At 60.6% G+C, this 109,698-nt stretch carries 121 protein-coding genes, 4 tRNA genes and 1 other RNA gene (2 of these 126 running past the window's edge); 84 read left to right on the top strand and 42 right to left on the bottom strand.

Translation table 11 applies throughout. The features are described from left to right. The 3 genes from lrpA1 to NKF26_RS11805 all read right to left on the bottom strand — a co-directional run. Positions 1-345 carry the 5' portion of an HTH-type transcriptional regulator LrpA1 gene (gene lrpA1 / locus NKF26_RS11815; protein WP_066142702.1) on the bottom strand. Its footprint begins 84 nt before the window's first position, so the window shows 345 of its 429 coding nt (coding positions 1-345); the start codon lies at positions 343-345; its stop codon lies off the left edge, out of view. A 104-nt stretch (positions 346-449) separates the two neighbouring features. Continuing rightward, positions 450-1,385, bottom strand: coding sequence for a thiamine pyrophosphate-dependent enzyme (locus NKF26_RS11810; protein WP_253227978.1), 936 nt, complete (start codon positions 1,383-1,385; stop codon positions 450-452). A 2-nt stretch (positions 1,386-1,387) separates the two neighbouring features. After that, positions 1,388-3,277, bottom strand: coding sequence for a 2-oxoacid:acceptor oxidoreductase subunit alpha (locus tag NKF26_RS11805; RefSeq protein ID WP_253227979.1), 1,890 nt, complete (start codon positions 3,275-3,277; stop codon positions 1,388-1,390). Between the two features lie 298 nt (positions 3,278-3,575). Here NKF26_RS11805 and NKF26_RS11800 point away from each other — a divergent pair, with 298 nt between their 5' ends. Together NKF26_RS11800 and NKF26_RS11795 are read left to right on the top strand one after the other, a co-directional pair. Further along, positions 3,576-6,953, top strand: a complete 3,378-nt coding sequence (locus NKF26_RS11800) for a PKD domain-containing protein (protein WP_253234342.1) — start codon at positions 3,576-3,578, stop codon at positions 6,951-6,953. A gap of 618 nt (positions 6,954-7,571) precedes the next feature. Beyond that, positions 7,572-7,928 (top strand): hypothetical protein, encoded by a 357-nt coding sequence (locus NKF26_RS11795; protein WP_253227981.1) that lies wholly within the window; start codon positions 7,572-7,574, stop codon positions 7,926-7,928. 18 nt (positions 7,929-7,946) lie between these two features. On the opposite strand, the gene NKF26_RS11790 is transcribed toward NKF26_RS11795, so the two are convergent. Both NKF26_RS11790 and NKF26_RS11785 read right to left on the bottom strand, forming a co-directional pair. Then, the gene (locus NKF26_RS11790) at positions 7,947-8,171 is read right to left on the bottom strand and encodes a hypothetical protein (protein ID WP_253227982.1); all 225 of its coding nucleotides are present in this window, start codon (positions 8,169-8,171) and stop codon (positions 7,947-7,949) included. A 3-nt stretch (positions 8,172-8,174) separates the two neighbouring features. Next, entirely contained in the window at positions 8,175-9,215 is a 1,041-nt protein-coding gene (locus NKF26_RS11785) for an Mrp/NBP35 family ATP-binding protein (RefSeq protein ID WP_253227983.1), read from the bottom strand. A 189-nt stretch (positions 9,216-9,404) separates the two neighbouring features. Between NKF26_RS11785 and moaA the strand changes: the two genes are divergently transcribed. The 16 genes from moaA (at position 9,405) to rpsB (ending at position 17,753) form a co-directional block, all read left to right on the top strand. After that, complete coding sequence (gene moaA / locus NKF26_RS11780; RefSeq protein ID WP_253227984.1) at positions 9,405-10,379, top strand: GTP 3',8-cyclase MoaA; 975 nt, start codon at positions 9,405-9,407, stop codon at positions 10,377-10,379. 85 nt (positions 10,380-10,464) lie between these two features. Beyond that, the gene (locus NKF26_RS11775) at positions 10,465-11,253 is read left to right on the top strand and encodes a succinylglutamate desuccinylase/aspartoacylase family protein (RefSeq protein ID WP_253227985.1); all 789 of its coding nucleotides are present in this window, start codon (positions 10,465-10,467) and stop codon (positions 11,251-11,253) included. Then, entirely contained in the window at positions 11,250-11,549 is a 300-nt protein-coding gene (locus tag NKF26_RS11770; protein ID WP_253227986.1) for a hypothetical protein, read from the top strand. The genes NKF26_RS11775 and NKF26_RS11770 overlap by 4 nt, the downstream gene beginning before the upstream one ends. A gap of 82 nt (positions 11,550-11,631) precedes the next feature. Continuing rightward, a tRNA-Ser gene (locus NKF26_RS11765) sits at positions 11,632-11,716 on the top strand. A gap of 16 nt (positions 11,717-11,732) precedes the next feature. Further along, the gene (locus NKF26_RS11760; protein WP_253227987.1) at positions 11,733-12,239 is read left to right on the top strand and encodes a 30S ribosomal protein S13; all 507 of its coding nucleotides are present in this window, start codon (positions 11,733-11,735) and stop codon (positions 12,237-12,239) included. Next, positions 12,239-12,760 carry a 30S ribosomal protein S4 gene (locus tag NKF26_RS11755; RefSeq protein ID WP_253227988.1) on the top strand — a complete coding sequence of 174 codons (522 nt, stop codon included), beginning with the start codon at positions 12,239-12,241 and terminating at the stop codon, positions 12,758-12,760. Before NKF26_RS11760 ends, NKF26_RS11755 begins: the two co-directional genes overlap by 1 nt. Next, entirely contained in the window at positions 12,757-13,143 is a 387-nt protein-coding gene (locus tag NKF26_RS11750; RefSeq protein WP_066142728.1) for a 30S ribosomal protein S11, read from the top strand. The genes NKF26_RS11755 and NKF26_RS11750 overlap by 4 nt, the downstream gene beginning before the upstream one ends. A 3-nt stretch (positions 13,144-13,146) precedes the next feature. Continuing rightward, positions 13,147-13,893: a DNA-directed RNA polymerase subunit D gene (locus NKF26_RS11745; RefSeq protein ID WP_253227989.1), complete on the top strand. Its 747-nt coding sequence runs from the start codon at positions 13,147-13,149 to the stop codon at positions 13,891-13,893. A gap of 195 nt (positions 13,894-14,088) precedes the next feature. Next, positions 14,089-14,173 (top strand) — tRNA-Leu (locus NKF26_RS11740). A 27-nt stretch (positions 14,174-14,200) separates the two neighbouring features. Next, on the top strand, positions 14,201-14,554 hold the full coding sequence (locus tag NKF26_RS11735; protein WP_066142734.1) for a 50S ribosomal protein L18e: 354 nt from the start codon (positions 14,201-14,203) through the stop codon (positions 14,552-14,554). After that, positions 14,551-14,988 (top strand): 50S ribosomal protein L13, encoded by a 438-nt coding sequence (locus tag NKF26_RS11730; RefSeq protein ID WP_253227990.1) that lies wholly within the window; start codon positions 14,551-14,553, stop codon positions 14,986-14,988. Before NKF26_RS11735 ends, NKF26_RS11730 begins: the two co-directional genes overlap by 4 nt. Then, complete coding sequence (locus NKF26_RS11725; RefSeq protein ID WP_253227991.1) at positions 14,982-15,377, top strand: 30S ribosomal protein S9; 396 nt, start codon at positions 14,982-14,984, stop codon at positions 15,375-15,377. The genes NKF26_RS11730 and NKF26_RS11725 overlap by 7 nt, the downstream gene beginning before the upstream one ends. A 12-nt stretch (positions 15,378-15,389) precedes the next feature. Continuing rightward, complete coding sequence (locus NKF26_RS11720; RefSeq protein WP_018128667.1) at positions 15,390-15,590, top strand: DNA-directed RNA polymerase subunit N; 201 nt, start codon at positions 15,390-15,392, stop codon at positions 15,588-15,590. Next, positions 15,590-15,772 carry a DNA-directed RNA polymerase subunit K gene (locus tag NKF26_RS11715; RefSeq protein WP_066142743.1) on the top strand — a complete coding sequence of 61 codons (183 nt, stop codon included), beginning with the start codon at positions 15,590-15,592 and terminating at the stop codon, positions 15,770-15,772. The genes NKF26_RS11720 and NKF26_RS11715 overlap by 1 nt, the downstream gene beginning before the upstream one ends. Continuing rightward, the gene (eno, locus tag NKF26_RS11710; protein WP_253227992.1) at positions 15,769-16,980 is read left to right on the top strand and encodes a phosphopyruvate hydratase; all 1,212 of its coding nucleotides are present in this window, start codon (positions 15,769-15,771) and stop codon (positions 16,978-16,980) included. The genes NKF26_RS11715 and eno overlap by 4 nt, the downstream gene beginning before the upstream one ends. Beyond that, on the top strand, positions 16,977-17,753 hold the full coding sequence (rpsB, locus tag NKF26_RS11705; RefSeq protein ID WP_066142747.1) for a 30S ribosomal protein S2: 777 nt from the start codon (positions 16,977-16,979) through the stop codon (positions 17,751-17,753). The genes eno and rpsB overlap by 4 nt, the downstream gene beginning before the upstream one ends. 117 nt (positions 17,754-17,870) lie before the next feature. Here rpsB and NKF26_RS11700 read toward each other — a convergent pair whose 3' ends face one another. After that, positions 17,871-19,190, bottom strand: coding sequence for a methyl-accepting chemotaxis protein (locus tag NKF26_RS11700; RefSeq protein ID WP_253227993.1), 1,320 nt, complete (start codon positions 19,188-19,190; stop codon positions 17,871-17,873). A gap of 204 nt (positions 19,191-19,394) precedes the next feature. Between NKF26_RS11700 and mvk the strand changes: the two genes are divergently transcribed. Continuing rightward, complete coding sequence (mvk, locus tag NKF26_RS11695) at positions 19,395-20,378, top strand: mevalonate kinase (RefSeq protein WP_253227994.1); 984 nt, start codon at positions 19,395-19,397, stop codon at positions 20,376-20,378. After that, positions 20,375-21,127, top strand: a complete 753-nt coding sequence (locus NKF26_RS11690) for an isopentenyl phosphate kinase (RefSeq protein ID WP_253227995.1) — start codon at positions 20,375-20,377, stop codon at positions 21,125-21,127. The genes mvk and NKF26_RS11690 overlap by 4 nt, the downstream gene beginning before the upstream one ends. A 122-nt stretch (positions 21,128-21,249) precedes the next feature. Here the strand turns inward: NKF26_RS11690 and nth are convergent, their stop codons facing one another. Further along, positions 21,250-21,936, bottom strand: a complete 687-nt coding sequence (nth, locus tag NKF26_RS11685) for an endonuclease III (protein WP_253227996.1) — start codon at positions 21,934-21,936, stop codon at positions 21,250-21,252. Between the two features lie 71 nt (positions 21,937-22,007). Between nth and NKF26_RS11680 the strand changes: the two genes are divergently transcribed. From NKF26_RS11680 to NKF26_RS11670, 3 genes are all read left to right on the top strand, one after another. Beyond that, entirely contained in the window at positions 22,008-22,229 is a 222-nt protein-coding gene (locus tag NKF26_RS11680; protein WP_253227997.1) for a hypothetical protein, read from the top strand. 66 nt (positions 22,230-22,295) lie between these two features. Beyond that, positions 22,296-23,270, top strand: a complete 975-nt coding sequence (gene mvaD / locus NKF26_RS11675) for a phosphomevalonate decarboxylase MvaD (protein ID WP_253227998.1) — start codon at positions 22,296-22,298, stop codon at positions 23,268-23,270. An 80-nt stretch (positions 23,271-23,350) separates the two neighbouring features. Then, the gene (locus tag NKF26_RS11670) at positions 23,351-24,478 is read left to right on the top strand and encodes an NAD(P)/FAD-dependent oxidoreductase (RefSeq protein ID WP_253227999.1); all 1,128 of its coding nucleotides are present in this window, start codon (positions 23,351-23,353) and stop codon (positions 24,476-24,478) included. Here NKF26_RS11670 and NKF26_RS11665 read toward each other — a convergent pair. Further along, positions 24,475-24,831: a hypothetical protein gene (locus NKF26_RS11665; RefSeq protein WP_253228000.1), complete on the bottom strand. Its 357-nt coding sequence runs from the start codon at positions 24,829-24,831 to the stop codon at positions 24,475-24,477. The two genes, NKF26_RS11670 and NKF26_RS11665, sit on opposite strands and share 4 nt — an antisense overlap. A gap of 143 nt (positions 24,832-24,974) precedes the next feature. On the opposite strand from NKF26_RS11665, the gene NKF26_RS11660 reads away from it, so the two are divergent. The 7 genes from NKF26_RS11660 (at position 24,975) to NKF26_RS11630 (ending at position 32,675) form a co-directional block, all read left to right on the top strand. Then, entirely contained in the window at positions 24,975-25,196 is a 222-nt protein-coding gene (locus tag NKF26_RS11660; protein WP_253228001.1) for a hypothetical protein, read from the top strand. Between the two features lie 281 nt (positions 25,197-25,477). Then, positions 25,478-25,933: a thiol-disulfide oxidoreductase DCC family protein gene (locus NKF26_RS11655; RefSeq protein ID WP_253228002.1), complete on the top strand. Its 456-nt coding sequence runs from the start codon at positions 25,478-25,480 to the stop codon at positions 25,931-25,933. A 396-nt stretch (positions 25,934-26,329) separates the two neighbouring features. After that, complete coding sequence (locus NKF26_RS11650) at positions 26,330-28,258, top strand: asparagine synthase-related protein (protein ID WP_253234341.1); 1,929 nt, start codon at positions 26,330-26,332, stop codon at positions 28,256-28,258. After that, positions 28,255-29,937 (top strand): alkaline phosphatase family protein, encoded by a 1,683-nt coding sequence (locus NKF26_RS11645; protein WP_253228004.1) that lies wholly within the window; start codon positions 28,255-28,257, stop codon positions 29,935-29,937. The genes NKF26_RS11650 and NKF26_RS11645 overlap by 4 nt, the downstream gene beginning before the upstream one ends. A 5-nt stretch (positions 29,938-29,942) precedes the next feature. Further along, on the top strand, positions 29,943-30,962 hold the full coding sequence (locus NKF26_RS11640) for a lipid II:glycine glycyltransferase FemX (protein WP_253228005.1): 1,020 nt from the start codon (positions 29,943-29,945) through the stop codon (positions 30,960-30,962). Beyond that, positions 30,959-31,996, top strand: a complete 1,038-nt coding sequence (locus NKF26_RS11635) for a hypothetical protein (RefSeq protein ID WP_253228006.1) — start codon at positions 30,959-30,961, stop codon at positions 31,994-31,996. The genes NKF26_RS11640 and NKF26_RS11635 overlap by 4 nt, the downstream gene beginning before the upstream one ends. Positions 31,997-32,114: 118 nt before the next feature. Further along, positions 32,115-32,675 (top strand): hypothetical protein, encoded by a 561-nt coding sequence (locus tag NKF26_RS11630; RefSeq protein WP_253234340.1) that lies wholly within the window; start codon positions 32,115-32,117, stop codon positions 32,673-32,675. Between the two features lie 36 nt (positions 32,676-32,711). Here NKF26_RS11630 and NKF26_RS11625 read toward each other — a convergent pair whose 3' ends face one another. Beyond that, positions 32,712-33,128, bottom strand: coding sequence for an ester cyclase (locus tag NKF26_RS11625; RefSeq protein WP_253228008.1), 417 nt, complete (start codon positions 33,126-33,128; stop codon positions 32,712-32,714). 190 nt (positions 33,129-33,318) lie between these two features. On the opposite strand from NKF26_RS11625, the gene NKF26_RS11620 reads away from it, so the two are divergent. Further along, positions 33,319-34,023 carry a lamin tail domain-containing protein gene (locus NKF26_RS11620; protein WP_253228009.1) on the top strand — a complete coding sequence of 235 codons (705 nt, stop codon included), beginning with the start codon at positions 33,319-33,321 and terminating at the stop codon, positions 34,021-34,023. Positions 34,024-34,113: 90 nt separating this feature from the next. Beyond that, positions 34,114-34,707: a peroxidase-related enzyme gene (locus tag NKF26_RS11615; RefSeq protein WP_253228010.1), complete on the top strand. Its 594-nt coding sequence runs from the start codon at positions 34,114-34,116 to the stop codon at positions 34,705-34,707. Positions 34,708-34,886: 179 nt separating this feature from the next. On the opposite strand, the gene NKF26_RS11610 is transcribed toward NKF26_RS11615, so the two are convergent. Together NKF26_RS11610 and NKF26_RS11605 are read right to left on the bottom strand one after the other, a co-directional pair. Next, positions 34,887-35,294 carry an FxLYD domain-containing protein gene (locus NKF26_RS11610; RefSeq protein WP_253228011.1) on the bottom strand — a complete coding sequence of 136 codons (408 nt, stop codon included), beginning with the start codon at positions 35,292-35,294 and terminating at the stop codon, positions 34,887-34,889. Between the two features lie 833 nt (positions 35,295-36,127). After that, positions 36,128-37,093, bottom strand: coding sequence for an ROK family protein (locus tag NKF26_RS11605; RefSeq protein ID WP_253228012.1), 966 nt, complete (start codon positions 37,091-37,093; stop codon positions 36,128-36,130). A 364-nt stretch (positions 37,094-37,457) separates the two neighbouring features. Between NKF26_RS11605 and NKF26_RS11600 the strand changes: the two genes are divergently transcribed. Together NKF26_RS11600 and NKF26_RS11595 are read left to right on the top strand one after the other, a co-directional pair. Then, positions 37,458-37,832: a helix-turn-helix domain-containing protein gene (locus NKF26_RS11600; protein WP_253228013.1), complete on the top strand. Its 375-nt coding sequence runs from the start codon at positions 37,458-37,460 to the stop codon at positions 37,830-37,832. A 126-nt stretch (positions 37,833-37,958) separates the two neighbouring features. Beyond that, entirely contained in the window at positions 37,959-38,597 is a 639-nt protein-coding gene (locus tag NKF26_RS11595) for a helix-turn-helix domain-containing protein (RefSeq protein WP_253228014.1), read from the top strand. A 138-nt stretch (positions 38,598-38,735) separates the two neighbouring features. Here NKF26_RS11595 and NKF26_RS11590 read toward each other — a convergent pair whose 3' ends face one another. Next, positions 38,736-39,371, bottom strand: a complete 636-nt coding sequence (locus NKF26_RS11590) for a helix-turn-helix domain-containing protein (RefSeq protein WP_253228015.1) — start codon at positions 39,369-39,371, stop codon at positions 38,736-38,738. A 278-nt stretch (positions 39,372-39,649) separates the two neighbouring features. Here NKF26_RS11590 and NKF26_RS11585 point away from each other — a divergent pair, with 278 nt between their 5' ends. Together NKF26_RS11585 and NKF26_RS11580 are read left to right on the top strand one after the other, a co-directional pair. Then, positions 39,650-40,297, top strand: coding sequence for a helix-turn-helix domain-containing protein (locus tag NKF26_RS11585; protein WP_253228016.1), 648 nt, complete (start codon positions 39,650-39,652; stop codon positions 40,295-40,297). Between the two features lie 93 nt (positions 40,298-40,390). After that, entirely contained in the window at positions 40,391-40,684 is a 294-nt protein-coding gene (locus NKF26_RS11580; RefSeq protein WP_253228017.1) for a HalOD1 output domain-containing protein, read from the top strand. 233 nt (positions 40,685-40,917) lie between these two features. Here the strand turns inward: NKF26_RS11580 and NKF26_RS11575 are convergent. Then, positions 40,918-40,992: transfer RNA gene (locus tag NKF26_RS11575), tRNA-Arg, on the bottom strand. Positions 40,993-41,093: 101 nt separating this feature from the next. On the opposite strand from NKF26_RS11575, the gene NKF26_RS11570 reads away from it, so the two are divergent. The 3 genes from NKF26_RS11570 (at position 41,094) to NKF26_RS11560 (ending at position 43,220) form a co-directional block, all read left to right on the top strand. Continuing rightward, positions 41,094-41,975, top strand: coding sequence for a geranylgeranylglycerol-phosphate geranylgeranyltransferase (locus NKF26_RS11570; RefSeq protein ID WP_253228018.1), 882 nt, complete (start codon positions 41,094-41,096; stop codon positions 41,973-41,975). Between the two features lie 157 nt (positions 41,976-42,132). Beyond that, positions 42,133-42,768: a recombinase RecA gene (locus NKF26_RS11565; RefSeq protein ID WP_253228019.1), complete on the top strand. Its 636-nt coding sequence runs from the start codon at positions 42,133-42,135 to the stop codon at positions 42,766-42,768. Between the two features lie 41 nt (positions 42,769-42,809). Next, a complete protein-coding gene (locus NKF26_RS11560; protein WP_253228020.1) occupies positions 42,810-43,220 on the top strand; it encodes a CoA-binding protein in 411 nt (136 codons plus the stop codon). Positions 43,221-43,263: 43 nt separating this feature from the next. On the opposite strand, the gene NKF26_RS11555 is transcribed toward NKF26_RS11560, so the two are convergent. The 4 genes from NKF26_RS11555 to NKF26_RS11540 all read right to left on the bottom strand — a co-directional run bounded on the left by NKF26_RS11555 (position 43,264) and on the right by NKF26_RS11540 (position 47,499). Next, positions 43,264-45,321: an alkaline phosphatase PhoX gene (locus NKF26_RS11555; RefSeq protein WP_253228021.1), complete on the bottom strand. Its 2,058-nt coding sequence runs from the start codon at positions 45,319-45,321 to the stop codon at positions 43,264-43,266. Positions 45,322-45,606: 285 nt separating this feature from the next. Next, a complete protein-coding gene (locus tag NKF26_RS11550) occupies positions 45,607-46,023 on the bottom strand; it encodes a hypothetical protein (RefSeq protein ID WP_253228022.1) in 417 nt (138 codons plus the stop codon). 132 nt (positions 46,024-46,155) lie between these two features. Then, positions 46,156-47,136 (bottom strand): PLP-dependent cysteine synthase family protein, encoded by a 981-nt coding sequence (locus tag NKF26_RS11545; protein WP_253228023.1) that lies wholly within the window; start codon positions 47,134-47,136, stop codon positions 46,156-46,158. A 54-nt stretch (positions 47,137-47,190) separates the two neighbouring features. Continuing rightward, positions 47,191-47,499, bottom strand: coding sequence for a DUF5798 family protein (locus tag NKF26_RS11540; RefSeq protein ID WP_253228024.1), 309 nt, complete (start codon positions 47,497-47,499; stop codon positions 47,191-47,193). Positions 47,500-47,824: 325 nt separating this feature from the next. On the opposite strand from NKF26_RS11540, the gene NKF26_RS11535 reads away from it, so the two are divergent. After that, a complete protein-coding gene (locus NKF26_RS11535; RefSeq protein ID WP_253228025.1) occupies positions 47,825-48,157 on the top strand; it encodes a DUF5658 family protein in 333 nt (110 codons plus the stop codon). 84 nt (positions 48,158-48,241) lie between these two features. Beyond that, an RNA gene (ffs, locus tag NKF26_RS11530) (signal recognition particle sRNA) lies at positions 48,242-48,553 on the top strand. A 37-nt stretch (positions 48,554-48,590) separates the two neighbouring features. Here ffs and NKF26_RS11525 read toward each other — a convergent pair. The 3 genes from NKF26_RS11525 to NKF26_RS11515 form a co-directional block, all read right to left on the bottom strand. Further along, positions 48,591-49,481, bottom strand: a complete 891-nt coding sequence (locus tag NKF26_RS11525; RefSeq protein ID WP_253228026.1) for a succinylglutamate desuccinylase/aspartoacylase family protein — start codon at positions 49,479-49,481, stop codon at positions 48,591-48,593. Between the two features lie 72 nt (positions 49,482-49,553). Continuing rightward, entirely contained in the window at positions 49,554-50,435 is an 882-nt protein-coding gene (locus NKF26_RS11520; protein WP_253228027.1) for a mechanosensitive ion channel family protein, read from the bottom strand. Beyond that, positions 50,435-50,680 carry a YhbY family RNA-binding protein gene (locus NKF26_RS11515; RefSeq protein ID WP_253228028.1) on the bottom strand — a complete coding sequence of 82 codons (246 nt, stop codon included), beginning with the start codon at positions 50,678-50,680 and terminating at the stop codon, positions 50,435-50,437. Before NKF26_RS11515 ends, NKF26_RS11520 begins: the two co-directional genes overlap by 1 nt. Before the next feature lie 154 nt (positions 50,681-50,834). Here NKF26_RS11515 and NKF26_RS11510 point away from each other — a divergent pair, with 154 nt between their 5' ends. After that, positions 50,835-51,998, top strand: a complete 1,164-nt coding sequence (locus NKF26_RS11510; protein WP_253228029.1) for an NAD(P)/FAD-dependent oxidoreductase — start codon at positions 50,835-50,837, stop codon at positions 51,996-51,998. A 26-nt stretch (positions 51,999-52,024) separates the two neighbouring features. Here the strand turns inward: NKF26_RS11510 and NKF26_RS11505 are convergent, their stop codons facing one another. Continuing rightward, positions 52,025-52,756 (bottom strand): fumarylacetoacetate hydrolase family protein, encoded by a 732-nt coding sequence (locus tag NKF26_RS11505; RefSeq protein ID WP_253228030.1) that lies wholly within the window; start codon positions 52,754-52,756, stop codon positions 52,025-52,027. Between the two features lie 321 nt (positions 52,757-53,077). Between NKF26_RS11505 and NKF26_RS11500 the strand changes: the two genes are divergently transcribed. The 6 genes from NKF26_RS11500 (at position 53,078) to NKF26_RS11475 (ending at position 58,129) form a co-directional block, all read left to right on the top strand. After that, a complete protein-coding gene (locus NKF26_RS11500; protein WP_253228031.1) occupies positions 53,078-55,471 on the top strand; it encodes an amino acid permease in 2,394 nt (797 codons plus the stop codon). Positions 55,472-55,621: 150 nt separating this feature from the next. Continuing rightward, entirely contained in the window at positions 55,622-56,347 is a 726-nt protein-coding gene (locus NKF26_RS11495) for a metal-dependent hydrolase (protein WP_253228032.1), read from the top strand. A 242-nt stretch (positions 56,348-56,589) separates the two neighbouring features. Next, positions 56,590-57,138 (top strand): GrpB family protein, encoded by a 549-nt coding sequence (locus NKF26_RS11490; protein WP_253228033.1) that lies wholly within the window; start codon positions 56,590-56,592, stop codon positions 57,136-57,138. Positions 57,139-57,232: 94 nt separating this feature from the next. Further along, a complete protein-coding gene (locus NKF26_RS11485; protein ID WP_253228034.1) occupies positions 57,233-57,625 on the top strand; it encodes an OsmC family protein in 393 nt (130 codons plus the stop codon). Between the two features lie 57 nt (positions 57,626-57,682). Then, positions 57,683-57,859, top strand: coding sequence for an HVO_2753 family zinc finger protein (locus NKF26_RS11480; RefSeq protein ID WP_082837777.1), 177 nt, complete (start codon positions 57,683-57,685; stop codon positions 57,857-57,859). A gap of 3 nt (positions 57,860-57,862) precedes the next feature. Further along, a complete protein-coding gene (locus NKF26_RS11475) occupies positions 57,863-58,129 on the top strand; it encodes an elongation factor 1-beta (protein WP_066142863.1) in 267 nt (88 codons plus the stop codon). A 27-nt stretch (positions 58,130-58,156) separates the two neighbouring features. Here the strand turns inward: NKF26_RS11475 and NKF26_RS11470 are convergent, their stop codons facing one another. Both NKF26_RS11470 and NKF26_RS11465 read right to left on the bottom strand, forming a co-directional pair. Further along, entirely contained in the window at positions 58,157-58,819 is a 663-nt protein-coding gene (locus NKF26_RS11470; protein WP_253228035.1) for an MBL fold metallo-hydrolase, read from the bottom strand. Positions 58,820-58,894: 75 nt separating this feature from the next. Next, positions 58,895-60,061 carry a cystathionine gamma-synthase gene (locus NKF26_RS11465; protein ID WP_253228036.1) on the bottom strand — a complete coding sequence of 389 codons (1,167 nt, stop codon included), beginning with the start codon at positions 60,059-60,061 and terminating at the stop codon, positions 58,895-58,897. Between the two features lie 88 nt (positions 60,062-60,149). On the opposite strand from NKF26_RS11465, the gene NKF26_RS11460 reads away from it, so the two are divergent. The 9 genes from NKF26_RS11460 to NKF26_RS11420 all read left to right on the top strand — a co-directional run bounded on the left by NKF26_RS11460 (position 60,150) and on the right by NKF26_RS11420 (position 67,445). After that, a complete protein-coding gene (locus tag NKF26_RS11460; RefSeq protein WP_253234339.1) occupies positions 60,150-61,139 on the top strand; it encodes an aldo/keto reductase in 990 nt (329 codons plus the stop codon). A gap of 138 nt (positions 61,140-61,277) precedes the next feature. Then, positions 61,278-61,568, top strand: coding sequence for a 50S ribosomal protein L21e (locus NKF26_RS11455; RefSeq protein ID WP_066142872.1), 291 nt, complete (start codon positions 61,278-61,280; stop codon positions 61,566-61,568). A 3-nt stretch (positions 61,569-61,571) separates the two neighbouring features. Beyond that, positions 61,572-61,928, top strand: coding sequence for an RNA polymerase Rpb4 family protein (locus NKF26_RS11450; RefSeq protein ID WP_066142875.1), 357 nt, complete (start codon positions 61,572-61,574; stop codon positions 61,926-61,928). Positions 61,929-61,971: 43 nt separating this feature from the next. Then, positions 61,972-62,544 (top strand): DUF655 domain-containing protein, encoded by a 573-nt coding sequence (locus NKF26_RS11445; protein WP_253228038.1) that lies wholly within the window; start codon positions 61,972-61,974, stop codon positions 62,542-62,544. Between the two features lie 107 nt (positions 62,545-62,651). Beyond that, the gene (locus NKF26_RS11440; RefSeq protein ID WP_253228039.1) at positions 62,652-63,536 is read left to right on the top strand and encodes a 16S ribosomal RNA methyltransferase A; all 885 of its coding nucleotides are present in this window, start codon (positions 62,652-62,654) and stop codon (positions 63,534-63,536) included. Continuing rightward, positions 63,536-64,735 (top strand): mechanosensitive ion channel family protein, encoded by a 1,200-nt coding sequence (locus tag NKF26_RS11435; protein WP_253228040.1) that lies wholly within the window; start codon positions 63,536-63,538, stop codon positions 64,733-64,735. The genes NKF26_RS11440 and NKF26_RS11435 overlap by 1 nt, the downstream gene beginning before the upstream one ends. Continuing rightward, complete coding sequence (locus NKF26_RS11430; protein ID WP_253228041.1) at positions 64,732-65,307, top strand: HemK2/MTQ2 family protein methyltransferase; 576 nt, start codon at positions 64,732-64,734, stop codon at positions 65,305-65,307. The genes NKF26_RS11435 and NKF26_RS11430 overlap by 4 nt, the downstream gene beginning before the upstream one ends. A 75-nt stretch (positions 65,308-65,382) precedes the next feature. Further along, positions 65,383-66,378: a 5-methyltetrahydropteroyltriglutamate--homocysteine methyltransferase gene (locus NKF26_RS11425; protein WP_253234338.1), complete on the top strand. Its 996-nt coding sequence runs from the start codon at positions 65,383-65,385 to the stop codon at positions 66,376-66,378. Further along, complete coding sequence (locus NKF26_RS11420) at positions 66,375-67,445, top strand: methionine synthase (RefSeq protein ID WP_253228043.1); 1,071 nt, start codon at positions 66,375-66,377, stop codon at positions 67,443-67,445. The genes NKF26_RS11425 and NKF26_RS11420 overlap by 4 nt, the downstream gene beginning before the upstream one ends. 77 nt (positions 67,446-67,522) lie before the next feature. Here NKF26_RS11420 and NKF26_RS11415 read toward each other — a convergent pair whose 3' ends face one another. Next, on the bottom strand, positions 67,523-69,778 hold the full coding sequence (locus tag NKF26_RS11415) for an immune inhibitor A domain-containing protein (protein WP_253234337.1): 2,256 nt from the start codon (positions 69,776-69,778) through the stop codon (positions 67,523-67,525). Positions 69,779-70,024: 246 nt separating this feature from the next. Here NKF26_RS11415 and NKF26_RS11410 point away from each other — a divergent pair, with 246 nt between their 5' ends. Together NKF26_RS11410 and NKF26_RS11405 are read left to right on the top strand one after the other, a co-directional pair. Beyond that, positions 70,025-70,780: a VOC family protein gene (locus NKF26_RS11410; RefSeq protein WP_253228045.1), complete on the top strand. Its 756-nt coding sequence runs from the start codon at positions 70,025-70,027 to the stop codon at positions 70,778-70,780. A gap of 484 nt (positions 70,781-71,264) precedes the next feature. Next, positions 71,265-73,406 (top strand): BGTF surface domain-containing protein, encoded by a 2,142-nt coding sequence (locus tag NKF26_RS11405; RefSeq protein WP_253234336.1) that lies wholly within the window; start codon positions 71,265-71,267, stop codon positions 73,404-73,406. A 133-nt stretch (positions 73,407-73,539) separates the two neighbouring features. On the opposite strand, the gene dph5 is transcribed toward NKF26_RS11405, so the two are convergent. After that, positions 73,540-74,340 (bottom strand): diphthine synthase, encoded by an 801-nt coding sequence (gene dph5, locus NKF26_RS11400; protein WP_253234335.1) that lies wholly within the window; start codon positions 74,338-74,340, stop codon positions 73,540-73,542. 81 nt (positions 74,341-74,421) lie between these two features. Between dph5 and NKF26_RS11395 the strand changes: the two genes are divergently transcribed. The 5 genes from NKF26_RS11395 (at position 74,422) to NKF26_RS11375 (ending at position 77,830) form a co-directional block, all read left to right on the top strand. Beyond that, positions 74,422-75,402 carry a class I SAM-dependent methyltransferase family protein gene (locus tag NKF26_RS11395; RefSeq protein ID WP_253234334.1) on the top strand — a complete coding sequence of 327 codons (981 nt, stop codon included), beginning with the start codon at positions 74,422-74,424 and terminating at the stop codon, positions 75,400-75,402. 149 nt (positions 75,403-75,551) lie between these two features. Next, positions 75,552-75,626 (top strand) — tRNA-Thr (locus NKF26_RS11390). Between the two features lie 276 nt (positions 75,627-75,902). Beyond that, a complete protein-coding gene (locus NKF26_RS11385; protein WP_253228049.1) occupies positions 75,903-76,067 on the top strand; it encodes a hypothetical protein in 165 nt (54 codons plus the stop codon). Positions 76,068-76,099: 32 nt separating this feature from the next. Beyond that, complete coding sequence (locus tag NKF26_RS11380) at positions 76,100-77,131, top strand: hypothetical protein (protein WP_253228050.1); 1,032 nt, start codon at positions 76,100-76,102, stop codon at positions 77,129-77,131. Positions 77,132-77,470: 339 nt separating this feature from the next. Continuing rightward, positions 77,471-77,830 (top strand): hypothetical protein, encoded by a 360-nt coding sequence (locus NKF26_RS11375; protein WP_253228051.1) that lies wholly within the window; start codon positions 77,471-77,473, stop codon positions 77,828-77,830. Between the two features lie 84 nt (positions 77,831-77,914). On the opposite strand, the gene coxB is transcribed toward NKF26_RS11375, so the two are convergent. Next, on the bottom strand, positions 77,915-78,769 hold the full coding sequence (gene coxB, locus NKF26_RS11370; protein WP_253228052.1) for a cytochrome c oxidase subunit II: 855 nt from the start codon (positions 78,767-78,769) through the stop codon (positions 77,915-77,917). A gap of 168 nt (positions 78,770-78,937) precedes the next feature. Between coxB and NKF26_RS11365 the strand changes: the two genes are divergently transcribed. The 3 genes from NKF26_RS11365 to NKF26_RS11355 all read left to right on the top strand — a co-directional run bounded on the left by NKF26_RS11365 (position 78,938) and on the right by NKF26_RS11355 (position 82,373). Next, the gene (locus NKF26_RS11365; protein ID WP_253228123.1) at positions 78,938-81,205 is read left to right on the top strand and encodes a DUF6789 family protein; all 2,268 of its coding nucleotides are present in this window, start codon (positions 78,938-78,940) and stop codon (positions 81,203-81,205) included. Next, positions 81,202-81,759, top strand: a complete 558-nt coding sequence (locus NKF26_RS11360) for a hypothetical protein (protein ID WP_253234333.1) — start codon at positions 81,202-81,204, stop codon at positions 81,757-81,759. The genes NKF26_RS11365 and NKF26_RS11360 overlap by 4 nt, the downstream gene beginning before the upstream one ends. A 92-nt stretch (positions 81,760-81,851) precedes the next feature. After that, entirely contained in the window at positions 81,852-82,373 is a 522-nt protein-coding gene (locus tag NKF26_RS11355; protein WP_253234332.1) for a VOC family protein, read from the top strand. Here NKF26_RS11355 and NKF26_RS11350 read toward each other — a convergent pair. From NKF26_RS11350 to NKF26_RS11335, 4 genes are all read right to left on the bottom strand, one after another. Further along, a complete protein-coding gene (locus NKF26_RS11350; RefSeq protein WP_253228055.1) occupies positions 82,282-83,112 on the bottom strand; it encodes a heme-copper oxidase subunit III in 831 nt (276 codons plus the stop codon). The two genes, NKF26_RS11355 and NKF26_RS11350, sit on opposite strands and share 92 nt — an antisense overlap. A gap of 54 nt (positions 83,113-83,166) precedes the next feature. Continuing rightward, positions 83,167-83,838: a TIGR00266 family protein gene (locus NKF26_RS11345; RefSeq protein WP_253228056.1), complete on the bottom strand. Its 672-nt coding sequence runs from the start codon at positions 83,836-83,838 to the stop codon at positions 83,167-83,169. A gap of 61 nt (positions 83,839-83,899) precedes the next feature. Next, a complete protein-coding gene (locus tag NKF26_RS11340; protein WP_253228057.1) occupies positions 83,900-84,679 on the bottom strand; it encodes a pantoate kinase in 780 nt (259 codons plus the stop codon). 83 nt (positions 84,680-84,762) lie between these two features. Next, entirely contained in the window at positions 84,763-85,104 is a 342-nt protein-coding gene (locus NKF26_RS11335) for a hypothetical protein (RefSeq protein WP_253228058.1), read from the bottom strand. Between the two features lie 100 nt (positions 85,105-85,204). Between NKF26_RS11335 and NKF26_RS11330 the strand changes: the two genes are divergently transcribed. The 3 genes from NKF26_RS11330 to NKF26_RS11320 all read left to right on the top strand — a co-directional run bounded on the left by NKF26_RS11330 (position 85,205) and on the right by NKF26_RS11320 (position 87,084). Next, a complete protein-coding gene (locus tag NKF26_RS11330; RefSeq protein ID WP_253228059.1) occupies positions 85,205-86,077 on the top strand; it encodes a winged helix-turn-helix domain-containing protein in 873 nt (290 codons plus the stop codon). 36 nt (positions 86,078-86,113) lie between these two features. Next, positions 86,114-86,428, top strand: coding sequence for a hypothetical protein (locus tag NKF26_RS11325; RefSeq protein WP_253228060.1), 315 nt, complete (start codon positions 86,114-86,116; stop codon positions 86,426-86,428). Positions 86,429-86,730: 302 nt separating this feature from the next. Then, positions 86,731-87,084: a spore germination protein GerW family protein gene (locus NKF26_RS11320; RefSeq protein WP_253228061.1), complete on the top strand. Its 354-nt coding sequence runs from the start codon at positions 86,731-86,733 to the stop codon at positions 87,082-87,084. A 10-nt stretch (positions 87,085-87,094) separates the two neighbouring features. Here the strand turns inward: NKF26_RS11320 and cruF are convergent, their stop codons facing one another. The 3 genes from cruF to NKF26_RS11305 are packed head-to-tail and all read right to left on the bottom strand — an operon-like array spanning position 87,095 to position 90,294. Next, the gene (gene cruF, locus NKF26_RS11315) at positions 87,095-87,925 is read right to left on the bottom strand and encodes a bisanhydrobacterioruberin hydratase (RefSeq protein ID WP_253228124.1); all 831 of its coding nucleotides are present in this window, start codon (positions 87,923-87,925) and stop codon (positions 87,095-87,097) included. A 19-nt stretch (positions 87,926-87,944) separates the two neighbouring features. Further along, the gene (locus tag NKF26_RS11310; protein ID WP_253228125.1) at positions 87,945-88,772 is read right to left on the bottom strand and encodes a prenyltransferase; all 828 of its coding nucleotides are present in this window, start codon (positions 88,770-88,772) and stop codon (positions 87,945-87,947) included. 34 nt (positions 88,773-88,806) lie between these two features. After that, positions 88,807-90,294: an NAD(P)/FAD-dependent oxidoreductase gene (locus tag NKF26_RS11305; protein WP_253228062.1), complete on the bottom strand. Its 1,488-nt coding sequence runs from the start codon at positions 90,292-90,294 to the stop codon at positions 88,807-88,809. Between the two features lie 375 nt (positions 90,295-90,669). Between NKF26_RS11305 and NKF26_RS11300 the strand changes: the two genes are divergently transcribed. Continuing rightward, positions 90,670-90,978: a hypothetical protein gene (locus NKF26_RS11300; protein WP_253228063.1), complete on the top strand. Its 309-nt coding sequence runs from the start codon at positions 90,670-90,672 to the stop codon at positions 90,976-90,978. Positions 90,979-91,043: 65 nt separating this feature from the next. Here the strand turns inward: NKF26_RS11300 and NKF26_RS11295 are convergent, their stop codons facing one another. Beyond that, positions 91,044-92,312 (bottom strand): ATP-binding cassette domain-containing protein, encoded by a 1,269-nt coding sequence (locus NKF26_RS11295; RefSeq protein ID WP_253234331.1) that lies wholly within the window; start codon positions 92,310-92,312, stop codon positions 91,044-91,046. After that, positions 92,309-93,418 carry a vitamin B12 ABC transporter permease BtuC gene (gene btuC, locus NKF26_RS11290; protein WP_253228065.1) on the bottom strand — a complete coding sequence of 370 codons (1,110 nt, stop codon included), beginning with the start codon at positions 93,416-93,418 and terminating at the stop codon, positions 92,309-92,311. The genes NKF26_RS11295 and btuC overlap by 4 nt, the downstream gene beginning before the upstream one ends. A 62-nt stretch (positions 93,419-93,480) precedes the next feature. Here btuC and NKF26_RS11285 point away from each other — a divergent pair, with 62 nt between their 5' ends. The 7 genes from NKF26_RS11285 (at position 93,481) to NKF26_RS11255 (ending at position 98,615) form a co-directional block, all read left to right on the top strand. Continuing rightward, positions 93,481-94,575 carry a PGF-CTERM-anchored ABC transporter substrate-binding protein gene (locus NKF26_RS11285; RefSeq protein ID WP_253234330.1) on the top strand — a complete coding sequence of 365 codons (1,095 nt, stop codon included), beginning with the start codon at positions 93,481-93,483 and terminating at the stop codon, positions 94,573-94,575. A 215-nt stretch (positions 94,576-94,790) separates the two neighbouring features. Further along, positions 94,791-95,072: a signal recognition particle subunit SRP19 gene (gene srp19 / locus NKF26_RS11280; RefSeq protein ID WP_066142943.1), complete on the top strand. Its 282-nt coding sequence runs from the start codon at positions 94,791-94,793 to the stop codon at positions 95,070-95,072. After that, entirely contained in the window at positions 95,072-95,299 is a 228-nt protein-coding gene (locus NKF26_RS11275; protein WP_253228067.1) for an H/ACA ribonucleoprotein complex subunit GAR1, read from the top strand. Before srp19 ends, NKF26_RS11275 begins: the two co-directional genes overlap by 1 nt. 78 nt (positions 95,300-95,377) lie before the next feature. Next, a complete protein-coding gene (locus NKF26_RS11270) occupies positions 95,378-96,409 on the top strand; it encodes a presenilin family intramembrane aspartyl protease PSH (RefSeq protein WP_253228068.1) in 1,032 nt (343 codons plus the stop codon). Between the two features lie 73 nt (positions 96,410-96,482). Next, positions 96,483-97,820, top strand: coding sequence for an ATP-grasp domain-containing protein (locus tag NKF26_RS11265; RefSeq protein WP_253228069.1), 1,338 nt, complete (start codon positions 96,483-96,485; stop codon positions 97,818-97,820). A 56-nt stretch (positions 97,821-97,876) separates the two neighbouring features. After that, the gene (locus NKF26_RS11260; RefSeq protein ID WP_066142954.1) at positions 97,877-98,137 is read left to right on the top strand and encodes a hypothetical protein; all 261 of its coding nucleotides are present in this window, start codon (positions 97,877-97,879) and stop codon (positions 98,135-98,137) included. A 55-nt stretch (positions 98,138-98,192) separates the two neighbouring features. Beyond that, positions 98,193-98,615, top strand: a complete 423-nt coding sequence (locus NKF26_RS11255; protein ID WP_253228071.1) for a hypothetical protein — start codon at positions 98,193-98,195, stop codon at positions 98,613-98,615. On the opposite strand, the gene NKF26_RS11250 is transcribed toward NKF26_RS11255, so the two are convergent. From NKF26_RS11250 to NKF26_RS11240, 3 genes are all read right to left on the bottom strand, one after another. After that, positions 98,616-99,614: an ornithine cyclodeaminase family protein gene (locus tag NKF26_RS11250; RefSeq protein ID WP_253228072.1), complete on the bottom strand. Its 999-nt coding sequence runs from the start codon at positions 99,612-99,614 to the stop codon at positions 98,616-98,618. Positions 99,615-99,743: 129 nt separating this feature from the next. Then, positions 99,744-99,965 (bottom strand): hypothetical protein, encoded by a 222-nt coding sequence (locus NKF26_RS11245; RefSeq protein WP_082837779.1) that lies wholly within the window; start codon positions 99,963-99,965, stop codon positions 99,744-99,746. Between the two features lie 324 nt (positions 99,966-100,289). Continuing rightward, positions 100,290-101,537, bottom strand: coding sequence for an OFA family MFS transporter (locus NKF26_RS11240; RefSeq protein WP_253228073.1), 1,248 nt, complete (start codon positions 101,535-101,537; stop codon positions 100,290-100,292). 87 nt (positions 101,538-101,624) lie between these two features. Here NKF26_RS11240 and NKF26_RS11235 point away from each other — a divergent pair, with 87 nt between their 5' ends. Beyond that, positions 101,625-102,266, top strand: coding sequence for an SdpI family protein (locus NKF26_RS11235; protein ID WP_253228074.1), 642 nt, complete (start codon positions 101,625-101,627; stop codon positions 102,264-102,266). Positions 102,267-102,290: 24 nt separating this feature from the next. Here the strand turns inward: NKF26_RS11235 and NKF26_RS11230 are convergent, their stop codons facing one another. The 3 genes from NKF26_RS11230 to NKF26_RS11220 all read right to left on the bottom strand — a co-directional run bounded on the left by NKF26_RS11230 (position 102,291) and on the right by NKF26_RS11220 (position 103,794). Further along, complete coding sequence (locus NKF26_RS11230) at positions 102,291-102,689, bottom strand: TIGR03618 family F420-dependent PPOX class oxidoreductase (protein WP_253228075.1); 399 nt, start codon at positions 102,687-102,689, stop codon at positions 102,291-102,293. Between the two features lie 72 nt (positions 102,690-102,761). Further along, positions 102,762-103,181, bottom strand: coding sequence for a DUF3054 domain-containing protein (locus tag NKF26_RS11225; RefSeq protein ID WP_253228076.1), 420 nt, complete (start codon positions 103,179-103,181; stop codon positions 102,762-102,764). A gap of 22 nt (positions 103,182-103,203) precedes the next feature. Beyond that, positions 103,204-103,794, bottom strand: coding sequence for a class I SAM-dependent methyltransferase (locus tag NKF26_RS11220; RefSeq protein WP_253228077.1), 591 nt, complete (start codon positions 103,792-103,794; stop codon positions 103,204-103,206). Positions 103,795-103,855: 61 nt separating this feature from the next. On the opposite strand from NKF26_RS11220, the gene NKF26_RS11215 reads away from it, so the two are divergent. Together NKF26_RS11215 and NKF26_RS11210 are read left to right on the top strand one after the other, a co-directional pair. Continuing rightward, positions 103,856-104,437 (top strand): GNAT family N-acetyltransferase, encoded by a 582-nt coding sequence (locus NKF26_RS11215; protein ID WP_369682139.1) that lies wholly within the window; start codon positions 103,856-103,858, stop codon positions 104,435-104,437. 113 nt (positions 104,438-104,550) lie between these two features. Beyond that, positions 104,551-105,612, top strand: coding sequence for a thioredoxin domain-containing protein (locus NKF26_RS11210; protein WP_253228078.1), 1,062 nt, complete (start codon positions 104,551-104,553; stop codon positions 105,610-105,612). 109 nt (positions 105,613-105,721) lie between these two features. Here NKF26_RS11210 and NKF26_RS11205 read toward each other — a convergent pair whose 3' ends face one another. Continuing rightward, positions 105,722-106,153 (bottom strand): hypothetical protein, encoded by a 432-nt coding sequence (locus NKF26_RS11205; protein ID WP_253234329.1) that lies wholly within the window; start codon positions 106,151-106,153, stop codon positions 105,722-105,724. 104 nt (positions 106,154-106,257) lie between these two features. Here NKF26_RS11205 and fen point away from each other — a divergent pair, with 104 nt between their 5' ends. From fen to NKF26_RS11190, 3 genes are all read left to right on the top strand, one after another. Further along, a complete protein-coding gene (gene fen / locus NKF26_RS11200; RefSeq protein ID WP_253234328.1) occupies positions 106,258-107,238 on the top strand; it encodes a flap endonuclease-1 in 981 nt (326 codons plus the stop codon). 46 nt (positions 107,239-107,284) lie between these two features. Further along, positions 107,285-107,479, top strand: a complete 195-nt coding sequence (locus NKF26_RS11195) for a hypothetical protein (RefSeq protein WP_253234327.1) — start codon at positions 107,285-107,287, stop codon at positions 107,477-107,479. A 151-nt stretch (positions 107,480-107,630) separates the two neighbouring features. Further along, positions 107,631-109,698 carry the 5' portion of an AAA domain-containing protein gene (locus NKF26_RS11190; protein WP_253234326.1) on the top strand. It continues 587 nt past the right edge of the window, so only the first 2,068 of its 2,655 coding nucleotides appear in the window; its start codon is at positions 107,631-107,633; its stop codon lies off the right edge, out of view.

Genomic DNA, 109,698 nt, shown 5'->3' with positions numbered 1-109,698 from the left:
GACCGCGCCACCGTTCGGTGCGCGAACTTCGGCCATCAGCATGTGATCACCGCTACACGTGTAGAGGGTGTCGATATCGTCCAGATTCTGGAGCGCCCGCGTCGCTTCGACGTACCGTTCGCTTTCGACATCGATGCCGACGAGCGCGATACTCTGACTGGACAGCTTCTTCGGGTCGATTTCGGCGGAATAGCCGACGATAACGCCTTCCTCTTCGAGCTTTTCGATGTACTTTCGAACCGTTGGCTTCGAAACGCCAGCGCGATTCGCGATTTCCGAGTACGACGCCTGTGCATCGTCCTCTAAGACGTGGAGGATACGGTCTTCGGTCGATTCCGTACTCATGATACCAGGATGTTTCCCGCACAGGAAAAAATACCTTGCGAAGTGAAAAACACATTGACGGCCACGAAAAGGTTGTTCGAACCGACGAGAACGGCGAAACGAGATTACTTGTGGCGGTCGAGCAGGTCGTAGCTCCGTTCCCACTCGTAATCGTCGTCGAAGTACCGCTCTGCGAGCGGCGATTCCGGCATGTCGCCGGTCGACTGTTTCTCCTGCTGGTAGGAGGGTCGCTCGTCGTTCACGTAGAAGCGCCCGGTGAGGACTTTGCCCTCGTAGAGGGCGTCCTCGGTGTCGTGCGCCATCTGCATCGCTTCACGACGGTCGTGGACGTCGAAGTCGTAATCGTCGCTGTCCTGCACGTCGATGTACGGGACGTACTGCTTTGCGTCCTTGTTCCACGTCGGGCACTGCGTGAGGAAGTCCACGTGTGCGAACCCGTCGTGTTCCATCGCCTCGGTGAGGATTTCCTTCGCCTGGTTCGGGTTGACCGCCGCCGTTCGGGCGACGTACGTCGCACCCGAGGTGATCGAGAGCGAGAGCGGTCGAATCGGACTCTTCGCGCTCCCTTTCGGCTGGGTCTTCGACTTGTGTCCCTTCGGCGACGTGGGCGAGGTCTGCCCCTTCGTCAGTCCGAAGATCTCGTTGTCGAAGACGATGTAGGTCATGTCGTGGTTCTCACGAGCCGTGTGCATGAAGTGGTTCCCACCGATTCCGTACCCGTCGCCGTCACCGCCAGCGGCGACGACTTCGAGGTCGGGGTTGGCGAGTTTGGCCGCGCGTGCGACCGGTAGGGACCGCCCGTGGATGGAGTGGAAGCCGTAGCTCTGGAAGTAGCTCGACAGCTTCCCGGAACAGCCGATACCGGTGACGAGGAGCGTCTCGTCCGGCGTGCGGCCGACCTCGGGCATCGCCTGTTTCAGCGCCTTGAGGACGCCGAAGTCACCACAGCCCGGGCACCACGTCGCCTGTGGTTCAAGGCTGGGCGTGAACTCGTTCACGTCGATGTCTCGTTCTTCGTCGATTGCGTTGAATACACTCATTTTCAGTCACCCGTTGCGGATTCGATGCGCGTGTTGTGCGCTGGGTTGGCGTCGCCGTCGATTTGTGCTTCGAAGCCGTCAACGACTTCCGAAGGCTCGAACGGGTTGCCATCGTATTTCAGCAGGCTGAACAGCTTGTCGCCGTGCTTGCCGGTCGCCGCCTGGATGTGTCGGCGGAACTGTGCCGTGGCGTTCATCTCGACGACGAGCACCTCGTCGACGTCTTCGAGGAAGGCATTGACCTCCTTCTTCGGGAACGGCACCATGTCGCTGACGTTCATCGTCTTGACCGAGTGACCGTCCTCGTTCAGCATCTCGACACCCTCTTCGACGGCACCCTTCATGCTACCGAAGCTGAGGATGGCGTAGTCGGCGTCCTCGTCGCCGTAGACGGTCTGGTGGGACTCGTCCATGTCGTTGAGTTCCTCGCGGATGGCCGCGAGTTTCTCCATACGACGGTCCATCTGCGTGACGCGGTTGTCCGGGTCCTCACTGATGTGACCTGCCTCGTTGTGCTCGTTACCGGAGGCGAGGAAGTTGCCGCCCTTCTGTCCCGGCAGGGACCGCGGGCTGACGCCGTTCTCGCCGTCGTAGCGGTAGCGCTTGAACCGACCGGCGAGGCGTTCTCCCTGTTCTATCTCCTCTTCCGTGACGACTTCCCCGATGTCCGGGTTCGGGTCACGGTCGAACGTGGATTCCGGAACGGTCTCGTGACCGCCGGAGAGCTTCTGGTCGTAGAGGATGATGCTCGGAAGCTGGTAGTTGTACGCGAGTTCGAACGCCTTTCGCGTCTGGATGTACGATTCGCGTGCGTCACCCGGCGCGAACACGACGCGGTTCGAGTCACCCTGACTCGTGTACAGGACGTGTTCGAGGTCGCCCTGTTCGGGTTTCGTCGGCATTCCGGTCGAGGGACCGGCACGCATCGATTCGACCAACACGAGGGGTGTCTCGTTGATTTCGGCGAGACCCAGCGGTTCGGACATCAGTGCGAACCCACCGCCGGACGACCCGCTCATCGCCTTTGCGCCCGCGTGGCTCGCACCGATCGCGAGCGCGGCGGCGGCGATCTCGTCCTCGACCTGCTCGGAAATTCCGCCGAGGTCGGGGAGATGTTGGGTCATGATGGTGAACACGTCCGTCCACGGCGTCATCGGGTATCCGGAGATGAACCGGCATCCCTCGTCGATGGCACCGTAGGCGATACCGTGGCTGCCCGAGATGAGCACCTTGTCGTCGTCGTAGTCGCTTTCGGGGAGCGTGACGCCGACGTCCGTGTCGTAGTTCTCGTTGAGGTCCTCGTAGGCCGCACGGAGGACTTCGAGGTTCGGTTCGAGGATTTTCTCCGGCATGGCCTCGGCCATCAGGTCTTCGATGATGTCGAGCTCCATCCCGATGATGGCGCAGGTCGCGCCGACGCCGGCCGTGTTCCGCATGATCTCACGGCCGTACTCCTTGGCGAGTCCGCGGAGGTCCAGATCGAAGACGTGCCAGTTGTTCTCCTCGACACGTGCATCGAAGTCCGGAATATCATCGGTGTCGAGCAAGCCGGAGTCGTAAATGATGACTCCACCCTCGCGGAGTTCGTCCAAGTTCTCCGTCAGGGGCTTGATTTCCTCGTTACCGTAGTATGCTTCTTCCTGTGGGTTCCGCGCGAAGCTGTCTCCGAGCGCGAGGAGGAAGTTGTAGTTGTCCCCGCGCGATTTGACTTCGTGGTCCGCCGCGCGAATCTCCACGTAGGTGTGGCCGCCGCGAATGCGCGACGGATAGTGTCGATGCGTGAATACGTGTAACCCTGCTCGCATGAGGGCTTTTGCGAAGTTCTGACTCGTCGAGTCGATCCCGTCACCGGAACCGCCTGCGATTCGCCAGATGAGTTCGTCATCCGTCATAATTGAAACTCCATGGCCTCCCGGGCCTGGTGGATAAGAATTGTATCGCATGCTGGTAAAGCCTTTGCCATAGATTGGCAAGGAACTATTGTGATAGATGGCGCCTACCGGCTGATTTCACCGTTTCTCCTAAAATAAACTTCCCATTTAGTAATGGTTATTTAAATAGCAATAAATGAACGCGAAGGCGATCTCCGTCTCGTTGCAAAGCCACCAGATCTGTTAATGGTTTAATATATGGTAGAGTATAAATCAAATAACTTTTTAAAGTAAAGGGACACAAAACCGGCCGAATAACATGCATCGAGTCGTTTCGAGTGTCCTGGTAGTACTCCTCCTCACAACGGTGATTTTCCCAACGATAGCGGCGGCAAACGAACCACCACTCGCCGACGCTGGACTCGACCAGCACGTCGCGCGCGGAAGCACGGTCCTCCTCGATGCCTCCGGATCACACGACCCGGACGGCCGCATCGAGCGATACGAATGGTCGATACGAACCCCGGACGGACGAACAATCACGCCGAACTGTCGAACGTGTCCGCAGACCCGGTTTCACCCGAACGAAGTCGGACGATACGCGGTTTCCCTGACGGTTACCGACGAGGACGGGACGAGCAGTCACGACACGTTGTACGTAACCGTCACCCCGGGAGACGGCCCGTCTGTCGACGTGTCCGGTCCACAAAACCCACACGTCGGCGAACAGTCGGTGTACTCCGTAACCGTCGATGCCGGTGCGGCACCCCTCGACCACGTGGTGTGGTCGCTCGACGGAAAAACGGCCGCCACGGACTCCCTTTCCGGCGGGAACGATGCTGAAACCCTCACACGAACGTTTTCGAACACAGGAACGCGGACCGTCACGGCGACGGCGTACGATACGGACGGTCAGACCGACACTGACACGCTGCGTATCTCCGTCCAAGCGAATCGTTCCCCACCATCAGTACCACGGGATACACTCGCGGATCGGTTCTCACCCACTATTTCCGGGGACGAATTGATCACCGGTACTACACCGCTCCGAGGAACCTACAGCATCCAATCCACGGTTACATCGTCGCAGGTACGCTCGATCACGTGGTTCGGTGACAGTGCGCGACTCGGTACCGGTCGGACACTGACGACGAAGTGGAAACCCGGAGACCATTCGTTGTATGCTCTTGTCACCTATTCGGATGGTTCCCGTACCATCGCACGCTTTTCGGATGGAACGACGACTGTCACAGCCGATCCAAAACCGACCGTCAAGTTACCCTCTTTCGATAGCTTCGGTTCCGTCTCTGGCCGTGCGTATGCGACTGACGCGTATGCGAACTTGAAGTCAGTTCACGTCAAACTCGGCGGCAAGGAAATCGGACGCACGAAAATGGACGCCACCACACCCGGTGGGATGCAGCGCCATCGAACAGTGTCGTTCGACTCGAAGGATTTCAAGCCCGGTGAGAAGTATACGCTCACCGTCTCCGCAGTTGACACACGTGGGCAGACAACGATACTCACGCGGACGATAACCCCCTCGAAAATGCCGGAGATCGTTCAATCCGGATTCATCAACAACGACGTGGATTCGTATAATACGCGAATCGATCCGAAACGATATACTGCACATCACGTGACGAAGATCAAATTGAACGGAGTGGATCCTAGTAACATCCGGATAAGAGCTGTAGGGCAAAGGCGAGATGTCAGAACCATCTCGAAATCTACTCACATTCAGGGCGAGACTTTGGTTATCAAAACAGACTTTGCAGGTAAATTCCCTGGAGATTATGAACTTGATCGAGAATATGCAGTGGTGAATAGAAATTCTAACAAAGTAGAGAAGAAATTCAAGAGAATATCTACGCTACACGTAACTCCCTCTCCTCCAGAAATCCGGTTGGACGTCACCAATGATGGCACAAGCGGATACAGACCATATAACTGGGGTATTGTTGTAGACGCGAGCGGTTCGTTTGACCCAGATCATACAAAATTGAGATATGTCTGGATGAAAGGTGCTCAACCAATCACTGCAGACAATAAAACAGCAAAATTTTCATCAGTCAGATTTGCGGAATTGAAGATTAAAGATCGATATGGCCTAACGGCGAAAAAGAGGTTCAATTACCTCAATGATTATGTGCCAAATGTTCAATCGGTTAAGGAAGTCTCAAACGGTCCTTACAAACCGAACGATACCGTCAGACTTCGAGTGACAACAAATGGATTCCAATTCAGTAAGAACAGATATCAATATAATTACCATTTGGGCATCGATGTTAAGCGCGCATCTGGTTCCGTTGCAGAATGGAAAAAACAAGATGTAATGGACAAAAACAAATCTGTCAACGAGAAGAGTGGGGAGGTTCGAATGTATACTGGAATCGTGGAAATCCCTGCCTCGGAGTTGTTCCAGACGAACGGGCAAGCGAAAATCCGAGTATACAACGAAAACAAGCCGGAGACGTACAAAGAGGTGGATATCCCCGACGTCACAGTGTACAGAAACTACGGGAAACGATGGACGAAACCCAAAATCAAGGATACGAGCTACTTGGTGAATCAACCAATTTACGACTGGAAGACAACCAAATCACCGACGAAACGTGACCAGTATCTCTCGAACGGCTATTCGGTGGACGAGAAAACGCGGGACGGATTCGAGTATGCGATTCAAAAGCGGACGAAGGTTGCGGATGCGAAATACAAAGACGTCGATCGAAGCTTCTCGACCAAGCTACAACAGTCCGCATTTCTCCAGGTACACCCGGACTGGTGGTCCAACGGTCGGACGGCGAAAAAACGGACGTACACGACGACGGAACACGAGTGGCGTGACTCGAAATCCGGAAAAGGGACGTTCACGGGTGACACCCGGCGGGTGCAGACGTCCCCGGCACAATATCGGATGCTGAACCAGTACGCACACAGACACGACGTGCAGAAAACAGGGACGAAAACGGTGAGAAAGCGGAAAACTGTCACCGTAACCAAAACGGGGACAAAATACGTCATGCAGTGTAGCCGGTATGGTATCTGCATGGAGGTGCCGAAGCAGTACACCTACACGGATACGGTCACCAGAACCTACACGACGACCGAGTACTACACGTATACCGTCACCGAGACGGATTATTATTGGTCGTACCAGAAGTTCCACTACGACGATTGGGCGACTGGGAAGCAGAAACGACGGAAAGTCGAGGATGCGCAATACGAGACGCAGTACTATTACAAATACAAGGAGCAGCACACGGATGTCGACTACACCTACGACGTCCAAACGAGGAAGAAAGTTCGGGATGCGCAGTACGAGTGGCAAGATAAACTGACGACGACGAAATTGGACCTTGCAATGTCGTACTCCCAACTAGATGGCTGGCAAGTTGGAAAGGCACAGCCAAACGTACGGTGGGACCTGAAGAAACAGACTGGATCGAAAACGACGACTTCAGATGTTCATCTAGAGGGCGATACCGTCCTCAAGACGTACGTTACCGCAAAAGTAGATGTCGTTCAGCAGTACGTCACACAGAACGGCAAGATCAAGAATGAATCTGTCGGTGGCAAGATCGTCCACGAGTCGTACCAGGGTCTTATGACGAAGAGGGAAATCAAAGAACGGCTCAAATCGCAGAGTAAGGAATCTGATGGTACAGATGACAAGGGGCTACACTATACAGTATAATTAATTTTATATATTATGATATAACAAAGCGGTTGTATGGATCGAAAGATACAATCGATATTTGTTCTTTTACTTCTCATTTCTTCAACCTCCTTCCCACTTGTAAATGCTTTAAACAGCACGACTACAAATTGTTCCGTTTCAAAAAATGGAACTACGAGAGTGGTTCAATCATCTCGTAATGTCTGTGTCGGAAGTACTCTCAAAGACAATCAACTCCAGGTGATTGTCAGAAATCCAACTAAAGAATACATGCAAAAAGCGGGCTTCGTCGTTTATGTCGACAATACACGGTTTCAGCAAACGTACTTTAATATGAGTCCTGGACAGACAGTAGAAAAATATGTTGACATAACACGCGGTCTAAGCGTCGTCAAAAATAATCACACGGTAACCATTTCAGCAACTGGTAATGCTACCAGCTACAACTTCACTGAGGAGATTAATACGTCCACGACTAAAATTCCAACTCCTTATATCGCGAACGTCACGGTGGCTGATGGAACCATCGACGGAAAGCCATCATCTGTCGCGTACGTCACCATAGTCAACCCATCCATGCGTCGATATTCAACGAAATTGTTCGTTCACACGCTCGGTACGGACGGTAGTTTCTATGTGCCATCCCCACAACCGCACAACTCCACTCGGATCAAAGTCGAACTCCTCGACAAAGAAGATACGAAAATAGCGGGGGAGGCACGCCTCTACACGGGCAACCTGACGAAGAAGAGCGGCGGGATAGATCAAGTCGGATTCGCCGGGAAAGCTGGCGAGGAAACCGAGCAGTGGAACGAATCGTTCCAACCCGTTCGCCCGACGTGGATGAGCAACCACTACCATTACACGAACGACACGTACTCCCAGGGTCCCGCCGAGAAACTCAGTGGAAATCAAGAAGTGGGAGGTATCCCGATCATCTACTTCACCCCGGCCCTGTTCATCGGATTACTGTTCGTCTGGCGGTGGCGCTGAGTGCCGAACGAGTCCCGCCTACTTTCCCTTGCCACCGGCGTCTTTCGTCCGGATGATCGTCCGCATGTTGAGGAAGATGTCGCGCGGCGTCGTCTCCTCGTTCGGGTCGAACAGGTCGCTCACGCGGTAGAGCATCGCGGCGACCAACCTGCTCTCGCTCGACTCGCCGCGGATGTCGTCGGCGATGTCGCGGAGCGTTTTCATTCGCTCTTCGTCCGGTTCGAATTCTGTTTCGCCTGCCATCGCTTATTCCTGCTGCTGTCGGCGGCGGTTGATGATGCCGACGTTGTTGGCGACGTTCTCGGTGAGGGTTCGGAAGGAGTCACCGGTTTCGGTCTCGTCGTCGAGGACGATGGGGGTTCCTTCGTCGCCGCCGCTGCGGACGGAGGGGTCGAGCGGAATCGACCCGAGGAAGGGCATGTCGTGTTCTTCGGCGAACGCGGCACCGCCGCCGTGGCCGAAGATGTCGTGTTCGCTGCCGCAGTCCGGACATTTGAACGTGCTCATGTTCTCGGCGATGCCGAGGACGGCCGTGTCGTGCTTGCCGAACATCTGGAGTCCTTTGTTCGCGTCGTCGAGTGCGACTTGCTGGGGTGTCGTGACGATGACAGCACCGGTGACGGGGACGCTCTGGAGAAGGGTGAGCTGTGTGTCCCCTGTTCCGGGCGGCAGGTCGACGACCATGTAGTCGAGTTCTCCCCATTCGACGTCCTCCCAGAGTTGTGTGAGCACTTTGTGGACCATCGGGCCGCGCCAAATGACGGGGTCGTCCTTGCCGGTGAGGAAGGCCATGCTCATCAGTTTCACGCCGAACTTCACCGGCGGAACGAGTTTCTGTTCCTCGGTCGCTCGTGGTCGCTCGGTGGCATCGACCATTCGAGGGACGTTCGGGCCGTACACGTCGGCGTCGAAGAGGCCGACGCGTGCGCCGAGTTTCGCCAGTCCTGCGGCGAGGTTAACTGCGACGGTGCTCTTGCCGACGCCACCCTTTCCGGAAGCGACTGCGATGATGTTTTTGACGCCGGGAAGGACCTGCTCCTCGGGGGAGAGTTCGGTATCGACACGAGCGGAGAGTTCGGCCTCTAGCCCCTCATCGGCGAGCGCCTCGCGGACGCGATTTGCGATTTCGGATTCATGGGGGGCGTAGGGTGCGCCGAGTGCGAGCGAGATCTGTGCGATACCGTCCTCGACGGTGATATCGTTGACGAGGCCGAGGGAGACGATATCCTCGCCGAGGTCCGGGTCCTGAACCGTTCGGAGAATCTCTCGAACGTCTGTTTCATCCATGTGATGATGATAGGGTACGATATGTCGATAAGGCTTGTGAACCCGATGGTGTCCTCGTGGATGATGACAGTGAACCGAACGCTTCGTGGCTGATTTTCGCTAGCCCTTCAGTAGCTGGTAACCACATTCAGTTACGTTTCGGATACACCCGCCCACGACTTTAAGAATACTCGGACCAAAAAGTGAGTGATGCTCGAAGATTCGTTCGGGCGTGAAGTCACGGGGGTACGTGTTTCACTGACCGACCGGTGTAATTTCGATTGCGTTTACTGTCACAACGAAGGCCTGGGTGACACGCGTGGCCCGATGGAACCGGGCGACGACGAGATGAGTACCGACGACGTGATTCGATTTCTGGAAGTCGCCCGCGAGTTCGGCGTCGGGAAAGTGAAGTTCACCGGTGGCGAGCCGATGCTCCGGGAGGATTTAGAGGAGATCATTCGACGGACTCCAGACGAGATGGAAACCTCGCTCACGACGAACGGGACGTTTCTCCCGGGACGGGCGGAGGCACTCCGTGAGGCGGGCTTATCCCGGGTGAACGTGTCACAGGATGCCCTCGACCCGAAAGCGTTCGCCGAGGTGACCAACAGCGGCGCGTACGACAAAGTGCTCGAAGGTGTCGAAGCGGCACTCGACGCGGGACTCGAACCGGTAAAACTCAATATGGTCGTATTCGAGGCGACGGCGGGCTACGTTCCCAAGATGGTCGAGCACGTCGCGGAAAACGATGGGCTGCAGTTGCAGCTCATCGAGTACATGCCCGAGTTGACGGGCAATCCCGAATGGGCAATCGATATCCAGCGAGTGCACGATTGGCTCGAAGAGCAGGCTGACGAGGTCGAAATCCGTGAGATGCACGGTCGAAGACGGTACTGGGTCGGGGAGGGGATGGTGGAAATCGTGGACCCTGTCGAGAATCCAAGCTTCTGTGCAAACTGTCATCGCGTGCGCGTCACGCACGAAGGATTCCTTAAAGGGTGTCTGAACCGTAACGACGACCTCCGACCGATGGGAGAGATGACGAAACCGGAGATTCGAACGGCGTTCCGTGAGACCGTCGCAAATCGGGTTCCCTACTACGGTGAGTACATGATCCAGAACGACGACGGTGAGTGGGAGATAAACGACCGCTACATCGACGACCAGTACATCGACGCCTGATCCTGTTTTATTTATCGCTTCTTTTTCTTCTTCGCGCACGCGAGGGGCGACAAGGTTGATGATAGTTGCCTGCGGCGCTTCTCGTATGCGACGCCGGACACTACTCGCGAGGACGGGTACGCTTCTCGCTGGAAGTACGCTGCTGTCGGTAGCCGCTAGTGGGGGTGGGCAGGCAACGCTCGACCCGACGTATCGTCTTCTCCCGGGAACGAAGTACGAGACGGGCGTGTTCGTGCGGGAAGGAGTACGCGATGGCCCGACGGTGTTGGTCGTTGGGGGGATCCACGGCGACGAACGGTGTGGGTATCGGGCCGCGAGCGAGATCGCCCGCTGGAAAATCGAACGTGGAAAACTGGTCGTCCTTCCGAAGGCGAACCGAGTGGCGATTCGAAAGAACCGGCGCGAAGGTGCACACGGGGACTTGAACCGACAGTTCCCGAGCGGTGAAGAGCCGAAGACGAAGTTGGCGCGAGCCATTTGGGGAGTGGTCGAACGACACGACCCGGAGATGGTGCTCGACCTACACCGTTCGCTCGGCATTTACGGCTATCACGAGTCGTCGGTGGGACAGGTGATCTGGCCGACCGATTCGGATCCGGCACCCGAATATGCAAAACGGACGGCGGAGCAGTTGAACGGGAGCGTCGTCCCGTGGTACATGCCGTTTCACGAGTATCGTCGGGGTGGCGAACTTGACGGATCGAGGCCGATGCTCGTGCACAAAGTCGCGGGTGACCTCGGCAGACCGGGGTACATCGTCGAGACGACGAAGTTTCTGCTCGACACGGATACGAGAGCGCGATGGGAGAACGCAGCAGCGACCGACTTGCTCTCCCGTCACGGAATCAAGCGGCGAGGAGGGCGATCAACATGAAGCAGAGCCGAAATCCGGCTGTTCGACGAATACTCGCCGGGCGGGCGGTTTGGGGATGGTATCTCCTGTTAGTCGTCCCGCTGGTTCTCGGTGCGGTTGATGCCAGACTGATGACACCGCTCGCGTTGCCGGGTTACTTCGCGTTGACGTTGGGGAGTGCGTACGGAAGTCACCTGTTTCCGACGCTCGAACTGTGGGTGTTCTGGATACCGTTTTTCATCGGCGCGTATCTAGTCTCGGTGCCCCTTGCGGCGGTTTACCGTACTGTTCGAAAGTCATTCGTTGCGTTTAAATAGTAACCCCCGATAGAATAGAGTGCAGACATCTGTAGGGACGTGCGTCCCGAGTCCGGAAGGGCGAACATACACAAACGAGTGTGTCGAGGTAGCCTAGTCTGGCCCACGGCGCAGGGTTGCTAACTCTGTGGCGTCAAGCCTCGAGGGTTCGAATCCCTCCCTCGACGCTCCAATCAATCAACTATGAGTACCGAACAACCACAGGACGATGACGACGACCTTCGGTACTTCGTCCGCATCGGGCAAACAGACCTCGATGGGACGAAGTCCGTAGAGCGATCCCTCGCCGGAATGAACGGGATCGGTCGTCGCACGGCTCGAATTATCGCCGAGGAGGCGGGCGTCGACCGAACAGCGACGTTCGGCCGCCTCGACGAGGACGACATCGAGAGTGTCGTCGAAGCCGTGGAAAACTACGCCGACGAGGTTCCTGAGTGGCTCACGAACCACCGCAAGGAATACTTCTCCGGCGAGACGACCCACGAAACTGGTAACGACCTGTCGATGGCCCGCCGTCGGGACCTGAACAGGATGCAGATGATCGACTCCTACAAAGGCGTCCGCCACAAGCGTGGACAGAAAGTTCGCGGTCAGCGAACGAAGTCCACGGGTCGTACCGAGGGTACGATCGGCGTGAACGTCGAGGAGATCAAGGAAGCAGCGGCCGAAGAAGCGGAGGGTGACGAATAATGTCGCTCCCCGGTGAGAACACCAAGTTCTACGAGACGCCGAACCACCCGTTCCAGGGCGAGCGTATCGCCGAGGAACGTGGTCTGATGGACCGTTACGGTCTGAAGAACAAAGAAGAGCTCTGGCGAGCACAGAGTGAGCTTCGTAACTACCGACGCGAGGCTCGTTCTCTTCTCGGCGACATCTCGGGCGACGAAGTCAACGAGAGCAGCGAGTTCCTGTCGCGCTTGAAGCGACTCGGCATCCTCGGAGATGGCGACGAACTCGGCGACGTGCTGCTGCTCGACATCACCGACGTGCTGGAGCGCCGTCTCCAGACCGTCGCGTACAGAAAGGGTCTCGCTCACACGCCGAAACAGGCACGCCAGTTCATCACGCACGGTCACGTCACGGTGAACGGTCAGCGCGTGTCGGTTCCCTCGGCCAAAGTCGAAATCAACGAGGAAGGCGACATCGCCTTCGACGAGCACAGCCCGCTTGCGGACGACCTTCACCCCGAACGTTCGGAGGGTAACGAATGAGCGACAACGACGACAAATGGGGCATCGCCCACGTACACGCATCGTTCAACAACACCATCATCACCATCACGGACCAGACCGGTGCCGAGACGATCGCGAAGTCGTCCGGTGGGACGGTCGTCAAGCAGAACCGTGATGAGTCCTCGCCGTACGCGGCCATGCAGATGGCCGAAACGGTTGCCGAAGAGGTCAAAGCGGCTGGCATCGACGGCCTGCACATTCGCGTGCGTGGCCCCGGTGGCAACCTGCAGCAGAACCCCGGTCCGGGTGCGCAGGCGACGATTCGCGCACTCGCACGAGCCGGTATCGAAATCGGACGTATCGAAGACGTAACACCGATTCCGCACGACGGTACCCGCGCACCGAAAGGTAGTGGATTCTAAACCATGACCGAAGACTTCGACGTAGAGTTCATCGACCGCGGTGAACGGAAATCGCGATTCCTCGTCCGTAACGTCACTCCGGCGTTCGCGAACGGGATTCGCCGAGCGATGATAGCGGACGTTCCGACGCTGTCCATCGATACGCTCCGAGTCATCGAGAACTCCTCGGTGATGTTCGACGAGCAGATCGGACTGCGACTCGGACTCGTTCCGCTGACGACGCCACCCGGGGAGTTCGAGGAGGGCGACACGGTAACGCTCAGTCTCGACGTTTCGGGACCGGGAACCGCGTTCTCGGGCGACCTCATCAGTTCCGACGAGATGGTCCAGCCCGCCGACGAAAACATCCCGATCATCGACCTGAAAGAGGGTCAACGACTCGAACTGGAAGCCGACGCGGTGATCGGTTCGGGTAAGGAACACACCAAACACCAAGGTGGCGTCGCGGTCGGCTATCGTCACCTGCAGCGCGTCGAAGTCGTCGGCGACCGGGACGAGTTCGAGGAGGAAGAGCCGCGAATCCTTCGCGGCGTCATCGAAGACGATGGCGAACTCGTTCCGACGGAGGCGTTCGATCACGACCTCACACAGCGGTTCCCCGGTAAGGAAGTCGAGGTCATCGACGTACCGAACGCGTTCGTGTTCCACGTCGAAAGCGACGGCTCGTTCACCGTCGAGGAACTGGTGACACAGGCCGTCGATTCGCTCACGGAACGTGCGGACGAACTCGAACAGGCAATTCAACTATAACCATGACCGGCCCTTACAACCTCCCTGACGTGTCCGCCGATTCGACCGGGAGTGTCAACTCCCGAGTTCGACGGACTCGCGGACGCTTCCCGTCCGCGGAAATCGAGGCACGAAATGCCTCGACAATCGAAAGTGGTTTTAAGGGCCACGGACAACACTGTGTTGCCCGCGAGGGTACGCACGTGTTCTTAGCGTGCAGGGATAGCCAAGTCTGGCCAACGGCGCAGCGTTCAGGGCGCTGTCTCGTAGGAGTCCGCAGGTTCAAATCCTGCTCCCTGCATCCGTTCTCTGTACTGGAGGAAGTAGCATGAGTAAAACTAATCCGAGGCTCAGTAGTCTCATCGCCGAACTCAAGTCGGTGTCCCGTGATTCGGGAGCCGACGTGTGGACCGACGTTGCAGCACGCCTCGAGAAACCACGGAGTACGCACGCAGAGGTCAACCTCGGCCGCATCGAGCGGTACGCGGAGGAAGAGGAGACCGTCATCGTACCCGGTAAGGTTCTCGGTAGCGGCGTCCTGCAGAAGAACGTCACTGTTGCTGCGGTCGACTTCTCGTCGACTGCGGAGACGAAGATTCAGCAGGCAAACGGCGAACCGATCCAACTCGAACAGGCAATCGAACAAAATCCCAGCGGTTCCAACGTCCGGGTGATTCGATGAGTATCGCAGAATTCGACGCAGATGTCGTCGTCGACGCACGCGACTGTATTCTCGGTCGCGTCGCAAGCAAGGTCGCACAGCGTGCGTTGGACGGCGAGACGGTCGCCGTCGTCAACGCCGAGCAAGCTATCATCACCGGCGGCAAACAGGACGTACTGGACAAATTCGAGACGCGCGTCAACCTCGGCTCCGATCAGGGGCCGTACTACCCGAAGCGTCCGGACATGCTCGCAAAGCGAGCGATTCGGGGAATGGTTCCGTACAAGAAGCCGCGAGGGCGAGAAGCCTTCGAGAACGTGCGTGTCTACGTCGGCAACCCGTACGACGAGGACGGCGAAGTCCTCGACGGGACGTCGTTGGACCGACTCTCGAACATCCGCTTCGTCCAGCTGGGCGAAGTCAGCGACTACCTAGGTGCTAACGTCACATGGTAACGAACACGAGCGGAAAGAAGAAGACGGCCATCGCTCGCGCCACGGTTACGGACGGCGAAGGTCGTGTACGAATCAACTCGAAGCCAGTCGAACTGGTGGAACCGGAAATGGCTCGCCTCAAGATGCTCGAACCGTTCCGCATCGCGGACGACGAGCGTGAGGGAGTCGACGTGGAAGTGAGCGTTTCGGGTGGCGGCATCACCGGACAGGCAGACGCCGTCCGCACCGCCATCGCTCGCGGCCTCGTCCAGTATATGGGTGACGCCGAACTTCGTGACGCGTTCATGGAGTTCGACCGTTCCCTGCTGGTCAACGACGTCCGCCAGTCCGAACCGAAGAAGTGGGGTGGACCCGGTGCCCGCGCCCGCTACCAGAAGTCCTACCGTTAAGGTGATCAACCCATGATGATTCCAGTCCGGTGTTTCACGTGTGGTAACGTAGTGAGCGAACACTGGCAGGAGTACAAGGCGCGCGCCGAGACGCAGATGGGTAACGAAGACCCCGGTAAGGTCCTCGACGACCTCGGTGTCGAACGCCACTGCTGCCGACGGATGCTCGTCGCACACAAAGACCTCGTGGACATCGTCGCACCCTATCAGTAATGCCCCAACAACAATACTCCCGATACGAAAAAGCCCGAATCCTCGGTGCACGTGCACTGCAGGTGTCGTACGGCGCACCCGTTCTCGTCGAAACGGAGGAGTCCCAGCCGATACTCATCGCGGCAGAGGAGTACGACGCTGGCGTCCTACCGTTCTCGGTTCGACGTGAGGGGGCAGAATGACGCGCATCGAGAACGTTCGGCTCCGTCAGATACTCGATTCGCGTGGCAACACGACGGTCGAAGCTGACGTGTTGACCGAGAGCGGCGGATTCGGTCGTGCAGCCGCACCCAGCGGCGCGAGCACGGGCGAGTACGAAGCGATCGAACTCGATACGAGTGAGGCGATCGCCTCCGCTCGCGAGCATGCGGTCCCACGGCTCGAAGGGAACGTCTTCGTCGGCGACCAGCGTGACGTGGACCGTACCCTTCGCGCTGCGGACGGGACGGACAACTTCTCCGAGATCGGCGCGAACAGCGCCGTCGCCATCAGCATGGCCGCCGCGAAGGCTGCGGCGGACGTGCTCGGTGCACCCCTGTATCAGCACCTCGGCGGTGCGTTCCGTGGCGACAATTACCCGATCCCATTCGGGAACGTCATCGGGGGTGGCGAACACGCCGCCGACGCCACGGCGATTCAGGAGTTCCTCTCCGCACCAGTCGGTGCGCCGAGCGTCCAAGACGCGGTGTTCGCCAACGCGGCCGTCCACCAGGCGGTCGCGGACATCCTCGACGAACGCGGTATTCCCGTCGCGAAGGGTGACGAAGGCGCGTGGGCACCGTCGATCGACGACGACGACGCGTTCGAAGTCATGGAGGAAGCCGTTTCGACCGTTTCCGACGAGTTCGGATTCGAGATTCGATTCGGCATCGACGTGGCCGCAGCCGAGATGTACGATGCCGACGCGGACGAGTATCAGTACCGCGATCAAACGCGCTCGACCGACGAACAGATCGAGTACCTCGCGGACCTCGTGAACGAGTACGACCTCGCATACGTCGAGGACCCGTTGGACGAGAACGATTACGACGGCTTCGCCAAACTCACCGAGAAAGTCGGCGACAAGACGCTGATTTGTGGTGACGACCTGTTCGTCACCAACGTCGAGCGACTCTCCGAGGGCATCGAGAAGGGTTCCGGAAACAGCATCCTCATCAAGCCGAACCAGATCGGCACGCTTTCGGACGCGTTCGACGCCGTCGAACTGGCAGTCGAGAACGGGTACGACCCGGTCATCTCGCACCGTAGTGGCGAAACCGAGGACACGACGATTGCACACCTCGCCGTGGCGACCGACGCACCGTTCATCAAGACGGGCGCAGTCAGCGGCGAGCGAACCGCAAAGCTCAACGAACTCATCCGAATCGAGCAGAACGTATCACGATTATGAGCGATAACGAATCCGAACAGGTAGAAGAAGAAACGGACGGTCTCGACGCCGCGGAAGAGGAGATCGACGCGGAACCGACCGGCGAGTCCGGTGCGGAACCGGACGTCGACCCTGACGACGACGTCGCCGCACAGGCGGACGAGACCGAAGAAGAAGAACCGCAGTTCGACGAGGACGTCCTCGGAGACGAGGAGGCGGACCTCCTCATTCCCGTCGAGGACTACCTCGGCGCAGGTGTCCACATCGGTACCCAGCAGAAGACCGAGGACATGGAGCGGTTCATCCACCGCGTTCGCACGGACGGCCTGTACGTCCTCGACGTGAGCAAGACCGACCAGCGAATCCGTACGGCGGCGAACTTCCTCGCCGACTACAACCCGGAGCAGATTCTGGTCACGTCCTCGCGCCAGTACGGTCGCTTCCCGGCCGAGAAGTTCGCCGACGCCGTCGGCGCACGTGCCCGCACGGGTCGATTCATCCCGGGTACGCTGACGAACCCGAAATACGACGGCTACATCGAGCCGGACGTCGTGGTCGTCACGGACCCCATCGGAGACGCACAGGCGGTCAAGGAGGCCATCACGGTTGGCATCCCCGTCATCGCGATGTGTGACTCCAACAACTCCACGAGCAACGTGGACCTCGTCGTCCCGACGAACAACAAAGGTCGCAAGGCGCTGTCGGTCGTCTACTGGCTGCTCGCCAACGAGACGCTCGACCGCCGCGGTGCCGAACCAGCCTACTCGCTCGACGACTTCGAGAGCGAGATTTAAACGCCGTTTTCGACACGATTTGTGCCTTTTCCGAACTCGATGGTCGATAGCGACGGTGTTCGAGAGTCAGTGATTTCGGGGTAGTATTCTGATGACGGTGGAAAAGAAGTCCAGGATTCAGTTCAGCGACTGCTCGATTTCGGCTTCGAGGGAGTGAATCCGCTGTTCCAAGTCGGCGACCATCTCGGTCTGCTGTTCGTTTGCCGTGGCGATGCGCTCGACCGAATCGGAGACGTTCTCGCTTCGATGGACGCTGTTATCGATGATGCTCGCGATTTCCTCGGCGCTGGCGGCCTGTTCGTCGGTCGCGTCGGCGATTTCGGTGATTCCCACATCGGTCTCCTGAATCGCGGAGACGATCGACTGCTGATTTTCGACGACAGTTTCGATTTCTTCGGTCGCGGTGACGATACCATCGTTCGTCTCCTCTATGCTTTCGACCGTGTCGAGCGCGGTTTCGCGGATGTCGCCGACGATGGATTCGATCTGATCGACGCGCTCTTTGGACTGCTCGGCGAGGTCCTTGATCTCGTTTGCGACGACGGCGAAACCGTCACCTTCCGACCCGGCGCGTGCGGCCTCGATGTTGGCGTTGAGCGCGAGGAGGTTGGTCTGTTTCGCGATGTTATCGATGACTTCGACGATTTCGTCGATCTCGTCGATGCGGTTTTCGAGTTCGCCCGCGTCGGTGACGACTTCCTCCGCGCTCTCGGAAACCTCGTCGACCGTGGCGAGCGTGTCGGCCGCCGCGTCGGCTGACGTTTCGGCAAGCGTTTTGGTCTCGGTGCTTTGACTACTGACCTCCTCGGAACTGGCGGCTATCTCCTCGATGGTCGCGCTGAAGGTGGCGACTTCCGACTGAACGTCGCCGAGGTTATCGGATTGGTCACGAGTTAGCTCCCGGATGGACTGGGAATCCTCCGCGACGTCCGCGGCGGAATCGCGGAGTTCGGCAACCGCTCCTTCGACCTCTTCGGACATCTGTTGTTGCAACCCTCGGACGGCTTCACGCTGTTCGATGAGTTCGGTGACGCGGGTGATGACTTCGACGGCACCGACCGTCTCACCGTCCGGGGTGGTGATCGGAACGGCGAGCGCGCGTCCGTGAATCGTCCCGCCACTCGCCGTGGACGCCGTACGAATATCCGACTCTCGGACGACTTGGCCGGTTCGAACTACCGTTTCGGCGAGCGTTTCGTCTTGACCGTCCGTCCCGAACAGTTCGTAGGAGGGCATGCCGATCGCGCGACTCGCGGAGTAGCCCGTCAGTTCCTCCGCACCGGAGTTCCAGTAGGTGATGGTTCCGTGCTCGTCCACGACGAACACTGGCTCGGGCAGTCTCGTGACGAGACCTTCGAACGCGTGACGCCAAAACGCACCAGCATCGAGGTCGCCGCCGGGGTAGATTTCGTTTCGTACCGATTGTTCAGTTGCCATGGATAGATTATGTGTTCGAACGGATACAACCAATCAGTATATATTTTGGGTCTGATGCAACGCGACCGACTGCGGGGAGATCCGGTTCGAACAGCTTCATTTCGGACGATTGTACGATGAATTTCGAATCCGTCCGGAGCCCTGTCCGCCGTGAGCGGACCGGAGTCCGAAAACCCTGTTATCTCCCGGTGCGGAGCCACGAACATGACCGTTTCCAGCGCCCCCGGGAAAGTGTATCTCTTCGGGGAACACGCCGTCGTCTACGGCGAACCTGCCGTCCCGTGTGCAATCGAACGCCGAGCGACAGTGACCGTCGAACTGCGCGATGACGACCGGTTGCGCGTCAACGCCGAGGATTTGAGTCTCGATGGGTTCACCATCGAGTACGGCCGTGGTGCCGACGAGACACCGGACGTGAACGTCTCCGAGTCGCTCGTCCGAGCGGCGACCGGGTACATCGACGCGTCGGTCAAGCAAGTCCGCGACGCGACCGACACGCCGGATGCGGGCTTCGACATCACCGTCGAGAGCGACATCCCGCTCGGTGCGGGACTCGGGTCCTCGGCCGCGGTCACCGTCGCCGCGATAGACGCCGCGACCCGCGAACTTGGCGTGGCGCTGTCGAGCGACGAACTCGCGGACCGAGCGTATCAGGCCGAACTCGCGGTACAGGACGGGGAAGCCTCCCGCGCCGACACGTTCTGCTGTGCGACCGGCGGCGCAGTCCGCGTCGAGGGCGACGACTGCCGGAAGATCGATGCACCCGACCTCCCCATCGTCGTCGGCTTCGACGGCGGTGCTGGCGACACCGGGAAACTCGTCGCGGGCGTCCGAGCGCTCCGCGAGGAGTACGACTTCGCGGCGGAGACCGTCGAGAGTATCGGCGACATCGTCCGGCAAGGGGAACAGGTGCTCGCCGACGGCGATATCGAGAAGCTCGGCATGCTCATGAACTTCAACCACGGTCTGCTGGAGGCACTCGGCGTCTCCTCGCGCTCGCTCGACAACATGGTCTGGGCGGCCCGCGACGCGGGTGCGCTCGGTGCGAAACTCACGGGTGCCGGTGGCGGCGGTTGTATCGTCGCACTCGACCCGACGGACGAGACGAAGACGGCGCTCCGATTCACGCCGGGGTGTGAGGACGCCTTCCGCGCCGAACTCGATACCGAAGGGGTGCGCGTCGAATGAGCCTCACCGTCCTCAAACTCGGCGGGAGCGTCATCACGGACAAGGACCGCCCCGACACGTTGGACGGGGAGATGTTGGACTTCGTCGCGGATGCGGTGGGTGAGAGCAAAAGTGGTGACCAGACGGACGACCTCGTGCTCGTCCACGGTGCCGGGAGTTTCGGGCACCACCACGCGAGCCAACACGGCGTCTCGAAAACGGTCGGCAGCAGCGACGTCGCGGCCGTCATCGACATCCACGGTGCGATGGAAACCCTCGATCAGTTCGTCCTCTCCCGCCTCCACGAACGCGATGTTCCGGCCGTCCCGGTCCACCCGTTCTCGGTCGCATCCCGCGATTCGGACGCGAACCTCTCGCTGCCGGTCAAACAAGTCGCGACGATGCTCGGCGAAGGGTTCGTCCCGGTCCTCTACGGCGACGTCGTGGTTCACGAAGGAAAGGGCGTCACCATCGTCAGCGGCGACGAACTCGTCGCGTCCGTCGCGCGCCAACTCGACGCCGACCGAGTCGGGTTCTGCTCGACGGTTCCCGGCGTGCTGGACGAGGACGACGCCGTAATTTCGGAGATTACGTCGTACGACCAAGTCGCGGACGTGATCGGCGAGAGCGAATCCACCGACGTGACCGGCGGCATGGCCGGGAAGGTGAACGCGCTGCTCGAACTCGGCGCACCGGCCTCAATCTTCGGACCCGACGACGTGCGCGCGTTTCTGGCCGGGGAAGACCCCGGGACGAAAATCGACGGATAAGAAGGTCGCTACGACGAGACGAGTTCAGCCAGCGAGGTTTCGAAGTCACCGTCACCGAACAGTATCTCGCAATAGGCTTCAGTACAAAACAGTACTTCCCGGTATCCTCACTCGCTAATCCTTCACGCCCACGATTCGCCGCTGGCGAGGTCGGCCTCGTTGTCGAGTTTCGAGGAGGGACAGATGTCCTCCAGAATACAGTCCTCACAGTCCGGATTTCGGGCCGTACAGGTCGCTCGGCCGTGGCTGATGAAAAGGTGGGTGAGCCACTGCCAGTCCTCCTCGGGGACGAACGTCATCAAGTCCTCCTCGATTTTCTCCGGCGTCTTCTCCTCGGTCAGCCCCAATCGGCGCGAGAGTCGCTGGACGTGGGTGTCCACGACGATGCCTTCGACCACGTCGTGGCCGTGCTGGAGCACGACGTTGGCCGTCTTTCGGCCGACGCCCGTGAGGTCGGTCAGTTCGGTCATCGTGTCCGGCACCTCGCCATCGTGTTCCTCGATGATGGTTTGACAGGCGCTGTTGATCCACTTCGCCTTGTTGTTGTAGTAGGTGATGGAGTTCAAATCCTCCGCGAGTTCGTCCACGTCGGCGTTCGCGAAGTCCTCCGCCGACGTGTACTTCTCGAAGAGATGTTCGGTCTCCTTGTTCACGCGCTCGTCGGTACATTGGGCCGAGAGCATCACGGCGATGAGCAGTTCGAGTCGATTGGAGAAGTTCAGCGAGATGGTCGCATCGGGATATTCGTCGTACAGCCTGTCCACGATTTCGTCCAGTTGTTCCTCCCGCGTGTCGAGTGGGACGCCCATGTCGGAATTCTCGGAGGGCGTCGGTTTGAGTGGTTCGGTGTTTCGACGTTCCGAGCGGGAAAAGAACCATCATGCAGGATTCCCAACTGGTGAGCATGGCCACCGATAGCGCCCCCGTTTCGTGGACGGACCCGAACTACGTCGCGGCGGTCGTCGGCGTGCTCGCCGTCGGCGCTCTCTACTTCTACAGCGCGTGGACGGGGTCCGGGCCGACGACGGACGAAATCACGTTCGTTCTCGCCGTCGTCTTCCTCCCGACGACGCTCGCCTACGAAATCGCACGGCGTTTCTGAGAATCCGCCTCACTCCGATGCTCGAAATCCAGAGAGTTTAAACGCCAGTCACACAGCCATCTCCGTATGAAAGCGACCGCGAAGGCCCACCCGATTCAGGGGTTGGTCAAGTACCACGGGATGCGCGACGAGGAACAGCGATACCCGTACCACGACAGCATCAGCGTCTGTACCGCGCCGAGCAACACCACGACGACCGTCGAGTTCGACGAGTCGTTCGAATCGGACACCTTCGTCGTCGACGGCGAGGAACTGACGGGTCACGCGGCCGACCGCGTTCGAAAAGTCGTCTCGCGCGTTCGGGAACTCGCGGAAATCGACACCCGCGTCCGACTGGAGAGCGAGAACAGCTTCCCATCGAACGTCGGCCTCGGTTCCTCTTCATCGGGATTCGCCGCCGCCGCGATGGCCGCCGTGGAGGCCGCCGGACTCGACCTCTCGCGTCCGGACATCTCGACCATCGCGCGTCTCGGGTCGTCCTCCGCGGCCCGCGCCGTGACGGGCGGGTTCTCGGACCTCCACATGGGCCTGAACGACCACGACTGCCGTTCCGAGCGACTTGAGTCGCCGCTCGAAGACGACGTTCGCATCGTCGCCGGACTGGTTCCGGCGTACAAGGAAACCGAGGAGGCCCACCGCGAGGCCGCCGACAGCCACATGTTCGACGCGCGACTGGCGCACATTCACGACCAACTCGTGGAGATGCGCGACGCGCTCCGCGTGGGGGACTTCGACCGCGTGTTCGAGACGGCCGAACACGACTCGCTGTCGCTCGCCGCGACGACGATGACCGGCCCGGCGGGGTGGGTGTACTGGAAGCCCGAAACGCTCGAAATCTTTGACACGGTTCGGGAACTCCGCAACGAGGAGGGGATTCCGGTCTACTACTCCACCGACACGGGCGCGAGCGTTTACGTCAACACGACGGCCGAGTACGTGGACGAGGTGGAGGACGCCATCGCCGACTGCGGCGTCGAGACCATGAGTTGGAAGGTCGGTGGACCGGCCCAAATCCTCCCCGAGGAAGACGCGCTGTTCTGAGACCGAGAGACCGACCGATTTTCGACCGCCCGTTTTATACGGGGAGTACGCCTTTCACCTTCCCGCTCGTTATGGTTCGCATGCAGATCGCAGTTCTCGGCGCTGGCTACGCCGGTCTGGCCCTCGCTCGGAAACTCGAAAAAGAACTTCCCGACGAGACGAATCTGGTCGTCGTCGAGGAGACCGGACACCACCTCGTCCAACACGAACTCCATCGGGTCATCCGACGGCCGTCGCTCGCCGATCAAATCTCGATTCCGCTGACCGAGGTCCTCGACTGCGAGGTACACGAAACCCGCGTCGAGTCGGTGGACCCGAACGAGGGAAGCGTCGTCCTCGCGGACGACGCCGACGACGAACTCGACTACGACTACGCCGCCGTCTGCCTCGGTGCCGAAACCGCCTTCTACGACCTCCCCGGCGTCGAGGAGCACGCGATTCCGTTGAAGCGACTCGAACACGCCCACGAGATTCGGGAGGGGTTTCTGGACGCCGACGGCGGACGCGTCGTGGTCGGTGGAGCGGGGCTGTCCGGCGTGCAGGTCGCGGGTGAACTGGCCGCCCTCGCCGACGAGGAACTGATGGACGTCGAACTCGTCCTGCTCGAACAGTTCGACCACGTCGCACCCGCGTTCCCCGCCAACTTTCAGGAAGCGGTCCGGGAGCAACTCGAAGCGCGCGACATCGAGATTCGAACCGGGACGGCAGTCGAACGGGCCGACGACGGGACGATCACGCTGGCGGACGGCGAGACGCTGGACTACGACGAGTTCGTCTGGACGGGCGGCATCCGCGGGTCGGACGCGATGGACGGAGACCGTGCCCGCGTCGATAGCACGCTTCGACTCGGCGACGGAACCTTCGTCCTGGGCGATGCCGCACGGGTCGTGGACGGCGACGGCGAGGCGGTCCCGGCGAGCGCACAGTCGGCCGTGCGGGAAGCGCGCGTCGTCGCCGACAACATCGTTCGACTGGTCGAGGAGGAGGACCGAGACGACGTGTTCGACCCGCGCCTCGACCAGTTCACGTTCAACTCGCCGGGATGGCTCGTCTCGGTCGGCGACGGTGCGGTCGCACAGGTCGGCCCGACGGTCGTCACGGGGACAGCGGCAAAGGCACTCAAAGCGACGGTCGGCGCTGGATACCTCTCGTCGGTGGGTGCGGTTCGAAACGCGGTCGATTTGATCGGAGAAGAGTTGGGTGATTAGACTCCCGGAATCCCGAGCGAGGAGAACGTCAGGACATCCAGGATGGCCAGCACGTAGGTGATGACGACGACCGAGAGCCAGCCGATGAGGCCGATCCCGATGGCGTTGCCCCAACCGCCGGGGTAGCGCCAGTTGATGACCCAGATCCACGCGACGAGGATGACGATCCAGCCGAACAGCCAGCCGAGCAGTACCGCGACGATTCCACCGATGACCGAGCCGACGATGGCAGTGATGAGCGCGTAACCGTAGTCGTCCGTCCCCGTGACGACCCGCGCACCGATGTAAATGCCGAGGGCACCGATGAGCAGGCTCACGATGAAGCCGACGACTGAACCGATGAGGGATAGCATCGTGATTCCCTTTACGACGAACCTGTTTTTATATGAACCGCTTGTGGTTCGGCCGAAGGGTAGGGCCGAAGGGTCGAGCCGAAATATGTATACCGAACGAATCCAGCATCAACTTTAAGGTACTGGCTCCTCCTTGGCTCATCATGGCACGCGAACCAACACTCGACACGATACTGCTTGGCGCAGTCGGGGCCGGTGCCGCGGCGATAGTCGGAACCCGCGCACTGGAGTACTACCGGGAGCGTTTTCGTCGTTCGGGACCCTCCGTCGTCTGCACGGAATGCGGCGAGGAGATGCCCATCGACGACCTTCTCGACCCGACAGTCACCTGCGCATGTGCGACCAGTAACATTCGAACGGACTGAGAAACCGCTACTCGAACGGATTGAGAACTCACTGCGTGCCACGACGTTCACTTTTGAAACGAAACCGAGCCGGGAAGTTAGACGCGGCACAAACTGCCGCGAAATCCCCGCTCGGCTACTCCGATGAGGAGGAGGGCGAAGAAACGCCACGACGAGCCATCACCTGTTTGGGAGCAGCGCGTGGGCGAAGAGGACCAGACGGTCGAATCCGACGATTGGTATCCAACACGGTCTAATCCGACGAGTCTATCGGCCAGGAGGCCGAACGTCGAAACGAACAGATGGCAACCGAACCCGACTCCGAAGAACCCGCCGACGGGACCGATTATCCCGTGTTGCTGTTCGACGGAGTCTGTAACCTCTGTAACGCTGTCGTTCGGTTCACGGTGCGGTTCGACGAGGCGGGAACGTTCCGCTTCGCGCCGCTTCAGTCCGAAGTCGGCCAGTCGCTCCTCTCCCGCCACGACCTCCCGACCGACGAGTTCGACTCGTTCGTGCTCGTGGACGGCGGGAACTGTTACACCCGTTCGACCGCCGCGCTTCGCGTCTGTCGGGAACTCGACGGACCGTGGCCGCTTCTGTACCCGCTTATCTATCTTCCCAAGGCATTTCGTGACCCGGTGTACGACCTGATAGCGAAATACCGCTACCGGATCTTCGGCCGAAAGGACGAGTGTCCGATACCGCCCCCCGAAATCCGCGAGCGATTCGTGGAGCGCTCGCTCGACTCCGTTTGAATTCCGTTATTCTCGACTCCGTCTGATTCGCTATTCGCGACGTTTGGTGTCTCCTACTCACGTTTGACCGTCCTTACTCTCCAGTTTGATCTTCCCTACCAGCACGTTTGAACTCCCCTACCCAGTGGGTAGGTATCTTCTTCCCGGCCGTTCGCACCCACTGATTCACCGGTAGGACAACGCACATCGGCCACAGGCCGCGTATAACAATGGTTCGGTACCGCCAGTTGAATTTCAGTGAGAACGGATGAACGAAAGGCCACACCGAATCGAGTCAGGATGTCGTTCCGGAGAACGGGTCGCCCAACCGCCGCCATCGAACGGTCGGACTAACGACCACTACGCTGGAACTACGGACGAGAAGGGAAGACGGGTGGTTTCCGGAGGGAAAGGCACATGGTAGGGTTGTTCGGTGCGTTCGGTCCGCGAAGGGTCGGCTTAGACGAGTTTCCGAGCATGCAGTGGGGAGGAGAGCGAACCGACTCGTTCGCCGACGAACGGGTCGCCGTGACTAGCGGGTTCCATCGACTCCTCGCCGACGAGCAACCCGTCCGGACCGTCACCGGCGACACGCTGGTCTGGATCATCGGCGACGTGTACGGCTTCGAGCGGAACGGCTCCTACCAAGCACGCCCGGACTCCATCGACTCCCCCACGTACTGTGCGAACCTGTACGAATCGTACGGTATCGACTTCGTCGAAGGGGTGAACGGACAGTTCGCGGGCATCGTCTACGACCGCGAGAAAGGAACCGTCTCCCTGCTGACCGACCGACTGGGTTCGTATCCCCTGTTCCACACCCGCGTGGGCGACACCCTGGTGTGTTCGACCGACATTCAGACGCTCGCCGAATATCCCGGCGTTGACCCCAAATTCGACCGCGACTATCTCGCGGAATACCTCGCGCTCAAACGGTCGTTCGGCGTGACGACACCGCTCTCCGGGGTCGAAAAGCTCCCACCCGCGTCGGTCACGACCGTCGACCTCGACGGAAACACGACGGAGTCGCGTCGGTACTGGCGGCCCGAATTCACCCCGCGAGACGAACCGTTCGAGAACTTCGTCGAGGAGTTCGTCTCGCGGTTCCGGCGAATCATCGACGAATGGATACGGGAGGATCGAACGTACGGACTGCTGTTGAGCGGCGGGAGCGATTCGCGCTTGGTGATGGCCGCGATGGACCAGCCAGTGATCGGCTTCCACATGAACGACTGGCGAAACCGCGAGGCGCGAATCGCCGACCGAATCGCGGCGGCCGCCGGGAACGAACTCCTCTTCTTACCCCGCACCGACGACTACCGACGGCGAAGTTTGGAGCGTAACCCGCCGCTCTCGAACTTCGACGGGTGGTACAAACAGGGGTATCCGACGGGGTTCGCGGAGGAACTCACGGGAACGGTGGACGTGCTCCTCTCGGGTCTGTACGCCGATACCCTGTTCAAGGGCCACCAGATACCGTCGCCGAAACTGTCGCTCGGTTCGTTCGGGAACGTCACGCTCCCGGTCGAAGATCGGATTCGGACGATCGACGAGTTCATCGACGGACTGGCGGTCGAGACACCGAGCTATTTCGACGGCGATGTGGACGTCGAATCGGTCCTCCGGGAGAACATCTCCGTCACGGCGGACGGCGAGATCGACCACCACGGGGTCCGATACCGGTCGATGCGGGAACTCGTCCTCTGTGGCGAGTACTATCCGCTGTCGAACGACACCGAACTCATCTACACGAACAGCCTCCGACAGCTTCGACCGTACCGGACGCCATTCCTCGACAATCGTCTCATCGACCTCCATCTCTCGATGCCCATCCGGTATCAGCTTCGGCGCAACCTCATGCACCGCGCCATCGAGCGGTTCGATTCGCGTCTCGCCGCCGTTCCGCATTCGGAATCCGGCGTTCGAATCGACCGCTCGTTCCCGGTCGAATACGCCGGTAAACACCTGAACGCGCTTCGGTGGAAGCTCTTCGAGAGGGAGGAACCGCCGCGACCGTGGTGTACGCACGGACCGTGGCCCGACGACGAGGAGTTCGTGCGGCAAAGCGAGTTCGTTCGGGACGCGCTCGCGGACGACCGGGACCTCGTGGACTCCCTCTCGTTCCTCGACTGGGACGGCGTGAACCGATGCTACGAGGACCACCTCGGCGGCGAGGAAAACGCCGTCGAACTGTACACGCTGTTGACCCTGTTGGAGATGCCGGTCACGAAACGGATCGGTGGTGACGCGGATGCTGGCGGGACCCCGTTGAGCGCCCCCTCCGGACCGACCACCGAGAGACCACGTCTTCAACTGCCGACCGCCGACGGAGGTGACGGGGAGTGAGCGAGGACGGGTTGAACGTGCTGGTGATCGGTCTCGATGGGGCGTGCCGCCCGATTCTCGAACCTCTGTTCGAGACGGGAGCGCTCCCGAACCTCGAATCGCTGTTCGACGACGGAGTGTCAGGCCCGCTCGAATCCCAACTCCCGCCGTGGACGCCGAGCGCGTGGCCGTCGCTGTTTACTGGGGTGAACCCTGGCAAGCACGGCGTGTTCAGCTTTCTGGACTACGAGGGGTACGACTGGAACGTGGTAGACGGCGACGACGTTCGGGCCGAACCGCTCTGGGGACACCTCTCCCGGAACGGGATCAAAAGCGTCGTCGTCAACGTCCCGGTCACGCATCCGCCACGCGACTTCGAGGGCGCGCTCGTGCCGGGATACATGGCTCCGGAATCACCGGCGTGTCACCCCGAGAACCTGCTCGCCGAACTCCGCGATGAGATCGGGGAGTACCGGATCTATCCCGACACGACCGACGCGACGCCCGAGGAGGCCGCCGCCGAGTATCGTGACGTCGTGAAGACCCGCGGTGCGGCGTTCCGGTATCTCACCGACCGCTTCGAGCCCGATTTCGGCTTCGTGCAGTTCCAGCAGACCGACACCGTGTTCCACGAGTTCCCCGGCGAGCGGGAAACGATCGAGGCGGTGTACGAGGCCGTCGACGAGCAGGTCGGGGAAATCCTCGACGCGACCGACCCCGACACCGTCCTCGTCGTCAGCGACCACGGGATGGGGGAGATGACGGGGATGGGGTTCTACGTCAACGAGTTCCTCGCGGATCACGGCTACACGGCCGTCTCACAGGGTGGCGAGGGCATGCCGTCGTGGGTTCCGACCCGGGAGTCGAAACTCAGGAATGGCGGGGACGAGGCGGGTCGCGGCGATTCGGAGAACCGCCGCGGCCTGCTCCAACGAACGAATGACCCGCTCCAACGACTGACCGCCGTCGCGGCGAAAGTCGGTCTCACGACCCATCGGGCGGGAAAGCTGTTGGACACGGTCGGACTTCGCGGGGTCGCGTCCGAACTCGTCCCGTCGGGGGTCGTCCGGGCGAGCAGTCGGCAAGTGGACTTCCCCGCCTCACAGGCGTACATGCGGGCCAGGATCGAATGTGGCGTCCGCATCAACTTGGCGGGACGCGACCCCCACGGTGTCGTTCCACCGGAGCGATACGAGTCGCTCCGGTCGGAACTCATCGACCTGCTCGCCGACGTCGAAGCGCCCGACGGGACTCCGGTGTTCGAAGACGTGGCCCGCCGGGAAGCCTACTTCGACGGGCCGGAGGCCGAGCGGGCGGTGGATATCGTCACGGTGCCGACGGACTTCGACAACTTCCTCTCGGCGGAGCTTTCGGGCCACGAGTTCGCCGAACCCGGCCAACCGTGGAATCACAAGCGAAACGGCATCGTTGCGATGGCTGGCGACGGCGTCCACGGAGGGATTTCCGACGCACACCTCTTCGACGTGACGCCGACGGTGCTCGCGCTGTTCGGGATACCGAAAAGCACCGAAATGGACGGCGACGTTCTCTCGCCCGTCGAATCGGTCGGCGAGGAAGGGTACTCGACGCGACGGGAACCGGGCGGGACGATGGGTAGCGGACGGACCGATTCCGACGAACAGACCGCATCCGACGACCGGATGGCGAACCGACTCGCGGCACTCGGATATCTGGAGTGAGACAAATGACGATAGAAATTCAGGAAGCGGACGATAGCACGCTCGAACGATGGAACAACCTCGTGGAACGCTCTGACGGGCCGACCCCGTTTCATCGCCGCGAGGCGCTCACGCACCTCGCGGAAACGTCGAACACCGAGGTTCGATTTCTCGTCGGATACAAAGGGCAGGAGCCGGTCGGACTGTTCCCGATTTTCGTGACGACGAAAGGACCGTTTCGGATGGTGTACTCGCCGCCGCCACACCTCGAAGTGTACTACCTCGGTCCGACGCTGCTCAACTTCGCGAAGCTGAAACAGCGGAAGGCCGAACGGCGACACCGGGAGTTCATCGACGGCGCGATCGAATGGATCGAGTCGGAAATCGACCCGGCGTACGTGGACGTCCGAACCGTGGACGAGTACACCGACCTCCGACCGTTCTCGTGGAACGGTTTCGACGTGTCCCCCTCCTACACCTACATCCTCGATCTGACGGGCGAGGACCTACTCATGCAGTTCAGTCGGGATGCCCGGAGCAACGTCCGGAACCGCGACGACGGCTGTACGATTCGGGAGGCTGGCGTGGCGGGAATCGAAGCGGTCATCACCCAGATTCAGGACCGTCACGCGGCACAGGGGAAGGAGTACCGGATCGACCCCGAGTTCGTCACCGAACTGTACGAGCGACTTCCCGATGGCTGTGTCAGGCCGTACGTCTGCGAACGCGACGGCGAGATCCTGGGCGGCATGGTCACGCTCGAAACTGACGACACCATCTATCGGTGGCAGGGTGGCGCGAAATCCGACGTCGAGTTCCCCATCAACGACCTGCTTGACTGGCACATCATTCAGGAGGCACAGGAGCGCGGCCTGACCCGATACGACCTCGTGGGAGCCAACCTGCCCCGCCTCTGCCGGTACAAATCGAAGTTCGGGCCGGAACCCGTCGCCTATCACACCGTCCAGCGAAAATCGACCCGGATGCAGGCCGTGACCGGCGTGTACCGGCGGCTTCCCTCCGCGCTCAAGGTGGTCTCGGAATGAGCCGAACTCGACGGACGTCCCTGAACCGCCGGACCTTCCTCCGCACGGCCGCGGGAATCGCCGTCGGAGTCGGCGTCGGAGGCGTCGCAACCGCCAGCGCCGACGGCGCTGGCGACAACCTCATTCAGACGGGACACGTCACGGATTCGAAGTACGTCCTTCAACAGGGCGATACCTGCATTCCCCTCGCCGTCATCACCTCCGATTTGCCCGTCGAGAAGTTCTATAACTACCGTTCGTCGGACACCGACCCGAAGGGTTGGTACAGTTCCTACGGCCCGGCGAGCGCGCTCGAACGGGCCGAAACCAGCGAACTTTACCTCTACCGGGGGCCGAAGGGGACGAGCCTCGTCTTCATGCACGGCAAGCGCGGGAGCGACGGCGGCGGATCGGTGACGTTCCACATCTCCGGCCTTCCGGACGACGGCGAATGGGCGGTGGCCGACGATCAGTACAATGCGTCGACCAACTACGATACGTTCCAGAAGACGGACGACGAGTGGGACGTCGATTGGACGTGGGCGAGCGATGCGAAACACGGCGGCGGTGCCGACGGTGGTGCGTTCCGCGGGCTGACCCCCGACGATAGCGTGACGATACACCCCGCGTTCAACGAGGAGGCACGGTTGTACGGACAGCACTTGGAGCGGGACTACGCCGGAAAGGTCGAGAACTGGAGGGCACTTTCGACCGATTCGGAGGGGAGTCAGTGGGCGTCGCTGAACATGACGAAACCGGTCGTCATCCACGCCGGACAATGCGGCGGGTCCGGGGGAGGGAGCGGGACGGGAACGACGACGAAGTCCACGACAACCACGTCCACCGACACCTCGACCGGTACGACCACGACGACCACGGCGGCGGAAACCACCGAGAAATCGGCCGGGAACGACACGGCCACGCAAACCGTCGCCAGCGGGCCGGGAACGCAGACCAGTTCGCCCGTCGGACAGGACGGATTGGGCGTGATGACGGCCCTCTCCGGCATCCTCGGGACGGGTCTCTACCTGTTCCGTAGTCGAAACGAGGAGTGAACGGCGAGTCGGGTCCTCCGGTAACGTCCGATCGACTGTCGGTAAGTTCTGTTTTCGGAATACCGTTCGATACCCGATTTCCTGAAAGTTTATGCTATCCGAACGCAACCGATCCGCCATGCCTTCCAGACGACAGGTCCTCGCCGCTTCGGGGGTCGCGTTCACGACCGGAAGTCTCGGGAGTTGCCTGTCCAAGGTCGGGCTTGCGAAGACGGGCGAACTCCAACTCAAGGCCATCTCCCTCGAATGGCAGTACGGCAATCAAACCTACATAGACCAGCCACTCTGGATCGGATTTGACCACGGCGACGGAAGGATTTTCGGCAGATACGACCCGGCGTTCGTCGGGGGGAGCGTTCGCTCCCCCGACGATATCGTCGTGAGTGAAGACCGCCACCACAAGTTGTCCGCTCGATTCACCGTCAAGTATCTCCTCGGCGTCTGTGGGAAGAATTTCGACAGCAGCGAAGAGGGCACTGGCTGTCTGAACACGTGGACATCCCGAACGGATTTCAACCGCGTACAGTTGGACGATAGGGCAGAAGTCCGGGTTACGGGCGAGCGGTTCGACGTTATCGACGTCTACGAAAACGCCTACACGATTCGGTCCACGGATGTCCATACGTTCGACTTCGCGAAATTCCACGAGGACGACGGGATATCGACTGACGGGTTGTGAAATATTTCTCGGCGAGGTCGGTCAATTACCGGACGGTCACACCGCGTCGAGTTGCTCCATGAGCGAGAGCATGTCGCTCTGCGTCCACGTTTCGATGAGACGCCCGTCCTCGAACCGGTCAATCTCGATGGCGCGGAGCGTCACCGCCGTTCCCGTCGGTTCGATGCCGACCATCGCTCCGTCCTGTGTGCCGACCATCGTCCAGCGAACGGCGACTTTGTCCTCGACCGCGAACGAATCCTCGATGGTGAACGACATGTCCGGGAAGATCTCGCGGGTCGAATCCGCAAGCGCCGTGTACAACTCCGGACCACGCAGTTCCTCCGCGAGATCGCGGTCGTGAATGACGTACTCGGGATGGACGAGTTCCGTTGCGATGTCGGGGTTCTCCCCGTTCCATACTCCCTCGTAAAGGCGGTGAACGCGATCTTCGTGTTCGTTGGCGCTCGTCATGTTCGTCCGATCAATCGTCGTCCCGATGCGTTACGTTTCCGGCGACCGGGATCGTGCCCGAGATCCGCCGCCGAACGTGGATATCGGTCGGATATTCAACTAATAACCGAACTGTTACAATAAGTCAATAGATATGACTGTATAGTTTAGCTGCATTTTTAGTTGGTTGAACGTATTCGCCAGATTGTACATGACTACAACACGACGCAACGTACTGGGCGCAGTCGCAACGCTCGCCGCCGTCGGCGCCGGTGCAACGCAGGTTATCGGAAAGAACGGACTCCCCATCGAACTCACGCAAGTCGCGTCCGAGGAGGAGTTCGTCGTGTTCGAGAACACGTCCATGGACGATGTGGACGTCTCCGGCTACGTCGTTGCGTTCGAGTACGGCAACCCGGACACTGACCAGCGAAGGACGCTGCCGGACGACACGGTCATCGGCAACGGCCAGTCGTTCATCGTCGCGACCGGTGCGAAACGGGTCCCGGAAGCGGACGTGAAGTTCGATTACGAGGGGGAGGTCCTCAACAACGACGACGAGGACGTCGTCGCCCTGCTCACGCCGGACGAATCGACCGTCATCGCCAAGGGAACCACCAGTTCCGTTTCCGACACGACAACCACTGACGGAAGCGAGTCCGGTGGGGGAGACGGTAGCGACGAGACGACCACCACCGAAACCGAGGATGGTTCGGACGATTCGGTCGACGGAACGACCGACGACAGCGGGTCGACCGATACTGAATCCGAGAACGGCGGGGCGTCGAGCGACGAGACGACTACCGACCAATCGTCGAATAACGACACGACCGAGGACGAATCCGACGACAGCGGCACCTCGAACGGGACCACGACTGAAAAGTCGGGCGACGACGATTCCGACCGGGATTGCTGAATCGCCGGAACAGCCTCATCGTCTCGTGCAGTGATTTTTACTTTCGCTTCGGACAACCGTGTTAAGATGACGCACGGAGAACCGAGTATCATGCCAGAGCCAACGCTCGATGACGAGGCACAGAGACGATTTCCGGTTCCCGAGTACGACGAAATCCCCGACGACCTCCGGGAACGTATCGACGAGGAGACCGAACGCGCGGGGTTCACGCCGAACGTGTTCGCGGCGCTCGCGTACAAGCCCTCGCACTTCCGTGCGTTCATGGCCTTCCACGACGCGCTCGTGGACGACACGTCGCTCGGCCGTGAGGAAGTCGAGATGATCGTCGTCGCCGTCTCGGGCGTCAACCACTGTTACTACTGCAACGTGGCCCACGGTGCGCTCGTACGCATCTACGCGAAACAGCCGACGCTTGCGGACCAGTTGGTGGCGAACTACCGACAGGCGGACGTGAGCGAGAAACGGATGGCCATGCTCGACGTGGCCGTGAAACTCACCGAACGTCCGACGGAGGTGTCCGAGGCGGACCTGCAACGACTGCGCGACGTCGGCTACAGCGACGAGGAAGTCTGGGACATCGGGAGCGTGACGAGCTTTTTCAACCTCTCGAACCGAATGGCGCTGTTCGCCGACTGGCGACCGAACGACGAGTTCCACACCATGGGCAGGGAGCGACGCGAGTAAGTACCAGTATCGTCCCGACCTCGTGGAGGGTAATCGATACTACGTTTGCCTGCCATCGGCGGACCGATCATCGCGACGTGCACATCCGATCGAACGTTCACTTCCCCCTTCCCAGCAAACGTCAAGAGGCTACGAAAGCCGCCATACAACCATTTTTAGACCCACTCGTCGTGCCCCATTTATTTTCTATATACTTCTGTTGCGAGTTGGTAGTCGGCGACGCGTTTCGGATGTGCGTTCAGATAATCGATTTGGAACCCACCAGTCTCGTTCGGTGCAAGGGTTAACGAATCGATGCCATCCGAGGAAAGAACCCCTCCACGGCCGTCGTAGAACGTCGCCGTGACAAACACCTCGGCAGTGAAGTTGCCAGTCCATTTCAGTTCGCCCGTCACTGCGTAGTCTTTCTTACCGTAGAAGGAATCAACCGCATGCCATGAATCCCCGAAAATTGCGGTATTCGGCTGCGTGTTGTGCTTCCGTCCTCGTATCTTGTTTTTCCGTCTGTTCCGTTTGTGACCGTGTTTGCACGCGACGGCGGTTCCGATAGCGGAGATACCCACCGTACTTGCGCCCACCCCTTTCATGAATTGTCTTCGTTGCATTCTCATCCTTTTCCTGGATTAATCGTCCACTTGAAACCGAAATGGACGGCACTGAAACCGCGATTCAACGTATCTATCTTTGGCTGCGATGTGGCGACGAGTTGCCGAATGGGACGATATCTATCGATAATTGCCCTGGTGGACGAACCGCCCCAGATTTCGTGTCAACTCAGAAGTGGTGGACACACCACTTCCCCGTCTCCATCACTAACGCATGTACGGTAGTCTACATAATATAAATTTGTAATTCTTAGCGAGTTTCTGGATTTGAAATACAATAGTTGGGTGGAGTAAAGTATACTGTCGGATAGGGGATGGGATATTCAACGTGACGGAGAACGAGAACCTCGAACCGACCGGACATACGAAAACGGTACTGCTACGAACGGGGGTGGAATCGAACCACCGGGGCCACGAAGTGGCCGCCATCGACATTGCGTCGATGGTGCTCCTACCAACAAGCAACCCGTTCCCGGCTCGAATCACGACGAGAGCGGATGATGTGGTCGTACCGGCAAAGCGGGGACGACCACGCGAACGGCAGTATGACGTCGGCACGACGTGTGATTGATTGGCTGTGCTCAAGCGTTGGGCGGGAGAGCATCAGGGAAGCACCGTTCCAACGCTCGCAGTTCATCCAATGGCCGTATCGAGTATTGTTATGTGCTCCCTTCTTGGAGAATAACTGATATGAGCACACCGCAACGATGCAATCCGTGTTTATACCTCCCGTTCAGCGGAGAATCAGCTACTTGTTCAGTAAAACCGATCGAGAGCAACGAGAGAAGGGTTCACGAGCGGCAGATTTCGTGGTCTCAGTCGCCGACCTGCTCCGCCACGGGTGCGCTCTCGTTCGCACCGAAGAACGTCGCCGCCCCGCCGTACAGTTCGATGTCCGCGCCCAAACTCGTGAGTTGGACGACCGGCGGGTCGGCGAGAACGTACTCGTCCAAGTGGCGGTGGATTCCCTCCAGAATCCGGTCGGAGTTTTTGAGCGCGACCGACCCGCCGAGCGTGATGATCCCGGGGTTGAACGTGTTCGCGATCGCACCGATACCGGCGGCGTTGTACCGCGCCACGCGATCGAGAACGTCCCCTGCGAACTCGTCACCGTCGTCGGCCGCCGCGAACACGTCGGGGGCGGAAACCTCTTCTATCGAGCGAAGTACCGAAGGTCGATCGTCCGTCGCCAGGAGGTGACGAGCGAACTGCGGAATTCCGCGACCCGAGCAGTAGGCCTCCCACGCGCCCCGAACGCCGGTGCTCGACAAGTCGCCATCCGCGACGATGGGAACGAGCCCGACTTCCGCAGCGTAGCCTTCCTCCCCCCGAACTGGCGTGCCGTCGATGACGACACCCGCACCGATCCCCGTTCCGAACGTGACGTGGACGACGGTATCGGATCGGAACCCCGACCCGAAGGTGTCCTCCCCGATAGCGGCCGCCGTGCAGTCGTTTTCGACGGCCGTCGGAAGACCGAAGGCGTCCGTCATCGCGGCGGCGACCGGAATGTCGTGAATCGTCTCGCCGTCCGCCGTATCGAACTCGTCGATGACGCCCCGCTCGGCGTCGACGAGTCCGGTCGTCGAAACGGAGACGTGCCGGATCGTTCCGGGCGATTGCGTGCGGAGACGGTCGACGATATCGACGAGTTGCGCCGTCAATCTCATCGGGTCCGTCGGTTCGGTCTCGACCGTTACGGGACCTTCACGCGTGGCGGGTCCGTACCGAATCCGCGTGCTCCCGATATCGATGACTGCGACGGAGGATGTAACGCTCACGGCACGGGCTTCGCTAGGTATTCATATTATTATGCCCCCCATAACTGTCTTTTTGAATACCTGACTGGAAACATACCATGGATTCGTACAATTCGACCACTTACAATAGATGTGAACTCGCCCATCACACACCGGGCGGCCGGTACTTCGGACGGTTACTGCTCTCGATTGTCGGATTCAAATCCTTCAGGTCTTCCCTTCTACTGTCGAATCGGTGTCAAACGAACGAGCGAGGCGCTTCGATCACGAGGGTGTGGGCTCGTTACGGAGTGAGTTTCGAAAACGGAACTCTCAGCCACTACGAGTCAATATATCCTTTAAATGTCAACCTAGTACCTTTGGAGACACGGTGTGATGAACGAGTATGGAAAAACCCGTGCAACGGACTAACGGAGTCTTCGATGTGCTCTCTCATCCGTCTCGTCGAGCAATTCTCCAGGTATTGTTGGCTTCAGAGCCGCCGCTGACGATCACAAACCTCGCTAAAAAGATCCAAACGAACAGTTCTCCCAAGCAGACGACTGCCACCGAGCAACTAAACGACCTGCAAATAAAATTGCATCACGTCCATCTTCCTCAAATGGCCGACGCGGGTTTTCTCACCTACGACCGCGAACAAAACCGAATCCCGACGTGGGATCTGGAGTTCACATTCTCCGAAGCAAATAGAGAGCTGATTCAATCGCTTCTTCGAGACTCAGCGCCGATTTTACAGAGCACTCTTCATACCGACGAATAAGTCTGTGAAATCATACATTGCAGAGCAGCCGGTTTATAAGTAAACCCTTCGGCAGTAAAGGCAGCTTGATAAATGAAGGACATGGTTATGCCTTATTCGTACGATGTTTTCAATAGAGCCTAGATCATGTCGACGATTGCTGACATCACGCTGCCCGGTAACTCTTTCCCCCTCGGCCAATTATTGGCAGACAACCCAAAAGTCCACATCGAAATCGAACGACTCGTCCCACTCGGCAACCGTATTCTTCCCTTTTTCTGGGTGAACGATGGGTCACCAGAGATCCGATCGACGCTCGAAAATCAACCCATCGTCGAATCGGTCGAACACCTCAGTACCGTTGATAGCCGGGAACTCTACCAAGTAACTTGGTCGGATGTCGTTAACGGGGTTATCGACGCCCTGATCGACACCAATGCTGCGATTCTCGAAGGCCAAGGACTCGGAGGGAAGTGGGAACTCCGACTTCGTTTTCCGGATCACGACCACCTGCAGGAGTTCTCCAGAATCTGCGAGGAGAACGATATTCAAGTGACCCTCAACAGTATCTACAATCCACACGTTCCCAACGTCGAGGAACAACTCACGCAGACACAACGGCAGACGCTCGCGATGGCCTACGAACTCGGATACTTTACCGTTCCCCGCGAGAGTACGCTCACTGAACTCGCCGACCACTTCGATATCAGCGAGCAGGCAGTCTCACAACGAATTCGACGAGCGATCAACGTCGTTATTGGATACCTCATGTTTGACGGGTCTTAGCTCGTTTTTAGGGGTACAGGGTCCGACGATTCCAAGCGAACTGTTTGAGCACCGAACGTCCCGTGTAACACGTGTCGAAAGCCGTTGAGAGATCATCATCCGCTTGAGATTCTACAGCAGCCGAAAATGCAAGTCTCATCAGTCAACCATGGTATCGTAGATGAGCGAGCTAAGTCCCCGACGCAATCGTTGCGAATAGGCACTATCACTGATCCCGAACTCCGATGAAAGCTTCGCCAGCGAAGTCGCGCGGGGTACTTCGAAATAGCCGCGTTCATACGCCGTAATGATCGCTTCGTGCTGTTCCGAGGACATCGGGGTACCTTTCTCTGGGTAGTGAGGGTTGTAGAGACGCCGCAGCATTACCGGGATACCGCGTTCCTCACAGCGCTCGCGAAAGTCAGACAGTGCCTCGTGGCTCGGGAACTGCAACCGGAAGTCCCACCCCTCGCCGATGCTTTCTCCTTCGAGCATCCGGGCTTGTGTCTCGATCATGATTTGGATGATACCATCGACTTCCGAACTCCAGTGGACTTCGAACAATTCGCGTTTGCCATCGGTCGTGAGATACTGGACCTCTTCAGTGAGTGGTGATTGTTCGAGTGTATGAATTATCTCGTCTTGATTGCCGTCAGACACCCAGAAAAGTGGGATAATCGCATCACGCAGTGGAATGAGTTGTTCCAGTTCAATGTGGATGCTGGGAAGCTCTTCGAGTAACCGGCCAAGTTCGAACGAATTCGCGGGAACTGTGATATCGACGATTGGAATCATTTAGCGTCACCAATGGTTGAGTCGGGTGATCGGCTGGGCTGACTGCTTGTGCTATCGCGGGCGTCATCGTCTCCCGTTAGACCCCACGTTCTTGCTCCGTATAGATATATCCTTCATATCTAAACCATGCCGTGGAGGATAAGTGACAGACACGCTACAAAAATTCCCCAATTTGTATAATAGTATCAATACTGTTCTGTGGCAATAATTTGCACACTTCGGTGTCGAAGGCAGGGCATATAACTACATGGCCTCATCCTTTAGATACGAAGTCCCTCATGGCAACTGTTGTCGATCTCACGCTACCGGGTGAATCTTTTCCATTAGGTCGCCTACTCACAGAGCACCCTGACATGCAAATCGAGCTGGAACGGTTAGTGCCGCTCGATAATCGGATTCTCCCCTTCTTTTGGGTAACCGACGGATCGGCGGAGCACATCGAATCAGTGCTCGAAGCCCAGCACATCGTCGAGTCGGTCGAACTACTCACGACTGTGGAGGACCGCTATCTGTATCAAGTCACCTGGACGAGTGAAGTCAACGGCGTCATCGATGCGCTACTGGCCACCCACGGTGTTATTCTGGAAGGCCAGAGTGTTGGTGAGCAGTGGGAGTTCCGGTTGCGATTTCCGAGTCACGAACAGTTGCGGGAGTTCAACCAGCACTGTGTCGAAGCGGGAATCACGGTCGATGTGAAGAGTGTCTACAATCCTCACGTCCCGTCCATCCAGGACCAACTGACGTCGACTCAATGGGAAACACTGGTCTTGGCGTACGAATTAGGCTATTTCGCCGTCCCGCGTGAATGCACTCTGACCGAACTCGCGGATTATTTCGACGTAAGCGAACAGGCCGTCTCCCAACGATTACGCCGGGCCACGAATACGGTTATCGAAAACATCGCATTCTCCTCTACTCCCAAGTGAGAGTACGGCCGGATATCAGAAGGGAGGGTCCAGTTGCCTTTGCTGTCGAAGGATAGAATTATTTTAGACCTGCTCGTAGTTCGGTTGTCACCAATGTCATCTGACGAGCGACCAGACGACGAAGGGAGAGCAGACCTTTCAGAGCCTTTTCGAACTCGAATGGAGGGAGATGATGTTGTCAAAGATATTGTCAATTCAGTTGCCACTACAAAGAACACCAACCCTGACGAACTCCCACCGCTCTACAATTCGTTGGATCCTGACGCACTCACTGCGCTTTGGCACTCCAGATCCCGACCCGAGGAGACCGATTCACTGGCGATATCGTTCGTCTATTCTGGATGCCAGGTGGTCTTATCGAACGACACAATAACGGTCAAGAAGTAACCGGTAACGGTTTGGTTGATATCGTTGAAGCGGACAGGCAAACTCGATTGATAAATAAACCACCTTCGTCCGTCGGATGCAAACCGTCCGTGAACCGAATGGGCGCTGCAGGATTGTGAACCAAAGTCAGACGTTTCGGGCATGCGGCGCTTCGCGCCGGTCCGGGCTACGACTGACAGGATTCGAATCCTTTGGCCCAGTTTCGACTCCTCACTTCGTTCCTCGCAGAATGATGGGCGCTGCAGGATTTGAACCCGCGGCAACTTGGTCCGAAGCCAAGCACTCTGTCCAGACTGAGCTAAGCGCCCGTGCTCAATCGTACTGCCCCCTACTTTTTAAACGTCGTGGTTTCGTCTCGTGGAAATCACATTCCGACCATTTATACCGCGTCGCCCGAGTACGTCGCCGTATGAGTACAGACGGACGTGCGAAGGGACTGTTCGAACTCACACGTCCGGGCAACACGTTCGCCGCGGGAATGCTCACGTTCATCGGGGCGTTCGTGGCGGGCGGCGTGTTCACCGATTCACAGCCGGTGCAGGTAGTCGCGGCCGTGGTAGCGACGTGGTTGGCGACCGGCGCGGGCAACGCCATCAACGACTACTTCGACCGGGATATCGACCGCATCAACGCGCCGGACCGACCGATTCCACGGGGGGCGGTGTCCCCGAAAGGAACGCTGCTCTTCAGCATCGTCCTGTTCGTCGGGGCCGTCGCCGCGGCGCTCTTGCTCCCGGTGTTCGCCATCGCCATCGCGGCGTTGAACCTCGTCGCGCTCGTCGCGTACACGAAACTGTTCAAGGGGTTGCCGGGCGTCGGAAACGCGGTCGTCGCCTATCTCGGTGGCAGTACTTTTCTCTTCGGGAGCGCCGCAGTCGCGGCCGACGCCGGGAGCACCGCGATTCCGGTGGACGGGATCCGGACCGCGGCCATCCTCTTCCTGCTCGCCGCGCTCTCGACGTTCACGCGCGAAATCATCAAAGACGTGGAGGACATGGACGGCGACCGTGAAGAGGGGTTGAACACGCTTCCGCTGGCCATCGGCGCGCGACCCGCGACGATCTTCGGAACGATATTGCTCGTCGTCGCCGTGCTCGCCAGTCCACTTCCGTACCTGTGGGGGGTGTTCGGGCTTCCGTATCTCGCCGTCGTCCTCCCGGCCGATGCGGTCATGCTCTATGCGGCCGCCGAAAGTTTCGGAGATCCGACAGCCGGGCAAAATCACTTGAAGTACGGGATGTTTCTCGCTGCAGTGGCGTTCGTCGTCGGTCGAATTGCCGTTCTCTTTTGAGCGTTCCTACCGTTTCAGATAGCAATCAAAAAGAATATAAGTAGAACCCAATATATTAATTCCAGATGAAACCGGGGGAGAAAACCGGCACCCGTTTGCCTCCCCCGTCGTTCGCTGTCAGTCCAGTGGGTGTGACCCTGTACACTGAGGAACCATCATGTACAATTTAGGAGAGACGTTCTCGGGAATGGAGGTCAACCCGGGGACGAACCTACTCGTTGCTGGTCCACCGATGACCGGAAAGCGGCGTCTCACGTTCGATGTACTTGCACATGGAGATGACAGTGGCACGATCATCGTGACGACGAAGAACACCGGCAAGCAGGTGCTATCGGAGTACGAATCGCGTCGCACCGATGGTGACGCTCCGATCGGTATCGTAGACTGCGTTTCGAAGCAGCAAGGAATGAATCCGGGGCGCGTAGATGGCATCGAGTTCGCATCCTCTCCCGTGGACATGACGGGCATCGGAATCAAACTCTCGGAGCTCCTCCAGCGATTTTACGATTCGGGTGTCCGGTCGAACCGAATCGCGTTCGATTCGCTTTCGACGCTGCTGATGTACTCGAATCTACAGACTGTCTTTCGGTTTTTGCACGTCTTTACCGGCCGCGTACAGAGTGCGGAAGCGCTCGGACTGTTCGTCATCGACTCGTCGGCACACGACGCGAAGACGATGAGCACACTTCGGCAACTGTTCGACGGCGAGATCGAGATCCGTGAAGCGGACGACAACGAATCGGAAGTCCGAATAAAAGGCATCGGTCCGACGACCGACTGGCAGCGACTATAGAAGAGCGAATCCTTTTGCGCGCCCGTCACGTCGGTTCCCCCATGCCTATCGAACGAGATGACGAACTTCGAGACGTCCTCGAACTCGACACCGTTGCGGTCGTCGGTTGTTCCTCGACGCCCGGCAAGGACGCCCACGAGATACCGAAATACCTCCGGAATCACGGTTACGACGTGATTCCCGTCAACCCGTTCGCGGACGAGATTTTCGGCCGTGAAGCGGCCGACTCGCTCGCCGACGTGGACGAGGAGATAGACATCGTGGACGTGTTCCGACCGAGCGAAGAGGTACCGGACATCGTCGATGCAGTCCTCGAACGGGACGACGTGGACACCGTGTGGTTGCAACTCGGAATCCGTGACGACGAAGCGGCAAAACGGGCGGAGGACGCCGGAAAACGGGTCGTCCAGGACCGTTGTATGAAGGTCGAACACGGTCGGCTGAGGGCATAAAACGGGGGAACTCCCTCGCCCTGCTCTTCGGAACTCCCTCGCCTTACTCCGCTGGTTCGTAGACGTACAGACAGTCGTTGCTGTACGACCGGCCGAACTTATCCGCGTCCTCACAGCAGAGCACGCGACCGTCGTCCATCACGTTGACGTTGTCCACGTTGATGAGGGCGTCGTCGGCGATGTTCGCCGGGTCGCTGGCGTCCGGGCCGACGATGACGGGTTCGAGCGTCGAGACGTTGTAGTCGTCTTCGAGTTCGGCACGGTAGACGACGCCGCCGTCGACGCGGTCCAGTCGGATGTCGCCCAGCGTGTCCGCGAGGGCGTCGTTGAGCGCGGAGATGGCGAAGTAGACGTAGTCGCCGGGTTTCGCGCCGTCCTTGCTGTCGACACCTTCGGCTTTGTTGAACTCGATGGTCGCGCCGATCTCCTTGGCGGCGGCGCGGGTTTCGAGGAACGGAACCTTTCGAAGGTCGTCGTCCACACCGTCCGGCCCGTCGCTCTCGTACTGTTTCGCCCACTCGACGATTTCCTCGTTCGTGATGTAGTTCCGGTTGCCGTCCTCGACGACCGCTTTGTCCGCCTCTTCGAGCGCCGTGTCGAGGTCATCCTCCCAGTCGGTGTCGGCGTGGGTTTCGAGGTAATCGACCTGCGTGACGTCGTCGTACTCGGCGATCCACTTCTCGACTTCGTAGTTGGCGGCGTGACCCAGTTCCAGCCATTCGAATTCGAGGTTCACGTCGGCTGGTGGGTTCTTCTTCGCGGCGTCCGCGTTGGTCACTTTCGGCGCGTACAGCGTGCCTGCGACGTTCATCGGGTCGCAGTAGCCGTCGATTTCCTCGTCGGCGACGAACTTGTAAATCCCCTTGCTGTCGCCGTCCGAACAGCCGTACACCGTCCGTTTGTCGCTCTGGATGTCCGGACATTCCCACGAGGCGCGGCCCATCACGTAGTATTTGATCGGCTGTGGCGTTTCGTCCGCCGGATCGCGATAATCCACGAAGTAGCCGTAGCGGTACGGGTTCGGGTAGACGTCCCCGATGGGAGTCATCGTGTTCTTCCCGTCGGAGGATTCGTCCACCGCGAGCGAGGTCTGATCGACGCGCTCCGCGCCGAGATAGTACGCGAGGAATTCGAGTCCGGTCAACGCCCAGTATCCTTGGACGCCCCACGATTCGTCGCCGTAGTAGTCGTCGATGGCTTCCTGAATCCCGTTCGGGTTCGGTCGGTTCCAGAATTGGCAGCCACCGATGAGGTTTGTTCCGGTGCCCTTCTCCACGATGTCACCCACCGTGGCGGTCAGGGAAACACGGGGCTGTGCGTAGTTTTCCTCCGCGGATATCATCGTGTTCCATGGGGAGGTGTCCCCGTAACAGTTGATTCGCGTTCCACCCAATTCGCGCAACTGCTCGGTGTTCGCGAGGTTGATGGCGTTTTCGAGGTCTGCGTCCCATTCCCCGTTCTCGCCCCGGCTGAGCGGAATACGGGAGACGTTTCCGGGGCTGTTCTCCCAGTTCGTGAACAGGTAACCCTCAGTTCCGTCCTCGTTCGTCGGGATGAACTGGTTGCAGTCCGGGTTCGATGCGGTATCTCCGTACTGCGTCCCGGCGAATTTCTCCTGGGTGATGTCCCATCCGTCGGGGGTCTGTGAGACGCCGAGGCGTTCGCTTCCACCGTTGATCCGGTCCTCTTCCTGTGCGATGAAGGTGAACTCCCCGTCCGCACCGCGAATAGTTCCTTGTTCTTCGTTCGTCTGCGGCGTGGATAGCTCGGAAAAGTCGTCGTTGGTTCCGTCCATCGAGAACTGGAACCCCTTGAAGTATCCCATCCCGGACCTGTTGTACGGTGCGGGGTTGTCGCGGCTCGGGTGCTGGAGGCTGAACATCGGCGTTCCGTCGTCGAACACGAACGGCCCGGTCACTTCCGCGCCGAACGCGGTCGAGGAGAAGCGCTTGAGGCTCCCCTTCACGTAGGGTGCTTTCGGCGTGTCGTCGTCCTCGGGCGGTTCGGTGCTCTCGATCGCTATCGCTTGTGGTGAAACGCTCGCTCCCAAGGCGGCAGCGGCGGACGTGGCCATCAGTTTGCGTCGGGTGAACTCGACCATGCAAGCGGTGGTTTTCAATAGGAGATACATGTAAATTTATAATAGGTGTATGTGAGATATGGCATTCTCACGACCGAACTGGGCGTTATGTACGGATTACGCTTACCTATCGGATAACTGTCTGTTTCCTGCTCGAAACACGATTTTTCGACCGTCGGGGAGTTCCTCGAACGGTTGGCACGGGAACCCGTACCGATTACCGTCTATTGAGTTCGATATGATATCAAATCAGAGAAGAGTTGCGTGTAAATAGCGAAGCGTCGCGGAATCGGAAGTTCGGTGCGCTCACTCCATTCCCATCCCTTCCGCACCCGTACGGATCTCCTCCGCGCGCTTTCGAACCGTTTCGATGTAGCGCTCGATTTCCGGAGGCCGCTTGCCGTAAAACGACGCGACCCAGTTCAGGTCGGTGTATGGCTGTGTGAGAAAGTACGCGGCCAACGTATCGCGTCCGGCCTGAATTATCTCCGGCGGAACGCCGCGGTCACCCGTTCCCTCCTCCTGGAAGCCGTTCACGTCGAAGTACACGTCGGCGTACAGTTCCGCCAAGTCCGGATCGTCGAAGTGGACTCCTCGATGGTCGGGCGCTTCGAACCGATACTGCGTCCCGTTCCCGTCCGTCCCGTCCACCGTGACGATGCGAACGCCCAATAGGTACTCCCTGTGCACTTGCGGAATCCCGCTCTCGTTGGTCTGCGACATGGCTGTATTGTCCCGCGAGAACCGATATCCGTCGGTTGCTCGCTGTCGGATGCGAGAACAAACGGGGATTAGTAGCTTCGTAATTTCACTATATACCGGTACGGAGAGCAGGATATCGAAACCGCGTTCCGGTTATCCGTCCCACTCCGTGAACGACCGATAGATTCCCTTGGAGAGGTAGCGCTCGCTGGAATCGGGGAAGATGGTGACGACGGTGTCGGCGGGCGCGTCGATTTTCCCGTCCCTGATCTTTTCGGCGACCTGCTGTGCCGCGACGCTCGCCGCACCGGCCGAGGAACCGACGAGGTGCCCTTCCTCTCGTCCGAGTCGTTTCAACTCGTCGTGTGCGGCTTTGTCGGGCACTTGGATGACTTCGTCCACGAGGTCGGGGTCGAACAGTTCGTTCGTCGAGGTGTCGTGCGTTCCGATCCCCTCGATTTTGTACTCCTCCTCCGGGACGTCGGCTCCCTTGGTGGTGGAGTACAGCGACCCTTCGGGTTCGACGGCGGCGACGTAGGTGTCGGGGTTCTGGTCGAGGGCGTACTTCGCCATCCCCATCAGCGTCCCCGCGGTTCCACACCCGGCGACGACAGCACCGATATTACCGTCCAGCGCCTCGTACAGTTCCGGTCCCGTCGTCTCGTAGTGTGCTTCGACGTTCAGCGGGTTACCGAACTGCTGTGGGACCACCGCGTTCGGTGTCTCCTCAGCGAGTTGATACGCGCGTTCGATAGCACCGCCCATGCCGTCCGACGTCGGCGTGTTGATGACTTCCGCACCGAGTGCGGCCATGAGCTGTTGTTTCTCCTTGCTGAACCGTTCGGGGACGACGAACACGGCGTTCACGTCGAGTTGCCCCGCCGCGACGGCGAACCCGATTCCGGTGTTCCCGGCGGTCGGTTCGATGACCGTTCCGCCCGGTTCGAGTTCGCCGCGTTCGAGCATCCGCTCGATCATGTACTTCCCGATGCGGTCCTTGACGCTCGCGCCAGGGTTGAACGATTCCAACTTCGCGTATACGGGTACTTCGTCCGGAGCGGCGTGAACGCGGACGAGCGGCGTCCGCCCGACCGTGTCGAGCACCGAATCGAGTGGCTCCCGATGTGTGGTCATGCGGCAAAAAATGACGGGAGGGCTGTTAGTCGTTATTATGTCCACCCGCGAGCCTTACGTGCTCGCTTCGACCGTCTCGTCCGTCCCGTCATTCGATTCGTCGTTCGATCCGTCGCCCGATTCGGACGACTCGACGTCGGTCAGCACTTCGTCCACGTCGATACCCTCCTCGCGGGCCAACGCTTCGATGAGCGCACGCTGGTGTGCGTTTTCGGTTTCGAGCTTTTCGACGCGCTCGTTCGTCGTCTCCAACGTATCGCGCATATCCTGTATCTGCTCGCGCAGTTCGTTGAGTTTGGTGTACAGTTTCTCCGCCGTTTCGGCGACCGTCTGAAGCTTCTTGGCTGTGCTTCCTAGACCCATACACCGCCGTTCGTTCCGAGGTAATGTGGGTTTTCCGACTCAAGCAAGGAAGTGCAGCCAACCCAAACAGGGAGCGTATTCGACCATATTCGAGTGGTACTGGGCGTTATACCTCGGTATGGTGTCGAGACGGAGATTTTCGTATCGGGAAACGCGAAGCGTCTGGATCGCTCGACGGCTATCGCCGACGGTTTCGTTCGTCCTCCCAAAAGGAAGGCTTGGAACCTCCAACTCAACCTGTAGTGGTCGCTTTGTCGTCGACAGCGGCGCGTTACCGACTGACAGTCAGCCTATAACAAAGTGACGTGAGGGTGGAAGTGTTTCCGTGTTGCCGAACGCCATCGCTCGATCGTGGTCACACGTTTCCGCTCCGCTGCTAGCCGCTGTGCTGGGAGTGATGCTCGGCGACGTGGTGACGACCGGCGTCGGCCTTCAACTCGGTTTGAACGAGGGGAATCCGTTCGTCGCACACCTGTTGGGGGAGATGGGTCTCCTCGGATTGTTACTTCTCAAGGGAGCGACGGTCGTCCTCCTGATCGTCCTTTCGGGATGGACGCGCCGTTCCCGTCGGACGTTCCGACTCGGGAGTTTCGTCTATCTCGTCGTCGGGTTGTTGGTCGTCTGTTCGAACCTCGTGGCCATCGTCACGGTCGGGTAAGTTTCGGCACGAAACGGGAAACGGGAACCGCGGATCACGAAACACGAAACCCGAAAGGCCCTTAAGGCGGTGTGGTTTACTGTGAAGTGGACTAGGTTGGGCAGTTAGGCCCTGCTCTTCGCCCGCGCTATGGTCTTGAGCGGGAACCGAACTCCGGACACGTCCGGTCAGACCGAGCCGGGCCCCGGAAGCCAACGCAGAAGCCTCGTCCTGCGGGGCCAGCGGTCTGCGGCGAACACTCGCAGGAGTGTCTCGGCGCAGTTAGTCGGTGGCAATCCGTCAGGCACGGAAGTGAGCAGCGGACCATCGAACAGCTGTCGCTCGTAGGATCGCGGGGTGGAGGAGGCAACAGGGATTCCCCGGTTCGGAACGCCGGGCAACTCCGGCCGTCCACATTCATATCGCATTCTTCCCGAAGAGCTGAGAAGCCGTCCTACTCGTTCATCCGCGACGCCCGGATTCCCCACGTATCGAGCATACTGTCCACGAACACCTTCGTCCAGCGGGCGCGCTTTTTCGGTTTTACGTCGTCCTGCGTGACTTCGAAGAGACACGAGGGAGCATCGCGGTCGGCCCGCATCTTGTTGACGAGCATCGGTGTGCGGGCGTATTTCGTCTCGGTCAGTGGCGTGGAGACGAAATCGTACACCTCGGAGTAGCCGGTGACGTACTCGTCGTTCAGCCGTTTGACGGCGTTGCCGACGCTGTTGACGATTTTCGGGTGCTTCGACCGGAGTACGTTCTGTCCCACGCCGTCGTCACCCTCCCGTTCGAAGATCCCCTTCGAACTGTGGAGGTCGATGAACACGTCGGGGTCGTAGTCGCCGATGGCCGCCCAAATTTCCCGTGCGAGCGCATTTTTCGGTGGGTCATCGATGGGGAACTGCCGGTTCAAATCCATCTGGCCCGGCCACTCCCGTCGCTCGTGTCGTACCCCCCGGATGTTCGCCTTGGGGAGGACGATGAGCGTCCCGGCGTCGATGTCCCACGTTCGGATGTCCTCCGCGGCCCAGTAACCGCTCTCCTCGTTGCCGTGCATTCCGCCTTCGACGTACGCGGTCGGACCGGACGTGCCCGAATTGATCTCGTAGATGATCGTTTCCTGTTTCGTTCCCTTCCGAATCAGGGACGTCGTCACGGTCCGTCCCCCCGCCGTCGAGGACGTCGCCGTGCTCGCCTCGGTCGTTTCGGTCGTTCCCGCGTCCGACGTCGTCCTTCCCGCGACCTCGTTCTTCGAATCGCCAGCACAGCCAGCGAGAACGAGGGTACCGCCGACGGATACGGACCCGACGGTCGAGAGAAAGGCTCGTCTCCTATCGTTCATACCGACAGATAAGCCCAGAGCTACTTCAACACTATTTCATGACCGTTGAAATTTATAAAAAGTGAATCGGTCTCAGTCTTCCGATAGAACGGCCAACTCCGAGGGGTTCGAGATCTCGATTCCGCCCGCGAGGTTGCGGTACGGGTACGGGATGTCGATTCCCTCCGCGTCGAAGCGTTCCTTGACCGCGGTGACATACTCCCCGCGGGTTTTCACGAAGTCACTGCGCTTCGGGTCCGAAATCCAGAAGCGGGATTTGAGACCGACCGAGGAGTCCCCGAGTTCGGTAAGCCGAACGGAGGGCTCCGGGTCGTCCAGAATCTCGTCGTGTTTTTGAGCTTCTTCGAGGATGATCTCGGTCGCTCGGTGGATGTCGTCGTCGTAGCCGATACCGAACAGGAACTGGACGCGAAGCTTGTCCTTGGCGACGGGGTTCTTGATGACACCGTCGGTCAGCACCGAGTTCGGCACGGTCAACAGTTCGTTGTCGAAGGTCCGGATGCGCGTCACGCGGAGGTCGATGTCCTCCACGATACCCGAGTAACTGTCACCGTCCCACTCGATCCAGTCGCCGATCTTGAACGGTTTGTCCGTGAAGATGAACACGCCAGCGACGAAGTTGGCGATGATGTCCTGTAGGGCGAAGCCGACTGCCAACGTCGCTGCGGCGGCGATGGTAGCGAGTGCGGTCAGGATGTTCCCGTAGTCTGCGAGGGCGAACGCGATGCCGACAGCAGCGAACAGCACCGCGAACTGGGTGACTTTGGTGAGCGGGATTTTGACGCTCTCGTCGTACCCCTGTCTGTCGAGCAGTCGTTTGACCACCGGAATGACGAAGATACGACCGAGCAGATAGAGGACGACGAACGAGACGACGAAGTAGATCGCCTGCGTCACCGCCATCGCATACCCCGCCTCCATCATATCTTTCAGGAACGGGAGGGGCTTTACCATCAGTGGAACACCGCCGTGTTCCCGCGTGTTTCGATGAGTTTGGCATTCACCTCGTCAGCCAGTTTCTCCGCGAGTTCGTCGGTCGAGGTCCCGCCGCGGGCCGCCCGAAGGAATTTCACCTTGACGAGTTTCTCGTTCTGCAGTTGTCCTTTCAACTCCTCGGTGACCGCATCGAGTCCGCTCTTGCCGACCCACACCGTCACGTCGAGGTCGTGTGCCTCCTTTCGCAACTCTTGATTGCTCATAAGTGCCGAATAGTTTGGCGCGACCGACTTTAAAGCTTGCAACCAACACGTCGGGTTTCGTCGCTGGACGATAAAATCAATCGAGGGAGACAATATCACACACTCGCTTGCGGGTTTCAACACCTTTGTATCGAATGAATCCAGATGTCCGGGTATGACTCAGAAGGTCGTCGTGCTCGGTGCTGGCTATGCTGGTGCTGGCGCGATACAGCAACTCGAAGAAGAACTCGACGACGCTGACATTACGTGGGTCTCGGAGAAGGACTATCACCTCGTCCTCCACGAGTCCCACCGTGTCATCCGTGACCCGCGGGCGATGGACAAGATCACGATCCCGATCCACGAGATAAAATCGCCGAGCACCCGATTCGTGCAGGACACCGTCACGGCCATCGACACCGACGACCGGACGGTCGAACTCGAAGAGGGCGCTGACCTCGACTACGACTATCTCGTCGTCGCGCTCGGGAGCAAGACCGCATTCTACGGCATCCCCGGGATGGCCGAGAACGCGCTCACGCTCAAGAACCTGGACGACGCGCTCGAAATCCACGAGCAGGTCAAGGAAGCCGCGAAGACGGCGTCCCGAAACGACCCCGCGAAGGTCGTCATCGGCGGGGCCGGACTGTCGGGCATCCAGAGCGCGGGCGAAATCGCCGAGTACCGCGACAAGCACCGTGCACCGATCGACATCTACCTCGTCGAAGCGATGGACGAGATCATGCCCGGTATGGACCCCGAACTGCAGGGGACGGTGAAGAAGTACGTCCTCGAAAAGGACATCAACATCCTGACCGGCGACCCGATCACGGAGGCCACCGAGGACGCGATCGAGTTCGACGAGGGCGAGGCGCTCGACTACGACGTGTTCGTCTGGACCGGCGGCGTGACCGGCCGCGACGCGATGGACGACACCGAACTCGACAACCAGCACAACCGCGTCACCGCGGAATCGGACTTCCAGACCAGTGACGAGCGCGTGTTCGCCCTCGGGGACTGCGCCATCATCGACCAGGGCGAGAACCCGGCACCGCCGACCGCACAGGCCGCGTGGCAGGCCGCGGAAGTCGTCGGCGAGAACGTCTCCCGCTCCATCTACGGACAACCGCTCAAGACGTGGACGTACGACGACAAGGGGACCGTCATCTCCATCGGTGACGAGGCCGTCGCACACGGCGTCAAGGTCGCCGGTTTCGACTTCCCCGTCAGCACGTTCAACTCCGTCGCTGCGGAGACGCTGAAGAAGACGATCGCGGCACGCTGGATCGCAGACGTCTCGTCGTTCAACCGCGCCGTCCAGGCGTGGAGCGTCCTCTAACTAGCTCGAAAAAACGTCTTCGTTTTCTACGGACTACGCACGTCGTGTGAGAGCGTTCCGATTCCCTCGATTTCGACCTCGACCGTGTCACCGTCTTCCAGCGGTCCAACGCCCGCGGGCGTGCCGGTGATGATGACGTCGCCCGGTTCGAGCGTGAGGTAGGTCGTGATTTCCGCGATGAGTTCCGGCACGGAGAAGATGAACTGGTCGCGCGAGGAATCCTGTTTCACCTCCCCGTTGACCCTGAGTTGGACGCCCGCGTCGTCCGGGACTTCGTCGGGTGTCGCCAGCACCGGGCCGAGCGGACAGGAGTTGTCGAACGCCTTGCCACGAACCCAGTTCTGTTCCAAATCCTGGTCGTCGCGGTTCGAGATGTCGTTGACGCACGTGAACCCTTCCACGACGTCCATCGCCTCCTCCTCGGCGACGTTTCGACACTGCTCGCCGATGACGACGCCGAGTTCGGCCTCGTGGTCGATGCGCCCCTTTCCGGGGAGCAGTGTTACCGTATCGCCGTGAGAGGCGACCGCGTTCGGCGGTTTGAGGAACAGGAGCGGGCGCGTGGGAACGTCCTTGTCCCGTTCGGCCGCGTGGTCCGCGTAGTTCAGGCCGACACAGACGATTTTCGTCGGTTCGCTCGGGGCGAGGATGTCGACGTCCTCCGGGTCGTAGCTGTCGTCCGCGAAGTGGAGTTTTCCGTCGCGCCATTCGCCAGTTCTGACTGACCCTGCCGGGTCTCGGAATCTGACTCGATGCATATCCGGGATGTCGAAGGGGGAACGCAAAATGGTTCGGTTGCCGGAAACGACTCGCGACGGACCTCGTTTCACGACCCGTGTTCGATCGCCAAGCGAAACGGTCGTGACGTTTGGACTCCGAGCGTCCCTCTCACTTTTTCCCACGCTTCGCGTGAGACAAATCCAATCGAACCGAGGTAAAAGATTGTTGGCCAAATCGAAGGACGAACCGCTTCACTCGCCCATGCTGACCACCTTTCGTACCGTTTCACTATATAAGGGGAGGCGGGAGACAAGGCCAGTTATTTAACCTTTTAAGGACTCCATCAGATAGACTAAACAATGGCTGAGAATACGACGGAGGCGAACGAAAATGCCTCTCAGCGGGATGTCGGTACAGAGCTCTCGCGGGACATGAGTCTGTGGGACATCACCTTTATCGGAATCGGGGCGATGATCGGGGCGGGTGTCTTCGCGCTGACCGGGTTCGCCGCCGGTCTCGCCGGTCCTGCTCTCATGCTTGCGTTCCTATTGAACGGGGTCGTTGCGACGTTCACTGCGATGTCGTACGCGGAACTCGGTGCGTCGTTTCCACAGTCGGGCGGGGCGTACAGCTGGGTGACTGAGGCACTGCCGAGTCCGTACGGGTTCTACACCGGATGGGCCAACTGGTTCGCGCAAGCAGTTGCGTGTGCGCTCTACGCAGTGACCTTCGGTGTGTTCCTCACCGAGTTCATCAGTGTCTACACCGGTCTCGGCCACGAATTCGTCTTCTTCGGGTTTTTGACCCGTGGGCTGACCGAACGACTCTTGGCTGGTCTCGTCATCGCCCTGTTCGCCTACATCAACTATCGTGGCGCGGAGGAGACCGGTACCATCGGAATCGTCATTACGACGGCGAAAATCATCATCCTCGGCGTCTTCGTCATCTTCGGCGCGCTGGCGACGTTCAAACAGCCGGACTGGTCGACCAAGTTCCTGTCCAGCCCGCGATTCGCCCCCGCCGGAATCGGCGGAATCATGGCGGCGATGGGGTTCACCTACGTCGCGTTCGAGGGATACGACATCATCGTTCAGAGCGGTGAGGAGGTAATGGACCCCGGGACGAACATCCCGAAAGCCATCTTCTACTCGATCGCGGTCGTCATTCCGATTTACATCCTTGTCGCGTTCGCCTCCATCGGTGGTATCGAAATCACCGACAACATCCTCCGTCTCGCGAACATGTCCAGAGCGAGCGGACCGGTGTACACGTGGCAAATCCTCGGTAACCTCGGGGAACTCGGTATCATCCAAGCGGCCGGGCAATTCGTCCCGTACGGTCTCTCGTTGCTGCTCGTCGCCGGTCTGGCCGCGACGATGAGTGCGTTGAACGCCACGCTGTATGCGTCGAGCCGTATCGGGTTCGCGATGGCCCGTGACAACCTCCTGCCGCCGAAACTCTCGGACATCCACGAGGAGAAGCGTTCGCCGTACCTCTCCATCGGGGTTTCCGGAGCCATCATCATGCTAATGGCCCTCACGCTCCCGATCGAGAGCGTGGCGGCCTCCTCCAGCGTCATGTTCATCCTCCTGTTCTCCATGGTGAACATCGCCGCTATCGCGATGCGGAGGAATCGGCCGAACTTGGAACGGCCCTTCGAAATTCCGTTCATGCCGTGGATTCCGATCCTCGGAATCGTCTTCCAGTTGCTGCTCACCCCCTTCCTGTTGACTTCGCTCGGGCTCCGCCCGTGGGAGGACGGCTTCACCGCATTGGTGACGATGGCCGCGTGGTTCGCCATCGGCATCGCCGTCTGGTACGCCTACTCCGAGGAGAAGGAGATGGAGAAACTCGAACAGGAGACGCCGACGGTCGTCTCGCATCGTGCGACCGAACGCCGTGACTACCAACTCGTGGTCCCCATCGCTAATCCGGAGAACGCGGACCAACTCATGCAGACGGCTATCGACCTCGCACGCGAGAACGACGGCGAGATACTGGTGACGAGCGTCGTCACCGTCTCGCCGCAGACGCCGCTCTCCCAGGGTCGGCAGTTCGTCACCGACGAAAAGGAGAACGTCCTCAGTCGAGCCATCCAAATCGGCGAGGACGCCGACGTCCCCGTGAGCGGGACGATTCGAATCGGTCACGACGTGGCCGACGCCATCCTCAACACCATCGACCAACACGACAGTACCGCGGTCCTCCTCGGTTGGCAGGGCGGCGATCAAGCCCGACGCCGGGATATCGTTCTCGGGAGCACCGTCGACCGAATCGCACAGGATGCACAGGCCGACGTCCTCGTCGAGCGCATCGGTGAATCGGCGTCCTCCGACATCGACTCCATCCTCGTGCCGATGGCGGGCGGCCCGCACGCCGAGTACGCGACGACCATCGCGGAAGCGATCGCACGACCGGAGAACGCTCGCGTCGAAATCCTCCACATCATCTCCCCGGACGCCTCCGAGAGCGACCGGCAGGAAGCTCAAGAGCTCGTCAATGGGGCCGCGGAGGAGTTCGACGCTGACGGCGAAGTCGAGACCGCAGTCATCGAGAGCGACGACGTTTCGAATGCGATCTTGGAGCATTCGGCCGACTTCGACCTCACGGTGATCGGTGCGACGCGGGAAGGGCTCCTCGAACAGATCGTCTTCGGCGCAGTGCCCGAAGAGATCGCTCGGCGCTCGGAGAACATCGTCATCATGGCGAAGAAGAACCTCGGCATCACCTCGCTCATTCAGCGCTGGTTGTAATCGGCGCACGGATTCGAGTCTTTTTTCGGTCGTCCGTCGACGTGCTATCTACCGTCGTTCCGCAGTGAATACAGGACGGCGTCCGATCGGAACACCCCATTCGTCGCCAACATCTTTTAAGACTGCTCAGGCACAATCCTACCACACACCATGGAACTCACTTGGTACGGACACTCGACATGGCACGTTACCGTTGACGACACGGAACTCCTCATCGACCCGTTCTTCGACAACCCGAAGACGGACACCGATCCGGAGGAACTCGACCCGGACTACGTCCTGCTCACGCACGGGCACGCGGACCACATCGCGGACGCCGACCGCTTCCGTGATGCACACTTCGTCGCCACGCCGGAGGTCATCGGCTACGTCACCGACGAGTATGGCGTCGAGGACGGCACCGGGATGAACATGGGCGGCACCTTCGAAGCCGACGACGCGTTCGTCACGATGGTTCGTGCCGACCACACCAACGGTCTCGACACGGGCTACGGAGCCTCCGGCGGCATGCCCGCCGGATTCGTCATCAGCGACACGAAGCCGACCCAGGTCTCCGACGAGGACAGCGAGACGTTCTACCACGCCGGCGACACGTCCCTGATGACCGAAATGCGCGACGTCATCGGCCCGTTCCTCGAACCCGACGCCGTCGCGATTCCCATCGGCGACCACTTCACCATGGGGCCGTGGCAGGCCGCCGTCGCGGTGGACTGGGTCGACGCCGACTACGCGTTCCCGATGCACTACGACACGTTCCCGCCCATCGAGCAGGACCCGGAGGACTTCGTCCGCGAAGTGGAGGCCACCGGCAACGACGCCGAAGTCCACGTTCTGGACGGCGACGAGACGTTCGACCTCTCCGACCAACTCTGGTGACGGAGAAAAGTAAGACGCGCTGGATGTGACGTTTCGTTTTCTACTTTTCAGGTGTTCACGTACGTTGAGGGTTGCTACAAACTGAACAGTAGACCTTGGAACCGAAACTACTACGATGAAAGTTCAGAAAGTCCCCGCCGGTCGCACAACCGTGGCGGAAGCTTTCGAGGACTACCCTCCAGTGACTACAGTCACAAAACAATCAAAGACGTAATATTTCGGGATACCCAGTCTGAAATTCCATGGAAGACATTCGTATCGAAATCGTGGAGTACGATCCGGAATGGCCGGTTCACTTCGAGCGGGAAGCGACCCGAATGGAGGAGATACTCGGGGATCACGTCGTCAGCATCGAACACATCGGGAGTACTTCCGTGCCGGGACTGGCCGCCAAACCCATCGTGGACATTTGCCCGGTCGTTTCGGATATGGACGAGGGAAGAACGTGTGCCGAACTACTGCAAGAGGCGGGATACTCTCCGGGAGAGCAGGACAGACCGGACGATTGGATTTCACTCGGGCGAAACCACGACGAGGGGCAGCAGTTCAACGTTCACATCCGGCCACGGTACTCCGACGCCGTGACGAGATATCTCCTCCTTCGGGAGTATCTCCGTGACCATCCGGAAGCACGCGAGGAGTACGGGGAGGTCAAGCGGAAAGCGGCGGAAAACCATTCGACCGACACCACCGAATACACCCGTGCGAAATCGGACGTCATCCAGTCCATCTTGGAGTGCGCGCGAAACGAAGGGTACGATCCAAAAATCAGACGACGAGAGAACCAATAACTCGCGACGAATATCGTTCTCGGTTGTACATATTCCGACACACTCGGCCGGAAGAACAAGCCTTAGGAGTATTGGGTCGAACCTGGAAACTGCAATGCCAGAAGTCACTACCACGTCGGAAGAGGGCTACAGCGCAGAAAACGACATCCGCGATTTCTCCGTTACCATCGACGCGACGGGTGAGGACGCGCCGGACACGCTCGAAACGCTCCTCGCGGCGTACGGTTCGTGCTACGTTCCCGCCCTCCGCGTGGGTGGCGAACAGCGCGGTGCGGGCGACCTCGGCAAGATCGAAATCGACGTGAGCGGCGACCTGAACGACGACGACAAACTCGAAGCCGTCGCGTTCGACATCAAGTGGGAGACCGAAACGGACGACGAGACCGCACAGGACGTCATCGACCGTGCGTTCGAACTCTGCAAGGTTCACGACGCCGTCAAAGAGAGCCTGCACGCCGAGACGACCGTCGAGACGGGCGCGTTCTAACGCCGTCTCGAACCCCGAAAGGGAAGCGTTAAAAGTCGCGCGGCGGAACGTGGGGGTATGAGTCAGACCCAAAAACAAGCACGAAAATGCGTCTCGTGCGGGATCAACATTTCCGGCACGAACGCTGCCTCGTTCAAATGTCCTGACTGTGGGCAGACCATCTACCGCTGTGCGAAGTGCCGCAAACAGAGCAACCTTTACGAATGCCCCAACTGTGCATTCCTCGGACCGTAAACCATGGGAAAAGTAGCAGCCAAAGTCAAAGTGATGCCGCAGAGCCCGGAAATCGACTTGGACGACCTCCAAGAGAAACTCGAAGACTCGCTCCCTGAGGGTGCGAAAATCAACGGCTTCGAGCGCGAAGACGTCGCGTTCGGCCTCATCGCGCTCCTGCCGACGGTCATCGTCCCCGACGATGCCGGTGGCACGGAAGCCGTCGAGGAGTCGTTCTCGTCCGTCGAAGGCGTCGAGAGCATCGACGTGCAGAACGTCGGTCGAATATAATTCCGCGTCTCGTTTCGTTTTTCGTTTCTATTCCGTGAGCGACAGGTACGTCGCTTCGACATCGGCGTCCTCGACGAACCCACCGTGATAGCACAGCGTCCCGCTGGTGTCGAACGCGGCGAGTTTGCCGAGAGAATCGACGGCGGTCTCCATCTCGGGGGTGAACGTTTCGTTCGGTCCCTGAAGCCCGTCTTCGTCCGCGACCGTGGCGTCGGCCGCGATGAGAAGGTCGGCGTCGGGCAGGACGACAGAGAGATGGCCGGGCGTGTGCCCCGGCGTTTCGACCACGCGCATCGGTCCGGCCTCGGTGCGGAACGTGACGCCGTCCACGACTTCGATATCGACGTGGATTGGCGGATATCGGTCCGACTTGACGAGTTCCGCGTCGCCCTCGATGGCGGGTGTGTCGCCGACCGATGCCACGACGCTGGCGTCGGTTCGGTCGAGCAACTCAGCCGCGCCGCCGACGTGGTCCCCGTCCTGATGGGTCAAAAACAGCGTGTCCACGTCGTCCAGCGAAAAGCCGTCCTCGGCGAGCGCGTCGGCCAGCGTGTCGATTTTACCGGGTAACCCGACGTCGAGGAGGATGAGTCCGTCTTCGGTTTCGACGCCGGAGGGGAATATCGTCATCTCCCGGTCGCCGAGGTCGTACGTCAGTGGAAACGCGTACACGTGATCCGTGAGTTCCATGCACGAAGGGACGGGTCCCAACGTGGTGTATCATTGGGCTCCGGCACTCGGTTCCGGATGAAAAAGACGAAAGCTCTAGTTCAACGCCGCGTCGAACGCCGACTGCAGGTCGGCCTTCAGGTCGTCGACGTGTTCGATACCGATGCTGGCGCGGATGAGGCCGTCGGTGAGTCCGGCCGCCAAGCGCTCTTCCTTCGGGATCGCGGCGTGAGTCATCGTCGCGGGTTGCTCGATGAGCGATTCGACGCCGCCAAGGCTCTCGGCGAGGGTGAACACCTCGGTTTCGCTGACCACGTCGGCCGCCTCTTCGAGCGAGGCGTCGAGTTCGAAGCTGACCATGCCGCCGAAGTCGCTCATCTGTTCGGCCGCGAGGTCGTGGTTCGGGTGCGATTCGAGACCGGGATAGTACACCGTGTCCACCGCCTCGTGGTCGTCCAACCACTCCGCGATGGCGCGGGCGTTGTCGCAGTGGCGGTCCATCCGGACGCCGAGGGTCTTCGTCCCGCGCAGGACGAGGAAACAGTCGTGCGGACCGGGGGTCGCGCCGACGCTGTTCTGGTAGAAGCCGAACTTCTCGTCCAGCGCCTCGTCGTTCGTGACCAGCGCGCCGCCGACCACGTCGGAGTGGCCGCCGAGGTACTTCGTCAGGGAGTGTGAGACGACGTCCGCGCCGAGTTCCAGCGGGCGCTGGAGGTACGGCGTGGCGAACGTGTTGTCCACGGCACAGAGCGCATCCGCGTCCTCCGCGATGTCGGCCATCGCGGCGATGTCCACGACGTTGAGCAGGGGGTTCGTCGGCGTCTCGACCCACAACAGTTCGGTGTTCTCGCGCATCGCGTCGGACACTTCGCTCGGGTCGGTCATGTCCACGAAGGAGAACTCCACGTCGTAGTCGGCGTACACCTGCGTGAAGATGCGGTGGGTACCGCCGTACACGTCCTCGCTGGCGATGACGTGGTCACCCGAGGAGAGAAGGTTGAGGACGGTGTTGATGGCACCCATCCCGCTGGAGAAGGCCCGACCGTACTCGCCGCCTTCGAGGCTGGCGAGGTTGTCTTCGAGGTCGGTGCGCGTCGGGTTGCCCGTGCGCGAGTACTCGTAGCCGCGGTGGTCGCCCGGGCCGTCCTGCACGTACGTCGAGTTAGCGTAGATGGGGGTCATCAGCGCACCCGTCTCCTCGTCCGGTTCCTGTCCGGCGTGGATGGAGCGCGTTTCGAACCTGAAATCGTCGCTGTCGGTCATATGCGAGCGGACGAACCGGAGCAGGGTTATCCTTTCGTCTCACGCATGGGACAAAGAGACAATGTAGGGGGAAGCCGTGTCGAACCGTATGGACGAACGCAGGCTCGGAACGACGAGCTATGAGATAACTGAAATCGGCATGGGAACGTGGAACATCGGGTCGGACTGGGGGGATGTCTCGGAGGAGACCGCTCACGAGGCGGTTCGCGCCGCCCTGGACGCTGGAATCACGTTCATCGATACGGCCGACGTGTACGGCGACGGCCGGAGTGAACGCGTCATCGCGGACGTGCTCGCGGAGTACGAGACGGACGAACGGCCCGTCGTGGCGACGAAGGCCGGGCGACGACTCGATCCACACGAGGCGTCCGGATACACGGAATCGAATCTCCGCGAGTTCGTGGACCGGAGCCGGGACAACCTCGATATGGATTCGCTCGACCTGCTCCAACTACACTGCCCGCCGACGGACGTCTACTATCGACCGGAAACGTTCGACGCGCTGGACGACCTGAAGGCGGAGGGCAAACTCGACCATTACGGCGTCAGCGTCGAACGCGTCGAGGAGGGTCTGAAAGCCATCGAATACCCGGATGTCGAGACGGTCCAGATAATCTTCAACCCGTTCCGTCAGCGCCCGGCGGAGCTGTTCTTCGAGGAAGCGCGCCGACGCGACATCGGCGTGATCGTCCGCGTGCCCCTTGCGTCCGGCCTGCTGACCGGACAGCTCTCGAAGGAAACGGAGTTCCCGGAGAACGACCACCGAAACTTCAACCGCGAGGGAGAGGCCTTCGACCGCGGAGAGACGTTCGCGGGTGTTCCGTACGAACGGGGGCTCGAAGCGGTGGACGAACTCGAACGGTTGGTGCCCGAGGACGCGACGATGGCACAGTTCTCGCTCCGCTGGATACTCGACCACGACGCGGTTTCGACCGTCATTCCGGGGTCGACCAGTCCGAACCACATTCGGGAGAACGTCATCGCCGCATCCCTCCCGCCGCTCACCGCCGAGGAGCGGGAGCGCACGAACGAGATTTACGAAGCACACGTGGCCGACGCGGTTCATCATCGCTGGTGACTTCGAACTGAGACCCCGAACTGTGACGCCGAAACGACGAGCCGAAAACGAGTGTGAACGATCGGCACGGGGAAGCGGTTTTCCCCGACGAGGAACGTATCTTTTATAACCGTCACTGAACAAGAGCGTCATACGACTATGCCGAGCTCGAACGGACCGTACAACACCACCCGAGAAAAACTGTCGAACAACCCCCGCGACCGTGGCACCTCGCCACCACAGCGTGCAGTCCAGCAGTACGAGAACGGACAGAAAGTCCACCTCAAGATCGACCCGAGCGTGCGAAAAGGACGCTTCCACCCGCGATTCAACGGTCGCACGGGCGAAGTCGTCGGAAAGCAGGGTAAAGCATACAAGGTCATCATCAACGACGGTGGCAAGGAAAAGACGCTCATCACCCAGCCCGCACACCTCCGCGAACAGAAGTAAGCTATGACTATCTTCAAGGAAAAGCTCGACGAGGAGTATCTCACCACGCCCGAGGCGAAGGAGCTCCTCGCGGACATCGAGCGCGAACGTGCGCTGGATGAAACCCGCGAGATGCCGTACAACCTCTCCCGGGCCATCGAGCACGTCAACCGGTTCGCTGCCCTCGATGCCGAGGAATCCCGCGAACTGGTCGCCGAACTGCTCGAACTCGAAAAGGTGGACGAGCAGACGGGCTACAAAATCGCCGATCTCCTGCCGCAGGACCGCGACGAATTGCGCGCGGTGTACGCACAGGAGCGGTTTACCCTCTCGGGCGACGAGCTGGACGAGATACTGAACGTCGTGGCGAAGTACGAGTAGCTTCACCGATTCTTTAAGTTGCTCGTCGCCGTATTCCAGCCCAATGAGTGAATCCGAGACTGACAGCGAAGCGTCGGCTGTTGTACTCGACTTCCTGCCGAACGGTCGGGCAGAAGACGACCGTCCGCAATACCAGAAAGAGCCAGTCGCCTACGTCCTCACCGAATCTGATTTCCATCTCCTCGAACTCACGCTCGAACAGGAGGCGAGCGTCGGTATCGGCGACAGCATTCCGATCGAACCCCCGGAGGCGCGCGAAAACGTCACCAACGTGCGCGAGATTCCCTACGAGGACCTCACCTCCGCCGCACAGTCGGAACTCGAACATGCGGTCGCGGACATCGTCGACCGCCACGAGAGGCGGTTCGTGGACTTCTACAACGACGCCCAACCGATCACCCTCCGACTCCACCAGTTGAACCTGCTTCCCGGTATCGGGAAGAAACTGCGAAACCACGTGCTCGAAACGCGAAAGCGGAAGCCGTTCGAGAGCTTCGACGACCTCGAAGACCGCGTTTCGGGGCTTCACAGCCCGAAGGACGTCCTCGTCGAGCGGATCCTCGAAGAGATCCGCTCGGACGATCTGAAATACCGAACGTTCGCCCGTCACGACTGACGGGAGTTGCGTTTCTTCCGCGCATCGTTTCCGCGCGCATTTCCGGAACGACTCCCAGTCGCAACTCGGTGGGTTTACGCCACTCGCACCGGTAGGAGGGGGCAACGATGGAACGCTCGCCACCCGAGGAACCCGGACGGAGAGACCCCGATGCGCTGATTCGACGCGCAGGCGCGCGGGGGAACCCGAACCGCGACCAGCACTTCCTCGTGGACGACCGAGTCGTCGATAGAATACCGACGTACGCCGAGGAGATGCGTCTCGACCACGTGCTCGAAATCGGTGGCGGACCGGGCGTCCTCACCGACCGCCTGCTCGCGGTCGCCGACCGCGTGACGGTCGTGGAACGCGACCCGAAATTCGCCGACTTCCTCCGCCGCGAATTTCGAGACGAACGTGACGCGGGTCGCCTGACTGTCGTGGAGGGCGACGCGCTGTCGGTCGAACTCCCCGACTTTTCGGCGTGTATCGCCAACCTCCCGTACGGGATTTCGAGCGAAATCGCGTTTCGATTGCTCCCGCTCGGGAAACCCATGGTCCTCATGTTCCAGAAGGAGTTCGCCGAGCGCATGGCCGCCGAGGCCGGGAGCGACGAGTACGGCAGGCTATCGGTGACGGCACAGCACTACGCCGACGTGGAGGTCGTGGAAACCGTCCCGCGCGAGGCCTTCGCGCCGCAACCCGAAGTCGAGAGTGCGATCGTTCGGACGACACCCAGGGACCCGGAGTACGAGGTGGACAACGAGGCATTCTTCCTCGACTTCGTGAAGGCGGTCTTCACCCAGCGTCGGAAGACGATTCGCAACGGCATCCGGAACACGCCCCACATCTCGGGGCTTGACGACCCGGACGCCGTCGTGGACGCGCTCGAATCGGCGGATGACGAGGTGTTAGGTGAGGACATCCTTCGAAAACGCGCCGGAAAGGTCACGCCCGCCCAGTTCGCGGCGATGGCGCGCGTGGCAGACGAGTACGGACGGAGTGGTGGTTGATGGCGGGGATGATCGACTGGTTCAGTGGCTTCGTGGGGATAGACGCACGTATCTTCATCACGGCGTTCGTCCTCGTCGCGCTACTCGCCGGAATCGTCGTGGCGTGGCGCGGCCGACGGGAACTACAGAAGACGCTCCCGAACGCGTTGGTCAACGTCATCGTAACCGCATCGTTCGTCGTCTTCGCCGCGTTGGCGGTGCTGACGCTGATGTTCGCGTGGGATTACGTCCACTCGACGTTATTATTCTTCTCGGGTGAGGACTTGGAGAAGTACCTGAACTCGAAGACCGCGGCTCGACTTCTCCTCTCGATAGCCGCCCTCGTCGTCGCCTACGTCGTCGTGGGAGTCGTCCGGGAGGCCGTCGACCGACTCACCAGACACCGGGATGCCATCTCGCGCCACCAAGCCCAAATACTGCATCGTCTCACGCAGGTGACGGTGTACGTCACCGCCGGTGCGACCATCCTCGGAATTTGGGGTCAGCACCTGACGGGAATCCTCGTCGGTGCGGGGTTCCTCGGAATCGTCGTCGGGATGGCCGCTCGGCAGACCCTCGGGGCGGTGCTGGCCGGGTTCATGCTGATGTTCGCTCGACCGTTCGAAATCGGGGACTGGGTGGAGATCGAGGAGCGAGAGGGAATCGTCACGGACATCTCGATCTTCAACACGCGAATACAGACGTTCGACGGGGAGTACGTCTTGATTCCCAACGATATCGTCGGCGGGAACACCATCATCAACCGGAGTCGGAAGGGACGACTGCGGTTGGAGGTGGACGTCGGCATCGACTACGACGGCGACATCGAGCGGGCCACCGAAATCGCGGAGGAAGCCATGGACGAACCGGAGGACGTGCTGGCGGTTCCGTCCCCGCAGGTCGTGACCAAGTCGCTCGGCGACTCCGCCGTCGTCCTCGGGCTTCGGTTCTGGATCGACAAGCCCAGCGCGCGCAGAAAGTGGCGGGCGAAGACGACGGTCATCAACACGGTGAAAGCGGCGTTCGACGAGGAGGACATCAAGATACCGTACCCGCAGCGCGAACTGTCGGGGCGTGCGGAGACGAACGGCTTTCGGGTCGCTCGCGGCCGGGAACGCGAACTCGGGGCGACGATGGACGGCGGCGAGGCGACCGACGGTGGAACGGCGGCGGACGACGGAGGGAACGACTCGGTGGACGAGGATGGTGACGAACGATGACTGATCTGGCGGAACGACGCGGCGAGGAAACGCAGGTGTATCAACCGGCCGAGGACTCCCATCTGCTCGCGGCGGTCGCGGCCGAGGGGATAACGGCGGACGAGTTGGTTCTGGAGGTCGGCACGGGATCGGGATACGTCTCGGAGTACGTGGCCGACGAGACGGGTGCCCGCGTCGTGGGAGCGGACGTGAATCCTCACGCGTGCGAGCGCGCACGCGAGAGAGGGATCGAAGCGGTGCGGGCGGATTTGGTGTCGCCGTTCCGGGACGGTGCGTTCGATGCCGTACTGTTCAACCCGCCGTATCTCCCGACCGACCCGGAGGACGAACGCGACGACTGGATGGAGAAGGCGCTCTCCGGCGGCGAATCCGGACGGGAAGTCATCGACCCGTTTCTGGACGCCGTCGGGCGCGTGCTCGCGCCCGACGGCCGGGTGTACCTTCTCGTCAGCAGTCTCTCGGGCGTGGAGGAGGTCGTCTCGCGGGCGGGCGAGAACGGTTTCAGTGCCGTCGCGCTCCGCGACGAGTCGTTCCCGTTCGAGACGCTGACGATTCTGAAACTCGTCCGTTGATCGTCGCTGACATTACTGCGAAACATTTTCAGGAACGGAAAATATTAAACACCAGCATAACTAACCCCGGAGTACATGACTGAACGAATCGCCACATCCACGGGGCTGTTTCCGCTCCCCGATTGGGCGAAGGACGATCTCTCCGATCTGAAGGGCCACCAGAAACACGACCTCATCTCGGGCGACGAAGGGTCGGAACTGACCGCGGTGTACGACGACGCACGGAAGGAAGTCGTCGCGGTGCAACAGGACGCCGGACTCGACCGGGTCGTTGAGGGGCAACTGCGCTGGGACGACATGCTGGCCCATCCGCTGACGGTACACGATTCGGTCGAAACCGGCGGAATCGTGCGCTACTACGATAACAACAACTTCTACCGCGACCCCGTGGTCGTGGACGAACTCAGGTTCGACGGCGACGTGGCGAACGAACTGGAATCGACCGCCGAACTCGCTGACGACGTGCAGGCCGTCCTCCCCGGACCGTACTCGCTCGCTGACCTCGCCACCGACGACTACTACGGTGACGACGAGGAGTTCCTCGCCGCTGTCGCGGAGTTCCTCGCCGGGGAAGTCGAGGCGTTCCCGAGCGTCGAGACGCTGTTCCTCCTCGAACCGTCGCTCGTGGAGAACCCGCCCGCGGACGGCGAGGACGCCCGCGCAAGCGAGGCAATCGACGTCGTCGCGAGCGCGACGGACGCCGACGTGGTGGTGCAACCGTACTTCGGGTCGCTCACCGAGAAGGTCCACGCACACGTCCTCGACGCCGACATCGACGCGCTCGGCTACGACCTCGTCACCGACCACGACGGCTGTCTGTCCAATATCAACGAGTTCGGGACGACGGATTCGGTGTCGCTCGGACTGGTCGACGGGCAGAACACGCTGGTCGAATCGCCCGAGACGGTCGCCGAACGGGTCGATTGGTTCGAGGAGAACACGCCGGTCAACGAGTTCGAGAAAGTGTATCTCACCACGAACACGGAGCCGTTCTACCTGCCGTACAACAAGTTCGAGGAGAAACTGGCCGCGCTCGGTGAGGCCGCGCGGTTGGAGGAGGTGGAAATATGACTGAAGATAGCCGAGAGCAATTCCGTCCGGAGGATCACGACAACGACCACTTCATCCTGACGACCATCGTCGGAAGCTATCCCAAGCCGAAGTGGGTGGACCGCTCGCGCGAACTCTACAACGACCCCGACGCGGACTTCGACGGGAAGGCGTGGCAGGAGGCGAAAGACGACGCCTCCCGCCTCATCACGGACGAACACGAGCGCGCCGGACTGGACGTCGTAGTGGACGGCGAGATGCGGCGCAACGAGATGGTCGAGTACTTCGCCCACCGCATTTCGGGCTACGAGTTCAACGGCCCGGTGAAGGTGTGGGGACACAACTACTTCGACAAACCGAGCGTCGTCACGGACGTCGAGTACGACGAGACGTGGCTCGTGGACGAGTACGAGTTCACCAGCGAGGTGGCAGAACGTCCCGTCAAAGTTCCCATCACCGGCCCGTACACGCTGGCGAGTTGGAGTTTCAACGAAGCCTACGACGACGAGGAGTCGCTGGCCTACGACCTCGCGGACCTGGTGAACGAGGAGATCGAGAAACTGGTCGAAGCGGGCGCACGCTACATCCAGATCGACGAACCGGCGCTGGCGACGACGCCGGACGACCACGCCATCGTCGGTGGCTGTCTGGAGCGCATCGCGGACGGCATCCCGGACGACGTCTACCTCGGTCTGCACGTCTGCTACGGCGACTACTCGCGTATCTATCCCGAGATACTGGAGTTCCCGGTGGACGAGTTCGACCTCGAACTCGCCAACGGCGACTTCGAGCAGTTGGACGTGTTCCGCGACCCCGAATTCACCGCGAACCTCGCGCTCGGTGTCACCGACGCCCACACCGCCGAAGTCGAGAGTGTCGAGGAGATCAAAGCGAACATCCGGAAGGGACTCGAAATCGTCCCGCCCGAGCAACTGACCGTCAGTCCCGACTGCGGTCTGAAATTGCTCCCGCGCGACGTGGCGTACGGCAAGATGGCCAACATGGTGCAAGCCGCGCGCGAAGTCGAAGCGGAACTCGATGCCGGTGAGATCGACATCGGCGGCGAAGCGGTCAGCGCCGACGACTGACGCTCGACGGCGTCCTGAAGGCGAGTATGCATCTATTTTTCGACCGAAAAAAGTTCGAGCGACGCGTCTTCGCTCCGTTACCTGCCGTAGTGGCCGTGGCCGCCGTGGTTACCGCCATGGCCACCGTAGCCGCCGTGGTGGCCGTGATGACCACCATGACCGTGGTGTCCGTGACCGCCATGGTGTCCGCCGTGTCCATGGCCGCCGTGGTGACCGTGTCCATCGCGCGCGTATTCGAACTCGACGCTGACCGGAACGCGGCCGCCCTCACCCGGATGGGCCGCCCACGTCGAAGCCGCGATGACCTTCTCGAAGTTGCCGTTGTGGAGGAAGTGTTCGAGTTCCTGCTTCTCGCCGTCGTCGAAGGTCCGCATGTCGAGTTGCTTCACCTTCGCGCGGCCGTTCTTCTTGATGCCGATGAAGGTGAACTGGTACTCGACCTTGTCACCCGTCGCCTCGCGGAGACTTTCGAACGAGTCCGTTGAGTCCGTGGCGACGTGCTCGCCGCCGACTTCGACGTTCCGGACGTACATGCCGGGATGGGTGGTCGCCCAGTCGGTCACGTAACGGAAGGCGACGAGAACGTCACCCTCGCTCTCGTATTTCGAGAGGTCGAACGACTGGTTGACCCACGTTCCGTTGGTCGTACCGGTGTATCCCGGCACGTTTTCCTTGACCGTCGGGTGGGCATCCGGGTTCGGGGAGTCGTCAGTCCGGTTGGATTCCAGACTCTCCCACGTCTCCCCGCCGTCCGTCGAGACCTGCACGAAGCCGTAGTCCCAGTTCTTCTCGATGTCGTAGTTCGTCTCGAACGACAGCGTCGATCCGTTCGAGAGGTCGGCATCCATGATGGCGTACCGGTCGAGCAGGGTTCCGGACCCGGAGTACAGTACCGTCCCCTCGCCATCGACGGGATCAGTTGCGGTCTGCCACTGGGTACCGATGTAGTCCGTTCCCGATAGCTCCACGCCCGTTATCGGCCCTTTGTCGGACGTGTCGACCTCCTTGTAGTTGGTTCCCCACGCGCCGGCGGTACCGACGTCGTTCGACGTGTTGAGGTTCAAATCGAGGCCGTCGATGTCGTACTCGTCCCGGACGTGGTGGTCCGAGGAGTCGAGCACCGCCGCAGTCGAGAAGTCCTGATAGAGGTGGTAGAAGTCGGTGTTCGCACCTGTCTCGTTCAGGGTTTCCTCGACGCCCGCGATTCCGTTCTTCTCGTCGTGTGCGAGGTTGCTGATGAAGTCGGTTCCGTACCTGTCGCTCAAGTACATCTGGAAGCTGAGCGCGATGCCGTAGTCCGAGAGGACGTTGATAGCCCCTTGGTCCTCCCAGTTGGTGAGGGAGTTCGACGGCAGTTCCTCGTAAGCGTGGACGTGTTCTTCGGCAATGCCGTAGCCGGTGACGGTTTCGGCGTAATCGGACATGCCTTCGTTCACCCACGTCGTCTCGTCACTGTCGAGGTCGTTGTGGATGAGGTGCTGGTACTCGTGTGCGAGCGTTCCCTCGGAACCGACCTCGTCGTTGGTCTCGTTGACTTCCTGCCATCCCGCTGCATCGAGCGTGACGACGTTGCGGTCGGTGTACTGCTGAACCTGGGGCGAGTAGAACCCGGCCGTGTAGATGGGGTACGACGAGTTGTAGTAGTTCTCGTCCCGGATGTTGTCCACCAGCAGGACGGTCTTGCCGGACCCGTTCTCGGTGTGGTAGTAGTCGTCGGGGACCGCACCGATTTCCTCCAGTTGACTGTCGGTCCCGTTACGGGCGTCGGGTTTACCGAACACGTCGGCTTCGGTGTCGTAGATGTTCTCGTCGAACGCCGTGCGAAGTGCTTCGGCCTGCTGTTCCGAGACCGTCGGGTCGGTTCGGGAGTCGTTTTCCGGCCACGTCATGTCGCGGGCGACCCACACTTCGACGTTGTCACCGACGGAGAGGAGGGTGAAGTTCTTGAAGTAGTAGCTATCGTTGTCGGAGCCGAGGTACTGCTTGGTCGTTCCGATGCCGTCCGGGTCGGTCGCGTCGTCGGACGGATCCATGATGATGGACGAGTCCGTATCCGCGAGGATGGATGCCGTCCCGGCCCGCTCCCTATCCGTCGTCGTGAACCTATCGGGAGCGGTATCGAAATCTATCGGCTTGTCGAGCGACTCCTGTGAGGGTTCGCCCTTCCGATATTCGACGCCGTCCGAGGAGTTGTTCACGGGGTGCTTCGGGTCGAGGACGGTCGGACGAAGGTCGTCACTCGTGTTCGGATGTGTTGCTACAGTACCGCCGGCCCAGAGAGCCGACGTGGACAGTACGACTAATAAACTCAACGCCACCGCTTTTATTTTCATCCGACGTGTACTGTTAACGCTATCAACATAGTTATTTGCAAAAATGATTGAATTATTTAATCACATCAAATACTAAACCCATATGCCTATTCTAGTCGTCGTATCTCGACTTTCGATTCCGAGAGCCTCGGAAAAACCGTGACTGCGGGACCACTCGGGTGCATAGGGGGACCTTCACGGTCGTTTTCGCGCTCGCGTTTCCGCGAACGGTACCCTTTTCGCTTCGGAGGGGATGGTTTCGAACGTATGAGCGGGACATTCGACCACGTAATGATGCGTGTAGAGGATTTGGACGAATCGCTCGACTGGTATCAGACGCACCTCGGATACGAGGAGAAGAGCCGCTGGGAGGCGGATACGTTCACGAACGTCCACCTCGGTCCCGAAGACGTACACGAGGACGGGGCGACGCTCGAACTGACGTACAACCACGACGACCGTTCCTACGAGATGGGCGACGCGTGGGGCCACATCGCGGTCCGCGTCGAGGACGTGTACGATGCCTACGAGGAACTGATGGACGCCGGTGTGGAGGACTACCGCGACCCCGATTCCTGCGGTGGTCGCTACGCGTTCGTCAAAGACCCCGATGGACACGAGATCGAAATCGTTCAGCGCGACCACGGTGCTCGCTGGAGCATCGACCATACCATGATCCGTGTCGAAGATGCCGACGACGCGCTCGGGTTCTGGACGCGTAAGTTCGAATACGTGCACACGGGGCGATGGGAGTCGGACACGTTCGCCAACTACTTCATGAAACCCGAGGACGCCGCCGAGGAGGCGATGGCGGTGGAACTGACGTACAACTACGACGGGCGCTCCTACGAACTGGGCGACGCGTGGGGTCACTTCGCGGTGCGCGTGGACGACCTGCGCGACGACTGGGATACGCTGATGGAGCGCGAGGCCGAGGACTACCGCGACCCGGAATCGTGCGACGACAGGTACGCGTTCACCAAGGATCAGGACGGACACGAGATCGAACTCATCGAGAACTGAGCGCGAATACGGGCGGTTCTTTTTCCGAGATATCTGGCAATATTGACGGCAAAACTATGTCATTAATTCTTAACTATCAAATTTGCCTCAGTCATCTATTTATTTTATAATCGCCTCAAGCTCATGTGTATTTTTCGAGGTATCTGACGGCACCTACTTAAAGACTGGAATGGTGAATCTCCGACTTAATGTCTCCTTGTACTACTTCGGGATCGCTCCGGAACATCCGATTGGTCTCATCTATTACCATTATATGAGATCTCCATTGACGCCTCTATTGCCTGAATTCAGGCGTGTAAGTGCATAACGGCAGATTACCAGACCACAAAGCATTTATAATAAGGGAATAACTTTCTTCCTGTACCCCTACCCATGGTGGCAGATGGAGTACCACTTCCTCCCGAACCGGTTCGGGTTGGACGAAATGTCTATACGGTCGTGGGAAAAGAACTGTCGCCGACAAAGAAACAATCAACGAGAAAGCATGACAGGAAATAACTCAAAGGTTCGCAGCCTCGCCCTGACCGCGATGCTCGTGCTGTCGGTCTTCGCCGGCACCATGGCGTTCGCAGGCACGGCTGGTGCGACATCTTATCAAAACAGCGATGCCAACAAAGAACTGGCCACTGGCGGCCAGAGCTGGGTTGGTCAGCAGGTATGGTTCAATGCAAGCAATCACAGTTCCGCGAACGTGAGCGATTCGAAGAATACTGTCGCTCTGTACAAAGATACAGACAACGGTCCGGAATTCGTGAAAAACGTCCCGCTTAACGAGACCGATTACACTGGCGTCCTTGACACTGCCAGTCTCCAATCAGGGACATACGCCCTGAAAGATACGCAGAACAGCACGTTCATCTCGTTCAACAACAGTAACGGTAATCCTTCGGGAACTGGTACGTTCGCCCAGGCATCCTTCGAAGTCCGCGACCAGACGTTCAGCGCGAGCTTCGATGACGACTCCGTGATGAACGGTGGGACTGACGCCAACGCTGACATCAGCTTCGATACCAACCGCGGTCGAGTCAAAGTCGACGTCACGTCCGACGACGTCGAATTCTCGACGCTCAAGCAGATCTTCGAAGACAACGTCAGCGTCAACAAGAACGACGAATCCGTCACCATCGAGGCTGTCGACGGAGACACCCACGCAGCAAACTTCAGCGGCGTCAATGCCGGTAACTACGACTTCACGTACACCGTCAACGACTCCAGCGGACTCAGCGCGACGGATAACATCACCGTGAAGAAGGCTGGCGACAGCGTCGCCAAGTTCGATGATGTCTCGCCGGTTCCACGCGGTGACATCGCCAACATCACGGTCGACATGCAGAACACCGACCACGCATACGTGCAAGTCGGTAACAACGAGGATTCCCACTTCCAAGCAAGCTTCAAGCTCACGGACAAGGACGGCGACGGCAAGGCGACGTTCAGCCTGAACACGTTCGAGACCACGACGGGCTCGTTCGTCGAAGCCGCAAACAGTGACACCGGTGTTGACGTTGAGAACTCGACGAAACTCGACGAACCCGTTGCAACTGGCAACTACGACCTCGCTGTCAGCACGACGGGCTGGGAAAACGCCAGTGCGGACTACCCAGTCGCTGACTCCCCGACGGACAAGACGCAACTCCGCATCAACGACCGCTCGACCGACTCGGTCAGCACGTGGATCCAGCCGGAAAGTGTAAACACCCACAAGGATGTTGCAGACATGACGGACACCGTCACGCAGCGTAGCACCGTCGCAGGTAGCGACAACATCGTCCTCAAGGTCGACGCGACCGGTATCTACGGTGCCCTTCAGGGTAGCACGATCACCAACGAGGATATGTCGCTGACGCTCGAAGAGAGCGGCGACAACGTCGAAAAGAACACTGCGAAAGACACGCTCAACGCGAACAACTTCACCATCGTCAAAGACGGTGACAACGGCACGTTCTACGCCGTCATCTCGGCAGACGAACTCGCAACAGCGGACGGCGATGCAGACGGCTACGGCGACTGGAAAGCGACGTTCACCGTCAACAAGGACTACGTCCTCAACGGCGATGACGAGAACCAGTCCGTCTCCACCACCTTCACGTACGAAGAGCAGGACACTTCGCTGAACGGCGGCGAAGACTTCCAGGCTCCGAAGGGTAACTCCACCGTCTCCGGTAAGACGAACCTCGCACCGGGTACGGAACTCAGCGTTGTTGCCGACAGCAACATCTTCTACATCCCACAAGATGTGACCGTTAACGACGACGGTACGTTCTCGGCGAAGTACAACTTCGACCGCGACGACGTCGACAACGGCACGGAGTTCTCCGTCTACGTCAGCAGTGACGAAGACAACACCAAGATCGGTGGTGTCGTGAACGCAGACATGAACAACGGCACGACGACCACGACCACGACGACCACGACGACCACGACGACGTCCTCGACGGACACGACGACGACGTCCTCGACGGACACGACGACGTCCTCGATGGACACGACGACGACGTCCTCGACTTCGTCCTCGACCTCGACCTCGACCTCGTCGAACGATGACGGTCAGCCTGGTTTCGGCGTCGCAGTCTCCGTCGTTGCACTCCTCGCCGCTGCGCTTCTCGCGCTCCGCCGAGAGAACTAAATCGGACACCGCGTCTGATTTCGACTGACGAAAACTAATTCATTTTTCGCGTACTCGACCCCTCAGCGACGGCGTTACTGAACGGGTCAAAATAATCGAAAAGAAGCCATCCGCCGTTTTACGACGTACCGACTCACACGACGTCGAGCAGTTCGCTCGGCGCGTCCGCGAGCGACGCGAGGGCGTCTGCCTCGATGTGATGGAGATCACCGGGGACGACGAGCAGGTGGAGCGGGTCGCCGAAATCGCGCTCCGCGAGTACTGACAGTCGATCGGCTTCGACGAGCGGGTCGGGGCTTCCGGCACGCGCGACGACGACGGCGAGCACGTCGTCGTAGCCATCGGCGAGCAACTCGGCCGCGTGGTTCGCCGTCATGTACTCGTCTTCGGTCTCCGACTCCTTTCGCGGATTCCAACCGACTTTGATGTCGAGGTAGACGAGCGTATGGAGTCCCCGTTCTCGGTTATCGTCGAGCACGTTGGTCACGCTCGCCGGAAGTCCATCCGCGCCGTGGGCGTACTCGAACGGGAGCGTGGTCGCTTTGCCGAACCGATAATTCTGGAGACCGGTGAGACCGCTGGCCGCGGATTCCGCAGTCGGTGCGTGGATGACGCGGGTGTCGATACCGCGGTCTTCGGCACGAAGGCGGAGGTCCACGTGGGTTGTCGAAATCATGGTGTCGCCAGCGGTGAGAAAGGCGGCGTGTCCGGATTCGGCGGCGTCGAGGATATCCCCGGGATCCTGTTCGACGCCCGGGCGGTCACGAACTTCGATGTCCGTCCCGTGAAACGCTTCGAGGTCGGCGACGTCCGCCCCGATGAGTTTGCTGGTGTAGAATTCGGCGAAAACGTCGTCCGCGTCGGCGATCGCTTCGCGGCCCTCGACGGTAATCGAGCGCTCGTCGTACAGGCCGAGACCGATGAAAGTGAGCATGAGGAGGGTTTGGAAAGATGCACGTTTAAGCGATGCGACCCGAAGCGTCAGCGTTAACGCCCGCTTCCGGCAAGGAGACGTATGGAAGTACCTTGCGTGCGCGTCGAACGGGAACAGGGGGAAGCGGCGCGCCGCGAACTCGCGGAGTCGGATTTGGTGGTGGACGAGGTGGAAATCGTGGTCGAAGACGGCTGGCTCTATATTCCCGTCACCAACCCCGACGCGGTCCCATCCGAGTTCGAACTCGTCTCCCACGATCTCCCGACCCGCACGACACAGCGGATGCCCGCCGACATCCTCGGCTTCGAACCGAGTTACGAACGACTCGGGAACATCGTCCTCATCGACGAGGACGACTCGGAACTGGCGGGGGCAATCGCGGACGCCATCATCGCGTCGGCGTTGCCGGTCGAGACGGTGCTCAATCGCGCGTCGAAAGTGAAAGGCGAGACCCGCGTCCGCGACTGGGACGTACTGGCCGGAAACGGCACCGAAACCGTCCACCGCGAGTACGGATGTGAGTTCCTCTTGGACGTCGCACGCGTGTACTTCTCACCACGTCTCGCGACGGAGCGACACCGTGTCACCGAGCAGGTCACGCAGGACGAACACGCGTTCGATATGTTCGCCGGTGTCGGGCCGTTCGTGATCCCGTTCGCAAATCGCGGTGCGACCGTCGTCGGTGCGGACGTGAACGAGGTTGCCATCGACTACCTCCAAGTGAACGCACGCCGGAACGGGGTCGAAGACCGCGTGACGGCGATTCCCGGCGACGTTCGAGGGACGGCCACGGAGTACGAGGACTGGGCCGACCGCATCGTGATGAACCTCCCCCACAGCGCCGACGAATTCCTCGATACCGCCGTCGCGCTGGCGAGCGACGACTGTGTCATCCACTACTACGACATCCAGCACGAGGACGATCCGTTCGGACCGGGAGAGGAGGCGATTCGGTCGGCTGCGGAACCGGAGTACGACGTGACGGTCGAAACTCGACGGGAGGTCCGGTCCTACGCTCCCCACGAGCTCAACGTCTGTCTGGACGTGCGGTTGACGCGGTAGTTCGTGACAAGTAACGTCGTATTCGACGCTGAATTCGCAACCCTTATGCCACCTGTGGGGTCTATAATTGAATGTAGTTCGAAGCACACCAATGCGGTGTCCGTCCGAGCGAAGTGAGGTCGGGCTCGGGACGCGAACGCAGTAAGCGTGCCGGTGTAGCTCAGACTGGCTAGAGCGATTCCTTCGTAAGGAATAGGCCGAGGGTTCAAATCCCTCCACCGGCTCTCCTCTTTCGACTCAAAGTTGCGAAAGACGTTTTTCGTCGTGGTTTCACCATTCATCTCTGCACCGGTAGTGCCGACATTGTACCGTCGCCAGTATGCAGCATGAACACACGATGGACACTCCCACGAGACGTGTGTAAATCGACTGAAGCTCTCCCCTCTGTGCGATGGTATTCAGCCAGTGCGAGTCATCGACGGGATCATATTCTGTAACCGATCAGCCGTTAGAATGAATGGGTCGCATGGTCTCAATACATTCCATGTTCTCGGAAAAGGATGACACGGAACAGTCCGAAAGCCGCGGCGGGGATGATGACGATGGACGAACGACTATCGTCCCCGCCTCGGACGGGACTGGATCACGGTTCGACCGACGTCGTTTTCTCGGCGGCGTCGGTGGGATCGGAGTTCTCAGTAGTTTGTCCGGATTCGCTCGGCTGAAAAACGGGAGGGCCGATCGTAGCGTGGTCGGTATGAGTTCTCGAACCCCCTCGGCGAGGACGGAGAGACCGCCTGCAGCGTACTCGGCAACTGACCTCGGCACCCTCGGTGGTGCTGAGAGCACCGCGACGAGCATCACCCGTCGTGGATACGTCGTCGGGACCAGTCAGCGGGCGGACCTCGTTCCACACGCGTTTCTCTGGTCGGAACGGGATGGGATGCAAGATCTGGGCACCCTCACCGACAGGACCAGCAGGGCCACCGACATCAACGGCCACTGCCACGTCGTCGGTGCGAGCAGAGTGACCGATATCTGGGAGAGGGACACCGGGACTCGGACGGAAATATACCCGGAGCACGCCATTCGTTGGTCGAGGGGAGAGGAGATGCAAGATATCTACAGTAGCGGCGGGCAGAACAGTGTTGCCACCGCAATCAACGATCGAGGAGATATCGTCGGAACTCTCCACTACTATGGTGAGGTCACGTTGGAAGGGTTCGTCCTGTGGGCCGACGACGATTGTTCCGACCGATTATGGCGCTCCCCCCGCTCCTCGTCCGGCGATTTTTTGGTCCCTGCTGATATCGATACGAACGGTCGGATCGTCGGGACGAGTTTCGGCGTCGAACCCGTCTCTGGAGATGCGTTCATGTGGTCGGAAGACGAGGGAGAGCGTGCGCTCGGTACCCTCGGTGGACAGGAGGGAGAGGCCACCGCCATCAACGACCGCAGACAGGTGGTCGGGAACAGCCAAACGGCGGACGGAACGGTTCACGCGTTCGTCTGGTCGCCGGACGAGGGCATGCGTGACCTCGGCACGCTCGGTGGAAACTATAGCGAGGCCACCGACGTCAACGACCGTGGGCAGGTGGTCGGGAACAGCCAAACGGACGATGGAACCGTTCACGCGTTCATCTGGTCGCCGGATGAGGGCATGCGTGACCTCGGCACGCTCGGTGGCGACTACAGCCGTGCGAACGGTATCAACGAACGGGAACAGATCGTCGGGGAGAGTCGGACAAACGATGGTTCCCCGCACGCCACGCTGTGGAGTCGGGAATAATCTGTCGAACACGGGTCCGGTCGAAGCGATCATCCGCACGACGCGACGGGCGGCGACTAGGGGATCCGAACCGGACGATGTCACTATCCGAGTCGTAGGCAGTCCATATTTTTCGGTAGGATGACCTTGCAGTCGGTCGAGAAATTGCAACGACCAACGCGGATCACCACCTGTTTTTACTCGATGAAAGACCGCGTGAGAACCCCCGAAAAACAATGACAAGGCGACCCCAGGGATTTCTGAGGAGGTGTTGATACAAAATGAACCGCTCGTAATCGATGCGAACGATTTCAACGATCTGCGCCACTTTTTCTCGTGGGTGACGAAGGGAAAGCCGCAATGAGAGTAACCTCGCAGAGAGTCCTCGCAAGCCTACTGGTTGCCGTCCTCCTTGTCAGCGGCGGAGCGGGTGTCGCACTCGCCGACGGACACGCCTCGAACAGCGATGTCACGAAGCTTGGTGGGCAGGACATCACCATTAGCGACGTCACGATAACCGTCTCGGACACCCATCTCTCCGGGCCGGGATTCCCGGACGTCTCCATCGATCACCGAACCTACACCCTCGACGATTCCACGATGAGTATCGATGGCCTCCACGTGTCCGTCAACGGGCACCAATACGAAATCTGCAACGTCGACGTGACGCTGAAAAACATCGGTGTGACGCTGAACAACGTCCAAATATCGAGCAGCTAAATCGAGCTAGAAATGTCAGCGGCTACGATCTAGCACACCAAAAACGGTGCTGAGAACTAACACGGAGCGGTGACGCGTTCGTCGTCACCCGGCCGTTTTGGCCGACGCGTTCCGCGTCGCCGACGAACCGTTCGTCGATGCCGCCTTTTTCGACTGGTTTCGCAACCACTGACGGTACTGCTTTTTCGGAAGCACGCGGACTTTCGTCCGCATTCGGGCGTGTCCCGACCCGCAGAACTCGGTGCAGTAGCCGCGATACGTTCCGGTTTTGTAGACACGAGTGTGGATGACCGTCGTTCGCTTGGGGAACACGTCCTGTTTGACCCCTAACTGAGGAATGAACAGCGAATGGATTACGTCCGCGGAGGTCATCCGAATGTAGATGTCCGTGTGGGCGGGCAGGACGAGGTTGTCGTGCGTCGTAACGTTCGTCCCCGGATACTGGAACTGCCACCCCCACTGATAGGCGAGGGTGTGAACTGTCACCGCATTCGATGTATTCGCGGCGTCGGCAACGCCCATTCCCGCACCGCTTCCGCTCGCGCCTCCCAGACTCGAACCGCCCGCGCCACCGGCAGTCCCAGCGCTTCTCGGTTGTGTCGGCGTGATGTACGGGTTCGTCAACACGGTGAACGCGGCGACACCGACGAACAGCAGGATGATGGCGGTAGCGATGGTCCACGTGATTTCGAGCGGCTTGTCTTCCGCGGTCGGTTGCGGGTCGTCGTTGTTTCGAAACCGAAAGACCGCATACACCAAAATGAGCTCGACGAAGAGCGTCAGTGGCAACGCTACGTAAGCGAGCTGGTAGTTCAGCGAGTCGATGAGTCGTTTGTTTACGGACTGTGCGGCCGCTGGTTCGACGGCGGTGATTCCGGCGATGAGGAGAAGGCATGCTATCGTCCCCCACCGAACCCCTCCAGTGCGACGGCGTCGCATCGTTCCCGAGTCAACTGACGTGCGGATATAGCTATCGTGCGTTCGTTGAATTGTCTTTCATCCATCATTATCTCCGAATTTCCCCCCGTCTTTATTGTGGTCGACAGTGACACGAAGGAGTATGCACGGGGGGAGGGGAACGAGCGGGTGCCACCGGGAGGGGCCCCGATGACGAACCGAGCGCTAATCGAACTCACCGTCTTGGGTCTTCTCGTCGGCGGATGTTGGTTGCTCACTCGTTTAGCCCGTCAACGGTCGGCGAAACCGGACGGTGGATATCCGTCCCCACGCGAGTTCGATTTCGACCTCGGTTCAATCTGGAACTCGATAACCTACTGGACGACGACCACGAATCACCGTGACATCGGGAAGTTGTACATCGTCTTCGGGACGTTCGCGGCACTCTGGGGCGGTATCGAGGCGATGATGATGCGGACGGAGCTGTTGACCCCGAATGCGAGTATCTGGTCGACCGAAACGTACAACGCGCTGTTTACGTCCCACGGGTTGACGATGCTGTTCTTCTTCGTCACGCCGGTCTTCTTCGGCATCGCCAACTACTTCATCCCGTTGCTCATCGGCGCGGACGACATGGCGTTTCCGCGGCTGAACGCCATCGGGTTCTGGCTGTTGCCCCCTTCGTTGCTCCTCGTCCGTGGGGGGCTCCCCTCACAGGTGGTCGGCCAGTTCCTCGACCTGGTCGGGATTCACGGACCGCTGTACCAGTTCTTCTGGACGCTTCACGATCCGGAGCTTGGATGGACGCTGTACACGCCGCTCGCGACACAGAGCACGGACCCGCAGGTGAACTTCCTCCTCCTCGGCCTGCACCTCTCCGGCATCGCCACGACCCTCGGTGCCATCAATTTCATCGTCACCATCTTCTACGAACGCGAGGAGGGCCTCGGCATGGGGTCGCTCGACATCTTCGGGTGGAACATGCTCGTGACGAGCGCGCTCATCATCTTCGCGTTTCCACTGCTCGGCAGCGCCGCGATCATGATGCTGCTCGACCGCGTGTTCGGGACGACGTTCTACGCGGCGGGCGGTGGGGGACCGATGCTGTGGCAGAACCTGTTCTGGTTCTTCGGCCATCCGGAGGTGTACATCATCTTCCTCCCGGCGGCCGGATTGATGAGTTTCATCCTCCCGAAGTTCGCGGGCCGGAAGCTGTTCGGGTTCAACTTCATCGTCTACTCCACGATGGCTATCGGTGTGCTCTCGTTCGGCGTCTGGGCCCACCACATGTTCGTGACCGGAATGGACCCACGTCTCCGCGCGAGTTTCATGGCCGTCTCGGTCGCCATCGCGGTGCCGAGCGCCATCAAGACGTTCAACTGGATCACGACGATCTGGTCCGGGGAAATCCGACTCACGGCACCGATGGTGCTCTGTATCAGCAGCATCGGTACGTTCATCGTCGGCGGCGTCACGGGCGTGTTCCTCGCGGCGATTCCCATCGATATCGTCCTCCACGGCACCTACTACGTCGTCGGCCACTTCCATCTGATCCTCATGGGGATCATCCCGTTCATGATGATCGCCGCGAGCTACTACTGGTACCCGATCCTGACCGAACGGATGTACGACCGGCAACTCGCACTGTTCCAGTCCCTGCTGTTCGTCGTCGGTTCGGTCGTGACCTTCGGGACGATGATCATCCTGGGACTGTTGAACCTCCCTCGCCGCTACGCCATCTACCCCCCCGAGTTCGCCTCGTTCCAACGCATCTCGACCATCGGGGCGTACCTCATCGGTCTCTCGGTTCTTTTGTGGCTCTACAACATGCTCTGGTCGTACTGGAACGGCTCACCGGTCACGGACGCCGACGTGTGGGGACTAAAACGAACCAACCAGTTCACCCGCGAGTGGCAATGGTTCGAACGACGACTCGAAGCGAAGTACGGCATCGAACCGACCGAACCGGAGACGACCCGAGCGGCCGCCACGGAGGTCCCGAGCGAGGGGAGTCCGAACGTCTTCCAAGGCGTCAGATCGCTCGGTGTCTCGTTTCCACGAGTCGTCGCAGCGGCCGCGATCGGCGGCCTCGTCGGGACGGTCCTCATGTCCGGCGTGTTGTTCACGGCGACGATTTTGAACGTGTTCAGCCTCTCGTCGTTCGTCAACCTCTCCGGCTTCGTCGGACAGCAGAGCGTGGTCGTCGGCTACCTCCTCTTCCTCATCGGTGGCATGACGACGTGGGCGCTCCTGTTCGCCGTGCTGGCCGAGTACCTGCCGGGTGAGCCCCGTATCATCACCGGGTTGGCGTTCGCGACGGTGATCGCCATCGGGTTCGCCTTGGCGTTCTACACCGGACAGACCGGACTCCATCTGCTCGCGTACGTCGTCTTCGTCCTCATCGCCCACTGGTTCTACGGGTTCGGCCTGTCCGCCACGTTCGAGTATCTCACGGAACGCTGGCAGGTGACCGAATGAGTTCGAACGACCGACAACCCGAATCCGTCACGGAGGAACAATCGGTGCGAGATGCGCTGTTGACCTATGGCGCACCGTTCCTCGGAACGCTCCTCATCGCCATCGGAATCGCGGGCGGCGTCCTCGGCGGCTACGCCGTCGTCCAGACGCATTTCGATCTGTGCGGGCACGCGACCATCGACGTCTATTCGCCTGACGAGACGAACCAGTTGACGGCGGCGACCCAACGTGGTCCGTTCCAGCAGTTCAGCGTCGATGAACTCGCTCCCGCCGAACGCCGGGCGTTCGAGTACGCACTCGACAACCCACGGAGTACCGGTGACGTTCGTGGCCGGTTCGTCCATCGCGCCGCGTTCCGGAGGGGGGTACTCGTCACCTCGGGAGGTGAAACCCACTACGTGACCATCTCCTCAGCCAACCCGTGTCTCGGCGTGGACCCGCTGCTCCTCCCGCTCGGCATCGTGTCCATCCTGCTCGGTATCGGCGGCATCCTCACACCGCCGCTCTACCGAAGATTGCTCGAACGCGAAGAGAGCGAGGAGAACGCGGGATAGAAGCCGACTCGTGTACCGCGTGGGGTCGCATATGCGTACAGCGTGGGGTCGCGTATATCGTGTTCGCCGTCGTCATCTCTGCGGGGGAAACCATGCCACAGCAATCGACCGGCCACGTCTCGCGGATTACCCACTTCGCGCTGATCGTCGAGGATCAGGAGGAAGCGCTCGACTTCTACACCGAAACGCTCGGCTTCGAGAAGAAAGAGGACAGCGAGATGGGCGAGGACAGATGGCTCACCGTCGCTCCCGCCGGACGGGACGGTGTGCACGTCATCCTCCGTTCCCCGGCGTGGTTCGGCGGGAAGGACGCCGACAGGTTCTCGCATCTCGTCGGGCACAACCCGATGATAGGGTTGGCGGTGGACGACTGTCACGCGACGTACGACGACCTGCGTGAGCGAGGCGTCGAGTTCGTCTCCGAACCCCAGGAACGGGAGTACGGCGTCGAGGTCATCGCGCTCGACCCGGAGGGCAACGAACTCCTGTTCGTCGAACCGGGGGGGGACGGCGTAACTCCTCTCATCCGGAAATGCTCGAACCGAAGTACAGCACGACGACGAGCAAAATCCAGACGGCGTCCACGAAGTGCCAGTACATCGAGACGGTGCTGACCGAGGAGTCCCTGTCGGGGCCGTACTGGCCACGTATCGCTCTCACGAAGACGATGCACAGCAGAATCACGCCGAGCGAGACGTGCAGACCGTGCAGGCCGGTCAAACCGAAGAACGCGCTCCCGAACATCCCGGAGGTCAACGTGAATCCCTCGTGGGAGATGAAGTCGTAATACTCGTAGGCCTGTCCGGCGACGAAGCCCGCACCGAGGAGGACGGTAACGCCGAGGAGGGTCAGAAACCGCTTTCGTTTCCCCTTCCCCAACGCGATATGCGAGAAGTGGAGCGTGAAACTGCTCAGAACGAGGGCGGCCGTGTTGACGAGCAACAACGAACTCAACACGTCGGGGAGTTCCGTCGGCGGCCACGGTTTTACCCGGATGAAGAAATAGTAGGTGAACACCGCGCCGAACGTCGCGATGTCGGTCAGCAAAAACGTCACCATCGTCGCCTCGTAGGTGTACTTCGTCTTGCTCACGCGCCCCTGCCAGTAGTCGTGTATGTAGGCCTGATTGAGCCACCCGCCGAGTCCGACGACGAGCACGGCCAATCCCCCGATAGCGATCACCCATCCGGCGAGTTCGGGGAACACGTCCGTGACGTGACCGAGTATCGTGAGCGCCGCGCCGAGATACATCGTTCCCGCCCCGATGGCACCGATGATGGGCCATCGACTCCCCTCGTGGTGCGCCGAACCGTCGGTTCCCGACGACTCGCCGTGTGCCACTGACTCGGACATAACCGGTAGAGACACACCACGGAGTGACAAAAATTCGACGGCAATCGGGATCGGTCAGTTCCCGTTCGACATCGACTGCATGAACACGAGCGGGTCGCGGGTCTGGAGCCACGCCGTCCCCTCCCCGGAGAAGTGTGTCACGCGCCCCTCGCCGCCGAGGATCGAGGATTTGATCCCGCCGTCCGTTTTGCGCGTGAGGTTCAACCCGTCCGTCCACGCGATGAGGTGATCCTCGTCCACGACGAGCGGATCGTCGTCGGTGATATCGACCTCGTACAGCGATCCGTACGAGGAGAGGAATGCGATGCCGTCACCCTTCAGGGCGAGGACTGTCAGTTCGCCCGACGAGAAGAAGTTCCCGGCCTCGTTGACCGCAGTTTCGTGTTCGACCTCCGGCGTCCACGCGACCGGTGCGCCCGATTGGGCCTTGATGCGCCCGGTCTCCCGAAGATCGATCGGGATGATGTCGCCCGGCATATCGGGCGCGAGCGTGACGTGTGCACCGTCGACCGACGCCGTGAACGTGTTCGAGACCATCTCCCGTTCGTCGCTGATGGCCCGGGAGAGCATGCCCGAGATGCCGTCACCGCCCGCGATTTGGGCGTCCGCCTTCATGCTCTCACTCCGACTCACCATCGCACCCGTCTTCGCCTCGATGTGCTCGTCCGCGTCGAGCGTCACGGTGAGGATCGCGTTGCTCGGTCCGTTGGTAATTTCGTACTCCATACGGAAAAATGAGGGTATCACAGTATATGAATCTACTTGCCTGAGCGGTTGTGCCGCCGTTTTATAGCAATCCAGCACCGGTGAACGAAATCTCTGTTCGGTTCGGAAGCACGTCCTCGACGCCGACGGCGAAGACCGTTTCGCCGAGCATGGCCATGCTCGCCGCGCCGCCTGTTTCCTCCACGTCGGCCACGGTGCGTCGAACCCGTTCGGTCGGCAGTCCGATTTCCCGTGCGAACGCCCAGGAATCCCGCGTCAGGCGTTCGAGCGACGGTTCGCCGGGAAGCAAATCGAGGGTTCGCCCGCCGACGGTTTCGATTTTCGTCATGATGTCGGCGTCGTCGAGCGTCTCGCTGGTCGCCACCCCGCCGAACGAGACGTACTCGATGGCGTTCGTCGGTTCCCACCGTCGCCGTCCCGTGCCGTCGTCCATCATCAAGCCCCCGGCGGATTGGATGAACACGTCCCCAAGTCCGGTTCCAGCGTTCACCTCCGCGACGTGTGCGGCCTGTACGAGGTCCTCGCGCGAGCGCCCGAGGTCGAACGTTTCGTTCGCGGACAGCGCCGTTGCGAGCGTGGCCGCACCGCTCGCTCCGAAGCCACAACCGATGGGAATCGCCGATTCGAGTTCGACGCGCGCCGTCACGGCCAACCCGTCGAGGACTCCGGCGACCGGTTCGAAGTCGGTCCGCTCGCCGTCCAGCAATATCTCGGTTCGGTCGGCCTCCCGAACGTCGGCCACGATTCCGTCCTCGATAGCCATGCTCGCGCCTTTCGATCCGTCGCCCGATTCGGCCGGTGCGAACACCGCCGTCACGCTTCCCGGAGCGAACGCTCTCATACTCGTATGGATGTAAAAGTAGGCCTTGAATCCCCCGTCACCGGAACCTCGTATTAGCAGGTGTATAAATCGAGCGCGGGCGTTCACATCGCCCCGTCGTCGAATTCGAGCGTCACGTCGAGTAGGTCCGACAGAATCTCCGGAAATTCGACGACTTTGACCCGTTCTTCGTCCTCGTGGAGGTGGACGATTCCGGCGGCGACGAGTCGAGGGATGTCGGTGTGGTGCAGTTCGGTGTAGATGTGGACGTGTTCCTGCCCGGAGAGCGGTTCGTCCTGTTCAGCATCCATCCACCCCGCCACGCTGTCCGCGAGGCGCGTAACGGTCGTCCGGTCGTGCCGTCGGAGATGATACAATGCGTACCGCCGACGCGGTTCCGCGAGAATCTGAAGCAGTGCGCGTAACGAGTGTTCGTCGCCGTCCATGCCTTCGCTTACCGGATGGTGTATTTTTAGGGTGGATTAATAAGATACCGGATTCACCTGTGTCGTGCAAAGTTATAGTCTCCCCTTGGAATGATAGGGTATGGTCGACTTCCTGCCCTCCACCGTCGATTCCGTCGCGGACGAGGACCGCGACCCGCGGGTCGTCGGCGTCGACAGCGAAGATGCGGACGCGTTAGTTGCCGCCCTCTCCTCACAAACCGGCCGGGACATCCTCGCCACCCTCTACGAGGAACCGGCGACCCCGGCCACCATCGCCGAACGCGTCGATACCTCCCTTCAAAACGCCCAGTACCACCTCGGCAAACTGGAGGACGGAAACCTCGTCGAAGTCGCGGACACGGCCTACTCCGAGAAGGGTCGGGAGATGAAGGTGTACGCCCCGACGGCCGAACCGCTCGTCCTCTTCGCCGGGAACGAATCGGACACGGGAGGGCTACAGTCCGCCCTCAAGAACCTGCTCGGCGGAATCGGCGTCCTCGGACTGGCGAGCCTCGTCGTTCAGCGACTCGCCGACGGCAAACCGCTTCTCGGAACGTTGACCCTGAGCTCCGGAGGCAGTGACAGCACTTCGGGGGGAAACGCCGACAACGGTGCCGATAGCGCGGCGACGACGCACGCCAACAACGCGGGCGGTAGCGCACCCGATACGACGCACGCGAGCGGGACGCACGCGAGCACGACCGCCCATAACGCGGGCGGAGCGGCTGACAACGCGACGTCCACCCTGAGTAAAACGGTGGATCACACGACGACGGCAGTGCATCACGCGACCACGACGGCTTCGGATCAACTGACGTCCACGATGCAGTCGAGTACGACGAGCACAACGCGGACGGTCGCCGAAAGCGCGGCGAGCGCCGGAATCCCCCCGGGGCTGCTCTTTTTCGCCGGAGGAGCGTTGATTCTCGTTCTCGGCTTCGCCGTCTGGTATCGCCGGACGTACCGACGCTGAACGCTAAGAGCCTCCGTACCGTCTTCTTGGGTTGTCATGCTCGACCGGGCGACCCTCGGCACCGTCGGGACGGTTTGTACCGTACTGGGAGCGGCGCTCCTCGTCGTCTCGTTTCCGGTCGTTATCGTCGGGATTTCCGACGTCGTCTCGCAGACACGGACGGTGACCGCCGCACTCGCCGTGCTCGTGCGGACCGCCCCGAGCGACACGGCCCTTCACGGGCCGCGATCACGGCTCTCGTTCGGTTTGCTCGGGGTCGGCGTCGGGTGCTGGTTGCTCGGTGCCGGACTGCTCGCCCAGGGGCGTATCGAGCGGTTGGAAAAGCGGGACGGGAGAAACGGCGGAGCGTGACGAGTGAAGCGTCCATGAAGTGAAAGGGATCGAAAAGGGGGTGGGGTGTGACAATTGGTGGGTGTGGCGCGAGGTTCCGAAGAACCTCGTGAACGTCGAACACCGTCACACGGCGAGTCGTTGGCGACGACAAGGGGCAACGGTGCAACCGCAGGTATGGTGCTGTCCGATGGGTGATGGCAGGATTTGTCACGTCAACGTTGGGTGCGCCACGGATCGTGAGAGACACTGCTCGCAAAAAAGCGTCGCTAAGTGGTCTATATAGCGGAAAATAGCCGCGGTTCGGCGCGCAGGCTGTCAGTATGCAAAACCATTTGACCCTCCCGTCGGTTGCGAACGACATGGACGCGTTCGAGCGACTGGAGGCATTTCTCCAGCAACTCCGTCGGAACGTCGGCGTCGAAACCGTGTACGGCACTCCGATTCGTCTCAAGAATCGGACTATTATTCCGATCGCCAAGGTCGGCTACGGGTTCGGTGGTTTCGGCGGCGGGGGAAGCAGTCGAATGGGTGGCGGCGCGACGGCGAAACCGGTCGGCGCGCTCGAAATCACGCCGGACGGTACGCGGTTCGTCCGGTTTTCCGAATCCCGGCGAACGCTGATGGCGATCGGCGTCGGCCTCGTCCTCGGTGTACTCCTCGGACGCGGGAACTGATTTTTCCGGCTCAGCGGGACGGGGTGACCGAACGGAGGACGGCGAAGTCGAAGCGGTCGATCCGTCGAAGGCCGACGAACAACAGGACGGCGACCCCGACGGGGAGCCAGTGGACGAAGTAGGCGTTCATCGCCCCCCAGAGGATGACGAAACTCACCATGTCGTCCAGCATGAACTCACAGGAGTCGAGACGGTCACGGAGCGCCCGCCAGTCGAAACCGAGTTCGACCAATCCGACCGCGATAGCACCGCTGACGACCCAACCGAAGTAGTTCGAGAGCGGGACGCCGTAGTAGATGCCGCCACCGGGGTACGTCCAGAACCGGAGCGCGACGGCCGCCGGGTCCAACACGAGGTCGATGACGACGACGACGGCGAGCGAGGCCGCAAAGCGGGCGAACCGCGAGTCCGCGCGCGGACCGAGCAGGAGGAGACAGAGCAGGTAGCTGTTCAACACGAGCGGGAAGAAGAAGACGGGAAGCCCCGCCGGAACCGTCCCGAACAGCATCGGACCGAGTTCGAGGACGTAGTGGAACTGCCCGTACGGGAACCCCGTCGTCACGCCGACGAACTCGATGAGGTAGGTGTACGCCGTCAGCAGCAGCAGTGCGATACCCGCCCGTCTGTCGATGAGCGGCAACAGTCCGGCGACGAGCGGCGAGCGCATGACGACCGTGCCGAAGATGATGAGGAACGGGTTCCGTGCGAGCCACGCCGGAACCCACGGCTCGGTGCCCACGATGAACATCACGGCCCCGATGAGCGGAAAGACGACGGCGATGGTGAACCGGTTCTCGCGGACGAGCGCTGAAATCCGTGTTTCGATTTCCCGCCTGTCCATCTCCCGCCAATCGGTTCCGCTATCCATGCAGCACACCCCACAGGCCGCCCATCGTCAACACGGCCCCGACGACTGTGTTGATGGCCGGATACCACCAGTAGGCCCGTGAAATGGTCACGTCGCGGGCGACCCACACGACGACGAGGAGGGGGTAGGCCAGCAGGAGCACGCCCGCTCGTACGTCGAGGAGCGCGAAAAGCCCCGCCGCGGCCAGCCAGCAGGCCGCACAGTACGCCAGCGTTCTCGACTCGCCGAGGATGGTTGCAGTGGTTCGAATCCCGGCCCGTCGGTCGGGTTCGATGTCGGGAATCGCCGAGAACGTGTGCATGCCCATCGCCCAGAGCCACCCGCCGAGGACGGCGAGGAACGGCGGCTGACTCCCGGACAGCGTGGCGTAGGCCATCGCGCCGGGAAGGACGTACAACCCGTTGGAAATTGAATCGAGGATCGGCGTCGTCTTGAACCGTAGCGGCGGTGCGGAGTACTCCGCGCCGAGGACGAGAAACCCGAGCAGCCACGGCCACGCGGCGGGCGGCGTGACGAGGAGGAACCCGAGGCCAAGGAGGGCACAGACCGCGACCGCGACCGGAACCGTCCGGTCGCCCCGATACCGCGTTTCCCGCTCGTCCTTCTTCGGGTTCTCCTCGTCGATGTCCGCGTCGAACACGTCGTTGATTCCGTAGAGGAAGACGTTCGCAGGGAGGAGGAAATAGACGAAGAGGGCGAGCGAAACCGGCGAGAGCAGATCACCGAGCGATGACGCGCCGTAGGCGAGGCCCACCAGTACCGGCCCGGCGAGGTAGAGCCAGAATCGCGGCCGCGACAGTTTCAGTAGGGAGCGGATCATCGGTCGATAGTCGAGCATCGGTTGATAGTCGAAATTAGTAATCCTCGATCATGGCGTCTGCGGTGTGCTGGCCGCCGATGAGACACATCGGAACGCCGATGCCGGGGTTCGTGTACGACCCGGTGAAGTAGAGGCCGTCAATCTTCGAGGAGCGGTGGCGGGGGCGCATCGGCCCGGTCTGCATGAGCGTGTGGGCGAGTCCCAGCGCCGTCCCCTTCGTGCTGTTGTAGCGGTCGGCGAACTCCGAGACGGAGAACGACTTCTCGAAGACGATGCGGTCCTGGAGCGAGACGCCGGTGTTCGTCTCGATGTCGGAGAGGACTTTCTCGCGGAAGTTCTCGCGGATGGCCGGGCCGTCCGGCAGTCCGGGTGCGATGGGGACGAGCGCGAACAGGTTGCTGTGCCCCTCGGGTGCGACGGAGTCGTCCGTCTTGCTCGGCACGCAGAGGTAGTAGGCCGGGTCGGCGGGCCACGCCGGTTCCTCGAAGATTTCGTCGAAATGTGAATTCCAGTCCTCGGGGAGGACGAGGGTGTGATGGGCGAGCGGTTCGACGTCCCCCTCGACGCCGAGATACAACAGGAACGCCGAGGGCGCGTACGTTCTCGATTCCCAGTAATCCGCGTCGTACTGGCGGGATTCCGGCGGCAGGAGTTCCTGTTCGGTGTGGGCGTAGTCGGCGTCGCTGACCACCAAGTCGGCCGCGATTCGAGAATCGCCGCTGTGGACGAAGAAGTCGCCCTCGTTGCCCGTGATGTCCGTCACCTCGTGGTCGGTTTCGAACTCGACGCCCAGTTCCTCCGCGAGTTCGACGATGCCGTCCACGACGTCGCCGATGCCGTTTTCGGGGTAGTAGACGCCGAGGTTGAAATCGACGTGGCTCATCAGGTTGTAAATCGAGGGCGTGTTGTTCGGCGACCCGCCCAAGAAGACGAGCGTGTACTGCATGATCTGCTGGAGTCGCGGGTTCTCGAAGTAGCCCTCGACGTGTTCCTGCATCGACCCGAGGAGGTTCAAACCGCGCGCGTTCCTCGCCACGTCCATCGAGACGTAATCCCGAAACCGGGAGCGGTCGGTGTAGACGAAGTGTTCCATCCCGACGTCGTAGCTCTCCTCGGACTTATCGAGGTAGCGCTGGAGGGCCTCGCCCGCCCCGTCCTCGTACGATTCGAACAGCTCCTTGTTTCGCTCCAAATCGGGAACGATGTCGATGGAGTCGGTGGTTTCGTCGTCGGTTTTGAAGAAGATACGATAATGCGGGTCGAGTTGCTGGAGTCGGTAGTAGTCGCTCGGCGTTCGGTCGAAGTGGCCGAAGAATCGCTCGAACACGTCGGGCATCAGATACCACGACGGCCCCATGTCGAACCGGAAGCCGTCCGCTTCGAGCCTGCTGGCACGGCCGCCGAGCTGTTCGTTCTTCTCGAGAACCGTCACGTCCGCGCCAGCGTCGGCGAGATAGCACGCGGTCGAGAGGCCGCCGAAGCCGCTGCCGACGACGACCACCGAGCAGTCAGCGAGATTCATACAGGACCTGGGGTTGGAAGACTGATAAAAACAACCCCCCGACTGTTGGGTTTCATCACCGTATAAGGTCGGTTGTTCGGGGGTTTAGCTGGCGTATAACAAAGGTACGGGGTGTACTACAAGTAAGTGCGCCCAACTCCTGACTCGGGCGCGTCAGTGTGTCAGTGTGAGCGCGCGTATGTCGGCGGTGCCAGAGGCTCTGGCGGAAGGATGGCTTCCTTCCAAAGTGTCACCAAACCTCTCACGTAAGTTCTCATACCGAGATACCGTAGACCCCCACACTGCACCACCCCTCCCTTGCTTTCATCTCTCTTCATATCGTTCGATAGACTTATACTCCAGTATCACACCGTGAGTACCAACAGGGTCGAACGAATGGAGTTAGACGCATTCTTTCTGTTGTTGGGTGTCGCCGTCCTCTCGTTTCTCCTCGTCGTCTCTCTGTACGTCGTCTGGTCACGGGTCGTCGGTCTCGACCCGACGTTAGTCCGGGAGTTCGCCTCCTTCACCGGCATCAAACGGTTTTTCACGGCGTTGGTGTCCGGCGCACTGCTCGGAACCGCCGTCGTCGTCGCGCCGTCCGTCCCGGTCGGTATCGCGGCCATCGTCATGCTCGCGGCGAGCGTCTTCGCCGGTCTCATGCTGTTCGAGTTGCTGCAGAAACGACGGACGAACGGGATGTAGCGCGGTCGTGAGCTGACAAGAATAGGTACTGGTACCCTCTCGACAAAATCCGAATCGGCTATCGTTCAGATCACCCTGGAGACGGTGGAGAGGAGGTCGTCGGGGGCAACGACCGCGCCCCGCTCGCAGAGGGATCGATACTGCACCGCCGCGTCGCTTCCGGCGTAGTTCCGCTCCGCGAACGGTCGTTCTTCCACGACGACGACCGAGTCGGCTTCCGCGACCGCCTCCAGATTCGCCAGGTTTCCCGCTCCGATTTCCACGTCGGCGAGGACGGTCACGTCGGCCTCGCGGATTCGTCGCTCGACGGCTTCCCGCGCTTCCGTTCCTATCGGCGCGAAGGGGTCTTCGGTGACGACGTCGAGTCCGAGAAGCCGGGCGGTTTCGAGGTCCGAATCCCCCTCGTTCAGCACGCCGACGGACACCTCGTACCCCGCCGCGGAAAGCAGGTAGAGCAGTCGGGAGACGGTTCCACCGCCGCCAACGACGTGTATCCGACCACCCGTTTCCCCCGTTCCCCCGTTTTGCGCGGGTCGGTCGGGGAGCGCGGTGACGTACGTCGAACCGGTGACCGGATGGCTGGAAACGACCGCACGGGCGTCGAACGCCTCGCGTAGCGTCTCCTCGGCCAGCACTTCCGTCGGCGGTCCGGACGCGAGCACCGATCCACCCGCGAGCAACAGGAGTTCGTCGCAGTAGTGGGCCGCGAGGTTCAGGTCGTGAATCGCGGCGACGACGGTTTTCCCGTCCGCGACGAGTTCGCGGACGAGTTCGAAGGTTCGGACTTGGTGATTGATGTCGAGGCTGGCCGTCGGTTCGTCCAGCAGGAGGACGGGCGTGTCCTGTGCGAGCGCCCGCGCGAGCAGGACGCGCTGGCGCTCGCCGCCGCTGATTTCGGTGATCGAACGGTCGGCGAATTCCGAAACCTCGGTTCGGGCCATCGAACGCTCGACGAGGTCGGTTCCTGTTGCGGCGCTCGTGTCATCGTTCGCCCCGTCGCCGAGTTCGCTGCCGAACCGCGAGCGATACGGGTTTCGGCCCATCGCGACCACGTCTCGCACCGAGAAATCGAACGATAACGTGGTGTCCTGTGGAACCGTCGCCACGCGACGACTGGCGGCCTTCGAGGAGAGGTCGTCGATTGCGTCGTCCAAAACGACCACGCGGCCGGAATCCGGCGTGAGAACGCCGTTCATCGCGCGGAGAAGGGTCGTCTTGCCCGCGCCGTTCGGCCCGACGAGGCCGACGAACTGCCCGTCCTCGATGGTCGCGTTGACACCGCTGAGGATTTCGTTGTCGCCGAGCGTTATCGCCACGTCCTCGATTCGGATCACAGCGAGCGCACCTCGCGTTTCCGCAGGAGATAGAGGAAGAAGGGCGCGCCGAGGAAGGCGGTGACGATGCCGACCGGGAGTTCGGCCGCGCCGACGGCGGACCGGGCCACGGTGTCCGTCGCAACCAGAAAGACCGCACCGGCGAGCGCGCTGGTCGGGAGCAGGATTCGGTGGTCCGGACCGACCAACAGGCGCATGATGTGCGGGACGACGAGGCCGACGAAGCCGATGACGCCCGAAACCGCGACGGCGGCGGCGGTGACGACGCTGGAGACGGTCAACAGGAGTCGCTTGGTTCGTTCGACTTCGACGCCGAGGTTGTGAGCGTCCTCCTCGCCGAGCAGGAGGACGTTGAGGTCGGGGGCGAAAAAGAGCAGGACGACGAAGCCGAGAACCGTGACGGGAAGCGCGATTCCGAATTTCGTCCACGACGCGTTGTTGAGGTGGCCCATCAACCAGAACACCGCCTCGCGTAGGCTCCGCCCGCTCTGGAGCAGGAGGTAGGAGACGACCGCGCCGAGGAGCGTTTGGATCGCGACGCCAGCGAGCAGGAGGGTTGCGACGGGTGTTCTGCCGTTCTGGGTCGCCAGCAGGTAGACGGCGAACGCCGCGAGAATCGCGCCGACGAACGAACAGACGGGGAGCGCGAACGGGATCGAAATCGAGAGCGCGATGGTCGCCACCGCGCCGACGGCCGCGCCCGAAGAGACGCCGATGATGGAGGGGTCCGCCATCGGATTCCGGAAGAAGCCCTGCATCACGACGCCCGCGGTGGCGAGGGCGAATCCGACCACGGCGGCGAGAGCGATTCGCGGCATCCGGAGTCGCATGACGATGATCGTGGCGGTTTCCGGGACGGCGAAGGAGAAGAGGTGGCTGTACTGCAGATCGAAGGAGGGGAACGTGATGACGAGTCCGCCGGGAACGGTGAGCGCCCCGCTCACAAACCGGATTCCGGTCGGGACGGCCAGCGCGTTGAGCAGCGCCTTTCCGACGACGAGCGGCGAGAGCGACGTCGGGCCGATGGCCGCGCTCACCAACACGACGGCGACCAGCGCCGCTACCAACCCCACACACCACGTCGTCACTCGCGTCCCGTATCGCATCTATCTGAAAGTGAAATTGCTTTAGGTAAATATTTATTGAATACGGCCGACGTGCCGACTACATGAGACACCGACTGTTATCGGCGCTGTTGCTCGTTACTGTCGTCGTCAGCTCCCTCGGGGCTGGCGTCGGTGCGGGCGTCGCGGGCGCTGCTGACGCACAGACCACCTGCAAGTTCCCGGTCACGAAAACCGACGCGACGGGAGCGAAAGTGACGATAAACGAAGAGCCGAAGCGGATCGTCACGCTCTCGCCGAGCGCGGCCCAGACGATGTGGAAGATCGGCGGCAAGGACAAGGTCGTCGGCGTGTCGAAGTACTCGGCGTACCTCAACGGCGCGAGCGAGAAGACGAACGTTTCGGGTGCCGGGATGACCGCCGTCGTCCCGGAGAAGGTCGTTTCGCTGAATCCCGATCTCGTCCTCGCCCCGAACGTCATCTCCGACGAGACGGTCAAAAAGCTCCGGAACGCCGGACTGACCGTCTACAAGTTCCGCGAGGCCAAATCCATCGACGACATCTACGCCAAGACGAACCTCACCGGCCAGCTCACGGGCGAGTGCGGCGGTGCGGAGAAGACCGTCTCGTGGATGAAAGACCGAATCGAGACCGTCCATCAGGCCGTCGAGGGTGAGGACAGTCCCTCAGTCATGTACGTGATGAGCGGCGGGTACACCGCCGGGAACGGCACGTTCATGGACACCATCATCACGCAGGCTGGTGGGACGAACGTCGCCGCGGAGGCCGGAATCTCCGGCTACCAGCCCATCAGTAACGAGGTCGTCGTCAAGCAGAAACCCCAGTGGTTCATCGTCTCGACGGGCGCGAAGGTTCCGGACGCCTACAGCAGCACCCCCGCCGCGAAGAAGAACCAGACCGTCTCGCTGAACCCCAACTACGTCAGCCAGCCCGCCCCGCAGATCGTCAAACCGATAGCCAAACTGGCAAAGACGCTCCACCCGAAGGCCTATCAGAAGGCCAACGTCACGACGACGACCGAGAAGACGAAGACGTCGACCGCCTCGGATTCGAGGACAACCACGACCACCGCCGGTTCGTCCACCAGCACGAGCGAATCGGGTGGCCAACCCGGATTCGGCATTCCGATTGCGGTCGTGGCACTAGGACTCATTGGACTGTTGACGCGGCGGTTCTGAACGGATTTTTCGTTTTTCGCAGTTACCGTTTTGCATAGACGTGTTTGGCAGTTTTACAGAGGGTGCAAGTACTGGGATGGAGTAGCGTGTATCACAGGTAAGCTAGTTCTACCGATTTCATACTGATTGCAACTAAAAACCACTCCCCCTCCACGAACCCCTCCTCGTCGGCGTGACACGAAAAGGAGTTTAACGCCGGACTGTGGAGTGACGGTATGGTCGAAATAGTCATCTGGCCCGCCTACATCGACGCGGGGTTGACTCGCGGACAAGGGCGACGGGTACCGGAAGGGATGGCCGTCGAGGAACCGACGGTGGACGAAATCGCACGGGCGGTACAGCAAGTCGGCTACGACACGGTGATCGAACGCGACAAGGCGTACTCCCGCGAGGGATGGGAGGAACGCGGACGCGTGCTGGTACAGAACGCGGATGATTCCGCGAAGAACGACGTCGTACAGGCCGTCGCCGCATACGTCACGGCCATGCGCGAGTGATGCAGCGACTCGGACAGGTCGTCCGGACGGCCCAAGGACTGGCCATCGTTCGCTCGCCGAGCGAGGAGTACCCGGACATCGGAACGATGGTGGTGGACGAAGGACTGACGACGGTCGGACGGGTCGTGGACGTGTTCGGGCCGGTGTCCCAGCCCTACGTCGCGGTGTCACCGGACGACGAGACGCCGCTTCCGACGCTCGTCGGGGCGAAACTCTACGCCCGGTAAGGTTCCGTTCGGTTCTGAAACCCCTAATCGATCCGACGAACCCAAAACCACAAAGAGGGGTCACTTCTATCTCCCGACATGGACAATCGAACGCGGGAGTTCTTCGCGTCCGGGTTGACCGTCGCCATCTTTCTGGCGGTGCAGCTCGGCGCGCTGGCGCTGGTGAAGCCGTTCAAGACGGCGGGCTACCAGACGGTCAGCGACCCGTCGGACCCGACGAACAGCCTCGTCTACATCGGCGTCATCCTCGTCTTCACGGCGGGAATGCTCGTCGTCATCAAACTCGGCGTGCAGTGGATCCTCCGCGCGGTCATCATCCTCACCAGCGGGATGATTTCGCTGTACGTGTTCAGCGTCGTGATTCCGGCGGTCGTCACGGTGACGGTCGCCGATTCGCAAGTCAACGTGCTCGCGTGGGTCTTCGCCGCGCTCGTTTCACTCGCGCTGGCGGTGTATCCGGAATGGTACGTCATCGACGCCGCGGGCGTCCTGATGGGTGCCGGGTCGGCGGGGCTGTTCGGTATCAGCTTCGGTTTGCTCCCCGCGATCCTCCTGCTCGCCGTGCTGGCCGTCTACGACGCCATCAGCGTCTACGGCACGGAACACATGCTCACGCTCGCCTCCGGCGTGATGGACCTGAAGATACCCGTCATCCTCGTGATTCCGCTGTCGCTCTCCTATTCGTTCCTCGAAGACACCGTGCAGGCGACGAGCGAAGGCGCGGTCAGCGAGAACGACGACGAACTGGTCGGCGATGGGGACGGCGAGTTCGACGATCCCGAGAGCCTCGGCGACGCGGTCGGTGATGAAAGGGAACCGAATCGAGACGCCTTCTTCATCGGCCTCGGCGACGCCGTCATGCCGACCGTGATGGTCGCCAGCGCGGCCTTCTTCTCCCCGGCGAACGCGCTCCTCTCCGGAATCGCGCTCAACCTGCCCGCGCTGACCGCGATGATCGGAACGATAGCCGGACTACTCGTCCTGCTGTGGATGGTGATGAAGGGCCGAGCACACGCCGGACTGCCGCTCCTAAACGGCGGCGCGATCGGCGGCTACCTCGTCGGCGCGCTGGCGAGCGGCATTCCGCTGATGAAAGCGCTCGGATTGTAACACGACCGTTCTCGAACCTCTCAGGGTTTCGTACCGACGAAACGGACAGGCCCATCCCTCGCGTAGGAAAGCTATGACTCCTCTCGGCGAAGGAAGGTCTTCTCCACACGACGAATCCGTTCGTGTCGGCGTCCTCAGTTTTCACAACAGCAAGGAGACGAAGGCGATTCTGAACGCGATAGACGATCTAGGTCACGTCCCCGTCTGGCTTCGAAAGGGAAACACCCGCGTCCAGATCATCGGGGACGAACCGCGACTCGACCCCGACGTGGACATCGTCGTCAACCGACTGCTGTTGACGACCGCCGAACATCCGCTCGAACACCTCGAAATCGCCAACACGCTCGCCGGGCATCGGCCGATGGTCAACCCACCTTCGGCCGTGCTGACGGCGATTCACAAGTACGCGACAGCGGTTCGACTCGCCAACCACGGCGTGAGAACGCCGGATTCGTATCTGGGATTGTCCGCCGCCACGTTTGCCGAGGGGAGTCGGTACGTCGGCGGATCGATGCTCCAAAAGGCCGGTATCGGGACCCACGGTGACGCGGCGTGGAAGGTGGCGCGAAACGAGCGACCGACGCCGGTCGTCGGTCACAGGCACACGTTCCTACAGCGATTTCTGGACCAACAGGGCAAACAGTCCGACGTGCGGGTGTACGTCGTCGGCGACGAGATCGTCGGCGCGATGCGGCGGTTGGCCCCGAACGGCGACTGGCGGACGAACGTCGCGCGTGGCGGCACCCCGGAGGACGTGACGGACGAACTCCCAAAGGAAGTGGGGTCCATCGCCCTCGACGCGACACACGCCCTCGGTCTCGACGTGGCGGGCGTGGACGTGATGGAGTGGCGCGGGGATTGGTACGTCCTCGAAATAAACCCGACGGCGGGGTTCACCGGCTTGTTCGACGCGACCGGCAAGAGCGCGGCCCCGTACGTCGCCCGGTACGCGATCGAGCGGGCCGGTGGCGAGGTGGCCCCCGGGCAGGTCGGAGAGATCGCGAAAGCGCTGGACGATTCGGTTCCCGCCTGTAAACCACGTCGATCGGGCGGAACGAACCGCCACCGAACCGTCGGCTACACGGAACGGGTGGTCGTCAACGGAATGCGGACGTCGGAATCGGTCATCGCCAAGGCCGACACGGGTGCGACCCGAACGAGCATCGGTATCGACCTCGCGTCAGCGGTCGGCGCGGGTCCCATCAAGAGCAGCGCCGCCGTGAAGTTCGGCAGCGGGAAGGCGAGCAAGACGCGGCCGCTGGTGGACGTGGACATCGGTATCGGCGAACGGTGGCACAGGGTGACGGCCAGCGTGGAGGACCGAAGCCACATGCGTCATCCGCTCATCCTCGGACGGGACGTGCTCTCGGACTATCGCATCGACATCCGTCGGCGGGCGGGCGAGGAGTAGGGAAACGGCCAAAGAAAGTTTCCGTTCACTCTCCGCAGGCACGAACGATGCCAGAGATGCCAGACACGGGCACGGCGACCATCGTCTACGACGACCCGGAGGGAGAGGTAATCGAACGAGAAGCCGAGAACGACGACATCGTCTACTTCGACGACCACTGGCTGATCAAGGTCGGGGTCAACGACGAGGGCGACGACATGGTCCGACGCGTTCCACGCGAACGCGTCCACTACGTCGAACGCTCCATCGACGAACTCGAAAAGAAGGTCGAAAGCGCGGTCGAGAAGGCGAAAGAGCAGTTCGGCTGGTCGGTGTAATAGCCGATTCGGTGTGCCATCACGACTATTCGTACCGCCGCCGTGAGCCTATTCCATGGCTTCGAACGCAACAACTGGATTCGTCGGTGGACTCTTCAGTACCGTCGTCATGACGGCGTTCCGTGAGTCGATTTCGCTGTCGTACCCGCCGACAGCCGAGTTTTGCGCGAAGTTCCTCGGCGGCGAACCGAACGACCATCCGGCCGGTTCGATCGCACTTCATCTCCTGTACGGTGGATTCGCCGGTAGCCTCTTCGCCGTCGCGTTTGGGGAGGGATCGAACTCGGCACTCGACACCGAGACGGAGGGGATAATCGGCGGTCTCGGCTACGGCCTCCTGCTCTCCCTCTTCGGGGAACGGGTCATGCTCGGTCGACTGTTGGACATGGCTCTCGAAGAGGACGAATCCATGATTTTCCACGCCGGACACGCGATGTACGGCGTCGCGCTCGGCGCGTGGGTCGGTTCGCGGTCGTAACTACTCGCCGGTCAGCGCCTCGCTCGCGGGCGAGAACGAAATCGTCGAGCCCAACCCTTCCTCGCGGGCTTTCTCGTAGAGCATGTACGCCGAAGCGACGGTTTCGATGCCTGTTCCGCCGCTGTCGAAGACGGTGATCTCCTTGGCCGACTCACGGCCCGGTTTCTCGCCCGCGACCACCTCGCCGAGTTCGGCGTGGATGTCCTCTTCCGTCACGTCGCCCGACTCCATCGCCAGGAGGAACGACCCCGCGTCCGACGTCGCGCGCTCCCGCAGGTCGGGGACGTACGTCGAGCGCGCTATCGTCGTCGCGTCGAGTTCGCGCTTTTTCGGGTGATACTGACCCATCGCGGTGACGTGTGCACCGTCCTTGAGCAGGTCGCCGTCGAACACCGGTTCGCTGGCCGTCGTCGCGGTGATGACGATATCGGCGTCCTCGACGGCCGCGGCACTGCTGGCGACGGCGGCGACCGAGGCGTCGTACGCCTCGTTCATCTCGCCCGCGAACGACTCCCGGTTCTCCTTCGTCGGCGAGTAGACCCAGACGGTTTCGATGTCCCGGACCGTCATCGCCGCTTTCAGTTGTCCGCGTGCCTGCGCCCCGGTACCGATGAGCGCGAGCGAGGTTGCGTCCTCTCGCGCGAGTGCGTCGAGTCCGACCGCACCCGCCGCACCGGTCTTGAACGGATTCATGCTCGCGCCGTCGATGAGCGCGAGGGGTTCGCCGGTCTCGGCGTCGAACAGCGGCGTCATGAACCACGCATCGCCCGCGCCGAACCCGGCGGGATACATGTAGCCGCCCATCGCGCCCGTTTCTGGGAGAATTGCGGAGTAACTCGTCAGCATCCCCGCCGGTTCGTCGTTCACCAGCGTCGTCCGGGGCTTCGCGGGCGCTCCCAGTCCTCGCTGACGATAGCCGTCACGCACGGCATCGACAAACTCGTCGATCTCTGCCAGTCCAGCGACGTCGTCGCTCGTCAAAAACAGCGTCTCGGTCATGGCTGGACGAACGGAAGCCAGCGACAAAACCGTTGAGGAACGGAGACGGTAGCCGTCGGGAATGAAGGGTGAAAATGAACTGCGAACGTGAAACGAACGGAGAAAGGAGAGGGAAAAGAGGGACGAAAATTACTCAGCGGAATTGACTGGCGCGGATGACTGGGGGTTCGGGGCAGATGCTTCATCGACGGGGCCGTTTACGAACAGTGCGTGTCCGATGAGGAGCACGGAAACGAACGCTCCAAGGGGTACAGCGGTCGTTAGCGCGAGTCCAGCGATGCTGAACGCTCCGGTTACACCGACCAATGCGAGTGGGATCAGGCCAAGAATGAGGTCATAGTATCCAGTCATAATGTATTCAATAATATGCGGTATAGGTATATAACTGTTTCCCATAGGCGAAGCAGCTGATTCCTGTATGGATTGAGAATGCTCTAAGGAAACCACCGGTTACATTCTCATAACTTATAGAGACGCCATCAAGATACAGGGCCTGAAAACCGAGAATTCTGCACTCTCTGTGGGGAGAGTAATGCTCGAGAGTAATTCATTCTGCCAAAAAATCATGTTAACGATGCACATGATAGGTGCTGTCTGAATTCCTCGAGGGAGGATTACCAGGGATAATTGAGATAGGGCGTCGATGGTCGACGATCGAACGGCGGTATTCACCGATCAGTCGTGCGTCGGGGGACGAAGGAGCAACGCGCCGAGCGCCGCCACGATTGCGAGAACACCGCCGATGAGGAACGCGACCGTCCATCCCATCGCCGTAACGAGAAACCCTGTAACTGCCCCGCCGAACACGCCACCCCACATCTTCCCCGAGTAGAGCAGTGCGTAGTTCGCCGAGGAATGTTCCCTTCCGTAGTAGTCGCCGACGACGCTCGGGAACAGCGTGTACTGTGGACTCCAGAAGAACGTGGCGACGATGACGGCGAGGACGAACCCGATGTCGGAGTTCACGTTGGCGAACCAGACGACGGCGAACAGACCGACGCCGCACAGGAAAAAGGAGACCGCCATCGCGCGCTCCCGATCGATCCGGTCGGACGCGTCGCCGACGATCAACCGCCCCGCGCCACCCGAAAGCGGCAGTACGATGGCGGAAACGGTTGCAATCATCGCCGCCAGCCCGAAGTGCTCGGCGAAGGAGACGACCTTCGCGGTCAGCATCAACCCCGCCCCGCTCGCGCAAACGAACATCACGTACATCACCCAGAACTGCCACGTTCCGGCCATCTCGCGCCACGTGTACTGCGGGCCCGAAACCATCTCCGTCGCCTCGTCGCCGCCGTCGGCCGTCGCTTCGAGCCATCCCTTGGGCGGGTCGCGGAGCACGACCGCTCCGACGAGGATTCCGATACCGATGAGCAACCCCATGTTCCAAAGGACGCCCGGGTAACTCGACGCCGTCGCGTTGGTGCGCACGTACGGAACTACGAGCGCACTCCCCGCCGCGAACGCCATCGTCCCCAGCCCGGTCGTCAGACCGCGCCGGTCGGGGAACCACTTCAGCGCCGTGTTCACCGCGACGGTGTAGACGATACCGACCCCGATGGCCCCGAGCGAGTAGAAGAGATACAACTGCCAGACGCTCGTCGCGCGGGACAAGGCGAGATAGCCACCTCCGGCGAGGATTCCCGCGAGGAGCGTCAGCGCCCGTGGGCCGTGTCTGTCGCGCCACCAACCGACGGGGAACTGTGACCCCGCCTGAAAGATGACGAAGAGGGTGAACACCGCGCCGAGCGCCGCAGGATCGATGGCGAGGCGATTCGCTATCGGCGAGCGGAGGGACGACCACACGTATTGATACGGACTGACCAACCCCATCATCACGACCGCGGCGGCGACCTGCCACCATCTGGAGAACCCGAGCACGTCCTTGGCGCGGGCAGAATAATCGACATCGGTAGTACTCATGGCGCAACCGACCAACCGGATAACAATCAGAGTTGGGTTTGGGGAAACCCGCGTAAGTTTATGAGGGAATACGAACTATTATCCACCATGAAGGGGAGAAAATCGTATTTCGTCGCGCTCGCACTCGTCGTCGTTTCGTTCGCCCTGGGCGTGTACTACTATCCCCGCATGCCGGACCAAATCGCGTCCCACTGGAACGCGAGCGGGAACGCCGACGGCACGATGCCGAAGTTGTGGGGACTGTTCCTGGTCCCGACGATGACCGCGGGACTGTTCGTGCTCTTCGCCGCGATTCCGCGGATCGACCCGCTCCGGGAGAACATCGCGGAGTTCCGGCGGTACTACGATCTGTTCATCGTCCTGTTCGTCGCGTTCATGCTGTACATGCAGGTGCTGATCGTCCTCTGGAACCTCGGCTACCGATTCGACTTCACGATGGTGCTGTCGCCAGCCATCGGCGTGCTGTATTATTTCATCGGCGCGCTGATGAGCCGCGTCGAGCGGAACTGGTTCATCGGCGTCCGGACGCCGTGGACGCTCTCGGACGATAGGGTGTGGAAGAAGACCCACTCGCGTGCGGGGCCGCTGTTCAAAATCGCGGGAATCATCGCCATCCTCGGCGCGTTCGTCCCTCGGTATGCGATTTACCTCATGGTGGGCCCGGTCATTCTCGTCGCGGCCTATCTCATGCTATACTCGTACGTCGAGTACCGGCGCGTCGCCGCGTGAAAACGCTATTTTCGTCGTTTCCGGTCACCCGCCGTGGGCGATTACCTCGTCCGGACGGATTTTGAGCAGGACTCGCGTCGTCCGAATCTCCGGCTGATACTCCTCCCCCGTGTAGCGCTGAGATAGTTCGTCGATGTGCTCGCGGGCACCCTCCTCGGTCATCTCGTCGACTTCGCCGAGGACGGACAGCGCCCGATAGCGGTTGTCCGGGTCGGTCATTCCCATCCCGACCTTCGGGTTCTCCCGCACGTTTCGTTCCTTGCGCCGACCGCGTTCGGTGTTGACGAGCACCCTGTCCTCGTCGGCGTCGTAATCGACCCACACCGGGGTGACGTGCGGCAGTCCCTCCGGCGTGAGCGTGGCGAAGTACGCGAAGACGGGCTTCTCGAACAGTTCGTGGAACTCGGATGGAATGGACGACATCAGGAACGGAGGACAACCGGGAATCACTTTACGCTACGGGCCACGGCGTTCGGCGACGGCAAAGTGACCGCGTTAGCGAATCGCGAACGTAACCCCGGCCAAGATTCGCCAGACGGTCAAAAACAGGATGCCGAAGCCGAGCATCACGAGGACGAAACTGACCGGTGACTCGCCGTGGAAGAACGACGTCGCACGGAGTGCGGCACCGATGAGCGCGGCGGTGATCCACGTTCCGTCCGCGAACAGCACCGAGACTCGAACCGACCGGCGGGCGCGGGAACTGTACAGGCCGACCACGAACGCGGATATCAACCACCCGATGAGGAACGGTGCGACGGTGTTAGCGAAGTAAAGTGGTTCTTGGAAAATCGGATCGTGATGGCGAAGGCTCCCGACTGCCAAGAGCACCAACAGAACCACGATATCGCCGATGAAGAGTCCGGCCGTCGTTCCCGAGCGGTCGAATCGCCGAGTTACGAACGCACTGCTCATACGGTTCGTTGCACGGCCGGGGTTATGTCGTTCCCGATGTGCGTTTGATACCCGCAACGGTGTAATCGAAGCCACGGCCCCGAACTCGCGGGACGAGGTCCGCCGCGTGTAGGAGACGAGCCAGTTCGTCCGGCGTGAAAAACGACGACCGCATTCCCAGCAGATGTTCACCACGGACGAGCAACCGGCCCCGAACCGTCGCCGGATTGAACTCGCGGATGATCACCACGCCGCCGGGCCGCAGCACGCGCTCGACTTCCGAAAGGGTCGCCTTCGCGTCGCCGATGTGATGGAGTGCGTCCGAGATGACGACAGCATCGACGGATTCGGCGTCGAGCGGCAGTCGGGTCGCATCCCCGCGTACGCAGTCGAGTCCGCGTGCGTGTGCCTGTTCGAGCATCCCCGAGGAGGCATCGACGACGAAGCGCTCGTCCACGTCGAACGCGCGCACGGCCCGGCCCGTTCCGCCCGCTACGTCCGCGATTCGCTCGATGGGTCGTTCGGCCTGTTGGAGGCCTTCGCGCAAAATATCGTAATCCGAATCGGGCGAGAAGTAGTCGTACAGTCGTGCGATGCGGTCGAAGTGACCGATATCGCCGTTCGTGGGGGACATATCGGATGAACGCGACCCATCGCATAAAATTCGACGGCGGAACCACCGACCCGATGGAGGGATGTGGGTCGCGCCGAAACGGATGAACATGGAGTACGCGGTACTGGGATGGCCGGACGAGGGGCCGAAACTGCGACTCGATTACGAACGGTTCAGCTACGCGGGCAAGTTCGTGATGTCGAACACGGGGAAGGCCGTCGCCCGCGTCTCACGGGATGCGGCCGGACTTCCGGTGAACTACGGCGACGACCATCTCGTGGCCGCTATCGCGTTCAACGAGGACCGTACCGACGACGGGACGATGTGGCTTCGGTACGTGACGGTACACGCCGACCGCCGCGGCGAGGGAATCGGCTCCGAACTCGCGCGATTCACGACGGGGCGGATTCACGAGCGTGATTATCAGCGTGTTAAAATCGCGGTAAACAACCCCTACGCGTACCACGCGCTCTATCGAGCGGGATTCGGATTCACCGGCGAGGAGACGGGACTGGCGGAACTGGTCTTGGAACACCCGAAACCCGAAACGGAGCGCTATCAGGACGGATTGGACGTGTATCGTGCCCGTGATCTCTCCCCGAACGAGGAGGAGTTTCTGGCGGCGAAGGAGGGTCGTCGGCCACCACAATCGGTCGACCCCTGAGCCTATTGAATGATCGGGAGGCCGATGAATTCACGGGGGGAATCTCTTCGTTTAGTACACCATTCATTCAGCCGTTAATGACCTATTAACGAAGGTTGAGTATCGCTTCGTGTATGACAGTGAGAGACGATAGAAGAAGAGTGCTCGGACTCATCGGGTCGGGCCTGACGGTCGGATTCGCCGGTTGCTCGGCGTTTTCGAAGAACGGTGCCTCCTCGGAGAATTCGGGCGGACGGAACGGCGCACAGACGACGACGGAGACCATTCAGGATCCGACGTCGAGCACGACGGAGACGGAGACCGAAACGGAGACCGAAACGGAAACCACATCGGAGGTCGACCCCGTGGACCCCGAAGACCTCGAACCCGCACCGAAAGCCTATCAGGCGGTGTCACGCCCGGAAAAGGCAGGTGAGTACAAGTATGCGACGATGGGTTCGGAAGATGCATCGGTGACGGCTCGGTTCTACGGCGCGTGGAAGTGTCCCTACACGCGTCACTTCGTCCTCGACATCCTACCGACACTCATCGAGAAGTACGTCAAACCCGGCGACGTGGCGATCGAGTTCCGCGCCGTCGCCTACGAGGACGGCGAAGGGTTCCACGGTCCCGACTCACCCCGTGCGGCGCGGGCCGGGTTGGTGGTCTGGAATCAGGACCCCGACCAGTTCTGGACGTACTTCGGTACCGTGTTCAAAAACCAGAACAGCGCGCCGGGGTGGGCGACGACGGAGATGCTTCTCAACCTGGCCGAGAAGGCAGACGTGAGCGACCGCTCGGACATCGCCTCGATCATCGAGTCGGACAAGTACCAGTCCCAGATCGAGAAAACGATGGACCAAGTACACGACATCCCGATCACGCGCGTCCCCCGCATCGTCGTCGGCGACACCGTGACCGCGCCGACTGTGTCACCGAAGAAGACGAAGGCACAACTCGACGCCGCGCTCGGGAAAGGGTCGAAAACGACGACCACGACGGACGATTCCAAAACGACTACCACGAAGGGAGACGGTTCGGGAACGACTACCACGAAGGGTGACGGTTCGGGAACCACCACGTCCGGGACGACGAGCACCACCAAGACGTCCGGTGATTCGACCACGAGCACCACGGGAACGAAAACCACGACGAACTCGACCAGCACGACGACCGGCACGAAATCCGGAAACTGATCGGCGTTCGTCGTGAACCCGGTGTTCCACTCTTCTCTCGCGTCTCTTTGTCACACTGGTCGAACACAGACTCACGAGCGAGTGCTACACCGAAGAGAAGTACGGGGAGTCATCGATTTTCGAAACAGTCGGTTCCCTCGTTGCTCGATAAAATGAATAGCGAACTGTCCGAGTCTATCCAAATTTGTACTCTCGCACACGCGTTCTTCATCTCGTCCGTGAGGTTCGTCTCCGCACTGTCATTCCCCATCTTCGCACGAATCACGACTTCTCCGGGATCACTGGGGAAGTCGACAGTAATCTCCTCCCCACCGAGAACATTGCCCTCCTTCGCTGTGACCTCGTGTCTCTCTGAATAAACGCTTTTGCCATCGTAGAGCACATCGACTGCGACTGTTTGCGGGTCTTCGCTATTGTTCTCGATGGACAATTTCGTCAGGACGACGCCGCTATCCTGAGATTTCGAACCGAGGGACTCAACACACCCAGCGAGTGCGAGTAGAGAACCGGCGGTCATGGTGAGGACTGCCCTTCGTTTCATACGCTTCGTTTCAAATCGGGTTCTAATACACTTTTCTCCGACAGATAGCTCGATGTCGTCCCGGACGGGAGCTTTCAAGCCGCTCCCGCCCTTAGCGTCGCCAAATGGGTAATTCCGCACTGCGGCAACTCGCATCCCTGGAGGAGGTCAGCTTCGACGACATCGAAGGCTCGGTGGTCGCCATCGACGCCCACAACTGGCTCTATCGCTATCTCACGACGACGGTCAAGTGGACCAGCGACGAGGTGTACACCACCGAGGACGGCACCGAGGTCGCCAATCTGGTCGGCGTCGTCCAAGGCCTGCCGAAGTTCTTCGAACACGATCTGGTTCCCGTCTTCGTCTTCGACGGCCACGTCACGGACCTGAAGAGCGACGAAATCGAGAACCGACGCGAACAGCGCGAGAAACTGGAGGACCAATTGGAAGATGCACGCGAGGAGGGCGACGCCATCGAAGTCGCCCGACTCGAAGCCCACACCCAGCGGCTCACGCCCGTCATTCAGGAAACGACGCGGGAACTGCTCGACCTGCTCGACGTGCCCGTCGTCGAGGCCCCCGCCGAAGGGGAAGCACAGGCGGCGCACATGGCGCGAACGGGCGCGGTCGATTACGCCGGAACGGAGGATTACGACGCGCTCCTCCTCGGCGCGCCGCTCACGCTCCGCCAATTGACAAGCAAGGGCGACCCGGAGTTGATGGACTTCGAGGCGACGCTCGAAGAACACGACATCACGTGGGAGCAGTTGGTCGATATCGCCATCCTCTGTGGCACCGACTTCAACGAGGGCGTCTCCGGTGTCGGTCCGAAAACGGCACTCAAGGGTGTCAAGGAACACGGCGACCTCTTCGGCGTCCTCGAAGAGCGTGACGCCTACATCGAGAACGTCGAAATCATCCGCGGGATGTTTCTGGACCCCGACGTGACCGACGAGTACGAGTTCGACGCGTCGATGGACCCCGACATCGCGGCGGCCCGCGAGTACGTTGTCGACGAGTGGAAAGTCCACGAGGACGAGGTCGCACGCGGGTTCGAGCGCATCGAGGAGAGCATCACCCAGACCGGTCTCGACCAGTGGACGTAGCCCGGCTTTCGAAGGATTCTTACCCCCCTCGTTCGACCTCCCGCCAATGGACGAGGAGCAGCAACGAACGTTAGCCGTCTGGTCGATTTTCGTCGTCCCCTTCGTCTTCCTCTTCGGCTTTCTCCTGTTATACGACAGCCTCACGCTGGAAATCGTCGCCATCTACTGGTTCCCGGCCATCGTCCTCACCATGATCGGGGTTATCGACCCACCGTGGACCCTCGTCTCGGATGGGGAGTGAGTCCGGAGTTGGAACTGATTTTGGCGAAAACCGAGCGCCGTCCGTTCGTAACGAGACGGGAAAAGAATCTCGAAACCACACCGAACTCGTCCAATTCGTCTTCCCGTCGTAATCGACAGTATTTTTCCGCGAGGGCAAGTACGAACTGTTCGTGAATATACGGGGGACGGTCACCGAGCCGGGAGAGGTGCGGGCCGTGAGTACGCAGTACGGGGAGCGCGACCTCGTGGAAGTCGTCGTACAACCGGACGACGACGTGCCGAAGACGGTGACGCTGTGGGGCAAGTGGACGGAGACGGCGGAGTATCTCGAAGCGGGGATGGAGCTGTTGGTGACGGACGTCGAGGAATCCGAGTACCAGGGCGAGACGAGCTACGCGACAAGCAAGGAGTCCTACGTCGTGGTCGAACCGGCGTTCCTCGTGAACGTGACGGACGTTCGCTCGTGGGTGCAGTGCCCCCGGATGTACTACCTGAACAAACTGTCGGGGATTCCGCTGAACTACCCCGTCGTCAAAGGGACCATCGTCCACGAGGTGTTCGGCGACCTGCTTCGCGGTCGGGAATTGGACGAATCCATCGAAGAGCGCGTCGAGGAGGTCGGTCTGCAACTCGGCCTGCTCGGACGCGAAGCGGATGAAGTGGTGGGCGAGGTACGCCAGAACGCCAGCGCCATCGAGGGCTGGTTGGAACAGGGCGTCCTCGACGACACGGACGACTGGCGGAGCGAGTACACGCTCATCAGCGAGCGCTTCGGCATCAAAGGTCGGTGTGACGCGCTCCGTCGCGGGATGCCGGTCGAACTGAAGACGGGCAAGAACACGAACCGCGACCCGCGGTTTCAGGACAAGATCCAGGCGGCCTGCTACGCCCTTCTCCTGCAAGAGCGCGACGTTCCGGCCGACACGGGCACCCTGCTGTACACGAAGAACTCGGCGCTGGACCGCACCGAGGAGACGGGCGACCTCTCGCCCGCGAAGGAGTTCGCCATCGCCAAGGGACTGCTGGAATTCGTCGTCCGAACTCGCAACGAGATAGCCGCGGCGGAGTTCGATATGAGCGTTCCGACGGGGTACGAGGCGAACGCGAAATGCGAGTATTGCTTCGAGAAGGACACCTGCATGGTCGTTTCGGGGCGTCTGGACCAGGAGTCGAAGGCGGGCCAAATCGGCCGCCCCATCCCCGAGGACGAGCGTGAGTACTTCCGGGAGAAGTACGAGCAAATCGAAAAGGAGCGGCGGGCGACCCACCGCGAGTACGCCAAACTCTGGGAACAGACGGCCGAGGAGCGAGCCGACGACGACCGCGCGCTCATCGGGTTGGAACCCGCAGGTCAAACCCAGATCGAAGGCGAACGCTGGGAGCTTCGCGCCAGGCAGACGGACGATGCCGTCTCGAAGATTCGGGAGGGTGACGTCGTCCTCGCCAGCAACGGTCACCCGGTCAGCGGGCACGCGGAACTGGCGCGGGTCGTGACGCTCGGGGACGAAATCGTCGTCACGACGGACGAACCCGTCGAACTCCGCAGGTTGGACGTGTACCCCTCGGAGTTCTCGTCCGACGCGATGTTGACCGCGCTACACGACGCTCTGCTGAAGGGCGACGAGCGGCGGAAGGACGTGCTGTTCGGCAGGGGGGAGCCGGAGTTCGAGGGAGGAATCCGACCCTTCATCGAGAACAACGATGCCCAGAACGAGGCGGTCAACCTCGCGGTGAACGCGAAGGACTGTGCGCTCATCCACGGCCCGCCTGGAACAGGGAAGACCTACACCATCGCGCGGACCATTCGGGCGCTGGTGGAGGACGGCAACCGCGTCCTGCTGTCGGCGTTCACGAACCGCGCCGTGGACAACGCGCTCGAAGCGCTCCGGGAGCAAGGGTTCGGAGAAGCGGAAATCGTTCGCGTCGGCACGGAAACCGGCGTCCGCGCGGACATGCAGGACGTTCGTCTGGAGCGGAGCGGCGACCCCGGCGCGCGCGTCGCCGAGCTCAAGGGGGCGAACGTCGTTGCCGCCACGACGGCGACCTGCGGCTCCCGGATCATGCGCGAGGAGGCGTTCGACGTGGCGCTCGTGGACGAAGCCTCGCAGTTGACCGAACCCGCCACGCACGCGGCCATCAATCTCGCCGAGCGGTTCGTCCTCGTCGGCGACCATCATCAACTGCCGCCGGTCGTGAGGGCAGAAACTGACCTCTCGACGTCCCTGTTCCAACGGCTCG

This window comes from Haladaptatus sp. AB618, from assembly GCF_024136965.1.
GTDB lineage: Archaea > Halobacteriota > Halobacteria > Halobacteriales > Haladaptataceae > Haladaptatus.
Note: the sequence above shows the minus strand (reverse complement) of the source record. Positions and strands in the feature narration are given on the sequence as shown.

Coding starts and splice junctions, on each gene's coding strand:
- NKF26_RS11810 (WP_253227978.1), bottom strand. CDS start 1,385: ATGAGTGTATTCAACGCAATCGACGAAGAACGAGACATCGACGTGAAC.
- NKF26_RS11805 (WP_253227979.1), bottom strand. CDS start 3,277: ATGACGGATGACGAACTCATCTGGCGAATCGCAGGCGGTTCCGGTGAC.
- NKF26_RS11800 (WP_253234342.1), top strand. CDS start 3,576: ATGCATCGAGTCGTTTCGAGTGTCCTGGTAGTACTCCTCCTCACAACG.
- NKF26_RS11790 (WP_253227982.1), bottom strand. CDS start 8,171: ATGGCAGGCGAAACAGAATTCGAACCGGACGAAGAGCGAATGAAAACG.
- NKF26_RS11785 (WP_253227983.1), bottom strand. CDS start 9,215: ATGGATGAAACAGACGTTCGAGAGATTCTCCGAACGGTTCAGGACCCG.
- moaA (WP_253227984.1), top strand. CDS start 9,405: ATGCTCGAAGATTCGTTCGGGCGTGAAGTCACGGGGGTACGTGTTTCA.
- NKF26_RS11775 (WP_253227985.1), top strand. CDS start 10,465: ATGCGACGCCGGACACTACTCGCGAGGACGGGTACGCTTCTCGCTGGA.
- NKF26_RS11770 (WP_253227986.1), top strand. CDS start 11,250: ATGAAGCAGAGCCGAAATCCGGCTGTTCGACGAATACTCGCCGGGCGG.
- NKF26_RS11760 (WP_253227987.1), top strand. CDS start 11,733: ATGAGTACCGAACAACCACAGGACGATGACGACGACCTTCGGTACTTC.
- NKF26_RS11755 (WP_253227988.1), top strand. CDS start 12,239: ATGTCGCTCCCCGGTGAGAACACCAAGTTCTACGAGACGCCGAACCAC.
- NKF26_RS11750 (WP_066142728.1), top strand. CDS start 12,757: ATGAGCGACAACGACGACAAATGGGGCATCGCCCACGTACACGCATCG.
- NKF26_RS11745 (WP_253227989.1), top strand. CDS start 13,147: ATGACCGAAGACTTCGACGTAGAGTTCATCGACCGCGGTGAACGGAAA.
- NKF26_RS11735 (WP_066142734.1), top strand. CDS start 14,201: ATGAGTAAAACTAATCCGAGGCTCAGTAGTCTCATCGCCGAACTCAAG.
- NKF26_RS11730 (WP_253227990.1), top strand. CDS start 14,551: ATGAGTATCGCAGAATTCGACGCAGATGTCGTCGTCGACGCACGCGAC.
- NKF26_RS11725 (WP_253227991.1), top strand. CDS start 14,982: ATGGTAACGAACACGAGCGGAAAGAAGAAGACGGCCATCGCTCGCGCC.
- NKF26_RS11720 (WP_018128667.1), top strand. CDS start 15,390: ATGATGATTCCAGTCCGGTGTTTCACGTGTGGTAACGTAGTGAGCGAA.
- NKF26_RS11715 (WP_066142743.1), top strand. CDS start 15,590: ATGCCCCAACAACAATACTCCCGATACGAAAAAGCCCGAATCCTCGGT.
- eno (WP_253227992.1), top strand. CDS start 15,769: ATGACGCGCATCGAGAACGTTCGGCTCCGTCAGATACTCGATTCGCGT.
- rpsB (WP_066142747.1), top strand. CDS start 16,977: ATGAGCGATAACGAATCCGAACAGGTAGAAGAAGAAACGGACGGTCTC.
- NKF26_RS11700 (WP_253227993.1), bottom strand. CDS start 19,190: ATGGCAACTGAACAATCGGTACGAAACGAAATCTACCCCGGCGGCGAC.
- mvk (WP_253227994.1), top strand. CDS start 19,395: ATGACCGTTTCCAGCGCCCCCGGGAAAGTGTATCTCTTCGGGGAACAC.
- NKF26_RS11690 (WP_253227995.1), top strand. CDS start 20,375: ATGAGCCTCACCGTCCTCAAACTCGGCGGGAGCGTCATCACGGACAAG.
- nth (WP_253227996.1), bottom strand. CDS start 21,936: ATGGGCGTCCCACTCGACACGCGGGAGGAACAACTGGACGAAATCGTG.
- NKF26_RS11680 (WP_253227997.1), top strand. CDS start 22,008: ATGCAGGATTCCCAACTGGTGAGCATGGCCACCGATAGCGCCCCCGTT.
- mvaD (WP_253227998.1), top strand. CDS start 22,296: ATGAAAGCGACCGCGAAGGCCCACCCGATTCAGGGGTTGGTCAAGTAC.
- NKF26_RS11670 (WP_253227999.1), top strand. CDS start 23,351: ATGCAGATCGCAGTTCTCGGCGCTGGCTACGCCGGTCTGGCCCTCGCT.
- NKF26_RS11665 (WP_253228000.1), bottom strand. CDS start 24,831: ATGCTATCCCTCATCGGTTCAGTCGTCGGCTTCATCGTGAGCCTGCTC.
- NKF26_RS11660 (WP_253228001.1), top strand. CDS start 24,975: ATGGCACGCGAACCAACACTCGACACGATACTGCTTGGCGCAGTCGGG.
- NKF26_RS11655 (WP_253228002.1), top strand. CDS start 25,478: ATGGCAACCGAACCCGACTCCGAAGAACCCGCCGACGGGACCGATTAT.
- NKF26_RS11650 (WP_253234341.1), top strand. CDS start 26,330: ATGGTAGGGTTGTTCGGTGCGTTCGGTCCGCGAAGGGTCGGCTTAGAC.
- NKF26_RS11640 (WP_253228005.1), top strand. CDS start 29,943: ATGACGATAGAAATTCAGGAAGCGGACGATAGCACGCTCGAACGATGG.
- NKF26_RS11635 (WP_253228006.1), top strand. CDS start 30,959: ATGAGCCGAACTCGACGGACGTCCCTGAACCGCCGGACCTTCCTCCGC.
- NKF26_RS11630 (WP_253234340.1), top strand. CDS start 32,115: ATGCCTTCCAGACGACAGGTCCTCGCCGCTTCGGGGGTCGCGTTCACG.
- NKF26_RS11625 (WP_253228008.1), bottom strand. CDS start 33,128: ATGACGAGCGCCAACGAACACGAAGATCGCGTTCACCGCCTTTACGAG.
- NKF26_RS11620 (WP_253228009.1), top strand. CDS start 33,319: ATGACTACAACACGACGCAACGTACTGGGCGCAGTCGCAACGCTCGCC.
- NKF26_RS11615 (WP_253228010.1), top strand. CDS start 34,114: ATGCCAGAGCCAACGCTCGATGACGAGGCACAGAGACGATTTCCGGTT.
- NKF26_RS11610 (WP_253228011.1), bottom strand. CDS start 35,294: ATGAAAGGGGTGGGCGCAAGTACGGTGGGTATCTCCGCTATCGGAACC.
- NKF26_RS11600 (WP_253228013.1), top strand. CDS start 37,458: ATGGAAAAACCCGTGCAACGGACTAACGGAGTCTTCGATGTGCTCTCT.
- NKF26_RS11595 (WP_253228014.1), top strand. CDS start 37,959: ATGTCGACGATTGCTGACATCACGCTGCCCGGTAACTCTTTCCCCCTC.
- NKF26_RS11590 (WP_253228015.1), bottom strand. CDS start 39,371: ATGATTCCAATCGTCGATATCACAGTTCCCGCGAATTCGTTCGAACTT.
- NKF26_RS11585 (WP_253228016.1), top strand. CDS start 39,650: ATGGCAACTGTTGTCGATCTCACGCTACCGGGTGAATCTTTTCCATTA.
- NKF26_RS11580 (WP_253228017.1), top strand. CDS start 40,391: ATGTCATCTGACGAGCGACCAGACGACGAAGGGAGAGCAGACCTTTCA.
- NKF26_RS11570 (WP_253228018.1), top strand. CDS start 41,094: ATGAGTACAGACGGACGTGCGAAGGGACTGTTCGAACTCACACGTCCG.
- NKF26_RS11565 (WP_253228019.1), top strand. CDS start 42,133: ATGTACAATTTAGGAGAGACGTTCTCGGGAATGGAGGTCAACCCGGGG.
- NKF26_RS11560 (WP_253228020.1), top strand. CDS start 42,810: ATGCCTATCGAACGAGATGACGAACTTCGAGACGTCCTCGAACTCGAC.
- NKF26_RS11555 (WP_253228021.1), bottom strand. CDS start 45,321: ATGGTCGAGTTCACCCGACGCAAACTGATGGCCACGTCCGCCGCTGCC.
- NKF26_RS11550 (WP_253228022.1), bottom strand. CDS start 46,023: ATGTCGCAGACCAACGAGAGCGGGATTCCGCAAGTGCACAGGGAGTAC.
- NKF26_RS11545 (WP_253228023.1), bottom strand. CDS start 47,136: ATGACCACACATCGGGAGCCACTCGATTCGGTGCTCGACACGGTCGGG.
- NKF26_RS11540 (WP_253228024.1), bottom strand. CDS start 47,499: ATGGGTCTAGGAAGCACAGCCAAGAAGCTTCAGACGGTCGCCGAAACG.
- NKF26_RS11525 (WP_253228026.1), bottom strand. CDS start 49,481: ATGAACGATAGGAGACGAGCCTTTCTCTCGACCGTCGGGTCCGTATCC.
- NKF26_RS11520 (WP_253228027.1), bottom strand. CDS start 50,435: ATGGTAAAGCCCCTCCCGTTCCTGAAAGATATGATGGAGGCGGGGTAT.
- NKF26_RS11515 (WP_253228028.1), bottom strand. CDS start 50,680: ATGAGCAATCAAGAGTTGCGAAAGGAGGCACACGACCTCGACGTGACG.
- NKF26_RS11510 (WP_253228029.1), top strand. CDS start 50,835: ATGACTCAGAAGGTCGTCGTGCTCGGTGCTGGCTATGCTGGTGCTGGC.
- NKF26_RS11505 (WP_253228030.1), bottom strand. CDS start 52,756: ATGCATCGAGTCAGATTCCGAGACCCGGCAGGGTCAGTCAGAACTGGC.
- NKF26_RS11500 (WP_253228031.1), top strand. CDS start 53,078: ATGGCTGAGAATACGACGGAGGCGAACGAAAATGCCTCTCAGCGGGAT.
- NKF26_RS11495 (WP_253228032.1), top strand. CDS start 55,622: ATGGAACTCACTTGGTACGGACACTCGACATGGCACGTTACCGTTGAC.
- NKF26_RS11490 (WP_253228033.1), top strand. CDS start 56,590: ATGGAAGACATTCGTATCGAAATCGTGGAGTACGATCCGGAATGGCCG.
- NKF26_RS11485 (WP_253228034.1), top strand. CDS start 57,233: ATGCCAGAAGTCACTACCACGTCGGAAGAGGGCTACAGCGCAGAAAAC.
- NKF26_RS11480 (WP_082837777.1), top strand. CDS start 57,683: ATGAGTCAGACCCAAAAACAAGCACGAAAATGCGTCTCGTGCGGGATC.
- NKF26_RS11475 (WP_066142863.1), top strand. CDS start 57,863: ATGGGAAAAGTAGCAGCCAAAGTCAAAGTGATGCCGCAGAGCCCGGAA.
- NKF26_RS11470 (WP_253228035.1), bottom strand. CDS start 58,819: ATGGAACTCACGGATCACGTGTACGCGTTTCCACTGACGTACGACCTC.
- NKF26_RS11465 (WP_253228036.1), bottom strand. CDS start 60,061: ATGACCGACAGCGACGATTTCAGGTTCGAAACGCGCTCCATCCACGCC.
- NKF26_RS11460 (WP_253234339.1), top strand. CDS start 60,150: ATGGACGAACGCAGGCTCGGAACGACGAGCTATGAGATAACTGAAATC.
- NKF26_RS11455 (WP_066142872.1), top strand. CDS start 61,278: ATGCCGAGCTCGAACGGACCGTACAACACCACCCGAGAAAAACTGTCG.
- NKF26_RS11450 (WP_066142875.1), top strand. CDS start 61,572: ATGACTATCTTCAAGGAAAAGCTCGACGAGGAGTATCTCACCACGCCC.
- NKF26_RS11445 (WP_253228038.1), top strand. CDS start 61,972: ATGAGTGAATCCGAGACTGACAGCGAAGCGTCGGCTGTTGTACTCGAC.
- NKF26_RS11440 (WP_253228039.1), top strand. CDS start 62,652: ATGGAACGCTCGCCACCCGAGGAACCCGGACGGAGAGACCCCGATGCG.
- NKF26_RS11435 (WP_253228040.1), top strand. CDS start 63,536: ATGGCGGGGATGATCGACTGGTTCAGTGGCTTCGTGGGGATAGACGCA.
- NKF26_RS11430 (WP_253228041.1), top strand. CDS start 64,732: ATGACTGATCTGGCGGAACGACGCGGCGAGGAAACGCAGGTGTATCAA.
- NKF26_RS11425 (WP_253234338.1), top strand. CDS start 65,383: ATGACTGAACGAATCGCCACATCCACGGGGCTGTTTCCGCTCCCCGAT.
- NKF26_RS11420 (WP_253228043.1), top strand. CDS start 66,375: ATGACTGAAGATAGCCGAGAGCAATTCCGTCCGGAGGATCACGACAAC.
- NKF26_RS11415 (WP_253234337.1), bottom strand. CDS start 69,778: ATGAAAATAAAAGCGGTGGCGTTGAGTTTATTAGTCGTACTGTCCACG.
- NKF26_RS11410 (WP_253228045.1), top strand. CDS start 70,025: ATGAGCGGGACATTCGACCACGTAATGATGCGTGTAGAGGATTTGGAC.
- NKF26_RS11405 (WP_253234336.1), top strand. CDS start 71,265: ATGACAGGAAATAACTCAAAGGTTCGCAGCCTCGCCCTGACCGCGATG.
- dph5 (WP_253234335.1), bottom strand. CDS start 74,340: ATGCTCACTTTCATCGGTCTCGGCCTGTACGACGAGCGCTCGATTACC.
- NKF26_RS11395 (WP_253234334.1), top strand. CDS start 74,422: ATGGAAGTACCTTGCGTGCGCGTCGAACGGGAACAGGGGGAAGCGGCG.
- NKF26_RS11385 (WP_253228049.1), top strand. CDS start 75,903: ATGACACGGAACAGTCCGAAAGCCGCGGCGGGGATGATGACGATGGAC.
- NKF26_RS11380 (WP_253228050.1), top strand. CDS start 76,100: ATGAGTTCTCGAACCCCCTCGGCGAGGACGGAGAGACCGCCTGCAGCG.
- NKF26_RS11375 (WP_253228051.1), top strand. CDS start 77,471: ATGAGAGTAACCTCGCAGAGAGTCCTCGCAAGCCTACTGGTTGCCGTC.
- coxB (WP_253228052.1), bottom strand. CDS start 78,769: ATGCGACGCCGTCGCACTGGAGGGGTTCGGTGGGGGACGATAGCATGC.
- NKF26_RS11365 (WP_253228123.1), top strand. CDS start 78,938: ATGACGAACCGAGCGCTAATCGAACTCACCGTCTTGGGTCTTCTCGTC.
- NKF26_RS11360 (WP_253234333.1), top strand. CDS start 81,202: ATGAGTTCGAACGACCGACAACCCGAATCCGTCACGGAGGAACAATCG.
- NKF26_RS11355 (WP_253234332.1), top strand. CDS start 81,852: ATGCCACAGCAATCGACCGGCCACGTCTCGCGGATTACCCACTTCGCG.
- NKF26_RS11350 (WP_253228055.1), bottom strand. CDS start 83,112: ATGTCCGAGTCAGTGGCACACGGCGAGTCGTCGGGAACCGACGGTTCG.
- NKF26_RS11345 (WP_253228056.1), bottom strand. CDS start 83,838: ATGGAGTACGAAATTACCAACGGACCGAGCAACGCGATCCTCACCGTG.
- NKF26_RS11340 (WP_253228057.1), bottom strand. CDS start 84,679: ATGAGAGCGTTCGCTCCGGGAAGCGTGACGGCGGTGTTCGCACCGGCC.
- NKF26_RS11335 (WP_253228058.1), bottom strand. CDS start 85,104: ATGGACGGCGACGAACACTCGTTACGCGCACTGCTTCAGATTCTCGCG.
- NKF26_RS11330 (WP_253228059.1), top strand. CDS start 85,205: ATGGTCGACTTCCTGCCCTCCACCGTCGATTCCGTCGCGGACGAGGAC.
- NKF26_RS11325 (WP_253228060.1), top strand. CDS start 86,114: ATGCTCGACCGGGCGACCCTCGGCACCGTCGGGACGGTTTGTACCGTA.
- NKF26_RS11320 (WP_253228061.1), top strand. CDS start 86,731: ATGCAAAACCATTTGACCCTCCCGTCGGTTGCGAACGACATGGACGCG.
- cruF (WP_253228124.1), bottom strand. CDS start 87,925: ATGGACAGGCGGGAAATCGAAACACGGATTTCAGCGCTCGTCCGCGAG.
- NKF26_RS11310 (WP_253228125.1), bottom strand. CDS start 88,772: ATGATCCGCTCCCTACTGAAACTGTCGCGGCCGCGATTCTGGCTCTAC.
- NKF26_RS11305 (WP_253228062.1), bottom strand. CDS start 90,294: ATGAATCTCGCTGACTGCTCGGTGGTCGTCGTCGGCAGCGGCTTCGGC.
- NKF26_RS11300 (WP_253228063.1), top strand. CDS start 90,670: ATGGAGTTAGACGCATTCTTTCTGTTGTTGGGTGTCGCCGTCCTCTCG.
- btuC (WP_253228065.1), bottom strand. CDS start 93,418: ATGCGATACGGGACGCGAGTGACGACGTGGTGTGTGGGGTTGGTAGCG.
- NKF26_RS11285 (WP_253234330.1), top strand. CDS start 93,481: ATGAGACACCGACTGTTATCGGCGCTGTTGCTCGTTACTGTCGTCGTC.
- srp19 (WP_066142943.1), top strand. CDS start 94,791: ATGGTCGAAATAGTCATCTGGCCCGCCTACATCGACGCGGGGTTGACT.
- NKF26_RS11275 (WP_253228067.1), top strand. CDS start 95,072: ATGCAGCGACTCGGACAGGTCGTCCGGACGGCCCAAGGACTGGCCATC.
- NKF26_RS11270 (WP_253228068.1), top strand. CDS start 95,378: ATGGACAATCGAACGCGGGAGTTCTTCGCGTCCGGGTTGACCGTCGCC.
- NKF26_RS11265 (WP_253228069.1), top strand. CDS start 96,483: ATGACTCCTCTCGGCGAAGGAAGGTCTTCTCCACACGACGAATCCGTT.
- NKF26_RS11260 (WP_066142954.1), top strand. CDS start 97,877: ATGCCAGACACGGGCACGGCGACCATCGTCTACGACGACCCGGAGGGA.
- NKF26_RS11255 (WP_253228071.1), top strand. CDS start 98,193: ATGGCTTCGAACGCAACAACTGGATTCGTCGGTGGACTCTTCAGTACC.
- NKF26_RS11250 (WP_253228072.1), bottom strand. CDS start 99,614: ATGACCGAGACGCTGTTTTTGACGAGCGACGACGTCGCTGGACTGGCA.
- NKF26_RS11245 (WP_082837779.1), bottom strand. CDS start 99,965: ATGACTGGATACTATGACCTCATTCTTGGCCTGATCCCACTCGCATTG.
- NKF26_RS11240 (WP_253228073.1), bottom strand. CDS start 101,537: ATGAGTACTACCGATGTCGATTATTCTGCCCGCGCCAAGGACGTGCTC.
- NKF26_RS11235 (WP_253228074.1), top strand. CDS start 101,625: ATGAAGGGGAGAAAATCGTATTTCGTCGCGCTCGCACTCGTCGTCGTT.
- NKF26_RS11230 (WP_253228075.1), bottom strand. CDS start 102,689: ATGTCGTCCATTCCATCCGAGTTCCACGAACTGTTCGAGAAGCCCGTC.
- NKF26_RS11225 (WP_253228076.1), bottom strand. CDS start 103,181: ATGAGCAGTGCGTTCGTAACTCGGCGATTCGACCGCTCGGGAACGACG.
- NKF26_RS11220 (WP_253228077.1), bottom strand. CDS start 103,794: ATGTCCCCCACGAACGGCGATATCGGTCACTTCGACCGCATCGCACGA.
- NKF26_RS11215 (WP_369682139.1), top strand. CDS start 103,856: ATGTGGGTCGCGCCGAAACGGATGAACATGGAGTACGCGGTACTGGGA.
- NKF26_RS11210 (WP_253228078.1), top strand. CDS start 104,551: ATGACAGTGAGAGACGATAGAAGAAGAGTGCTCGGACTCATCGGGTCG.
- NKF26_RS11205 (WP_253234329.1), bottom strand. CDS start 106,153: ATGAAACGAAGGGCAGTCCTCACCATGACCGCCGGTTCTCTACTCGCA.
- fen (WP_253234328.1), top strand. CDS start 106,258: ATGGGTAATTCCGCACTGCGGCAACTCGCATCCCTGGAGGAGGTCAGC.
- NKF26_RS11195 (WP_253234327.1), top strand. CDS start 107,285: ATGGACGAGGAGCAGCAACGAACGTTAGCCGTCTGGTCGATTTTCGTC.